Origin of the sequence: uncultured Ilumatobacter sp. (assembly GCF_963980585.1) — a bacterium.
Classification (GTDB): Bacteria; Actinomycetota; Acidimicrobiia; order Acidimicrobiales; family Ilumatobacteraceae; genus Ilumatobacter_A.
This window is the reverse complement of the sequence record NZ_CAXCAM010000006.1, coordinates 1-93,009: the sequence shown is the minus strand read 5'-3', so window position 1 is coordinate 93,009 and position 93,009 is coordinate 1. Positions and strand designations below refer to the sequence as shown.

Genomic DNA, 93,009 nt, shown 5'->3' with positions numbered 1-93,009 from the left:
GACCCGTAATTCTACGAATCCCCCTCAGTGGAGCTGGGGGGAATCGAACCCCCGTCCCTCAGCCGATGGACGAACTTGCTACAACCATTCCCGGCATTGACTCTAACGCTGAGACACCGACGGGTCGGCTGTCCGCTCAAGGCGAACCACGCTCAGTCTTTCCTGAAAGTCAGCAGTCTTTCCCGCTGGCAATGGTCTTTCCCATTGTCATCCCCCACTTCTGTTGCCGGGCTGTGGTGGAGAGGCCCCGTGCGACATTTCTGCTCACGATGATTCGTTCTCAACCTGAGTAATCAGGCGGCGAGAGCGAAATTGTCGTTATCAACGGCAATTGTGTTTTTTTCCCCGTTTAACGAGTCTGAGAAACTCGGGTTGCAAACTCGAACAGCGTTACTGACGTCGAATCCAGTCAGCCCCGTGATCAATATGTGGATCTCCAAAGTAGCCGCTGAAAGAGCAGACCGGTCGTCAGTGCTCAGCTATTGCCGTACTTGGCGGCACGGTTGAATGCTGCTTCGATTTCTCGATCAGCATCGCGCTCAGCCAAATTGTGGCGTTTGTCGCCCTTGGTCCGGCCCTTGGCAAGCCCGATTTCAAGCTTGGCGCGGCCACCTTTCCAATACAAGCGAAGCGGCACGATGGTGAGTCCCCCTTGTGCGGTCCGCATATCAATTTTATCGATTTCAGCTCGATTGAGCAGCAGTTTGCGTTCGCGGTCAGGTTGATGGGCACCGAAACCAATGGCGTTGGTGTAGGGAGGGATATGGATGCCGTCGAGCCACATCTCGCCTTTGCGGACTCGTGCGTAACCCTCAGCGATCTGGGCGTTGCCCTCGCGCAGGCTTTTCACCTCGCTTCCCGTGAGGACCATGCCGGCCTCCCAGGTGTCGAGAATCTCGTAGTCCCGATAGGCGCGCTTGTAACTCGCAATCAGCGTGGTGCCGTCGTCTTTCGACCCACGTTTAGTCTTCTTGCCCTTCTTTGCCATCCTGCCAGTCCTGTTTCAGCTGCCACGCTATCGGTACCCTCGCAACGGTGATTGAGATCTCCAGAGATGCGTACAACCAGATCATTGGCGAGGCACTTGATGAGTATCCGCTTGAGATGTGTGGACTTCTCGTTGGTCCGTCACCAGATCAGGCCCCTGAATTTCACGCAACCCACAACGATGACGCTTCGGCCCGTGTGTACACCGTGAACCCGAGGGATTTCATGCGCGTCGAAGTGGCTGCGGATAATCGTGGCTGGGAGATCAATGGGGTGGTTCACAGCCACACTCACTCCGAGCCGTATCCGAGCCCAACCGATGTTGCCGCAGCAGTCGATCCGCGTTGGCACTATGTAATTGTCAGCTTGAAGCGGCAAGCGCCAGAGATGCGAAGCTACCGAATCGCCGACGGCGAAATCACCGAAGAGCAGATCACGGTTCTCTGATCAAAAAGCCAGCGGAACTGCTGGCGGACTTCAAGCTCGACATCTCACGCGCCGCAGGCTGCTTATACAATTCCCGACAACACAGATCAGATTTGTCGGAATACCTGAACAGACGCACAGGTTGAGAAAGAAGATGAACACAATGACGATGACTGCACCCCCACATGTTGTTGGACCCCCGTATCCAAACATGCTGCACGAAGGTGTTCTCGGCATGATCGGCAACACACCGCTTGTCGACGTATCCAATCTTTCACCGAACCCAAATGTACGAATTTTGGCCAAGATGGAGATGCAGAACCCGTTTGGCTCGGTTAAAGATCGCATAGCGAAATACATGATCGAGGCAGCCGAAGCAGACGGGCGGCTACGACCAGGTCAGACCATTCTTGAGCCGTCGTCGGGGAACACCGGCATCGCACTCGCAGCAATTGCAGGTATCAAGGGTTACCCAATCAAAATCATGATGCCGGACAGCGTGTCAATAGAGCGTCGCCAGATGCTTGAGATCTTCGGCGCCGAAATTATGTTGACTCCAGGACCTGAAGGTTCGAATGGTGCAGTTGCTCGAGCCAAAGCGCTCGCTGCTGAACATCCTGAGTGGTACTTCCCATACCAGTACGCAAACGACGCCAACCCGCGTGCTCATTTCGAGGGCACTGGACCAGAGATCATTCGCGACGCGCCCGGTATCACGCACTTCGTTGCCGGGCTCGGTACGAGCGGCACGTTGATGGGGACCGGCACGTTCCTCAAACAACATGACCCAACAATTCAAGTCATCGCAGTAGAGCCGCCATTAGGGGAGCGCGTTGAGGGTCTCCGCAACATCGGCGACGGGTACATCCCGCCAGTTTTCGAGAACTGGAACGGCATCGACCTACTCGACCGCAAGCGAGTAGTGCGGCCACGGGAATCAATAGAATGGACTCGACGTTTAGTCAATGAGTGCGGAATTTTCGCCGGGATCTCTGCGGGTGCGGCTATGGCCGGAGCGGGAAAGGTCGCGTCGCAGATTGACGCCGGAACGATCGTGTTCATCGTCTGCGACGGCGGCTGGAAGTATCTGTCAACCGGTGCATACACCGATGACCTCGATGTCGCGGAAGCAAACGCCGAATCGATTATCTACTTTTGACAAGTTCGTGAGGACTATTTCTCCGGACAGATCGAGTACGAAACGTCGTTGATCCGATGCGATGCCATCACAAACAGTGAGGCGTTGTCTTCATCTGTGACTCTGGAGGCCCACAAAATCCTCCGGCGGCCCCGTTTCGTGTTTCTCCGGTTCCTGTTGAGGAACCTGCTGGCAGCACTTGAGTACGCTCTACAGGTGTGGACCGGCCGATTGGGATGTTCGACTCAGGCTTCGGCGGCCTGACCGTCGCCCGGGCAACGATCGATCTACTTCCTGCCGAAGATCTCATTTACATCGGCGACACCGGCCGCTACCCCTACGGATCAAAGCCACTCGATGACGTTCGTGAGTACGCACGCGAACTCGCCCGAAGCCTGGTTGACGACTATCACGCCAAGGCAATTGTCGTCGCGTGCAACACTGCGACTGCGGCCGGACTTGATGCGCTGCGCGCCGAACTCGACGTGCCGGTCATCGACGTTATTGCTCCGGGTGCTCACGCCCTGGTGCGCACCACCACAACGGGCCGGGTTGGTGTGATTGGAACCGTGGGCACGGTGTCGTCGGGTGCATACGTCCGGGCGATCGCAGCGGGCGGCGCGCCGGTGACGCTTTCGAGCGCGGCATGTCCGGGTTTTGTCGAGTTTGTCGAGCGCGGTCAAACCGTCGGCGACGAAGTGACGGTTCTTGCTGAGCGGCTCCTCGCACCCGTTCGCGAGGCTGATGTCGACGCGCTGCTGTTGGGCTGCACTCACTATCCATTCTTGGCGCGCACGATCAGCGATGTGATGGGCCAGGGCGTCACACTGGTCAGCTCCGCTGACGAAACGGCATTCGCTGTGCAGCACCAACTTGCCGAGTTGGGTCTGTTGCGCAGCGATGGCCGTCGCGGCACGCACCGGTTCGCGTCGAGCGGAGACATCGATGCGTTCCGGGAACTTGGTCGCCAGTTGCTTGGCCCTGAACTCGACGAAACCGAGCCGTGGCCACCGGCACGTGGTTGTTCTGTCCCCGGCACAGACTGACCGCTCAGCCGCTACGTTGCGGGCCATGACAGGATCCGCACCACGCCCCGACGGTCGCACCGCCGACGAGCTCCGACCGTTTTCGTTTCAGCGAGACTTCACCGAGATGGCCGATGGGTCGGTGCTCGTGTCGTTCGGCAACACACGCGTGTTGTGTACGGCGTCGATCGATGAGGACGTGCCGCGTTGGATGCGGGGCTCCGGCAAAGGCTGGGTCACCGCAGAGTATTCGATGCTGCCAGGTGCATCTCCAGAGCGCATCAACCGTGAGGCTGCCAAGGGTAAGCAGAGCGGCCGCACCGTTGAGATTCAGCGTCTGATTGGCCGGTCGTTGCGGGCGGCGTGCGACATGGAAGCGCTTGGCGAACGTCAGGTCATTGTTGACTGTGACGTCTTGCAAGCCGATGGCGGGACCCGTACGGCGAGCATCTGCGGAGGATTCGTGGCGCTTCACGACGCGCTTGAACGTGTCGTGCAACGCGGTGACCTTGCGGTCAATCCGTTGCATTCGTTCTGCTCTGCGATCAGTGTCGGCATCGTCGGCGGTGTCCCTGTGCTCGACCTGCCCTACGTTGAGGATTCCATTGCGGAAGTCGACATGAATGTTGTGATGCTGCGCCCGGTCGCCGGTGGTGAAGCCAGCTTTGTCGAGGTGCAAGGCACCGCCGAAGGGATGACATTCAGCCGATCGCAGCTTGACTCGCTGCTCGGTCTGGCCGAGGGCGGTCTGACCACGATCTCCGACGCGCAAGCTGCGCTTGTCGCCGAAGCCCCATCGGCTCGCCCGGCCCGTTGACCAACTGATGCTTCAGCTCGTCTGCGCGTCGGCCAACCCCGACAAGGTCGCCGAGATTCAACAACTCCTGGACGGTGTCGTCAATCTGCTGCCGCGCCCGGCCGAGGTCCCTGACGTTGTCGAAGATGCCGACACTCTTGTCGGGAACGCTCGCTTGAAAGCTGCCGCGATCGTGGCAGCCACCGGTCTTCCCGCGGTTGCTGATGACACCGGGCTGTTTGTCGATGCACTCGACGGTCGGCCAGGTGTGCACACAGCGCGCTACGCAGGGGAGGGGTGCAGCTATGCGGACAATCGAGCGAAAATGCTCGACGAGTTGAATGGTGCCCACCAGCGAGGCGCCCGGTTCATCACGGTGGCAATGGTGATGTGGCCAGATGGCACCGAACTTGCTGTTGAAGGTGTGTGCCCAGGGCACATTGCGCCGAGTGAGCGAGGCGACGTCGGGTTTGGTTACGACGCCATCTTCGCTCCGGACGAAGCAGATGGACTGACCTTCGCCGAGATGGCGTCAACGGCGAAAAACGTGATCTCGCACCGCGGTCGAGCGTTTGCAGCGTTGCTCAGCGCGCTGGAGCAACGCTGATCAGTTCGTGAGGCTCGTGCCGACGGCGGGACTCGAACCCGCACTGACAGGCACCTAAAGCCTGTGCCTCTGCCAATTGGGCTACGTCGGCGTGCTCGCCCAGGCTAGAGGCCTCTGGGGTCCAGTGTGGCCGCCCTCGCGGCAAACAGCCGATGATCGTGAGAGCGATGGGCGGACTACCCAACGGGGATCCAGGCGCAGACGAGCTGCGTGACCTTGACGTCGGTCTTCTCCAGGCCGACGCTGATCGTGGTGATGTTCTTGCCCAGTTCCATCCACTTGGCGTCGATCTCGATGATTTCCTCCTCAAGCTCGATCTCCAGGTCCTCGACCTGCTGCACGAGGCGTCCCATCTTGTTTTCGGCGGACTCCAACCGCTGCTCAGACGCGTTGGTTGTCCCGCGGCGACGAGCAGCGGTGCCCGCCTGGCCGAGCAAACCACCGAGGAGACCACCCTTGCTTTTGCGGCCGCCGAGCAGGCCGCCGAGCACCGAGCCGGCGGTTGATAACAGCTCGCTGTTGCGTTTGCCCTTGGTCTGCTCTTCGAGCTCTTCGATGCGATCCTCGGAGGCCTCGATCTTGTCGCGCAGTGACCTCGCCTTGGTTTCGTACTTGTCACGCAGCTTGGCAATTTCGGCGTCGGCTTGGTCGTCGGCGGTCTTCAGGCAACGGGCTTCAAAGAGTTCGGCATCCTCGCCCGGACGTCCGTACAGCTTCAACCCTGCGTTCGCGGGAAGTTCGAGGTTGAGGGTGCGGGTGAGCTGGTCCCGAATGTCGCGTTCCACCTGTGACCAGAAGGTCTTGTTGGCAATCTTCGCATCGGTGAGTCCGAACACGATCTTGTCCGGGGGGTTGACGCGCAAATCGCGATCGTCGTAGTCGACCTGCACGATGTGCGATGCATCGATTTGCTCACCGAGGGGAAACAGCACGGCCTCGTACTCGTCGTCGTGAATGAGATCGGCTTTGGTCTCGTCGTATCGCAGTGCGACGCGCGCCACGACCGCCGCCTCGAAGCGTTCGCCGCGCTCATCGCCACCGACGTCACCGAGCCATGGAGCAGCAACATCGACGTAGCGAACCGGTCGGCCGTCAGCGACCTCGGGCATGACGGCGGTCTCATCATCGCTCAACGCCGGGACGTCAGCGGAGGTTGGAGTAGAGGCAGGACTGGAGGCGGGAGGGGACGAGGCCGGTGCTGGCGCGGATGCGGGCGCTGGCGTGACGTCCGCCTTCGTTGGCGCCATCATCGTGTCGATCTGGTCACGGGTCATCGGGCCGCGGAGATATGACATCGCCCAGCGCGTCGTGAAGACCTCTGGTTGGTCCTGGCCGGCGCGGCGCAGCATGAACTCTCGCTTGCCGAGGCCCGAGATGGTGTCGCCAACAGCGTTGATGTCAACGTCACCTGCCGCGGACGACATGCCGTCAAGGAGGCGCGCCTTGTCGCGGTCAGTCTGGAGTCGACCGATCATCCAGGTGCCGGCATTCGAGATCGCCTTGTAGTCGATGTCGACTGGATTCTGCGTCGACAGGACAACGCCAAGGCCGAACGCTCGCGCCTGCTTCATCAAGAGCATGATCGGCTTCTTGGTCGGAGGGTTTGCCGTCGGCGGTAGGTAGCCGGCGACCTCGTCCATGTAGAGCATGGCACGCAGGTCGGTGGTGCCGCTCTGTGCTCGCATCCAGGTGACGAGCTTCGCGAGGACGAGCGATGTGACGAATTGACGCTCCGTGTCCGAGAGGTGTGCAGTCGTGATAATCGCACAGCGCGGCTTGCCGTCCGAGGTGTACATCATCGACTGCACGTCGAGTGGCGCGCCGGCACCCCAGGCGGCGAATGATGGCGAGGCGAGCAGTCCGTTGAGCTTCATCGCCAGCGCCATGCGGTCGGTTTCAGGGAAGAACTGGTCGAGCTCGAACACGCCGAGCTTGCGAATTGGAGGGGTGGTCACTTGCCCGACCAGCGTCATTAAGTCGATGGCCTTGCCCGCTTGCCACGAATGATGGATCAGGTTGGACAGGAGGATGTGTTCGCGACTCGACAGCGGATCGGCGTCGATGCTGACGAGGCCGAGCAGGCCGGTTACGTAGCCCTCGATCTCGTCGCCGACGACCTCGGCATCGCTGAGGTCGGTCGGCACCTGCAGTGAGCCGACGATGTTCAACGCCACGCCAGATTGTGATCCTGGTGTGTAGATCGTGAAGTCGGCTTTCGCCCGCAGTTCGCCGATGTCGGCGCCGCTGAGCCCCCCAGCTGCCGAGTCCCTTCGTCCAGAGTTCGGACTGGCTCGCCGCGAACTCGTCGGGTGTCTGGCCAGCATTCTTCGCTTGGGCCTCGTCGATCCAGGGGCGGAAATCGGTAGGAACAAGATCGGGAAAGGTGAGGCAGAGGTTGGTGAGGTCGCCCTTTGGGTCGATGGCGATCACCGGGAGTCCTGCCTGAAGTGCCTCTTCGATGACGATCACGCCAAGTCCGGTCTTGCCCGAGCCGGTCATGCCCACGATGACGCCGTGAGTCGTCAGCTTGTCGGTGGCCACGCTGACGTGGCTCGAAGCGTCATCGGTGGTGCGTTCGTGCGTCGCCGGATCGATCGCGCCGCCCAGAAAGAGGTCTGCCATGCCGGGAGAGTAGTCCCAGGCAAGAGGCTGTCCCGTCATGTGCCGGACCCGTTTGTTCTTCGACCTGGGAGGGGTGGCGGCAAGATCGGGTGATGGCGTCCTTTGGGCTTGCGACCTGAGTGCATGCGCCTACGATCGGGCCATGGCAACTGCTCTCGGACCTGACATCCTCGCTGCTTCCTCCGCCCTTGATGGCGAGACGATCGAATTGCGTAGAAGCATCCATGCCGATCCTGAGCTGGGTCTCCAGCTCCCGCGAACTCAACAACGGATCCTCGACTCGCTGACAGGGCTTGGGCTCAGCATCACGCTCGGAGAGTCGACGACATCGGTGGTCGCCGATCTCGATACTGGCAAGCCTGGGCCGACCGTGCTGCTGCGGGGCGACATGGATGCCTTGCCACTCCAGGAGGACTACGAATCTCCTTTCCAGTCCAAGATCGAAGGGGCGATGCACGCCTGTGGCCATGACTCCCATGTCGCCATGTTGGCAAGTGCAGCCCGACTACTCAGCGAGAACAAGAGCGAACTGACTGGCAAGGTTCGCTTCATGTTTCAACCAGGAGAAGAGGGCTTTCACGGTGCCAAGTACATGATCGAAGAGGGTGTGCTCGACGGCGTCGACCGAGCCTTTGCCATTCACGTCTTCACCAACTTCGCCGACGGCGTGATCACCACCAGGGGCGGATCACTGATGGCCAGCGCCGATCGGTTCGAGATTACGGTCCACGGTGAGGGTGGTCACGCCTCGGCTCCGCACCACTGCGTCGATCCGATCCCCGCTGCAGCAGCAACAATCACCGGTCTCCACACGATGGTGAGCCGCTCGTTGGACCCCGCCCTGAGCGGGCTCGTGACCGTCGCCCATATCGAAGCGGGAACCACCAACAACGTGATTCCCCCGAGCGCGTACATGGAAGGAACCATTCGCGCTCTTGACGAAGGTACGCGGGCGACGATCCACTCGGACCTCGTTCGCGTTGCCGAGGGAACGGCGGCAGCCCATGGTTGCTCCTGCACATCGGAGATCATCCCCGGTTATCCCGTCACCATCAATCATCAGGAACAAGCCGATCTCACGTTGTCTGTGGCCGAGGGTGTGCTCGGATCACAACAGGTGACCGAGATGCCACGGCCACTGCTCGGAGCTGAGGATTTCAGCTATGTGCTGCAGCACGTTCCCGGAGCAATGGCATTCATGGGCGTGTGCCCCGAAGATCTGACGCCTGCGACCGCCGCTCCCAACCACTCCAACTTGATGCGGATCAGCGAGAAGAAGTTGGCCAACGGCGTTGCCCTGTATGCAGCAATGGCGATGGCGGCAGAATAGAGCCATGGCATTCTCTGGGCTTCCTGTCGATGGCATTGAGTTCTACGAGGAGCTCGTCGCTGACAACTCGAAAGCTTTCTGGCAGGCCAACAAGCATCGGTTCGTCGAACACGTCAAGACACCAATGGCGGAACTCGCTGAGGAACTTGCCGACTATGGACCGTTTCATATGTTCAGGCCCCACAACGACCTTCGGTTCTCGAAGAACAAGCCGCCCTACAAGACGCATCAGGGTGCCTATGGCGAACTCGAAGGCGGATCAGGTCACTACATCCAGTTCTCCGCCGAGGGCTTGATGACGGGAGCTGGCTACTACGCAATGGCAAAGGATCAGCTCCAGCGGTTTCGCGAGGTGATCGATGCGGAGAGTACCGGCGAGGAGATCACTGGAATGATCGTCGAGATGCGTCGGGCGAAATACGAGATCAGCGCCATCGATCAGCTCAAGACGGCGCCGCGTGGGTATCCGAAGGACCACCCTCGTATTGAGCTGCTCAGGATGAAGGGCTGTATCGCCGTGAAGAATTTCGGTGCGCCGAAGTGGATCCACGGGGCAGGTGCGGCGAAGAGAATTCGGGATGTCTGGGTTGGAGCGCAGCCGCTCACCGACTGGCTCGACGCCCACGTCGGTCCGAGCACGCTCCCTCCAGACGACCGGCCGTTCTGACCGAGGTGAGCGAAGAAATCTTCGATGGTGTCGCCCATTGCCGTGGACTTTGACAGAATGTAAAAGTGATCAATACCGACGAAGCTTCCGCTGCGACCACCGATGCCCTTGAGAACCAGTTCGGTTTGGCTGACAGGATTGTTGACGAGGCAGCGGTGGCCAACTCTGTGCAACGGTTTCGTGAGCAGGGCATCACCCTGCCGACATTTGCGCAGCTTGCCGATCCGTCCACGTTCGATCAGGCGGAGAAGGTGGGCGATGCCGACCCCCAGGGTCCTGACGCACGCAACCTGTGGCGCGTCCACTGGTACAACGACCTGCAGGGGAACCGCGTCGACGTCCCGGAGCACGTCGTGCTCCCATCAACGCTGACGGGGGTCGCGTCGCCGATCATCGTCGTGTTCGGCGACCGCTTCCCGATGATCACCGCCCACAAGGTGCTGGCTGCCTACTCGTGTCTCGCCCCTCGCGTCGTCACCGGCCAGTTTGACCCGACGGTGCACCGTGCCGTGTGGCCATCAACTGGCAACTACGCCCGAGGTGGCATCGCGATCTCGAAGATCATGGCGAGTCGTGGCGTTGCGATTCTGCCCGAAGGCATGAGTCAAGAGCGGTTCGACTGGCTCGACACATGGTGTGCCAATCCTGAAGAAGATGTGATCAAGACGCACGGCACCGAGTCGAACGTCAAAGAGATCTACGACGCCTGCAACGAGTTGGCAAAGGATCCGGGCAACTTCATCCTCAACCAGTTCTCGGAGTTCGGTAATCATCTCGGTCACTACAACGTGACGGGACGTGCGCTCGGCCACGTCTTCGAAACAGTGCGCGATGAGTATGGCCTCGTCGGACGCGACCTCGAGCTGGCGGCGTTCACCTCGGCGACCGGATCAGCCGGAACGATCGCCGCCGGCGACCGACTCAAGGAGGAGTACGGGGCCAAGATTGTGGCTGTCGAAGCCCTGGAATGCCCGACGATGCTCGAGAACGGGTACGGCGAGCACAACATTCAAGGCATCGGCGACAAGCACATCCCACTGATCCACAACATCGCGAACACCGACGTCGTCGTCGGTATCTCCGATAAGGCAACCGATGAGTTGGATCTGACGTTCAACACCGAGGCCGGACGGGCATATCTCGCTCAATCCCGAGGTGTCTCCCAGAGCCTCGTCGACAAACTCGAACACTTCGGTTTCTCGGCAATCGCAAATGTCCTCGCGGCAATCAAGACTGCGAAATTGCTCAACCTCGGCGAAAACCAAGCACTGATCACCGTCGCCACCGATGGCGCGGCGCTGTACCCGAGCGAGCGAGCCAAGCTGCTCGAACGGCAGTACGGCAACGAGTTCACCACGACCGATGCCGCTGCCGCGGTCGGCGAACATCTGGGTGCGGCATCCACCGACCACATGATCGACTGCACCGACCTCGACCGTCGCCGGCTGTTCAATCTCGGCTACTACACCTGGGTCGAGCAGCAGGGCACGCCGTTTGACCTGTTCGAGGCCCGGCGCTCCCAGGATTTCTGGCGAGGATTGCGTCGATACACCGGCGTCTGGGACGGCATGATCGACGACTTCAACGCGCAAGTCGCAGCAGGCTGAAAGCGCTGCACGCGCACATGGACGACACGCGGATGGCCGTGATCGGATGGCGCTGCGCCACGTGCGGCGCCGAGGTTCCCGTTGCGACGCCGCTCGCATTCCGCTGTCCAAACGCAACAGCCACTGACCGGTGCCACGTCCTGCAGATCGTGAGCGGTCCGCGGGTTGATCCGCCCGAGCGGCAGCCGAACACATTTGCCACCGACGACCAGAACTTGGCGTGGGCTGCCTTCGCCGACGCGCATGGCATGGATCGAGCACGCCGGAACGAGTTGGTCGAGGAACTCGACGCCGCAATCCGTGTCGTTGATGATGCCGGCTTTGTCGCCACGCCGTTTGCGCGATCCGCGTTCCTTTCCGACGAGCTCGGTCTGTCCGCTCGCGGTGGTATCTGGGTCAAGGACGAAACCGGGGGAGTGGGTGGCAGTCAGAAGGCGCGATTCCTCTTCTCGATCCTGCTCCACCTCCGAGCTGCCCAAGAGCTGGGGCTCTTGGCGGAGCGGCCACCGCTCGCGATTGCATCGTGTGGGAACGCCGCGCTCGCCGCAGCAATTCTGGCGAAGGCTGCCGACTGGCCGCTCGATGTGTACGTGCCCACGTGGATGAGCGATGGGTTCGGTGACCGGCTGGATGAACTTGGCGCACGTGTGCATCGCAGCGAGCGACGCAACGACGACCCGGCCGGCGACCCGGCGATGCTGCGTTTCCGAGATGCCGTTGCCGAGGGATCGGTGCCCTTCACCGTGCAGGGCCCCGAGAACGGGCTGTGTCTCGACGGCGGCCGAACGCTCGGCTGGGAAGTTTGCGAGCAAGCAGCGGCGGCTGGCATCGCGCAGATCGACCGTGTCTTCATTCAGGTCGGAGGTGGCGCGTTCGCCGCCGCCGTCGGAGCAGCAATGAACGATGTTTGTGGGCCTGCGCCGTTGTTCGCTGTGCAGACCGAGGGGTGCGCACCGTTCGAACGGGCATGGAGACGGTCTGAAGGCATTGAGCACCCGGCCGAGAACTGGGCCCAGATCATGACGGTCTGGGACGACCCGTCCTCGCTCGCTGACGGCATTCTCGACGATGAGACCTACGACTGGGTCGGCGTACTCGAAGCTGTGCGCTCAAGCGGTGGTCGCCCGGTCATTGCCACTGAAGAGCAGGTGCGCGAGGCCCATGCGCTGGCCCATCGAGCCGGCTTCGAGGCAAGCCCGACTGGCACCGCGGGTCTGGCCGGAGTTCTGGCCGCACGCACCGAGATTGGCGATGACGAGCAGATCGTGGTCGTGATGAGCGGTGTGACGCGCTGAGTCCCGCGCGGGGGAGGCGGCTCGACGTCTGCTGCAAACCAACCGCCACCTTGTCGGGCCCCGGACCTTCGTTGTTCTGTCCGAACAGCAAATCTCCGTGCGGGCCCGAGTGGGACCCGCACGGTCTGCGCAGCGGGGTTCCCGGGCGACGAGCCGATCGTCGAAGGTCGAAAGCTGGCGCCCACGGATATGACTTCTCAGGGGAGGAGTACGTCTGTCAAGTCGGCGTCTGGCGGTAGCCTGACCGGATGTCGGAACTCTCCATCTCACATGCGAATGCCGGTGCTCCTCACGCGCTCGAGGGCGGCTTCGATCCGCGATCGGCTGTGTTCGACCGGTTGCTCAAGAACCGTGTCGTGATGCTCGGGTCCGATGTCAACGATGACATCGCCAATCAGATCTGTGCGCAGCTCTTGTATCTCGAAGGCGAGGACCCCAACGCCGACATTTGGCTGTACGTCAACAGCCCCGGTGGTTCGGTCACCGCTGGCATGGCCATCTACGACACGATGCAGTTCGTCGGCTGTGACGTCGCAACGGTGTGCCTCGGGCTCGCCGCATCCATGGGGCAGTTCTTGCTCACAGCGGGCGCAGCAGGCAAACGCTATGTGTTGCCAAATGCCCGCGTCATGATGCACCAGCCGCTTGCGGGCCTCCGTGGTCAGGCCTCGGACATCCAGATCCAGGCTGAGCAGCTCCGGTACACCAAGCAGCGCATGGCCGAGCTCATCGCGTTCCACTCGGGCAAAGAGCTTGAGCAGATCCAGGAAGATTCCGAGCGCGATCGCTGGTTCACCGCCGAAGAGGCGAGGGACTACGGGTTGTGCGACAGCGTCATCTTGAAGCGCGGCGAAATCCTCGGCTGATTTCGCAAGCGGCTGAGTTCAGCTGTCTTGCGCCACGATCGTGAAGACCGGCCCGATGTCCACGGCGCAGTTTGTCTCAAGCCAGCTGTCGATGGCCGCTGCCGACTTTTCGGTTGAGAAAATCGCGGCAAGCGCAGATTGTTCTGACTCGGGATCACCCGGCACCACGGTGCTGGCGGTCTCGTAGGCATCAATCAACTGATCCCACTCGAGCTCGATCGCGATTGGCGCCAGCGCGCCAATCTCGCGATAGAGATTGAGGAACGGCTCGATGTCATCGGTGAACTGCAGGCCGGGCTGCGTAAGCCGTTCGGCGTTCACTTGCACCTCACCACAGAATCGTTCGGCGTCTCCTGCGTCATCGCCGCCGTTGCAGCCTGAGAGCAGCCCAACAGCCAGACACGTCGCCATGACGGGCAAGCGAGTTCGGATGCGGCGTAACACGGGCAGCATTGTCGCACGACGTTCTCCGAAAACCAGGGCGCCCATGAACTCTGTGAGCGCGCTCAGGTATGTTGGCCTTCTCGACGTACTGCTGTTGCGTCGATCGGTCGTGGGGCCCGGTTGTCCCTCCTCATTGTCAGGTGCGGTGCGCCGCGTCACAGAGGAGGCGCCATGTTCGCGTCGATTTCATCCGCCATTGTCGTGGGTGCTCAAGGTCATCCGGTTCGCGTCGAAGTACACGTGGGGCAGGGTCTTCCGGGTTTCTCGATCGGTGGCCGCCCCGACGACTCGGTCCGCGAGGCCCGCGATCGAACCCGTGCAGCGATCCTGAGTTCAGGCTTGCCGTTCCCCAAGATCAAGATCACCGTCAACTTGGCTCCCTCGGGCGACAGAAAAACAGGCGCTGGCCTCGATCTCGCCATCGCAATGGGGATTCTGGCGGCGAGCGAGGTCGTGTCACCGGAATCGATCGAACGCCTCGCATTCATTGGTGAAGTCGGCCTCGATGGTTCGGTTCGAGGCGTTGCGGGCGTGGCGCCCATGGTCGGGGCGCTCGGTGAACTCGATGTTGTTGTGCCGATCGCCAGTGCAGCAGAGGCGGGCGTGGCGGCACTGGGAGCAGTGCGTCTCGTCGCCAATCTTGGTGAGCTGGTTGCCGTGCTCAACGGTCTGATCCCGTGGCCAGATCACAACGTCCCGCAGTCTGAACCAGAACCCGAACGTCTCGCTGACCTCGCCGAGGTGCAAGGCCAGCCAATGGCTCGCCACGCACTCGAGATCGCTGCGGCAGGAGGCCACCACCTCCTGATGGTCGGGCCACCAGGTGCTGGTAAGACAATGTTGGCGTCACGCTTGCCCGGTCTGCTGCCGGTACTCGATCGTGATCAAGCACTCGAAGCAACGATGGTCATTTCCGCTGCCGGTGTTCCGCTGTCGCCCGGCGGATTGGTGACGCGGCCGCCATTCCGGGCTCCCCACCACACCGCCACAAGTGCGGCGCTCATCGGTGGCGGATCGGGCACCGCCCGGCCGGGTGAGGTGTCGTTGGCGCATGCGGGGGCGCTCTTTCTTGACGAGATCGCTGAATTTGCTCCCAAGGTGCTCGACGGTCTGCGCCAACCCCTTGAGGATCGGCGAATCGTCGTGTCGCGTTCAGGAATCAATGCGGTGTTGCCTGCCGATTTTCTGCTTGTTGCTGCGATGAATCCGTGTCCCTGCGGCGGCGGAGCACCGGGGGAGTGCTTGTGTAACCCAACGGAGCTCCATCGCTACGTTCGGCGACTGTCGGGTCCGTTGCTGGATCGATTTGATCTCCGAGTCAACGTGCATCGTCCGAGCGTCGACGATCTCCTCGCTCACGAACCTGCCGAATCGACCGCCGTCGTGGCCGAGCGAGTCCAAGCAGCCCGCGTGCGGGCGCTGAGCCGGCAGGGGTGTCTCAATCGTTCATTGTCTGGTTCACAGTTGGACGAGTTCGCCCCAATCAACGGGCCGGGTCGGGCTGTCCTGCGGCATGAACTCGAAAACGGTCGTCTCAGTGCTCGCGGGTATCACCGGATCCGGCGCGTCGCTCGGTCGATCGCCGATCTGCGCTCGACTTCCAGCGAAGTGGTGGACGACGAGGCTGTGCATCTCGCGCTCGGACTCCGAGCTGCGTTCACGAAAGTGCTGCCGATGGGGCGGGTCGCGTGAGCTCGGACGTGCCTGACGCCGGCTACTTGGCAGCCCTCGCTGGGTTCGATCGCATGACCGTGGGTCGCCTGCGCCATCTGGTGCGCGGGCGACCAGCTCCCGAGGCATACGGCATGGCGGCAGGAACACATCGCCCATCGCCCGCCATTGCGGCAGTGTTCGCGAAAGATTGCACCCTGGCCGAAGCGTGGCGGCAATCAGCCCAGCGGCGCGATCCACGGGAGTGCTGGGAGGCGTCGGTCGCAGCCGGTGTCCGCGTGTTGACTCCTGCAGACCCCTCGGTGCCGCCGCAGCTCTCCACCGATCCGGCGTGCCCGGCGGTGTTGTTCGTACGCGGCAACCTTGGCGCCCTCGATGCTCGACGAGTGGGCATCGTCGGCACTCGCAACGCCACGCAGGCAGGGCGTGCCACGGCCGCTCGTTTCGGCTGTGAATTGGCCGAGGCTGGCGTGGTGGTGCTGTCTGGCCTGGCGCGCGGCATCGATGCAGCTGCTCATCGGGGCGCACTGTCGTGCCCGACGGCGACCCCGGCAGCAGTCGTTGGATGCGGGCTGGATCGGCCGTACCCAAAGCAGAACAGTGACCTGTGGGACGCGATCGCGGCTCGGGGTGTGTTGATCTCCGAGTGGCCGGTCGGCACATCGCCTGATCCGTTTCGGTTTCCACTCCGCAACCGAATCTTGGCGGCGCTTGTCGAGGTGCTTGTCGTTGTCGAGAGCCGTGACCGCGGCGGCAGCCTGATCACGGTGCGCGAAGCCGCCGACCGATCCATTGATGTGATGGCCGTGCCCGGATCGGTGCATAGTCGGGCATCGGAAGGAACGAACAAGCTGTTGGCCGACGGGGCGATCGCGGCCACCGAGACCGCTGACGTCTTGATGGCTCTCGGCCTCGATCATCGCCGAGCCGGACGTGCTCGATTCGATGCGCGCACACCGCTCGCCGGCGTTGACGCCGACGTATATGCCGCCTGTCGCGAGTCGCCACGCACGATTGACGCCATCATGTTGCTCACCGGAGCAGCGATCGGTGAAGCAGCGATGCTCCTCGCCCGCCTCGAAGGGGCGGGATGGCTCATCGAGACCGGTGGCTGGTTCGAAGCCGTCGATGAGTGGGCTGAGCTGGCATGACGAGCATTGGTCGACGACCGCTGGGTGAACCTGGTGCAACCGTGACCCATCCCGAATTTGCCGAGCGGCAGACAATACGATCGCCATGTGGACCAGTGGCGGATCGACGACTTCGCGAGAGCGCTCACGTCGTTGTCCGACAACACGATCACCTCCTACGTCTCCGATCTGCGTTTGTTCGAGACATGGTGCGCACGCAGCGATCTCGTCGACCCGGCGAGCGTCACTCGGACGACCATTCGGCGGTACCTCGCCCATCTCACCACCCGCCAGTTCGCGCGTCGCACGATCGCCCGAAAAATTGCCGCCGTGCGTCGCTACTTCAAGTGGGCCGTGGCCAACAACGTTGCGGAACTCGATCCCACCAGCGGTGTTTCGGTCCCAGCTGGCAGCGGTCGCCTCCCGCGTGTGCTCGACGGCCGCGAAGTCACCGGACTGCTCGAAGCGGGTCCAGATGCCGACGAACCCGAGTGGCGACGGTGTCGCGACGATGCGGTGCTCGAAGTGCTCTACGGATCGGGGGTGCGTGTCAGCGAGCTGTGCGACCTCGACGTGTCGTCACTCGCATTGACGGTTGGTGCTGCCACCGTGTGGGGCAAGGGCGACAAGGAACGCCGCGTTCCGCTCAGCGAGCACGCTGTCCGCTCGCTCCGGCGGTGGATCGACGTGCGCCCCGAGGTGGTCACCGGTGATCAGGGCGATGCGTTGTTTGGTAACGAAGTGGGGAAACGTCTCACGCCACGGGACGTCCGTCGCATCATCGACCGCCGGTCGCCAACGCCGACCCATCCCCATGCGTTACGGCACAGTTTCGCGACGCATCTCCTCGACGGTGGTGCCGACCTGCGAGCCGTACAAGAGCTGTTGGGTCACGCCGATGTGGCCACAACGCAGCGTTACACCCACGTCAGTCGAGAGCGACTCTCTGCTGCCTATCGCGAGGCCCATCCCAGAGCATGAGCATTGTTCCCGAAGACGCAGACCTTCAGATGCAGTGGACGCGGTGGCTCAACCGCCGCAACTCGGCGGCTCGCGATCACCTCATCGTCCACTACTCGCCGTTGGTGAAGTTCGTGGCCGGCCGTGTCGGCGCTGGTCTTCCATCGAGCGTCGACTCTGGCGATCTCATCAGCTCCGGGGTTTTCGGGCTCATGGATGCGATCGAACGTTTCGATACCGGGCACGGGGTCAAGTTCGAAACCTTTGCGGTGCCGCGCATCCGCGGTGCGATCTACGATGGGCTACGCCAACTCGACTGGGTGCCCCGCTCGGTCCGCAGCCGGGCGCGAAGCGTCGAGAAGTCCTTCTCCGAACTCGAACACAAGCTGGGCCGAGGCCCGACCGACGAAGAGCTGGCCGAGCACCTCCGTATCACTCCGGCCGACCTCGCCAAGTGGCTGTCGGCAATCGCGAGCACCACGATCGGGCCACTCGATCGAGCGATCGCCGCAGGAGCCGAGCCGTCGGCACCCGACAACGCGATGTCGGGCTCGCCCACGGCCGTCGTTGAGAATCGCGAGCTCAGCCATGTCATGCGTGTCGAGATCAAGAAGCTCCCGGAGCGCGAGAAGCTGGTGCTGTCGCTCTATTACGACGAAGGCTTGACCTTGTCGGAAATCGGCGAGGTCCTCGGCGTGACCGAAAGCAGAGTCAGCCAGATCCATACCAAGTCGGTGCTGCACCTGCGAGCTCGACTTGGGGCGGCCGGGCTCACCTAACATCGGGCCAGTTCGCTGGCACCAGATGAGACTTCGGGCCGCTGGCCCCATCGACGCCCAGCGTCCATCAGATCACTCCGCCGAGAGGATTTATGATGCAAGGACGCGCCCTGCTCGCCGTTGGCACAGCGATGTCAATACTCACCTTCAGCTTCGGAGCCGTCGCCGAGGCGACTCCCTGCTGGCAGCCGCCGGTTACCGGGCCCATCGTCGACCCGTTCCGGGCGCCGCCGTGTCGATACTGCGCCGGGCATCGGGGTATTGACTTTCGGACTGGCGCGGCGAGTGCCGTTCGATCCGTTGCTGCTGGCAGGGTTGCCTTCAGTGGGCCCGTGGCGGGAACCATCTATGTCGTCGTCGAACACGCCAATGGCTGGAAGTTGACCTATGGCGAGTTGAGCGGTGTGCGAGTCAGGCGTGGTGTCAGCGTTGCGCGCGGCGCGGTACTCGGCACGGCCGACGGCAGATTCCACTTCGGACTTCGAGTGGACGGTCGGTATCGCGACCCCGAGCCTTACCTCGGCCACCTTGTCGGTCGGCCTCGACTCGTCCCAATCGACGGCACGGCCCGACGAAGCGGGCCGACTCCAGTCTGGTCGTGTGCCCGTTGAGCCGCGTGCCGCCGAGGCGTGGTGCAGGGCATCTGGCCCAAGGTGTGGGGCGAATGCAGCGCCGATAGTATTGGTCACGTCGTTTCAACCGAAATGGCACACACTCAAGGTCTCATCGATCAATCAGCGGTCGCCTCGCGGCGCCGATCGGTGGGAAAAACCGCACAAGGAGCACCACATGGCTGTTATCAGCATGCGTCAGATGTTGGAAGCCGGAGCGCACTTCGGCCACCAGACCCGTCGTTGGAACCCCAAGATGAAGCGTTTCATCTTCGGCGAGCGCGCCGGTATCTACATCATCGATCTCGAGCAAACGCTCGGTCGAGTTGAGACGGCCTACGGGTTCGTCCGTGACCTCGTCGCCGGAGGCGGCAACATTCTGTTCGTGGGCACCAAGAAGCAGGCCCAGGACCCGATCAAGAGCTACGCCGATAAGTGCGGGATGCCTTACGTGAACGAGCGCTGGCTCGGCGGCATGCTCACCAACTTCGAAACGATGAGCAAGCGCGTCAACAAGATGCTCGAGTACGAGCGCATGCAGGCCTCGGGCGAGTTTGACGTCATGATCAAGAAGGAAGCACTGCTCCTCGATCGCGAGCTCACCAAGTTGCAGCGCAACCTGGGTGGTCTGCGCAGTCTGAAGAAGGCTCCCGACGCAATCTTCGTGCTCGACACCAACAAGGAACACATCGCTGTCACCGAGGCTCGCAAGCTCGGTATCCCTGTCGTTGCTGTCGTCGACACCAACGTGAATCCTGAAGTGGTGACGTACCCGATCCCCGGCAACGACGACGCGATTCGCTCGAACAGCTTGTTCGCACGCGTGATCGCTGATGCCGTCGCCGAAGGCCGATTCATCGCGAACAAGCGCAACCCCGCGCCTGCCCCGGTTGCTGAGAAGACGCCGGAGCAAGAGGCCGCATTCGAAGCTGCGCAGGCCGCTGCGCGTAACGCAGCTGCTCAGCAGCAGGCCGAGCGCGATGCCAAGCTTGCTGCTGCCAAGGACGCGCCGGTTGCTGAAGCCGCTCCCGCAGCGGCCGAGGCTCCAGCCGAAGCCGTACCTGCAGAGGGAGCGCCAGTGGCTGAGGAAGCCCCTGCTGCCGCTGCGACGCCCGAAGTCGAAACGGAGAGCTGAAGAACATGTCATTCACTGCACAAGACGTCAAGGCGCTCCGCGTCTCTTCCGGCGCCGGCATGATGGACTGCAAGAAAGCCTTGCAGGAAAATGACGGCGACATGGAAGCCTCCAAGACGTGGCTCCGCGAAAAGGGCCTCGCAGCCAGCGCCAAGCGTGAGGATCGCGACGCCACGCAGGGCGTTGTCAGTCTCGTTATCACCGGCAACGTCGGTGCCATCGTCGAACTGAAGTGCGAGACCGACTTCAGCGCTGGTTCAGACCTCTTCAAGGCTGAGGCCGATGCTCTCGTCGCTCTGGTCGCTGAGAAGGGCGTTGAGTCCATCTCCGAGCGTCAGAGTGATCTCGAAGAGCTCAAGGTCACGCTGAAGGAGAACATCAGCATTGGCCAGGTCGCTCGTATCGAAGCTGCCGGCGACAACATCCTCGACAGCTACCAGCACATGCAGGGTGGCCGCGGCGTCAACGGCGTGCTCGTCGAAGTCGCCGGTGGGACGCCCGAGCTTGCCCACGACGTGGCAGTACACATCGCGTTCGCACGCCCGAAGTACCTCAGCCGTGACGATGTGCCGGCCGATGTCGTCGCAGCAGAGCGCGAGACCCTCACCGTCATCACCCGCAACGAAGGGAAGCCCGAAGCGGCACTCGACAAGATTGTCGAAGGCCGCATCGGTGGATTCTTCAAGGATGTGGCACTGCTCGATCAGCCGTACGCCAAGGACGACAAGCAGTCGGTCAGCCAGTTCATTGGCTCCGCATCGATCGTCGCCTTCGCCCAGGTCGAGATCGGTTGATCTGAAGTCCACGGTCAATTTGAACAGCCCCGTTGCGCGTCAAGTACGTTCAGCGGGGCTGTTTCGCGCCCGTACCTGATCCTGACGGAGACCTCAACGATGACTGAACGAGCACAACGTCCGAAATTCAAGCGCATCGTGTTCAAACCTTCGGGTGAGGCGCTTGCAGGCGATTCTGGCAAGGGCCTCGATGGCGCAACGCTTGAGGCCACGGCGAAGGAAATCATCGATCTCCGGCAGAATTTGAACGTCGATGTCGCTGTGGTCGTCGGTGGCGGCAACTTCTGGCGTGGTCGGGAGGGTTCGATGACCGGGATGGACGCAACACAGTCCGACCACATCGGAATGCTCGGCACCGTGATGAACGCGCTGGCGTTGCAGGATGCGCTCGAACGACAGGGCCAAGAGACGCGGGTGCAGTCGGCGATCGAGATGCCGCGCATTGCCGAGGCCTACATCCGCCGTCGGGCTGTTCGGCATCTCGAAAAGGGGCGCGTCGTCATCTTTGCCGCCGGGACGGGTAACCCATTTTTTACGACCGACACAGCGGCTGCGCTGCGCGCCGCCGAGATTGAAGCCGAAGTGTTGATTAAGGGAACGCACTCCGGCGTTGACGGGGTCTACAGCGCAGACCCTCGGACCGATGAGTCCGCGGAGAAGTACGAGCAGGTGAGCTACCTCGAGGTGATGACGAAAGACCTCAAGGTCATGGACGCGACCGCGATCGCCTTCTGCCGCGACAACGACATTCCGATCGTCGTGTTCGACATGTCGAAACCAGGTTCGCTGCGCAGCATCGTGCAAGGCGGCTCCGAAGGCACCTTGGTCAGCGGCTGAGACGCTGCAACCAGTTTCGATGAAAGTCCGCATGGTCCTGCGCCGACCTCTGTCCTGGGTACGATGGTCGACGTGATCGATGACACCCTTCTCGAGGCCATGGACAAGATGGACAAGGCTGTCGAGCACACTCAGACGCAGTTCGGCACGGTCCGAACCGGTCGGGCCAATCCCGGACTCGTCGAGCGCATCAATGTCGACTACTACGGCGCTCCAGTTCCGATTCTGCAGCTCGCTTCGATCTCCGTGCCTGAGGCCCGCCAGTTGCTCATCAAGCCGCATGACCGAACATCGCTCGAGGCCATCGAGAAGGCCATTCGAGAAAGCGACCTGGGTGTGAATCCGAACAACGACGGCATCGCGATTCGTCTGTCGCTGCCGCAGCTGACCGAAGAACGCCGCAAGGAATACGTGAAGGTTGCGAAGAACATGGCCGAGGACGGGCGTATTGTGCTGCGCAACCTGCGGCGCGATGCGCGCAAGGCGATGGAAGCTGAAGAGAAAGATGGTGATGTCTCCGAAGACGAATTGGAGCGCGCCGAGAAAGAACTCGATAAGACCACGAGCGAGCACGTCGACAGGATCGACGCGGCGCTTCACCGAAAAGAAGAAGAACTCCTCGAGATCTGAGGGGCCGGGGGAACAACGATGACCGACGACATTTGGCGACCTGAAGACAATGATTCCGCACGGCGTCGTCCGGGTCGGCTTGAGGCCGAAATGGATGCCTTCGACGACTCCGAGTTTGGTGGCCCGCTCTTTGGCAACACCTCCGAGCAGCAGGTCACACCCGGTCCAGAGGCTGCTGAGGCTCCGCTGTCGAACGACGACTGGCCAGAATCACCGTCCGGTGGATCTGGCCGTCTTCAACTCGACGAGGATGGCACCGGTGCGATGCCGCACTGGACTGAAGACGCCACCGGAGAAGTACCGGCCATTGCCCGTGCTACCCCTGAGGCTGATCCAACCGACGATCTTGACGTCTGGTCCCCGTTCACGTCCGACGCGCCCGTCTGGAAGGAAGGCGACCCGGTCGATACGCCGTCGGGATCGGTCCCGACGGCCCCCTCAGACCCGACCGGTGAGATCTCTTGGGAAGACGCTCCAGTCGAGCCGATTGCGGCAGCCGTCGATGCCGATACTGCTGGAGAGGCCACCGAACTGCACGAGGTCGTGGCCGCAGCACCGCGCGAACCGGCCCGAATCACGATTGGTACCGACCCGTCAGGGATGCCTCGCCGACCCGAGCCGCAGCGCCGGGGCGGTGGCGGTCAGGGCCAACGTCCACCCAGCGCAGGGGGCCCGCCACCCGGTGCCAAGCGTAATCTTCCGGTCGCCATCGCGAGCGGCTTGGTGCTGGCGGCAGTGTTTATCGCTGCTGCGATGTGGCGTCCGCTCGGCGCAATCATCTTTGTCTGCATTCTGCTTGGGCTTGCAGCCATCGAGTACTTCTCCAAGGTCACCGAAAAGGGCTACCGCCCTGCCGTTGCCGCTGGCGTCGTGGCCTGTGTCGCAGCACCGGCCGTTGCTTACTGGGTCGGCGAGAACGGTATTCCGCTGGTCCTGGCGCTGGCATTCTTTGCCGGAGCGATGGGTTTCATCGGCTCTGACTCGATCGAAGTTGGCCCGATGCCCAACATGGCCATCACGATGCTCGGCGTCGTATGGATCGGCGTGCTCGGCTCGTTCGCGGCGCTCATCATTCGTTACTCCAACTTCTTTGGTGGGCTGAGCATCGGTACCGACACCTTGGTGCTGCTCGCCGTGGGCGTGGTTGCCAACGACGTCGGCGCGTACTTCGTCGGCAGTGCGTTCGGGCGGACACCGCTGCGCGGCTGGATCAGCCCCAATAAGTCGGTCGAAGGATTTCTTGGCGGCACCATCTTGACCCTCGTGGTCATGCTGCTCGTCGGGATGCAAGATGCGAGCGACACGTGGTCTGACACCAGCCACCTCCTGATGCTCGGCATCGTCATCTCGATCTTCGCCCCGCTCGGTGATCTCACCGAGAGCATGTTCAAGCGGAACCTCGACGTCAAGGACTTCGGGACGTTGATCAAGGGCCACGGCGGTGTACTTGACCGCTTCGACGGCTTCTTGTTCGCACTGCCTGCCGTCTACTACTTGATGCGCGTTGTCGAGCCGTGGTCACAGCTCGGTTCCTGAGAAGATTGCACCGATGACCGTTGATCCGGTGCGAGTCGCGATTGCTGGCTCAACCGGCTCGATCGGTAGGCAAACGTTTGAGGTCATTCAGGCCGAGAACGATCGCGTCCCCGGCTCCTATGTCGTGACGGGCGTGAGTGTCAACAGCTCAGCGGACGCTGTCGTTGCCCAGGCGGCAGCTTTCGACATCCCCCTCATCGTCGTCGCCGACGAGGCGACACGTTGTGATGTGGCGTCGCGCACATCGGCCGCGGTCGAGGGTGATGCCACGGCATTGATCGCCGACGCGGATGTCGTGGTCAACGGTGTCGTCGGGTTTGCCGGTCTTGAGGTCACCGTGGAGACCCTCAGAGCTGGAAAGCGCCTAGCGCTTGCGAACAAAGAGAGCCTCATTGCTGCGGGCCCTGTGGTCCAGCCGCTCCGATCGACGCCAGGCGCCGAATTGGTGCCAGTCGACAGCGAACACTGTGCGCTCCACCAATGTCTGCGGGCGTCTTTCGAGAGCGATCGTGAGGTCAGTCGGCTGCTCTTGACCGCGAGCGGAGGTCCGTTCCGCGGTCGCACCGCTGATGACCTTGCTGCTGTGACCGTCGAAAATGCGCTGGCGCACCCGACGTGGAGTATGGGTCCGAAGATCACGATCGATTCGAGCACGTTGATGAACAAGGGTCTCGAAGTGATCGAGGCGCACGAGCTGTACGGAACGCCGTATGACCAGATTGAGGTGGTCGTGCACCCTCAATCTGTCGTCCATTCAATGGTCGAGTTCACCGATGGATCAACCATCGCCCAACTCAGTATGCCGACGATGAAGCTGCCGATCGGCTATGCGCTCGGCTACCCGAACCGCATCGCGACACCCTTCGGTCGCATCGATTGGGCCACGTTGGGCTCGCTCGACTTCGAGCCGCCAGATCTTGGCACCTTTCGCTGCTTGCAGCTCGCCTACGACGCTGGACGCTCAGGCGGTACGGCGCCAGCGTGGCTCAGCGCTGCGAACGAGGTGGCAGTTGAGACTTTTCTCACAGGAAATTTGCGATGGAATGAGATTGCTGACGTGTGCGAGGCGGTGTTGGAGCGCCATGATGGTGGGATCCCCCACACCGTCGACGATGTGATCCAAGCGGATCAAGAAGCTCGACGAATTGCCGATGAGGTATTGCAACGATGACTGATCAACTCACACCTCCGAAACCGACTGAAGATGAGCTGTCGCGAGTGGCGAAAGCCAAGAGCGAAATCATGGCGGGTGGCGCCGTCACCGAGAACCTCACCGAGGACGAACTCGCCGGCGGTTGGAGGGGAGCGCTTTCGATGCTTGGCATCGCTGCGCTTTTTGCTTGGCTCGGCTTTGCGAACTTCTGGATCTTCGTGTTCGTGGTGGGTGTCGTTATTTCGATCTTCCTCCACGAACTTGGCCACTACCTCACGGCCCGGTGGACGGGCATGAAGGTCACTCAATTCTTCTTGTTCTTCGGACCCAGACTTTGGAGCTTTCGTCGCGGAGAGACCGAGTACGGCGTTCGGGCGGTGCCGTTGGGGGCCTTCGTTCGCATTATCGGCATGAATCGTATGGACGAGGTCGAGCCAGGTGACGAAGCCCGCACCTACCGACAGAAAAGCTTTCCTCGCCGCCTCTTGGTGATCTCGGCTGGATCGATCATGCACATGCTGATCGCCATCGTGCTGCTGTTCGGTGTGTATGCGATAGCCGGAGAAGAATCATTCAGCGATGGCGCGCGCGTCAGCCAACTGTCCGCCGGTGGACCGGCCGATGGCGCTGGCGTACTGCCCGGTGACATCGTGGTTGCCGTTGATGGCGCAGCCATCGACAGTCCCGCCGAACTCGGCGAGGTAATCCGGACCAACCAGCCGGACGACAGTGTCGTTCTTGGCGTACTCCGCAATGGCGAACTCGTTGCTCTCACGCTCACGCTCGGTGTCAACGACAACGGCGATGCGCTGGCAGGAATCAGCAGCGGATCAGTGTTCGACACCATCGATCACTCGATCCCCGCGGCTGCTGGCAATGCAGTCACTGACATCTTCCCCTTTGCCTGGGAGTCGACCAAGGGTGTCGTGAAGGTGCTCAACCCGGTCAACATCATCAGCCACGTCACCGGAGACAACGAGGACCTGAGCAGCCGCCCGACGACCCTGTACGGAGTGGCTCAGGTCTCGGACGACGTCGGTGAATCCTCCGGCTGGGCAGGAATGATCCTGCTTCTTGCGGTGCTCAACGTCTTCGTCGGCGTGTTCAACATGTTCCCGCTGCTCCCACTCGACGGCGGACACGCTGCCATTGCGGTCTACGAGCGTGTGCGCGAAGCCGGGCGGGGTTCCAAACAGCGATATTTCGCCGACGTCGAGCGACTCATGCCCTTTGCGATGGGGGTGGTCACCGTGCTCGTCATGCTGATGTTTGCTGGCTTGTATCTGGACATCTCGCAGCCGTTGTAGTTCAGCGCTCGAAGCTCGCTGCGCTCGCCTCGCTGTCAGTGGCTTCATGACTCCGAGGTAGTGCTTGCTGGGGGACCCTGTCCGACCGCTGTCTCCATCCACCGCGTATCGTTGACTCCATGCAGGTCACCAGCTCGGTTCCTCGGAAGACCACTCGCCAGATCTCTGTCGGCGACGTCAAGGTCGGTGGCGACGCTCCGATCACCATTCAATCGATGACGATTACGAAGACGGCTGACGTCGAAGGCACGCTGCAGCAGATTTATGCCCTTGCCGCCGCTGGCGCTGACATCGTGCGGTGCACGTGTAACGAGATCGAGGCTGCTGAAGGGCTTGCCCAGATCGTGCCGCGATCACCGGTGCCGATCATCGCTGACATCCATCACCAGTACAAGATGGCAATGGCAGCCATGGAGGCGGGTGTCGACGGTTTGCGTCTGAACCCAGGCAACATCCGCAAGCCGGAACACATCAAGACCGTGGCAGCCGAAGCCAAGGACCGGAACCTCCCGATTCGCATCGGTGTCAACGCCGGTTCGCTCGACCCGAAGCTCTACGAAAAGTACGGTGGTGCCACGCCCGAGGCGATGGTCGAATCAGCCATGACCGAAATCGCTTACTTCGACGAAGTTGGTTTCGACCTCATCAAGATCTCGGTCAAGGCATCGAGTGTGCCGCTCATGGTCGATGCTTATCGCATGCTGTCCGAGGTCACTGACCATCCGCTCCACCTGGGCGTCACCGAAGCCGGTCCGCCGCCGGCCGGCTTGATTAAGGCCACAGCCGGTATTGCCACCCTGCTGCTGGAAGGCATCGGCGACACGATCCGCTACTCGCTCACTGCGGACCCAGTCCAAGAGGCCAAGGCCGGTCGTCAACTCCTCGAAGCTCTGGGACTGCGTGAACGCAAGAATATTGACCTCATTGCCTGCCCGTCGTGCGGCCGCGCTGAAGTCGATGTCATCAAGGTGGCGAATGAGGCAATGGAGGCGTTCGGCGAACGCAAGCTGCCACTTCAAGTCGCCGTGATGGGTTGCGTCGTGAACGGACCGGGCGAGGCGCGCGACGCCGACATCGGTATCGCTGCGGGGAACAAGCGCGGCCATCTGTTCATCAAGGGACAGAACGTCGCCGTCGTGCCCGAGGACGAGATGGTCGATCAACTCGTCGAATGGGCAGAGTTCATCAACGAGCACGGCATCGACGCCGCACTCGAGCGTGCCGACTTGGACAAAGCGCGTCGCGAGGCAGAAAAGGATCGTGCGAAGTTGCTCGAAGAGCAGGGTGACGATGCCAATGCCGCGAGCGAGAAAATCGTGGAGATTCGCAGGAAGGCCTGACCCGGCTGGATGCGGGTGACGCCGTTCAGGTCGAGGTGACGACAAACGTGTCCGCGGATGCGACGAATTCGGTGCTTGGTGCCAGGTAAAGCTGCTCGCCGGCGACGGAGAGAGCGAGTTCGTGGCCCGTCGAGGTGTGGTGTTCCCCGGCGTCGAGCCAGATCAACTGCACACCTGCCTCCGGGAGTTCGTACCGACCGTCGACCACCTGCATGACCGGTTCGGCCAGTGGCGTTGGATCGACGATGTCGAGGAGCAGGTCGATGTCGACATGCTTGACGGTGAGGCCGCCGCGGACGACGTTGTCGCTCGCTTGCATCAGCTCGATGCCAGAACCTCTCAGGTAGCCGTGCAGGTTCCCTGCGGTGAGGTGGAGGGCTTCGCCAGGCAGCAGTGAGACGTGATTGAGGAGCAGTGTCACGGCCACGCTTGGATCGCCGGGATACATGGTGTCCAGCTGCTGCACCCACATCGCTTCGGGCCGATCGCTTGACGCGCACGCCTGCACAGCTGAAGCTGGATCAAGCTCGCCGCGGTACAGGCGATGCATTGCTGTCCCGGCACCCTCGGCTGCCACCACATGGGCGAGATCGTCAGCACCGATTGCCTGCAGCAGTTCGATGGTTCGGGCTTCGGGCCTGACTCCACACAAGGCCTCGAATGGCGTGAGTGCGACGAGGAGTTCGGGCTTGGCATACGGGTCGGCGAACACGCCGCTGTCGAATCCCTCGCGTGCTTGTGCGATGGTGGGGTGTGCTTGCAGCGAGAGCGGTTCGGCCGCGCTGAGGACCTTCAAAAGGTAGGGCAACTCGCCGGTGAGGGTGGTCAGCGGTGATCCATCGGCGAGCTGCGTGGGGCCATTGGGGTGCGTGCCGAGCCATAACTCTGCCCACGGTTGGCCGTCGGGTACGAGCCCCAGGAGTTCTGGCAAGAAGTGCGTATCGCCCCAGGCGTAGTGTTGAACGAACCCCTTGACTGGGCGTCCCGAGGTCACAGGTTGAGTTCGGCGGCGCGGGCGAGGACGCCGGCGCGTTCGGCGCCGATGGTGGTGCTGTCGCCATGGCCGGTGTGGACGACGGTGTGGTCGGGCAGTTCGAGCAGCACGTTGCGGATTGTCGCGAGAATGGTCGGCTCGTCGGAGTAGACGCGGCCGGTAGCGCCAGGCCCGCCGCAGAACAGTGTGTCGCCACTGATAACGGCGCCGGTCGCGACGTCGTGGAAGCAACAGCAGCCCGGGGAGTGTCCGGGCGTGTGCAAGATGCCGAGCTCGTGACCGCCGGCGCTGATCGTGCGGCCCGGCTCGAGTGGGCCATCGAAGTCGTGATCGGGGTGGACGACATCCCAAAGAAATCGGTCGAACTCGTGGAGGAGGATCGGCGCATCAACTGCCTCGCGCAGCGCGACTGCGGCGTTGATGTGATCGTTGTGGCCATGCGTCAACACGATGCCGGTGACGTTGCGGCCGTTGACGGCGTCCAGGATCGGCTGATGATCATGCGCCGCGTCGAAGATCACGACTTCTTTGTCGTCGCCAACCAACCAGATGTTGTTGGTGACCTCCCACTCGCCGCCGTCGAGGGCGAAGATGCCGTCAGTGGTGACCAGCTCGATCGTCACAGCACCACCACGGAGCGGAGCACATCGCCGCGCTCCATCTTGTGAAACGCCTCTTCGACGTCGTCGAGTTTGATGGTCTCCGAGACGAAACCGCCGAGGTCGAGCCGTCCCTGCAGGTAGAGATCGATGAGCATCGGGAAGTCGCGCTCGGGCAAGCAGTCGCCGTACCACGACGACTTGAGCGAGCCGCCACGGCCGAAGATTTCGATGTACGGCAGCTCGATGGTCATCTCGGGATTGGGCACGCCGACGAGCACGACAGTGCCAGCAAGATCGCGCGCCTCGAAGCACTGCTTGTAGACGTCGGGATGGCCAATCGCTTCGATGCACACATCTGCACCGTTGCCGTCGGTCACGGACCGAATGAACTCGACTGGGTCGGTGTTCTTTGAATTGACCATGTGTGTTGCCCCGAACTGCTGAGCCCATTCGAGCTTGCGGTCGTCGATGTCGACGGCAATGATTTTTGATGCTCCGGCGAGCTTGGCGCCAGCTATCGCGGCATCGCCGACGCCACCGCAACCGAAGACGGCAACGCTTTGGCCGCGCGAGACCCCGCCCGTATTGATCGCTGCGCCGATGCCGGCCATGACGCCGCACCCGAGCAGCCCGGCCACGGTGGCCGGCGCTTCGGGGTTGACCTTGGTGCACTGTCCGGAGTGGACGAGCGTCTTCTCGCAGAAGGCGCCGATGCCGAGAGCGGGTGACAGCTCCGTGCCGTCGGTGAGCGTCATTTTCTGCTCAGCGTTGTGTGTGTCGAAGCAGTACTGCGGCTGTCCCCGCTTGCACGCCCGGCAGTTGCCGCACACAGCGCGCCAGTTGAGAATGACAAAATCACCGGGCACAACGTTGGTGACGCCCTCACCGATGGATTCGACGATGCCCGCCGCCTCGTGCCCGAGCAGAAAGGGGAACTCGTCGTTGATTCCACCTTCGCGGTAGTGGAGGTCGGTGTGGCAGACGCCGCAAGCCTGAATGGCGACGACGGCCTCGCCCGGACCGGGATCTGGAATGACGATGGTTTCGAGCGTGACTGGCTCGCCCTTGGCCTTGGCAATAATTCCGCGTACTTCCTGACTCATGGCGCAGACGGTAGCGCAGCGCGCTCAGTCGAGTGGGAACGACAGCTAATCTGCCAACGATGTACGGCGGGCGGTTCTTGCTGCTTCTGGCCGCCGCCGCGTTGACTGCAGCCTGCTCGTCTGATGGGCAGGCCGTCGAGTATCCAGACGGTGTTGCACTCCTTGTGAACGATGGCGACGAAAGTCGAGCCTCGAACACGCTCCTGGCTCCCGCTCTGCTGGTGGTGACTGATGACGGACGGGTGATCTATTCGGCTCCTGCGGGGCAAGCCCGAGCGGGGCTGTTGCTCGCCGATGTGTGGGAGCAATCGCTGACGACAGCGGGCGTCGCCCTCGTTGACGAAGCGGTTGCTCGGGGAGCAGCGCCGGAGGATCTCGCGGCGCTCTCTACCGTCGTTGGCGATGAGCTGGGCGACGTCTCATTCTTCCTCCCAGACCGCTACGACTACGTCGCTCGAGTGTTGGGGCCGGCGCAGGCCTTCTCGGAGTCTGAGAACCCGGTGATCGACTGGCCACAGAACGCGTCGCGGCGGCTTCGAGACGAGGGGTGTTTCTCTCTGCCTGACGTTGAGGTCGGTGAGCTCTTCGAGACCGCAGCAGCGGACAGCGTGTTCGTGGACGACGGCTTCGTCTATGTGGTCAATGCTCGACTGGCGTGGCCAGGCCTGTCCTGCTGACCGGATCGTCAGAACAGTCGGAGCTCGTCGGGTTTCATGCCGCGCAGCTCGTCGTAGTCGACTTCGACCCACGTGAAGCCGCGAGATTCAGCGAGCACCTTGGCTTGCGGTTTGACGACCTGCGCAACGAACACCCCGCGGATGTCGCCGAGCGAGGAGTCGAGCTTCAAGCGCTCGATGTAGCGAGTGAGCTGCTCGACGCCGTCGATCTCGCCGCGTCGTTTGACCTCGACGGCAACGACAATGTCCGCCTCGTCGCGACAGACGAGATCGATTGGTCCGATGGCGGTGGGGTACTCGCGTCGGACGAGCGTGAGTCCGTCCTCAATGGCCGCAGGGCTTGCTGCCAGTAACTCCTGGAGGTGTGCCTCAACGCCATCTTTCTGGAGGCCTGGGTCCGTGCCCAACTCATGGTCGGAATCGCTGAACACCTCGTGGAGTGTGATTGTCAGCGTTTCCTTCTTGGGATTCGTGACAATCCAACGATGACGGCCAGCTGATTCGTTGTGTTCTTCGACCACCTTGTTCGGCGCGTTCATCCAGTTCAGCGGCTTGTAGGCGCCACCGTCAGCATGGATGGCCACGCAGCCGTCGGCTTTGACCATGATCAACCGGTTGGCCTCAGGGAGGTGGGCAGCCAACTTGCCTGCGTAGTCAACGGAACAGCGGGCAATGACCAGGCGCACGGGGTGCGACGCTACCGCATTGATCAGCGAGTCGATTCGACGTGGGCCTGCATGCGCTTCTGGATCAGCGCTCGACGTTCCTGCAGTTCCTTGTACGTGATCGAGTTCACATCGGCTTCGAGGCCCATGCTCGCCTTGACACCATCGAGGTCGAACTCGACGGCGGACGGGTCAACACCGAGTTCGCGCCCCAGCCGTTCTCCATGCTTCTGCGCGAAGAGCATGGAAATGTTTGCCACTTCGCTGAGCAGATCAAGGTCGGGTGCGAGTCGAGCGATGGCGCCGTCGAGAAACACGAGGTTCTTGACGTAGAGCATCAACTCCTTGGGCAGCTTTGCGCCATACCCGAGCAAGGCCTTGACGATTCGCTGGACCTCGGTGACCATCTCTTCGCCGGTGAGCGTGGTCGGGTCGATCACGTCTCGGTCGAGTCGCAGGTCAGAAATGACCGCATCGAGATCTGTGTCGGCAGGAAGCGCACCGAGATCGCGTAACGCTGCCATCTGGCCTTTGACGTCGTTGGTGGTCGCACCCAACATGAGCCGTAAGAAGGCGTTGCGGCGCGGGCCGCTGAGACGACCGACGATGCCATAGTCGAGCAGGGCGGTTCGACCGTCTTCGAGAACGAAGAGGTTGCCGCCGTGGAGGTCGCCGTGGAAGATGCCCTCCACCACGGCTCCTTCCATGAAGGCGACCATCGCAGTACGCACCACGTCTTCGGTGTCGATCCCTGCATCTTGCATGCCAGCGACGTCGTCGAAGTTGAAGCCGTACACCCGCTCCATCACGAGTACTCGGCGCGTGACCAACGTGGGGTGAGGCCGCGGGACGACGTAGCGATCTTGCTCGAGGTCGTGCAGCATTGCCGCAACATCGAGCATGTTGGCCGCTTCCATCCGGAAGTCGAGTTCTTCGACGATCGTCTCGGCGAAAAGTTCGACGAGCGACGGAGGGTTGGCAAGGGCCGCGACCGGGATGCGGCCGACGAGGTGCGGGGCCAGCCAGGCCATGACGCGGAGGTCTTTACGGACGAATTGCGACACCGATGGTCGCTGTACCTTGACGACGACGTTTTCGCCGGTGAGCAGAGTTGCGCCATGGACCTGCGCGATTGAAGCTGCTGCCAGAGCAGTTTCGTCGAACGATGAAAAGACATCCTCGAGTCGAGCGCCCAGGTCTTCTTCGACCGTGCGCCGGACGACATCAAAGGGTTCGGCGGGCACCTGGTCACGGCACTTCTTGAATTCCTCGACCAATTCGGCGGGGAAGAGCCCTTCGCCGGACGAGATGATCTGACCGAGTTTGATGTAGGTCGGCCCGAGGTGCTCCGCAGCCTCACGGAGGCGCTGTGAGATGACGGCTCGGCTTGCCTCTGGTGTGTCGAAAGCGCCACGGCGTTTCTGGATCAACCACGGCACCACAGCGCGACCGAGGCGCGACGACACCGTCAGCACTCGCGACCCTGGTGGCAATCTTGAGGGCTTCGTCAGTTGCGGAACCTCGGCCTGCGCAGCTGCTCGCAGCGTCGCAGCAAGGCCGAGCCAGCGGACGTCGTCGCGCTGGACTTCCCACGGACCGGCCTCGGTGAACGCTGCCCAGGCCCGATCGGCGCCAGCAGTGTGGGCAGTAGTGGAGCCGGAGGCAGTCGACATGACCTCAAGGATGCCGGAAACCTGGGGAATGAGCATCGCTGAGGGTGACGGAATCGTGAGTCAAGCGACACGTCGATCGTGCCGAAACAATGTCATGAGCGCGATCTTCTTCACTGCCGCCGAAGTGTGTGTGCTGTCGGGCTTCGCTGCCGGCCTCTTCCGTAAACGAGCAGTTCTGCGTCCCGGGATTGCTCGAGTTCACCACTGATTGCCGCGCGCCGCCGCACAGCTGCCAACATTGGGCATGGCAGAACGCCCCTTCAACGTGCTCGGTATTCAGCAGATCGCGATCGGAGGTCTTGACAAATCTGCGCTCTCCGGCCTGTGGTCTGGTCTGTTCGGCGTCACCAAAGTGGGTGACTACGTCAGCGAGTCGGAAAACGTCGACGAAGACATCCTCCAGCTGGGGACCGGCCCGCACGCAGTCGAGATCGACCTGATGCAACCGCTCAACCCTGATGTGTCACCGAAGGTGCACGTGCCGACGCTCAATCATGTCGGTCTCTGGATTGACGATCTCGAAGCTGCCGTTGCCTGGTTGAGCGAGCAGGGTATGCGGTTCACGCCGGGCGGAATCCGCAAGGGGGCCTCCGGCCATGATGTGTGTTTCATCCACCCGAAGGGCAACGAAGCGACGCCGCAGTCAGGCGAGGGTGTGTTGATCGAGCTGGTTCAAGCGCCGTCTGATGTGATTGCTGCGCTGTCGTCCTGAGGCTCGGCAATGGTGTCGCCGGTGTCGCCGGTGCCGACCGTCGACGTTTTCCCGAGCGGTGAGGTGAACGCAAGGACGCCGCCCAGTACCAGGCCGACGACCGGAAGGACCACGACCAGGACACTGTCGAATGCGATGACACCGAAGATGATGAAGTCGACGGCGAGGAAAATGCCGAGCAGGAGCCCGAAAATCGGGCCGAGAATGCGCTTCACCATCATGCTGCGGCCTTGCTTCGAGCGGTCCAGGCCAACCCGCCGAGTGCCAATGCGGTTCCGCCCAACGACAACGGGGTGATCGGAGAATCCCAGGGGCTGCCATCGAACGAGACCTTGACCGACCCCTCGCAGAAGATGGCGCCATTCTCATTGTGTACGCCGCTGATGGTGAGTTCGACGTCGCGAGGCAACCAGTCGGAGAGTTCCCAGCTCACCGTGCCCGCCTTTCCGACGCCAGTCACCTCGGGTCCCCATGTCCATTGGTCGTCGAGGGTGATGCTGGGAATCCCAGGCGGCGTCTTGATCTCGACCTTCCCAGAAGCAGGCCGTGTGCCTTCGGCTACGGCGACGGACCCGGTGTAGTTCGCGGAGCCCGTGATTGGGACGACGTAGACGCCGCTGCTGGCATAGGGATCGATGGTGAACCCGCCAGCGATCGTTGCCGATGCGGTGCACTGGCCGGTCGCGTTGGGTGCCAGGGTGGCGTTCGGGTCGAGGACCGAATCGTCACTCTGCGCGAGTGCCACAGATCCCCAGCCAGCCAGGACTGCAACCCCTGCCGTGCCGAGCAGTAGCCGTCTCCAACGCGGTGGGCTCGGAGTGGGTTGCGTGGTGACACCATCGTCGCGGAGCGACAGCGAAGCGTCAACCCCCGGGTTGGGCGGGGCGGCGACTGTCTCGTATCGGAACGGCGCTCAGAGCGAGAAATTCGGGGGACGCTTCTCGCGGAGTGCCGCAATGCCTTCGGCGTATTCGGCGGTTCCCATCGCGACGTCGAGGAGGCGAATCGAGTCGTTGACAGACTGGGCCGGGTCGTGGCGCAGGAGATCATCAGCGATCTGCTGCTTGGTGGTTGCTACAGCGAGTGGTCCGGTTGAGGCTGCGAGGTCGCGGGCATACTGCTGGGCAGCCGCGAGTGAAGCATCACCGTCGGCTTCGACGCCGTTCCAAAGACCCCAGTCGGCGGTGTTAGCCACTGTGACGATGCGCCCTGAGAGCAGGAGATCAGTGGCCCGGGCCACGCCGACGAGTCGCGGTAGCGTCCAGCTCATGCCGTACTCGGCGGGCAGCCCCAGTTTGGGTGCAGCGGTGGTGAGCTTTGCAGCTGCCGCACCGAAACGCAGGTCGGAGAAAAGGGCGAGGGCCAGGCCGACTCCGGCGCAGGCTCCGTTGACGGCCGCGATGATCGGCAGCCGGTAGCCCAACTGCCACGCGAAGTCCGCGTCGAGTCGGTCGCCGCCCCCTGGTTGAGCGACCTCTGGCGGCAGCCCGGTGTCGTAACCGCCTTTATCGACGTGGCCAGCCAGCGCCTCGGAATCGCCACCGACGCAGAAGGCCGGGGGAGTACCGGTGACGACGACGGCACGGACGCCGTTGCGATGTTCGAGGTCGGCCATCACCTGGCGGTACTCGGCGTGCATCTTGCCTGTCCAGGCGTTGTGGCGGTGTGGGCGATGCAACCAGACGGTTGCCACCGGGCCGTCAACCGCCCAGCGAACCGCCGATGCTTCGCCAGCGGCTGGCAAGCCATCGTTCGGTGGGATCGTCGGTGGGATGGTTGGCGGGATGGTTGGCGGGATGGTTGGCGGGTCGGTCATCCCCAGATCGCTTTCAGCACGCCTTCGGCCAACTCGGGGCGGCACACGAAGAAGTCGGGCAGCCAGGGGTCGCGCTCGTTGTACACGAGCGGCGAACCGTCGACTCGGCTCGCGTGGAATCCCGCCGCCATCGCGACGGCAGCGGGCGCGGCAGAATCCCACTGATACATCCCGCCATCGTGCACGTAGATGTCGGCTTCACCCATCACGACGGCCATGGCCTTGGCTCCGGCAGACCCGAGTCGTACTGCATCGCAGCCGAGGCCCTCGGCAACGAGCACCGCCGCATAGGGGGCGCGGCTACGTGATGTGACAAGTCGCGGGCGGTCGCGGACCTGCTCCGGCATTGGGGCGGGTGGGTCGGTGGAGAAGACCAGGTCGACGGCCGGCAGACTGACCGCCGCGGCGCCGAAGTGTGTTCGTTCCCAGAGGGCGACATGCACCGCCCAGTCGTGGCGGCCCGGCTCGCCGTACTCGCGGGTGCCATCGAGCGGGTCGATGATCCACACCCGATCGGCTTCGTAGCGGCGAACGTCTTCGAGACCCTCCTCTGACAGCACCGCGTCATCGGCGCGGTGCGTGTGCAGTTCGCCCGCCAGGTACCGCTGAGCAGCAGCATCGCCAGCATCCCGTACGTCCCAGATCGAGGCACCCGCAGCAAACATTTCGGCGCGCAGCGCGACCAGCAGTTCGCCAGCTTCGACAGCGAGCCGGGTCGCCAACTGGGCATCCGTCTCGGTGACGGGTGGGGCGCTCGGCATCGGAGCATTCTGACTGGTCCGTGTGATCGAAACACCATCGCAATTTCGCGATCAGAATGGCGGGCAACGGCGGTGTCATCGTCGGACATCGCTGCGAGCCGTCCGGAGCCTCCGGGGAGAGGTGGTGCTGGGAGCGGGTGATGACATATCTTGACCGGCGTGAACGGCCTTCGACTGAGCAACTGCACCGGGCGATGACGGGGATGGCGACGGCAAGGCGAGCGCGGTCGTGATGAGGCGGACGCGCAAGGTCCGATACGGCCCGAGCCGGCATCAGGTCGGTGCGTACCGGTCCCCAGAGCGTCGGGAAACAGGCCGCCCAGCGGCACCAACGATCGTGCTCCTCCATGGTGGATCGTGGAGTTGGCCCTACAACCGGTGGGTGATGTGGCTGCTCGCGCGTGACGTGACTCGACGGGGCTGGGGGCTGTTCAACGTCGACTATCGCCGCGTGGGTCGCCTCGGAGGAGGCGGCGGCTGGCCCGAGACCTTCGACGATGCCCGGACTGCCATCGAGTTGATCACAGACAACATGTCGGGGCTGGATCTCGATGCAGATCGAGTCGTGGTCGTCGGGCATTCCGCTGGGGGCCACCTGGCCCTCATCGGGTCAGCGACCGCAAACATTGCTCCGGCGCTCGCTGTGTCGATGGCTGGCCCCACCGATCTCGAACGCATGTGGTCGAACGGCTCCCAGCCGGTCCGGGACCTCACCGCTCGCGCTCCGGAATCCAGCCGGTGGTCAACCACGTCACCAATCCACATGCTTCCGCTCGATGTACCGACCCTCTGCGTCCACGGCCAGGCCGACACCACGGTGCACCCGAGGCACTCGACTGCATTCGTCGAGGCAGCGCGATCCGCCGGCGATGTAGCGGATGCGGTGCTGGTGCCGGGCGAAACGCACAAGGACGCGCTCAAGCCGACTTCGGCAATTTGGGCGGTGGTGGTCAGCGCGATTCTCGATCGGTTTGAATCAAATACTCACGTTTGAGTCAACCGAGATGGTGGTGGCGCAGACTTGACGTCGACGTCGACGTCGACGTCGCGGCCAACAGGCTCAGTTCAGCTTCTTGTACTTAATGCGGTGGGGCTGATCGGCGCTGGAGCCGAGTTCTTGCTTGCGCCGCATTTCGTACTCGCTGAAGTTGCCTTCGAACCAGCGCACCTGACTGTCGCCCTCGAACGCGAGGACGTGGGTGGCGATGCGGTCGAGGAACCAGCGATCGTGGGAGATGACCACCGCGCACCCGGGGAACGACTCGAGGCCGGACTCGAGCGCCCGGAGCGTGTCGACGTCGAGGTCATTGGTCGGTTCGTCGAGCAGCAGCACATTGCCGCCCGATTTCAACAGCTTCGCGAGGTGGACCCTGTTGCGCTCGCCACCGGACAGATCTCCGACGCGCTTGCCGTGGTCGGTGCCCTTGAAGTTGAAGCTCGACACGTACGCGCGGCCGTGGATTTCACGACCACCGACTTCGAGCACTTCACCGCCGCCGGTGATCTCGTCATAGACGGTTGCGTCGGCGTCGAGGTCGTCGCGGTCCTGGTCGACGTAGCTGAGGTCGACGGTGTCGCCGATCTTGATGGAGCCGGAATCAGGTTCTTCGCGGCCGGCGAGCATCTTGAACAGGGTCGACTTGCCGGCGCCATTCGGGCCGATGATGCCGACGATGCCGGCAGGTGGGAGCGAGAACGACAGATCGTCGATCAGGAGACGATCACCGAAGCCCTTACTCAGTCCTTCGACCTCGATGACTTGGTCGCCGAGACGACGACCGGCAGGGATCGTGATCTGCAGCTTTGAGTCCTGCGTCTCGGCTGCCTTAGCCTCAGCATGCAGCTTTTCGTATGCCGCGAGACGGGCCTTGCCCTTTGCCTGACGTCCCTTTTGGCCCATCCGGACCCACTCGAGCTCACGCTCCAACGTGCGCTGACGAACCTCGTTGCCGCGCTCTTCACGAACGAGGCGGTCATGCTTCTGCTCAAGCCAGCTCGAGTAGTTGCCCTCAAACGGGATGCCGCGGCCGCGGTCGAGTTCGAGGATCCACTGGGCCACGTTGTCGAGGAAGTAACGGTCGTGGGTGATGGCGACCACGGTGCCTGCGTAGTCGCCGAGGAAACGTTCGAGCCAGTCGACTGACTCGGCATCGAGATGGTTGGTCGGCTCGTCGAGCAGCAGCAGGTCTGGCTGCGACAGCAGAAGGCGACACAGAGCAACTCGGCGGCGCTCGCCACCCGATAGCACGGTGACGTCGGCATCATCGGGTGGGCAACGCAAGGCGTCCATCGCGATTTCGACGTTGCGATCGAGGCTCCACGCGTCGGTCGCGGCGATCTTGTCTTCGAGCGCGGCCTGCTGCTTGCCGATCTTGTCGTAGTCGGCGTCTGGGTCGGCCCATTTCGCCATCACGGCGTTGTAATCGTCGATGATCGACTGGACTTCGGCGACGCCATCCATCACATTGCCGCGGACGGTCTTGTCAGGGTCGAGTTGTGGCTCTTGGGCTAGGTAGCCGACGGTGTGGCCAGCGGTGAGGCGAGCTTCGCCCTGAAAGCCGTCGTCGAGGCCAGCCATGATCTTGAGCAGCGACGACTTGCCCGCGCCGTTACTGCCGAGCACACCGATCTTGACGCCGGGATAGAAGGAGAGCGAGATGTTCTCGAGGACCGTTTTGTCCGGGGGGTAGACCCGCTTCAGCTTGTAGGCCTGATAGATGAACTCGTGCGCCATAGGTGCGCAGGCTACCGACGCCGGTCAGTCGTTGGCGGCGACCCCGACGCCACTCGAGCTGAACGGAACTGGACGTGTCCGGCCGGTCAGCCTTGGAGTCGCGCGACGGTTTCGGCAAAGCCGCGCACGGTCTCGGCGACGATGTCGGCAACCGATTCGACCGACTCGATGCGCCCGGCAACTTGGCCCGACAGTGCGATTGCGGCGTTCATGTCGCCACCGAAGTACAGGTCGAGGGCGTTGCCGAAGTCGCCGAATACGTTGTGCTCGACGTCGACGAGCGCCTCCGTCTTCTCGGTGCGGAGCGCACGGAGCGCAGGGGAGTGACGCTGATTGAGGAACAGCGTGTCGGTCTCGCGCGCTTCGATGATCGCCTGCTTCCAGTTGTGGTGGACCGGTGACTCAGCCGCTGAGACCATCCTCGTGCCCATCTGAACTCCTTCGGCACCAAGCGCAAAGGCAGCGGCCATCGTCGGGCCATCGGTGATGCCTCCAGCGGCGATGATGGGGACATCGACCTTCGACCGGATCAAAGGAAGCAGGACCATGGTCGCGACGGGAGTCGGTGACTTGAAGCCTCCCCCCTCGCCGCCCTCAACAACCAGGCCGTCGACTCCCGCGTCGACTGCCTTGAGCGCAGCTGCGAGCGTCGGCACCACGTGGTACACGGTGAGTCCGGCTGCTTTCAGAATCCCGGTGTACTTCGTCGGTGAGCCGGCCGAGGTGGTGACGAACTTGACGCCTTGGTCGATGACGAACTCGGCGATGGCCGGGTCCCGCACGAAGGCCTGCGCGATGTTGACGCCGAACGGCTTGTCGGTGAGATCGCGCATCTTGCGGATCTCGTCCTTGACTGCGTCGAGTTCCCCCGACGAGGTCTCGATGATGCCGCAGGCACCAGTCGCTGACATGGCCGACGCAAGTTGTGACCGGGCGATCCAGCCCATGGGGGCCTGCACGATTGGGATCTCGACGCCGAGATCCCGGGTCACGCGGTTGTCGAAAGCGGCGGGGCGAGTGATGTCGAAGGTCACCGAGCCATCTTGGTCAGCGGCCGTCGCTCGCATGAAGTCGAAGCGGTCGTCGCAACCACGCTGCCGAGGCTTGCCTGGGCTACGTTCGGCTCATGACGTCACTTCCGATTGCACCATTCGGCAAGACCGGACACGACTCGACGCGCGTGATTTTCGGTGCCGCCGCCCTTGGTGCGATGAGTCAAGCGCGCGCCGATGCAACGATGGCGTCGGTCAGTGAGTGGGGGATCAACCACATCGATACTGCAGCCTCGTACGGCGCCTCGGAAGACCGACTGAAGCCCTGGCTGGCAGAGCATCGCTCGGAGGTCTTTCTGGCAACGAAGACGGGGCGCCGCAGCGGTGCCGGTGCACGTGCCGAACTCGAAAAGTCGCTCGATCGAATGGGCGTTGACCACATCGACCTGGTGCAACTCCACAACCTCGTCGAAGAAGACGAGTGGGGACGCGCTCATGCACCGGGCGGTGCTGTCGAAGCGCTCGCAACCGCGCAGGAGGAAGGGCTGATCTCCCATGTCGGCATCACCGGCCACGGGTTGCGTATCGCCGGGATGCACCTGCGCAGTCTCGAACGGTTCGACTTCGCCTCGGTGCTGCTGCCGGTCAACTTTGTGCTGCTGGACAACCCGGCGTACCGCGCTGATGTCGAGGCGCTTCTCGAATTGTGTTCCGAGCGTGAGGTAGCGGTGCAGACGATCAAGGCCATTGCTCGCGGCCGGTGGTCAGACGGTGCGACCTCCGGGCCTGGAAAGTTCAGTTGGTATGACCCACTGACCGATCCTGAGCCGATCAGCCGGGCCGTTCGCTATGTGCTGTCACATTCGCAGATGTTCCTCAATACGACGAGTGATGCACGGCTGCTGCCGATGGTCGTCGCCGCAGCGTCAGGCAATCTCGTCGCGCCGAGCGCCGACGAGTTGCGTGCTGACGTCGCCGAGCAGGGCATCACGCCCTTGTTCGACGACGACGTGCTCGAACGAATCTGAGGGCTCAGTCCGCCGCAGGCGCCTTGCGTACCGGGCCGCGACGCTCGGTGATGTCGGCGTACTTGGCAACGATTTCCTTGATTGTCTGGCCTTCGAGCTCATCGTTGATGCAGAGCCCGTCCGCAATCTCGAGGAGGGCTTCGCGGTGCGTGCTGACCATCTCAGCCGCTCGGTCGGCCCCAACGGTCATGAACCCCTCGGCTGCCTCGCGGCTCGCGTCGTCGGCCAAGACCTTGGCGACCAGGTTGGCCGCAGTCGGCATTGCTGCAGCCTCGAGGCTGAGCAATCCGGGCCCGTTGCCGAGCTGACCGACGAGCTGTGCCGCGATGTTGGTGGCAAGTGCCAGGTCGGAAGAGATCCCGCTACTCGCTTCGCCGTATTCCTGAATCTCTGCAGCGCGCCCGGCAAGCGCCACGGCAATGAGGGCCCGAGCATCACCCGGCGTTTTGAGGAATCGTTCTTCCAAATCGCCGTGGGCAACCAAGCCGAGCGCCGATGAGCGCCGCAGAATCGAGGCCATCTTCACATCGCGACGAGTGAGCACAGCGGTGAGTGCGTGACCGGCCTCGTGAATGGCGATACGCCGACGCTCGTCGGGGTGATAGCCCATCTCCTGAGCGACGCCGACTTCGGTGACCAGTTGCGCTTGCAATACGTCCTTGGTCTGCATCGAGGTACGACCGGTTCGCAGTGCAATGATCAATGCTTCGTCGAGGAGCTTCTCGATTCGAACTGGGGTGTAGCCCGCTGTCAGGTCGGCGATGAGTTCCGACGTCACCTCGGCGTCGTGATTCTTGCGGGCCAGGTAGTACTCGGCGATGTCGACACGGTCGGTTCGAGGAGGCAGCGTGAATCCAATGACCCGGTCGAAACGGCCGGGTCGCATCAGCGCGGGGTCGAGGTCTGCTGCGCGGTTGGTTGCCGCGACGATCAGCACGTTTTCTTCCTTGTGCACCGGACGCTTGCGCTGACGGTGCGCCGGCATGAACTTGTTCCACCAGTCGATCAGCTTGGCCCGAAACTTCTCGCCGCCGGTCGGCAGGTCGAAGCTCTGCATCTGAACGAGCAGCTCGTTGACGATGCCGACGCTTCCTTCGCGCATTGAGCTGACGCCCATGCCGGAGCGGGCGCCGCCGATGGCGTCAAATTCTTCGATGTAACCGATGGCGCCGCCCTCTTCGCGAGCGAGTTTTCTGAGGCTCTTGAAGAACGAGCGGATCTTTTTGTTGGTCTGGCCGTAGTACATCGACTGGAACTCACTTGCCGACACGAACAAGAACGGCACTCCGGCCTCGGCCGCCATCGCCTTTGCCAAGTAGGTCTTGCCGGTTCCCGGAGGCCCTTCGAAGAGCACGCCGCGGCGGGCGGTGCCGCCCATCTCGCTTTTGAACGTCTCGCTCATCAGGAACAGGTTGAGGCTGTCGATTGCCTCACGTTTGGTCTGTTCTGCGCCGACCACATCATCGAGTCGAATTTTGGAGTCGCTGGCCCGCAGCACGGTGTGTGGCGAGCGGCCGGTGGTGAGGAGCGGGATGAGGATGACTGCGCCGAGCACCGAAATGAGGCCGACGGCGATGATGATCTCGGGCGAACCCGTGAGCCAGGCCGGGATACCGGGGCGAATGGGGTTGTCGGTGATCAAGCGATACAGAAGGAATGAGAAGACCACGGAGAAGATGACGAGCGGGCGGCGTAGGCGTCGCTGCCTGGTTCGTTCCCGATTTGTTGAGGCGTCAATGTCGCCACCGCTCACCATTTGGCCTGCAGACATCTGGGTCAAATCCATCGAACCGAACGTAGTGTTCGACCACTGCGCTCGGCCAGGGTGAAACAGTCAAGTGTTGTTCAAGTCGCTCCGGCCGCCGTCACCCGATGTCCGGCACGACCTCGCGGCGGGTGAGCTTCGAACGATGGTTCTCGTCGATCTTGACGAAGCCCAGTATCAGCGCCGAAGCAGCGGCAAGTGAGTGCGCGACGGTTTCCGCCTGCGTGATGAGTGCGGTATCGCATTGAGATGAGAGGGGGTGAAGCCAGGGAGGTAACCTGCAGGCCGTGTCAGTACCAGCCGATCAAGCGCAGAGTTCAGGATTCGGAGCCAACTCGTGGCTCGTCGAGGAGATGTACGAGCGATTCGTGGCCGATCCCGGCGCCGTGAGCGAGTCATGGCAGGAATTCTTCGCTGACTATCACTCCCAAGCCCCGAGCGTGGCCGCCGCTGCTGCTGCATCACCCCAGGTCAAGGCCAATGCCGAGGTGCATGGCGTGGCCGCCGAGACGCTGCCGGCACCCGCGCCAGCGGCGGCGCCAACAGCTGCGCCCGCTCCGGCAGCAACAAATGGTGCGCTGGCAAGTGCCGAGCCTGTTGAGGAACCGGGAAAACCGATCCGCGGCGCAGGTGCGGCCATTGCTCGCAACATGGAGGCCAGCCTCACGGTTCCGACCGCAACCAGCTTCCGCAACGTCCCTGCCAAGCTGCTTGAAGTCAACCGCAAGGTCATTAACGGTTTCAGGGCGCGTTCGGGCCAGACCAAAATCAGCTTTACCCACCTCATCGGCTGGGCGATTGTGCGGGCCATCGCCGACGCAGTGCCAGCGATGAAGAACACCTACGTCCTGGGCGAAGATGGCAAGCCACGCCTCATCGTGAATGATCACGTCAACATGAGTCTCGCTGTTGACGTCGAGAAGAAGGACGGTAGCCGGACGCTGTTGGTCCCCGTACTGCGCGACTGCGACCTGCTCGATTTCAACGGGTTTCTTGCGGCGTACGAGGAAGTCATCCGCAAGGTCAAGGGGAACAAGCTCACCGTCGACGACTTCCAGGGTGCAAACATCAGCCTCACCAACCCGGGGGGCATCGGTACCGTGCAGTCCGTCCCGCGACTCATGCCGGGCCAGGGCGTCATCGTCGGCGTCGGCTCGATCGATTACCCGGCCGAGTTCGAAGGTGCCGACACGCGCAACCTTTCGTCACTTGGCGTCAGCAAGGTCGTCACGGTCACCAGCACCTACGACCACCGGATTGTCCAAGGCGCCGAGTCGGGTCTGTTCCTGAAGCGCGTGCACGAACTGCTGCTCGGCGACCACAACTTCTACGACGACATTTTCGCTTCGCTCGACATGCCATACGAGGCTGTGAAGTGGCGGCCAGACACCAGCGCGATGAATCGCGAAGAGACGATGCTGGCAAAGCAGATGGCTGTCGCCAAGCTGATTCGCGTGCACCGCGTGCGCGGCCATCGCATTGCGGACCTTGACCCGCTGCGGTGGAAAGAGCCGCACATGCCGCGCGAGCTCGATCCGGCCACCTACGGGCTCACGATCTGGGACCTTGACCGCGAGTTCCTCACTGACGGTGTGGGCGGGGTCGACAAGATGCGCCTCGGTGACTTGCTCGGCGTGCTGCGTGATGCGTACTGCCGCACCATCGGCGTCGAGTACATGCACATTCAGAGCACGGACGAGCAACAGTGGGTCCAGGAGCGCGTCGAAAATGGCTACGAGCAGCCGACCAAAGACGAAAAGCACCGCATCCTCGAACGTTTGAACGCAGCAGAGTCGTTCGAGAAGTTCCTCGCCACGAAGTACGTCGGTACCAAGCGGTTCGGTATCGAAGGCGCCGAGTCGGCCATTCCGATCCTTGACGAAATTCTCAGCCATGCTGCCGACGACGGACTCGATTCGGCCGTGATGGGAATGGCGCACCGTGGACGGCTCAATGTGCTGTCGAACATCATGGGCAAGGACTACGAGGCCATCTTCTCCGAATTCGAGGGCCATCTCGACCCGTCGTCGGTGCAAGGGTCCGGCGACGTCAAGTACCACCTCGGCATCAAGGGCAAGTATGTCAGCCGTTCGGGAGCGGACATCTCGGTCGAGCTCGCCGCCAACCCGAGCCACCTTGAGACCGTCGACCCGATCGTGATGGGGATGGTTCGCGCCAAGCAAGACCAGATCGACCCGCCGGGCTCGTATCCCGTGCTGCCGTTGCTGATCCACGGCGATGCGGCGTTCGCCGGCCAGGGTGTCGTCGCTGAATGTCTGGCGATGAGCGACATCGGCGGGTACCGGATCGGTGGCACGATCCACCTCATCATCAACAACCAGATCGGCTTCACCACGGCACCGCAGTTCGCTCGATCTTCGATCTACTGCTCCGACGTCGCGAAGACAGTCCAGGCGCCGATCTTTCATGTCAACGGTGATGACCCCGAGGCCTGCGTCAAAGTTGCTCGGCTTGCGTGGGACTATCGCCAGCGCTTTCACAAAGACGTCGTCATCGACATGGTTTGCTACCGCCGCCACGGCCACAACGAGGGCGACGATCCGAGCTACACCCAGCCGCTCATGTACAAGGCCATCAGTGATCGGCGAAGCGTCCGCAAGCTCTACGTCGAAACGCTGGTGCGGCGGGGTGACATCACCATCGAAGAGGCCGAGCAAGCGCTCAGCGACTTTCATGGCAAGCTCCAGACCGCCCTTGATGAGACCCGTTCGCAGGACCCCGGCGACGTCAAGGCGGCCCGTCCGCCGAAGCCTGTCGGTGTGCTGCCGCACATTCCGACCGGAGTCGAGCGGTCGAGGTTGGACGAGATCTTCGCCAAGCTCACCGATTATCCCGAGGGCTTTACCGTTCACCCGAAGCTGGCAAAGCAGTTCGATACGCGGGCCAAGATGTACGCCGACGGTGATGTGGACTGGGCGCTTGCCGAAGCAATGGCGTACGGCTCGCTTGTGCAAGAGGGCCAACCGGTCCGACTGACCGGCGAAGATTCGCGGCGTGGCACCTTTAGCCACCGCCATGCGGCGCTGATCGACTACGAGAACGGCGATGCGTGGATCCCGCTCGACAATCTCGAGAGCGCCGACGCCAAGTTCTGGGTGTTCGATTCGTTGCTTTCCGAGTACGCCGCGCTGGGCTACGAGTACGGCTACAGCCACGCCAACCGCGAAGCACTCGTTGTCTGGGAGGCGCAGTTCGGTGACTTCATCAATGGCGCCCAGATCATCATCGACCAGTACATCGTTGCGGCTGAAGACAAGTGGAACCAGCAGAATGGCGTCGTCCTCCTGCTGCCACATGGCTATGAAGGCCAAGGTCCCGAGCACAGCTCGGCGCGCATCGAACGCTTCCTCACGCTCGCAGCGGAAGACAACATGCAGGTGGTCAATACCACCACCGCAGCAAACTTCTTCCACCTTCTGCGTCGTCAGGTCCACTCCGAACGACACACGCCACTCATCGTGTTCTCACCGAAATCTGGCCTGCGCCTGAAGCAGACGCGTTCACACATCGACGAGCTCACCTCAGGTTCGTTCCAAGAGGTCCTCGACGACCCGGGCGATCTCGATGCGAACGCTGTGCGGCGTATCGTGTTCTGCTCAGGCAAGGTGGCGTGGGATGCAATCGCTGAGCGCGACAAGCGCAATGAGCCGGTCGCTGTGGTCCGTATCGAGCAGCTCTACCCGCTGCCGACCGAGCAGATGCTGGCCATTCTGAGGAAGTATCCCAACGCGACGGAATTGCGTTGGCTCCAAGAAGAGCCCGAGAACATGGGTGCCTGGAACTTCATCGAGCACAACACATGGCGGGTCAAGGACCAAGGTTATGACCTGCGTCATGTGGCCCGAGTGGCGTCCGGCAGCCCGGCCACCGGTAGCAAGGCGATCCACGACCAAGAGCTTGCGCAGCTCATGGACGAAATGTTTGCTCCCTCCGAGGACTGATCCGTCAGTCTTTCAGAGGTATTCCGAGGATCGTTGTGAGCTCGTCCAAAGCCGGTCCGGGCTTGCCGACCTTGATCGTCTGCATGCCCATCGCCCGTGCCGGCTTCAAGTTGATGCCGAGGTCGTCGAGGAAGACACACTCATTCGGCTCGACTCCGGCGAGCTCACACGCGATTTCGTAGAATCGGGGTTCGGGCTTACGCACCCCGACCTTGCTCGACTCGACCACATGGTCGAACTTTGCCATGACCTGTGCGACATCTGGACGCTTGGTGGCGCCCGTGTCGTCAGAGACCACATTGTTTGTGAGGCAGGCCGTGATGTAGCCAGCAGCGATGACCGCGTCAAGAGCGGCTTCCATCTCGGGCCGCACCGATCCTGACAGGAGGGCGAGGATGTCGGCTCCTGGGATGCGGTGGCCAAGGGCCATTGACTCGGTGGCAAACAGCGTGTCGAATTCGCCTGGGTCGATGTCGTTTCTCTCGAGGAGCGCCCATGCATTCGTGTCCGGGTTGTGCGTGTTGACCGACCGGATGAAGTCGGCCGGGAGGCCGTGCGCCTCCTCGTAGTCGTTGAACGCATCGAACGGACTCGTCAGAATCACGCCGCCAAAATCCCAGAGAACCGCTCGCACCATGGTCGGGGAGCCTACGATGGAGATGTACGAAGTCTCGACTCGGCTTCGGGTCACCTGGTGCGAACACGGCCGGTGCCCGTCGCGATGTCGAATCCCTCGCACGGTCGCCCGCTCGGCGACCCGGAGGCCCGAACTTGTCGGGCCCCGTTCACAGGAACGAGACAACTGAATCATGAACGCCAGCAAGGGACCCGCCCACGTCGTGGTCGACGGGTCCAACCTCGCAACCGAAGGCCGGTCGATGCCGAGCCTGAAGCAACTCAGTGAAGCCGTGATGAGCTTCATGGAAGAGAACCCCGATACCGAGATCACGGTGGTGGTCGATGCGACGTTTGGTCACCGCATCGACAAGAAGGAATCCAAGGAGTTCGAGGAAGGCATCTCGAACAACGAACTGGTCGCCCCGCCAGCGGGTGCCGTCGGACGCGGCGACGCCTTCGTCCTGGGCATCGCCGACAAGGCTGGCTCGACTGTCCTCTCGAACGACTCCTTCCAGGAGTTTCACGGCGATTACGACTGGCTCTTCGACGAAGGTCGACTGATCGGCGGCAAACCGGTCCCGCATGTCGGTTGGGTCTGGGTGGCACGTACCCCGGTGCGCGGGCCGGTCAGCCGGAAGGCCACCCGTGGGTCGGGGAGCTCGGGTGCCGGCTCGGGTCGCGGTCGGGGTGGTCGGAGTCGCAGTCGCAAGCAAGAAGAAGAGGGCACCGCTCGCGTCGGGAGTCCCGAGGCGAACGCTCCGATGCCCGTTCCGAAGAGCCCGCCGCCCTCCGCCAAGAAGCAGGTGGCCAAGCAGGCTGAACCGAAGCAGCAGCAGGAAAGGCGCCCGTCGCGTGGCGGGGACCCGGTCAATGAATTGCTGCCGTTCCTTGAGTTTGTCGAGCATCACCCGGTGGGAACCAGCGTCACGGGCGTCGTCGACTCCTATTCGTCGCACGGCGCGTACATCGTGATTGGCGACGACGCACGTGGGTACATCCCGCTGCGAATGATGGCCGAACCGACGCCGCGGAGCGCGAAGTCAATCATGAAGGTCGGCGATTCGGTGACGGCAATTGTGGTGAGCTTCAACGGCAGTCGGCGCAGCATTGATTGTGCTCTCCCCGATATGGCCGAGGCGGCGATCACCGAGGCTGAAGCAGACCAGGCCAGAGAAGACGCCGAGGAGATCGACGGGGCCGCAGCGCCCGAAGCGGCTCCTGCCAAGCAGACCTCGAATCGAAGAACGGCGGCTGTGAAGAAGACTCCTGCAAAGAAAGCGGTAGCGAAAAAGGTGCCAGCGAAAAAGGTGCCAGCGAAGAAGGCGGGAGCGAAGAAAACTGCCGCCAAGCAGGCTGCAACGCCCAGTGCTGGCACCGTCGAGCGGATTCCCGCCAAGAAGACTCCAATCAAGCAGGCGCCAGCGAAGAAGGTGCCGGCCAAGAAGACTCCAATCAAGCAGGCGCCAGCGAAGAGGGTGCCGGCCAAGAAGGCCGCAGCGAAGCAGGCGCCAGCGAAGAAGGTGCCGGCCAAGAAGACCGCAGCCAAGAAGACCGCAGCCAAGAAGACCGCAGCGAAGAAGGTGCCGGCCAAGAAGACCGCAGCGAAGCGGGTGCCAGCGAAGAAGGTGCCCGCCAACAAGGCAGCAGCAGCCAAGAAAATGCCAGCGAAGAAGGTGCCCGCCAAGAAGAAAGCTGCCGCGAAGAAGGCCACTGCGAAGAAGGAATCCTGACGATGCGTATTGTCACGTGGAACGTCAACTCACTGCGCGCCCGTCAGGAACGTGTCGAGGCCTGGCTTGAGGAGGTGCAACCCGACGTCCTCCTGATTCAGGAGACGAAGCTTGCTGATGACGCCTTCCCAACTCTTGCTTTCGAGGCAATGGGGTATACGTGCGCCCATCATGGCCAAGGCCAATGGAACGGTGTCGCCATTCTGTCGAAGGTCGGCCTCACCGACGTGGTGTCAAATTTCGCTGACGGCATCGAACCCGACCCCGATGCTCGCATCATCACCGCAACCTGCGGCGGCGTCCGGGTCGCCAGTGTCTACGTGCCGAACGGCCGGTCGCTCGACGACGATCACTACACCTACAAGCTCGACTGGCTCGGTCGCCTGAAGCAGCACCTCGACGCGGATACCTCTCCGGATCAGGACGTCATCATTGGCGGCGACTACAACATCGCTCCCGATGACCGAGACGTGCCTGATCCGGCGAAGCTTGAAGGAGCGACGCACGTCAGTCAAGCTGAGCGGGATCGTCTGACTGAACTCGAGGCATGGGGACTGACCGATGCCTTCCGTCATTTTCATGACGGCGACAGGATGTACTCCTGGTGGGACTATCGCGGTGGCGATTTCCACCAAGGTCGTGGCATGCGGATCGACCTGTTGATGTGCAGTTCATCCGTCATCGAGCGCGCCAACTGGTGCGTTGTCGACCGCAATGCGCGCAAGGGCAAGTCGCCCAGCGATCACGCACCCGTCATGGTCGATATCGACTGACTGACGAGCGGCAGGATCTGATCTGCCAATCGAGCGGCCATGATGGGGCCGAACGAGGTGATGGCCTCCAACTCGGCCACGGTCGTCGGCTTACTCCTGGCGATCGAATTGAGATCGCGGTCGCTGCACAACTGCGACGGCAGCACGTCAGCCTGGCGGGCTGCTTCGTCGCGCCACGTACGGAGCGCGGCCAGCGTCGGGTCGACCCGCGCTCGTCGCCGCCTCCGAAGCTCACCGGGCAGGGGAGCAGCCACGGGTTCGGCAAGGTCGAGATCGATCACGAACGGGCTCGGCGTGCGGGCATACCCGCCACGACGTTCCGCTCGGGTGAGCACCAATCGGTCAGATGCCCGCGTGGCTGCGACGTACAGCAGGCGAGCCTCCTCAGCCTTGGCCTCGTTGGTGGTTGCTGACTTATGCGGGACCAAGCTTGACTCGACACCGGTGACGAACACCGTGTGCCATTCGCGGCCCTTCGATGCATGGAACGACAAGAGGTCGACGCCGCCATTTGACTCGTCATCAAACGGATTGGTCATTGCAACCCAGGCCCTGAATCCGGCGCCATCGCCGAGTTGCTGATCGCGCAGGTAGTCGAGCAGCGTGGCCGCCACCCGCCGCTCGGCTTCGAGGTCTTCGACGGCTTTGTCAGCGCGGGCTGCGGCCCGCTTGTCTCCCTCGCTGGTCGCAAGTGCCTGTTCGGCGCGAGCGGTCGTGAGCGCGTCGTAGGCATCGAGAGTGTCGTGGGCCCAGGCGCGCAGCTGAGACGCTGAGCCGAGCGTTGTGACCTGGCGGACCACTGCCTGGAGTGGTGTGCCAGCCGCCGTCGCTGAACGTCGAACCGGAATGCCATGTGCTTCGAGCGCTTGCGCGAAGCCGCCGAGCTGAGCATTCGTTCTCGCGAGGACGGCCACTTCTCCAGCTCGAATGAGGTTGGGGTCGATTCTGACCATTTCGTCTGCGGCGTGGCGCGCCTCGGCGGTCTCGTCCGCGCCCACAAACTGCTCAACGGGCGCGCCATCTCCTCGATGTGAGACGAGTTCGTTTGGTTGACTGGCGGCAGCGAGCACGTGTACGCCAGCCCGAACGATTTGCGGGGTACACCGGTGGTTGACCGGAAGGCGCACGATTTCGATACCAGGGAAGCGGGTCTCGACATCGACGAGCAGGGCCGGATCCGCGCCGTTGAACCCATAGATCGCCTGAGCTGGATCACCAACGAGAAACAGGTCGTCGCGCCCGGTTCGCAGCAGGTCGACGAGGCGATGCTGGAGCGGGTTGAGATCCTGAGCTTCGTCGACGAGCAGGTGCCGGAATCGCCATCGCAACGTGTCGGCAAACTCGCGGTCGTACTCCATGTCGCGAATGACGAGGGCGAGCACGTCATCGAAGTCGATGATGCCGCGCTTGCGCTTGAGGAGTTCGAAGTCCCCGAACACCGTGGCTGCCCGCTCGACACCGGCGTGTGGCTTGCGGCCCTCGCGACGCGCTGTCGCGGCGTATCGATCGGCGCTCACGCCGCGTGCCGTCGCCCAGTCGATTTCGTTGATGAGACCATCGATACCGCGGCGCTGTGATGGCTCGAGCACGTCGCCGACAAGGCGGCGGCGATCGGCAACGATGGTCTTCGCTGGCCTCCCGGTGTCATCCCATCGCTGCTTCAGGACGGCGAGCATGACCGAGTGGAACGTGCCGGCCTCGACCCGTTCGCGCATGCCAAGGCGGGTGAGGCGTCGGCGCAACTCACCCGCCGCTTCTCGAGTGAAGGTCAGCGCCAAGGTGTGCCGAGCATCAGCCTGTTCAGTGGCGATTCGCCATGCGATACGTCGGGTGAGCACGCGTGTCTTACCGGAGCCGGCACCGGCGATGACCGCAACAAGGTGCGACTCCGCGGTGACCGCGGTGCGTTGATCCGGGTCGAGATCAGCGAGGAGGGCAGCGGCGTCCACAGCGGTCACCCTAGGCCCGCTTTGGATACGCTGCGATCATGCCCTACCCGAGGAAGCTGCTCAACGATTATGAAACCGTTGCAGTCGACCTCCACCCGCATTGGTGGTACTTCGCACAGCCGGTTGCGGCGCTCGTCGGGTCGATCATTCTCGGTGTTCTTGCGAGGATCTACACCGACGGGACCGGCACGCCGCGCGCTGCGCTCGTGTACCTCGTCATCGCACTCATCGTCGCCAGCATGATCTGGGTCGTCGTCCGGTACCTCAAGTGGATGACGACGAGCTTCGTGATCACGTCTGACCGTTTGATCTTTCGCGCTGGGGTCATTTCGAAGATGGGCGTCGAGATCCCGCTTGAGCGGGTCAACACCATCCACTTCAGCCAGAGCATCTTCGAACGCATCACCGGTTCCGGGGACCTGATCATCGAGTCAGGGGGCGAAGATGGCCAGCAACGATTCACTGACATCCGGCGCCCGGATCAGGTGCAGAAGGCCATTCACGCTCAGAAAGAAGCGCACGACAAACGTCGTTTCACGGTGAGCGGAGTTGATGTTGGCGGTGGCGATGTGGCCAGCCAGCTCGAAAAGCTCGAGGGGATGCTTGAACGGGGCACGCTGACCGCTGAAGAGTTCCAGGGACAGAAGGACAGGTTGCTCGGTCGCTGATGCGCGTTGTCAGCCTCGTTCCATCGAGTACCGAGACGCTGCTTCACCTCGGAGCCGACGTCATTGCGTGCACGCGATTCTGCGAACAACCGCGCATCAGCCACGTCGGCGGGACCAAGAATCCTGACATCGATGCAATCGTCGCCCTGGCGCCCGACGTCGTCGTCCTGGATCGCGAGGAGAATCGTCAGGAGGATGCTGCGGCCTTGAAGGAAGCTGGGGTCGAACTCTTCGTCAGCGACGTGACCACGCTTGCTGGAGCGTTGAAGGTGGTCCGTGAGTTGGCGACGTTGGTCGGTGGAACGTCGGCACCGGACGTTGCGACTGCCGTCGCGCCCATCGGACGGTCTGTTTTCGTGCCGATCTGGCGCCGGCCGTGGATGTCGATCAATGGCCAGACCTACGGTGCCTCGCTGCTCGAACATCTCGGGTGCACGCTGGTCACAGCGGAGATGGACGACGCCTATCCGGAAGTCGAGCTTGAGCAGCTCAGTGCGTGGGCACCTGATGTGGTCGCCGTGCCGAGCGAACCGTACGAGTTCAACGACGCGCACCTCGCTGAACTCCAGGAGGCATCACCGAAATCGACCGTCGTCCGCGTCGACGGACAAGATCTCTTCTGGTGGGGAAGTAGAACTCAGCGCGCGATCACACGCCTGCATGCTGCGCTCGGCTCACTGTGACAACCGGGACCTCAATGAACGCGGCGCGCTCCGGCGGACGGGGAGACGACCCAGCCGTCGGTCAGGGCTCCTGGCTGACAGATGGCGACGATGCAGCCACCGAACCCGCCGCCGGTCATTCGTGTGCCGAAGACACCTGGGATGGCATTGAGCCTGTCGACCGCGTCATCCATCTGTGGGGTCGACACATCGAAATCGTCGCGCAGGCTGGCGTGGCCCTCGGTCATGATCCGGCCGGCCTCGACGTAATCGCCACCGGCGAGCGCAGCGGCGAAGTCGCGAACGCGCTGATTCTCGTTGATGACGTGGCGGGCGCGGCGTCGAGCGATGTCTTCGGTGATGCGCCCGACGTCGTCGAGTGTCGCCAGTCGGAGCGGCCCAATCTTGTCCTCGGCGCGAGCGCACTCGGCAACACGGTCGGCGTATTCGGACCCTTCGAGGGTGCGATGAGCGATGAACTTGACCACCACATCGATGTCGTCGGGGACGACGTGCGGGGTGACGCTGAGGCCGTGGCAGTCAATGAGCGTTGCATGCCCAGCGACTCCGGCGGCGATCGAAAGCTGGTCCATGATGCCGGTTGGCACGCCAGTTGCCCGGTGCTCAGCACGTTGGGCTGCCTGGCTCAGTTCGAGCGGGGTGCCGTCAAAGCCGAGTGCGAGACCGATCGCGCATTCGAGCGCGGCGCTGGAGGACAGCCCAGCACCGGCCGGAATGTCCGACACGATGTGGCCGCGTAAGCCTTGCGTCGCGCCGAGTTCGGCCGACATTGCAGCGATGTAGGAGCCCCAATGTGGCTCAACGGTGTTCGGCTCGCCATCGAACGGCAGCGAAATTGAGAGCGCTCCAGGCGCACCGTCGGAGGTCAATTCGATGACGCCGTCAGCAGCGGTGTAGGTGAGCGTGGTTCCTCGATCAATCGCCATGGGGAACACCAACCCGCCGGTGTAGTCGGTGTGTTCGCCGATCAGGTTCACTCGACCAGGGGCGTGCACGCGCAGTGTTTCAGACACGCTGAGAAGGTATCGGCTGACTTCTGCCACACTGCTTTCTATGCCACGCGCCGCTCTGGAATCTGGAATCGAACTCGAGTACACCACCTTCGGCGACTCCGGAAATCCGTCTCTGCTCCTGGTCAATGGGTACACGAGTCAGATGATCGTGTGGGAGCAAGAATTTCTTGACGGCCTCGTGGCGCAGGGATTGCATGTTGTCATCTACGACAATCGAGACGTTGGCTTGTCCACCAAGTTCGACGGCCAACTCGTGGACCCGATGCAGGTGCTGCAGTCGTTGATGGCCGGCGAGCAGGTCGATGTGCCGTACACGCTGAGCGACATGGCCGCCGATGGTATGGATCTGCTGAGCTACCTGGGCATCGATCGCGCGCACATCGCCGGCGTATCGATGGGTGGAATGATCGTGCAGATGATGGCAATCGAACATCCAGCGCGCATCATCAGCTTGACATCGATCATGAGTAGCCCTGGCGACCCGAAGGTCGGTCAGCCGTCGGCGGAAGCGCGCGCTGCACTCCTGGCGCCGCCAGCCATCGAGCGCGAGGCCTACATCGAAGAAGCCACTCGCGCTCGGGTCTGGTTGTCGAGGAAGTACTACTCCGAGGAAGCAACCAAGAATCGGTCGGCACGGCAATTCGATCGCGTCTTCTATCCCGAAGGATTCACCCGGCAGCTCGCGGCGATCTATGCAACGGGCGACAGGAGCGATCGGCTGCGGGCGCTTGATGTTCCGACGCTCGTGATGCACGGTCGCGACGACCAGCTGATCACTCCGTCGGGTGGCGAACGAACCGCTGAGCTCATTGCCGGGGCCAACTATCTTCTGGTGTCCGACATGGGCCATGACTTGCCCGTCCCGCTCGCCCCCGTCTTCGCCGAAGCCATCGGCGGACATACCCGTACCGCAGCCCACTGAACCCGAAACCCACTGAACTGAGGAACCAATGCCTGGACCACTCGCAGGACTCCGCGTCATCGAAATTGCCGGAATCGGACCCGGACCGTTCGCCGCCATGTTGCTGAGCGACCTCGGCGCCGAAGTCATTCGCGTCGAACGAGCCGGAGCGGTGCGCGGCGCTGCGCCGGACAAGCCAGCAGGCGATGTCAGCCTGCGTGGCCGGAGAAACATTGCCATCGACCTGAAGCATCCTGACGGTGTTGCGACGCTGCTCGATCTCGTTGGCGCCGCCGACGCGCTGATCGAAGGCTTCCGCCCCGGAGTGATGGAGCGACTCGGAGTCGGACCGGACGAGTGCTTGGAGCGCAACCCAAAGCTGGTGTTCGGTCGCATGACCGGTTGGGGTCAAGACGGTCCGTATGCGCACGCCGCTGGACATGACATCAATTACATCTCGCTGGCTGGCGCACTTGCGCACTTCGGGCGCGCCGGCGAGGCGCCGGTCCCGCCGCTCAACATGGTGGGCGATTTCGGTGGGGGCGGCATGTTCCTCGCGCTCGGTGTGGTCGCAGCGATGCTGGAGGCCAAGGGGAGCGGGCAGGGCCAGGTTGTCGACACGGCGATGGTCGACGGAACCGCCATTCTGATGACGATGTTCTGGTCCATGAAGGCTGCTGGCATCTTTGACGAACAGCAGCGCGGCACCAACCTGCTCGACACAGGAGCGCATTTCTATGACGTGTACGAGTGCGCTGACGGTCGATACATCTCCATCGGCTCGATCGAGCCGCAGTTCTACGCAGAGTTGATGCGGCTCACAGGGCTCGAGGGTGACGAGCAATTCGCTCGCCAGATGGATGCGACGCAGTGGCCCGAACTCAAGGTGCGGATCGCCGAACTCTTCAAGACCAAGACGTGTGATAAGTGGTGTGAGCTGATGGAGATGACCGACGTGTGCTTCGCCCCCGTCCTCACTATGAGCGAGGCAGCAGAGCACCCGCACAACGTCGACCGGCAGACGTTCATCGAACTTGGCGGCGTTACTCAACCAGCGCCGGCGCCGCGGTTCAGTCGCACGGCGGCCGTCGTTGACCAGCTGCCGGCTCACCCTGGCCAACACAGTAGAGAAATCCTGGTCGATTGGGGAGTCGCTGCAGACCACGTCGACGCACTTCTCACATCGGGGGCCGTGCGCCACGCCGAGTAGTCGTCGGGTAGGGATGGCAGTCCCGAGGTGCCACACTGTCGGCGATGTCGACTCTCGTCTGCTTTCATGCCCACCCCGATGACGAGGCCATCTCCACCGGTGGCGCCATGGCTCGCGCTGCGGCGGAAGGGCACCGAGTGGTGCTCGTCGTTGCGACAGACGGCGCGCACGGCGAGGTCCCCGATGATCTTGCTGATGGCGAAACACTGGTGGATCGTCGCAAACAGGAGACGGACGGATCGGTCGCTGCGCTCGGCGCGCATCGCGTCGTGTTCCTCGGCTATACAGACTCGGGGATGACGGGCTGGGACCAGAATTCCGATCCCGATTGCTTTTTCCAGGCCGAACTGGCCGACGCTGCCGAACGTCTTGCTGTCATCCTCCGCGAGGAGAACGCTGACGTGCTGACTGCCTACGACTGGCACGGCAACTACGGCCATCCTGATCACATCAAGGTGCATGAGGTCGGTCATGCAGCAGTTGACCTGTTGATCTCGGAAGGTCGTGGGATTCGGCTCTTCGAGGCGACGATGAACCGCGACCGTGTCGTCACGATGATGCAGCAGGCCATGGAAATGGGCGTCACCCCGCCGCAGGACGGGGCCGATGGTGAGGCGTTTGACCCCGCAGGGCCGGCTGACGACGGCAACCCGTTTGGGATGCTCGAGGCGGAGTTGACCCTCGAGATCGACGTCAGTGGCTTCGTTGCTCAGAAGCGTGCTGCGATCGCCTGTCACCGCAGCCAGATCAGTGACCAGTCGTTCTTCCTCGAAATGCCAGAGGAAGCGTTCACCGCGATGTTCGGGATTGAGTCGTACATCGAACGCGGCGTCGAGCCACCGATGCGTCCCGGCTGGCTCTTCGCTTGAGGTGCACCATTTTCACGCGAGCCCGCGGCCAAGATGTTGCTATGCGTCGAAGACTGATTGCCGGGTCGACTGCGTTGGCGTTCGCCCTGGCAGCATGTGGTGGCAGCGAAGGCTCGGTCGCTGGACCGACAACAAAGCTGACGCTGTTCCCGACCACCACAACAACGCAACCTGTCGCGAGCACCACAACGGTGCAGACCAACCTGACCGCGGTGCCGACGACGAAGGCCGACGCGGTCGACGTCACCACGACGACTGAGGCCGCTCCTACGACGACGGCGGTTCCCGTCGATCCGGCCGTCGAGGCGCTGGTGCTCAGCGACGAGGGAATCGGCGCCGCAGTGTTCAGTGGCGACCCCGATGGCGTGGTCGCATTCCTCAGTTCGTTTCTTGGACCGCCAACGGCTGACACTGGTTGGGTCGACCCGTTCGAGATCGGCAATTGCGCAGGCACGCAATTGCGCGTGGTGTCATTTGGCAGCCTGAACCTCACCTTCGGCGATGTGTCGCCGGTGCTCGAGGGCCGTCCACACTTTTTCGCGTACACGTACGGCACCTATGACTTCGACGGCACCACAGTGGTGGTGAGCGATCAAACACCGTTGGGCCTGGTCACCGAGAACAGCGTTGGTCTCGGAACCGAGCTGATCCTGCTCGAGGCGGCACACCCTGGCCTTCGACTGAATCCCGCAGACGACTTCTTCCCCGAGACCTTCGTCATCAACGACAACTTGCGCGGCGCGGTCACCGGCCTCGCTGATGATTCCGAGGTGGTCAGCATCATCGGTGGCCAGGACTGCGCCGACCCGACGTGATCGACCTGCACACAGGCCTCGGCTGGTTTCTGATCGTGTCGAACGCTGCGGTTGGTCTGTGGGCCCTCGCGGCGCAATACGTGGAACTGCTCCGGTTGCGTGCAATGTGGTGGGCGATTGGAGTGGCGCAGATGTCGGTCTTCGCCGTCGCAATTGTTGGCGTGCTGCTCGCCAACGAAGACGGTCGGGTGCTCGACGATTTCCATGCCTTGTACGGCTTCACCGCCATCGTCGCTGTCGGAATTCTGTACAGCTATCGAACGAGCCCGTTCATCAGAGACAAGCAGTACCTGTTGTATGGCTGCGGCAGTCTCTTCATTATGGGCCTCGGTATTCGAGCCCTCTTCCTCGACGGTGGCTGAGACAAGACGACGGTGGCTGAGACAAGACGTCCTTGCGGCGCGGTGTCACATGCCGATGCCGGCGGGCAGCTTGCTCGGATCCCAGTTGAGTTGGGCCAGGCCCTGTTGGCAGGCGAATCGGTCGGTCATCCCGGCGACGTAGCCGACTGCGGCACGTAAGGCTGCGGCGCTGCCCGCGTCGATGTGGGCCACATCGATGCCATCGCCGAGAACAGCGGCCGTGGTGGCTTGGGGGAGTGCGTGGGGGCGGTCGGCGTAGTGCTCGACCAAGGCCCGAAGGAGCGCGATGACCGCATCGCTCTGGCGCTCGCTGGCAGGGCGCAGGTAGATGTGCTCGTAGTTGAACTTGCGGAACGCCGCCAGCGCCTCGGCGATGTCGGGCGTCATGCCGACTCGACCGGATGTCATGGTCGCGGTCACCATCGCTCGGACAAATGTGCCCAGCTGAGTTGAGCGATCGCGGCCACATCGCTCGGCAACGATCGATGGCAGCATTTCCTCGGTCACGATTCCAGCGGCGACCGCGTCTTCGAAGTCGTGGCAGACGTAGGCGATCCGGTCGGCCCATGACACCACCTCGCCTTCGGGAGTCTGCGGAGCCGGCAGGCTCCACGAGTGATTGCGAATACCGTCAAGGGTCTCGGCGCAGAGATTGAGCGGCTGCAGTGTGACGTCGGCGCCCCACGGGGCATGATCAAACCCGCCATCGAGGTAGGGCGACAGAGCATCTTCGCTGGCATGTCCGCCCGGCCCGTGACCACAATCGTGACCGATAGCCATCGCTTCGACGAGTGGCACATTGAGGCTCAGCGCGGCGGCGACCGACCGTCCGACCTGGGCGACTTCGAGTGCATGGGTCATTCGCGTCCGCTGATGATCTTCGGGAAACACAAAGACCTGTGTCTTGCCGGCGAGTCGGCGGAAGGACGAATCGTGCAGGATGCGGTCGCGGTCACGTTCGAAGCACGTGCGATGCGGGTCTGGTGCTTCCTCGATCGCCCGATTTCCGGCCCCATCGGACCGCGTTGCATGCTCGGCAAGGATCGCGTCTTCCCGTTCCTCACGGATCTCGCGTCGGAGAATCGTTGTTGCGCCGACTTCGGCTCGGGAGTCGGCATGGGCCAGAACGATCTCAGCATTGGCGTGGCCGGCCATCGTTGAGGCCCAGCGATCAGCGCGCTTGTCGGCAGCGTCAGCGTATGGCAAGTCGTCCATATGGTGAGGGTACGAGATACGAGCCGGGGCCGGTCGACAATGCGGCGTTAGCCTTGACCCGATGTCCCAGTTCGTCGACGAATGCCAATTGAACGTAAAGGCAGGCGATGGCGGTGCAGGCTGCGTGAGCTTCCGACGCGAAGGGCCCGTCGTCTACGGCGGCCCGAACGGTGGCGATGGCGGTAACGGCGGCGACATTTGGTTCGTCGCCGACCACAACGTTGCGTCCTTGCTGGCCTTTCGCGACTACCCCCACCGCAAGGCGGGAAGCGGTGTGCACGGCAAGGGCAAAGACATGCACGGCCGGCGCGGCGAGTCACTCGAGATTTCGGTCCCGATGGGGACGGTCATCTCCGACATGTACGGCGGCGAACTTCTTGCCGAACTGGTCAACCACGGTGACCGTTGGCTGGCAGTAGCTGGCGGTCGTGGGGGCCGCGGTAACGCGAAGTTCCTGTCGAACAAGCGTCGCGCACCAAATTTTGCTGAGCAGGGCGAACACGGCGAAGAACGCTGGCTCAAGATGGAACTGCGGCTCATGGCCGACGTTGCCCTCGTTGGGTTTCCCAACGTTGGCAAGTCGACGTTGATCAGCGTCATCTCCCAGGCCAAGCCGAAGATTGCCAACTACCCGTTCACCACGCTTGAACCGAACCTCGGTGTCGTTGCGCTGGACGAGGACACAGAGTTTGTCGTCGCGGACATCCCCGGTCTGATCGAAGGCGCAAGTGAGGGCAAGGGCCTGGGTCATCAGTTCCTGCGCCACATCGAACGGGCGCTGGTGTTGTGCATCATGCTCGATCTGGCTCCGATGGATGGCGTGTCGCCGCAAGAGCAGGAGCGGGTGCTGCTCCAAGAACTGGGCCAGTACCAGCCTGACCTGCTCGACCGCCCGCGGGTGGTCGTTGGGACCAAGGGCGATGCCGTCCAGCCTGAAGAACTCCAGGCAATGGGATGGGAAGGCGACGTCATCTCGTCGGTCACCAGGTCCGGCCTCAATGATTTGGTTGGCAAGCTCGCCCAGCGAGTGCACGATGCCCGCCAGGCCATTGAGTACGCCGAAGGTGTCGTCACGATTCGCCCGGAGGCCAAGGGTGCCATGGTCGAAGTGGTCGAACCCGGCCATTTCCGGCTCGTCGGTCGTGAGGTCGAGCGCATCGTCGCACTCAACGATGTGACCACTCCCGAAGCGCTGTCGTACATCGATCACCGTCTCGAACGCCTCGGTGTGCCCAAGATGCTTGCAAAGGCTGGAGCGCAAGAAGGCGACGTCATCTGGATTGCCGGCTTCAGCTTCGAGTACTCGCCGGACGTCTGATCGTGCGCGTCGTTGCCAAGATCGGAACTGCGTCGGTCACCGACGACAACGGCGTGATCGATCGCGGTGCGATCGCAAAGCTGTGCGGCGAGGTCGCGGTGCTGCGCAAACAGGGACACGAAGCGATCATTGTCTCCTCGGGTGCTGTGGCGGCTGGGGTCGCCGCGGTCGGGCTGCACGCCCGGCCCACCGACATGCCCACGCTCCAAGCGATCTCCGCAGCGGGACAGAGCCGCCTCCTCGAGGTGTACAACGCAGAACTGGAACGGCACGGTCTGGTCGGAGCGCAGCTCCTCGTCGATTCGATGGACTTTGTGACGCGCAATCAGTACTTGCACCTGAGGTCGACCATGAATCGACTGCTCGAACTGGGTTGCGTGCCGATTGTCAATGAAAACGACGCGATCGCAAATGACGAACTTCGGTACGGAGACAACGATCGAATCGCTGCACTCATTGCGAATGGCGTTGGCGCGGATGTCCTGGTGCTGCTGACAGACACCGACGGTGTCTTCACCGCCGATCCGCGCACGGACAGCACGGCGACGCTGGTTCCGTTCGTCAAGGCTGACGACCCGTTGCTCTCGATCAGCGCCGACGCCAACGGCAGCGCACGTGGCAGCGGTGGAATGGCCAGCAAGCTGACTGCGGCACGGATGGCGTCGTGGAGCGGTATCCGGTCGGTCATTGCGCCTGCCAACCGTCGAGGCGTGCTTTCCGGCGCTGTCTCGGACGAGCTTGTGGGCACCACGTTTGCACCGCATGACCGAACTTTGTCGGCTCGCAAGCTCTGGATCGCGTTTGCCGCGGAGGTCTCCGGCACGGTCGTGGTCGATGCTGGGGCTCGACGAGCACTCACCGATCGACCGAACAGTTTGCTGCCCGCTGGCGTGACCGGCGTGTCCGGCACCTTCGAGCTCGGTCAGGTCGTCGACATCACCGACGGCGATGCCGTGTTTGCGCGTGGCATGGCAGCGATGAGCGCAGCTGATGCGACTCTGGCGGTTGGCGAATCAGGCGTGGGCCACGTTGTTCATCGCGACGACCTCGTGATTCTGGCCTGAAGCGATCTTAGGCCTCAGGGGCGGGGAGCGGCTGGCCCTCCGCTGAGGCGGTCGGTGCGGCTTCGACGGCGGGTGGGCTGTCGAGACCGAGTTCTGCGCGCAGCTCGCTGAGGCGGCTCTGGGCCTCGACGTTGGCGGTTGCCTGTTCGATTTCAAGCACGCGACTCTCGACGGTGACGTCAGTCAGTTCGGCGGAGGCCTTGGCCTTGGCGTACCGGGCCTCGATCTTCTCGGTGACCTCGTTGAGCGTTGGGACGTCATCGCCAACGGTCTCGGTGAGCTGACTCATCGCCGAGTTCATCTCTTCTTGCATCTTGGCCTGCTCGAGCTGGCTCAGGAGCTTCGACTTCTCGGCGATTTTCTCTTGCAGGAGCCGACTGTTCTGCTTGACCGCTGCCTTGGCCTGATCGGACGCCTGCGCTGATTCGAGGACCATTGACTTGAGGCTCTCGACATCGGACTCGATGCTGAGGAGCCTGTCGGCGATGGTTTCTGCAGCGCTCGTGTACTGGGCGGCCTTCTCGGCATTGCCGGCCTTCTGGGCATCGGCTGCCATGATCAGCGCCTGACGGGCGTTGCCGTTGAGCTTCTCCAGCTCGGTCATCTTCTTGTTCAAGCGGATCTCGGCCTGCTTCTGGCCCGCAATGACATTGGCAGCTTGCTCTTTGAGCTGCTTGTGTTGAGTTTGCGCTGAGCTGATTGCCTGTTCGAGCTGCACCTTGGGATCTGCGTTGTCGTTGAAGCGGCCGGTCAGCTTCGCGACGAGGTAGTTCCACTGCTTCTTGATGTACTTGAACATGGAGAACAGCTTATCGGTGGCGAAGGCGACGCTTGAGCGCTTCGAGTTCAGGAGCTCCCATCGCCGCGAGGAGCCCGAAGTAGATGATCACGCCAACCGTTGCGCCAACCGCCAGCCGAAGCAGGGCCTCGACGCCCACGTTGCCGCCGACGTGACGCGTCATGAACCAGACCGATTCGCCCATCAGCGCGGCGGCAACGGTCATGCGCCAGATGCTGGCGAGGATCGGTCGGAGTTCAAATCCCGGGACCTTGTAGCTGAGGACCTGCAGCGCCCAGAACGCGGCAAGCACGTAGGCGATGGCGAAAGCGGCACCGAGACCGAGGACCCCGTACGCGCCGACGAGGACGAAAGCGAGCACGATGTTGATCGTGTTCTCAACGACGTTGACCTTGAACGGGGTCTTGGTGTCCTTGTGGGCGTAGAAGCCGCGCAACACGAAGAGGTAGATCGAGAAGGCGCCGAGGCCCAAGGCGAAGCCGGCGAGCGCTCGAGAGGCGTTGAGTGCGCCTTCGGCACCGAACTTGCCGTTCTCAAGAGCGAGCCCGACCAACGGTCGTCGGAGCACAAACAGCCCGACGCCCGCCGGAATGGTGAGGAGCGCTGTCATTCGGACACCCAATGACATCGTGGTGATAAACGCCGCCTTTTCTTTGCGTGCCACCGAGCGCGCCAGCTCGGGTTGGAATGTGGTCGCGATTGAGACGCCGAGCAGACCCTGGGGGAGCACGAAGTAGGTGAACGCAGCGAAGTAGGCGAAGGTGTCCGACGTTCCCGGCTCGGTGAGGTTCCGCACGACGATGAGAGCGATGATGTTGGAGGCGACAAACCCGAAGGTCCAGAACGACAGGGTCAGCAAACGCTTGACGGCGGGATGTTTGGGTTGCCAGTCAAATCGAAACTTGAAGCCTGTTGCCAGCGCCGCGGGAATCAGCGTCAGCGCCATCGCCCCAATACCGAGCGTTGCTCCCCAGCCGAGCGTGAGGCGAAGTCGGGTATCGGTGACCACATCGCTCAGTTGCCACACGCCGTCAGTCGGGTCCGGCAAGGACAGCAGCGTGACGATGATGATCAGGTTGGGCAGGATTGGACTCCACGCAGCTGCGAAGAAACGGCGGCGACTGTTCAGGAACGCGTTCGCAAGCCCGGTCAATCCGTAGAAAAAGATCTGTATGAGAAAGACCCGGGACAGGGTCGTTCCGACCGACCGGAACAGATCAGCATCGATGTCGTCAGCGATGTTGAGTGAGAAGACACGGAAGATCAGGGGTGCGCCGAGCACGGCGATGAACGTCAGCACCGACAGGAGAACGACACCCACGGTGATGACGACGTTCGTGGACTCGCGCCCGGACACTTCGTCGTCTTCTTCGGCAAACGTGGAGAACAGCGGCACGAGGGTGGCGGAGAGCACGCCTCCCAGCAGAAGCTCGTACACGATGTTCGGTGTCTCGTTGCCCAGAATGTAGGCGTCGTTGAGCGCGGTGCTTCCGAGGACTCCAGCGAGCACGGTGACACGGAGCATGCCGGTGACGCGCGACAACGACGTGCCGGCCGCAACGACAAGGTTGCTCTTCAGTAAGTTGCTCACGCGGTTCGGGTCTCCTCGACAGCGAGCCGCAGTCCTTCGAGTTCGTCGACGAGATCTTCGACGTCGTGTTCGTAGGCATCAGTGTCCCCGGCGCCGATGCTGACCTCGGCTGCCCGTGCTACGAGTTCGTCGACGCGGGTCTGGGCCAGGCGCAGCCGATTGGAGGTGCGCGTCGACTGTTCCTTCAGCCGATCAACGCTCGCCAGTTGAGATTCGACAGATGCAATCGACGCATCGGCATCGTCTTGCTGATGCAGGGTGTCGAGCCTGGAGCGGAGGGCGGTCGGGTCGAGGCGACGAATGGCTTGGTCGATCTCATGGCCGCGGCGCGCAATCTGCCAGGTCTCGTCCAAACCGTGTTCGAGCTTCTCGCGGACCGCCTGCATGCGTTCCTTCACCGGTCCGTCGCCGGTTGCCTCGATGGTCTGCTGCAGCTTGACGGCTGCACCCTGGGCGCTTTGGACAAACTGTCGCCAAGGTTCTTGCACCGTGAAGGGATCGATCCGTGTGCGTTGGTTCCGAGGCATCGCTGCGACGACTGAGGCGCCGTATGTCGCGGCGCCGAAGACCACGCTGAGCACCGGATTGAGGCCGAGGAATATTGCGAGGGCAGTGACGCCGATGCCCAGCAGGATGCGCCACGAAAGAATGGCCCGCGCGGTCTTCGGTGTGTAGAAACCGTCTCTGAATCCCACGCTGTGAGCTTACGGACTCGTGAGAGTGGGTCAGGGGTACTCTGAGATCGAGATCGAGGTGCATCATTGAAGCTTGTGATCTGCTCGATGCTCCCGAGACGACGTTCCCGTCTTTCCAGACACTGAGAATGGGTGGGCGCCAGGCGGCCCTGAACCTCAGCGGCTACGGTCATCCCCTCGCAATGCAATCTTGAATTTGAGGAGACAACGATGGCGCAAGATCCCCGTATCGGACGAGAGATCCTCCCGATTCCAGATCTGCCCGTCAGGGCTGAACCGGCGCTCCATGCAAAGGATGCCAAGGCACCGCCGATCGTTCCCTTACGGCCCCGGAGGGCGCGCCGAATGTGCTGATCGTCTTGATCGACGACATGGGGTTTGGTGCGACGTCAGCTTTCGGTGGGCCGTGCGAGATGCCGACGCTCGAGCGGCTCGCGGCCGGCGGGCTGTCGTACAGCCGGTTCCACACGACTGCGCTGTGCTCGCCGACGCGGCAGGCATTACTCACGGGCCGCAACCACCATTCTGCTGAGATGGGCTCGGTGGGCGAGGTTGCGACCTCGATGCCGGGCAATACGTCGGTTCGGCCGAACACGGTGTCGACTGTGGCCGAAATGTTGCGGCTCAATGGCTACAGCACGTCGGCGTTCGGCAAGATGCACCAGACACCGGTGTGGGAAACCTCGGTGTCAGGGCCATTTGATCGGTGGCCAACGGGTGACGGGTTCGAGAAGTTCTGGGGATTCGTTGCCGGCGAGACCAACCAGTGGGAACCGACGTTGTACGAGGGGACGACGCCGACCGAACCACGCGCCACCGCCGAAGAGGGATACCACATCACCGAGGAACAGGTCGACCAGGCGATCGCTTGGATCACGGCCCAGCAGACGATGACGCCGGACAAGCCGTTCTTCACGTACATGTCCTACGGCGCAACTCACGCTCCGCACCACGCCCCGCCGGAATGGATCGAGAAATACCGCGGCAAGTTCGACAAGGGCTGGGATGCTGTTCGCGCGGAGACCCTCGCAAATCAGATCGACAAGGGTCTGGTTCCGGCAGACACGGAATTAACCGACCGGCCACCAGGTGTTCAAGGGTGGGACGAGCTGTCCGATGACCAACGCCTGGTGGGTGCCCGTCTGATGGAGACGTATGCCGGCTTTGCCGAGCACACCGACTTCCATACAGGCCGGTTGATCGATGAGATCGGCGTGCTCGATGACACCATTGTCATCTACATTGCGGGTGACAACGGAGCATCCGCTGAAGGTGGACTGGATGGAACATTCAACGAGTTGAAGGCGCTGAACGGCATCCCTGAGACGGTTGAGGAGATCCTGCCTCATCTCGATGAGATCGGGTCGGCATCGGCATTCAACCACTATCCGGTCGGCTGGGCGCATGCGATGAACACGCCATATCAGTGGACCAAGCAGGTTGCGTCGCACTTTGGCGGCACCCGCAATGGCACCGTGATTCATTGGCCGAATGGGATTGCCGCGAAGGGCGAGGTTCGCAATCAATTCCATCACGTGATCGACATTGTTCCCACCATGCTCGAGGCCGCCGGCCTGCCACAGCCGTACATGGTCAACGGCATTGCGCAGAAGCCGATCGAGGGGGTGTCGATGGCCTACAGCTTTGATCATCCGGACGCTCCAGACCGCCACACCACGCAGTATTTCGAGATGTTCGGCAATCGTGGTCTGTACCACCGTGGCTGGACAGCGGTCACGAAGCACCGCACACCATGGGAGATGGGCGAAGGGGCAACCGTGCCCGCGCTTGCGGACGATGTCTGGGAGCTCTACGACACAACAACGGACTGGTCGCAGGCCCGCGATCTGTCAAGCGAAATGCCCGAAAAGCTGGCAGAACTCCAACAGCTCTTTTTGTTGGAAGCTGCAAAATACAACGTCTTCCCAATCGATGATCGCACCGGTGAACGCTTCAATGCCACGATCGCCGGGCGCCCTGAGCTGCAGACCGGCCGGAAGAGCATGCGAATGAGTCCGGGGATGACGCACATGGGCGAGAACACCGTGCTCAATGTCAAGAACCGCTCGCACACTGTTACCGCGCAGTTTGAGGTCGGATCAGATGGTGCTGACGGTGTGCTCGTTGCCCAGGGCGGCCGGTTCGCAGGATGGTCGCTCTACGTCGTCGAGGGACGTCCTGCGTACTGTCACAACTGGTTCAACTCCGAGTACTACTACGTCAAGGGTTCCGATGTCTTGCCCCGAGGTGAGGTAACGATCCAGTACCAGTTCGACCTCGATGGTGGCACTCCCGGCGCTGGCGGCACCGGCACCCTGTTGGTCAACGGCGCCGTCGTTGCGGAGGAACGGATCGACAAGACCGTGCCGTTCGTGTTCTCGGCGGATGAAACCATGGACATCGGTGAGGACAGTGCATCGCCGGTCACATCGGACTATCCAGCGGGCGATTTGAACAAGTTCGCGGGCGATCTTGCGTGGGTGCAGATTGACATCGAAGATGACGATGTCAGTCACCTGGAAGCTCCAGAGGCCACGTACCATCGCATTCTCGCTCGCCAGTAGCAGCGACGCTGGGGCTCGGTGATCAGGGACGAATCGCTGTCCCCCGCTCGGGGGACTGGAGATCGTCGGCGGTCAAGGTGGTCAACTGTTCGTCGGTGGGGACCTCGACGTGGGCGAGCCGGAGTGCGTGGTGGCCAATTGCAGCTTCGAACACGTTGCGCACGAAGCGGGCGTTGCCGAAGCCGCGGCCGCGCGGCTCGGCTTCGATGATGGTGCCCAGCTCGACTTTCCCGCCGGCATCGAGGTGGTACTCCTTGCTTCCGCTGATGAGGCCAAAGATGGCGATCAGTTCTTCGGTGTCGTAGTCGGGGAATTCCACCGTCCTGGTGAATCGACTCTTCAAGCCGGGATTGGTGTCGATGAGTTCGCTCATCTCGGCCGGATAGCCAGCAGCGATGACCGACAAGTCGTCGCGGTGGTCCTCCATGAACTTGACAATGGTGTCGACCGCTTCGAGACCGAAGTCATTCTCGCCGCCACGCGCCAGTGCATACGCCTCGTCGATCAACAAGGTGCCGCCGAGCGCCGACTCCATCACCTGCTTGGTGGTGGAGGCGGTCTGCCCGACGAATCCAGCGACCAGACCTGACCGATCAGTTTCGACGAGGTGGCCCTTGGAGACGATCCCGAGCGCGCGGAAAATCTGTGAGAGCAAGCGAGCCACGGTGGTCTTACCGGTACCAGGGTTTCCGGTAAAGACCAGATGTTTACTCGTCTCGATGACGGGCAGGTCGCGTTCTGCTCGAAGCTCTTGCACCCGGAGCAACGACGTGAGACGACGAACCTCGGCCTTGACGTGATCGAGTCCCACGAGCGCGTCGAGTTCGGCCAACAGCTCCTCAATCGATCGCTCGGGCGGGAGTTCGACCTCGACGACCGCCGGCGGCGTTTTGCCGGCGGCGACCTCCGCCTGAGCGGGGGCATCGGGCTGCCCCGGTCGGGGCACGGCGTGCTCATCCATCACGCCGAGCATCATCATGCGGAAGCGGTCGATTGCCGAGATCTCGTCTGCCGACGGCACCATGTCGAGCGCAGCAGTCGCATGGGCGACCGACAGCGCATGTGTGTAATAGGCATGGGAGCGTCGCTGGTTGTCGTGTGCGTCCGCCTTGACGAGAAGGTCAAACATGGTGCTCGGCTTGGAGAGCCAGGCAGCGGAACCGCCCAAGGTGTCGTCGGTGCGTAGTTGCGTCGGCGTCAGGATCATGGGTGGCGTGAGCTTGCGTCCGAGCGCATCGACCCACGACTCGAGTTCCTGAGAGGTGTGGCGGCCGTCCGCATCGACGACGCCAGACACGAGATGGGCTGCCTCGATCGTGCATTCACCACGATGATCGGATCCTCCTGACAGCTCTTTCAGCAGGGAGTTCATCGTCTCGACAAACTCGTCAGACTTGTCTTCGAAGGCAGCGGGCATGGCCGTCGAGCGTAGATCACCAGGTCTGCCACACTGATTTCATGACTGATTGGACCGCACCCGGACCCGGCACGTGGGAGCTCGATACCGCGCACTTCGAAGCGACGGTGTCGCGCCCGATGCGTGACCTGATGTCCGAAGCGATGGGTGCAGGGCTCAGTGTGGGCTTTGAGCTCGCTGGAGCGCCATTGTCGTCGGTCCAAGCACGCTTTGTGAACGGGCGCATGTACACCCGTCTCGTTCCGCTCGTCGGCGGGAACTCGACGCGACCCACACCGCCGGACAAGGTGTTGTGGCTGGTCACTCGGCTCCATCCGAGGTTCCGGCGGCGGGCCAAGCAATCGGCACGGGCAATCGACGGCAAGTTCTGGATGAGCGAGTTCGCCCGATGGGAACGAGAGTGGAAGCCTGAACTGCAGGCGACAAATCGTCGGCTTGGCGAGGTCCCGGTTGCCGATCTGTCCGATGCTGACCTGGCAAAGCACCTCGATGCGGTCTGGAAGCACGCGGCCTGGGCGGCAGCGTTGCACTTCCGACTTCATACTTCCGATCTGGCGCCGATCGGTCGCCTGCTTGTCGCGGCCGAAGATTGGGGCCTCGACGCCAAGGAGGTGATGGCAACGCTTGCCGGAGCGTCGCCTGCGACGAGTGCGCCGGCGAGAGCACTGGCTGCGGTCCGCGCCGAACTCGCACGTGTCGAGTCGCTGCCTCAAACATTGGACGATGTCCGCTCAGCCAGTCCTGAGGCCGCAGCCTTGCTCAGCGCCTACCTTGCCGAATTCGGTAATCGAGTCACGACGGGGTACGACCTTCGCAACCGCACGCTCCGAGAACTGCCCGACGTCGTGCTTGCATCGATCAACGCATCGGATGTCGATCTCGACGCAGCCGAGCTGGCTGGCGATCGAGCGTTCTCGGCGATGTCGAGCCAGCTTGCCGAGGCGGACCGGGCCGAGTTTACCAGCCTGGTCGAGGAGGCCAGGACGCTCTACGGCCTCAGAGATGAAAACGGTCCGTTGACCGCAGAGTGGCCAGCTGGCATCGCCCGCTACGCGGTACTCGAAGCCGGCCGCCGGTTGCGGGCGTCGGGCAGCATCGACGACCTCGAGCACATTTTCGATGCGTCGATTCCTGAGATCGTCGGTCTGCTGCGCGACGGCAAGTACCCGCTTGCCGCGGAGCTGAAGACCCGCTGCGATGAACGAATGGGCTGGGAAGCGCTCGACGCACCCGACCGGCTCGGTCCTCCGAGTGCGCCGCCGCCGGTCGACATCTTGCCCGGTCGCATGCCTGAGCTGATGCGCGCAGTGCTCATGGTGACGTCACTCTTCGACCCTCCTGCTGGGGAAGAGAGTGACGGTGCTGCTGCAACGCTGTCTGGGGTGGGTGTCGGAACCGAGCCCGTGCGCGGTATTGCACGAGTGGTGGGCAACGCCGACGAAGCGTTCGAACGAGCGGAGCCGGGCGACATCATTGTCACTCGGCTCACCGTGCCCACGTTCAATTCGGTGTTGGCAATGGCCGGGGGAGTGGTGACCGAAGGCGGTGGCCTCCTCAGCCATACGGCGGTCATCGCTCGCGAGCTCGGGCTTCCTGCAATCATCGGCGTCGTCGGGGCGCTGACCGGCATCCCAGACGGAGCCGAGATCGAACTCGACCCGGTGCAGGGCACCGTGACGCTTGTCCGTTGATTCCAATTGCTGATGGCCGCAGCTTGAGAACTAGCGTCATCGCCCATGACGACTGACACCGGCGCTGTTGCCGACACCAATCGCTTCCAGGATGTGCAGGGGGTCCGCGACGCCCTCAAGGAAGTGAACTACCTGGCAGACGATGGCATTGCCGGCGTGGCATTCCTCGCCGACCGCCTCGGCAAGCCGATCCTCGTCGAAGGGCCCGCCGGAACCGGCAAGACCCAGCTCGCCAAGTCCATTGCCGAGATCACCGGCTCGCGGCTGATCCGGCTCCAGTGCTACGAGGGGCTCGACGAGAGCAAAGCGCTCTACGAGTGGAACTACAAGAAGCAACTCTTGCGCATCCAGACCGAGCGCGGCGACAACGAAGACTGGACGGAGATGAAGGACGACATCTTCTCCGACGAGTTCCTGCTGACACGCCCGCTGCTGGAGGCGATTACCGCGGACGAGCCTGTTGTCTTGCTGATCGACGAAGTCGACCGCGTCGAAGTCGAGACCGAGGCGTTGCTGCTCGAGATCCTCTCCGATTACCAGGTCTCGATCCCTGAGCTGGGCACGATTACCGCGAAGCAGATTCCGCTGGTGTTCCTCACGTCGAACAACACACGTGAGCTGTCCGAGGCGCTCAAGCGTCGCTGTCTCTACTTGCACGTCGACTATCCCGAGCTCGACCGCGAACGTGAAATCGTGCTCGCCAAGGTGCCGGACATCACCGAGTCGCTGGCCGACCAGGTTGCCCGCATTGTGCGGTCGATCCGTCAACTCGATCTGAAGAAGGCCCCGAGCGTCTCGGAGACCCTCGACTGGGCCCGCACGCTGATGATCCTCAACATCGACACGATCGACGAGCAGACCGCCAAAGAAACGCTCAACATCCTGCTGAAGTACCAGACCGACATCGCCAAGGCCACCAAAGAGTTGTCGGTCGACGACTGAGTCATGCTGGAACTCCTGAACGGCTTCGTCGTCGAACTCCGCAACGCCGGCCTCCCGGTCAGCCTGACGGAGAACCTCGATGCAATGGAAGCGGTGCAACACATCCCGATTGAGGATCGCGACGCGTTCAAGTACGCGCTCGGGGCCACACTGATCAAGAATCACGCGCATTGGCGCAGCTTCGAGACGGTGTTCGAGGTCTACTTCAGCCTGCGCGGCCCTGAGTACAAGATCGGCGACGGTGACGGTGAGACCGACATCGACGAGATGTGGCGCGAAATGCAGGAGCAGCAGCAGGAGGGCAACGGCGGCCAGGGCGGCATGGACGGAATGACGCCCGAAGAGATCGCCCAGATGCTCATGCAGGCGTTGATGAACGGCGACCAGGGCATGATGCGCGCCATGGCCAAGCAAAGCGTCCAACGCTTTGCTGGAATGGAGCCGGGACGCCCTGTCGGTGGGACGTACTATCTCTACCGCACACTGCGGAACCTCGATCTCGACGGCATGCTCGACAAGATGATGGAGCAGTCGCGAGAGGACGCTCCCGATGACTTGACCTCCCTTGAGGAACGGTTGGAGAAAGAGGAGTACGCCGACCGGATCGAAAAGTTCAAGGGTGAGATCGAGGCCGAAATCCGTCGACGCCTCGTGGCGGACCGTGGCGCCGAAGCGATGGCCAAGACGCTCCGCAAGCCGCTGCCCGAAGACGTCGAGTTCATGCACGCCTCCCGTGATGAGATGACGGCACTGAAGAAGTCGCTGCAACCGTTGACTCGCAAGCTCGCGGCTCGCTTGGCTCGCAAGCGTAAGCACGGCCGCAAGGGCCCGCTCGATTTCCGCAATACCGTCCGACACTCACTCAGCTACGGCGGTGTGCCGGCTGAGCCGAAGTTCAAGTATCCGCGGCCAGCAAAACCCGAACTCATGGTGGTTGCCGACATCTCTGGTTCCGTCGCGGCCTTCGCACGGTTCACGCTGATGCTCGTCTATGCGATCTCTGGCCAGTTCAGCAAGGTTCGTTCGTTCGTCTTCATCGACGGCCTCGACGAAGTCACCGACTACTTCAAGGCCACCGAAGACATCACCGAAGCCATTCACCGCGTCAACACCGAGGCCGATGTGGTGTGGGTCGACGGGCACTCCGACTATGGCCACGCCTTCGAAGTCTTCTGGAACAAGTACGGCAAGGACGTCGGCCCGAAGACCACGGTGCTGCTGCTTGGCGATGCTCGGAACAACTATCACGCCAGCCAGAGCTGGGTGGTCAAAGAGATTCAGCAGAAGGCACGCCACGTGTACTGGCTGAATCCAGAACCGAAGAGCTACTGGAATACCGGTGACTCCATCGTTGGCGAGTACGGCACCTACACCGACGGTGTCTATGAATGTCGCAACTTGCGCCAACTCGAAGGCTTCGTCGAGAAGCTCGCCTAATTCGTCAAAGGGTCGGCCGACCTCATTGCGGATCGGGACCGATGATGGTCAACACCTGATCGAGCGGCTTGCGAGCCAATCGGGGGACTTGGCAATCCTCAACCGGAAAGCCGACAGGGAACAACACGAACGGGCGCTCATGTGCGCCGCGTCCGAGCAGCTTGGTCAGAAACGCCATCGGAGTTGGCGTGTGGGTCAGCGTTGCCAAGCCCATGTTGTGCAGCGCTGTGATGAACATGCCCGCGGCGATACCGCAGCTCTCCTTGACGTAGTAGTGCGTCCGCTTGGAACCGTCGTCGCGAATTCCGTAGCGCTCTTCGAACAACACCACGATCCATGGCGCGATCTCGAGGAACTCCTTGTGCCAGTCCGTGCCGAGCGGTGCGAGTTCGTGTTGCCACGCATCGTTCATCCGGTGTTCTTCGTAGTTGATTCGCTCTTCGGCTTCGGCCGCGAGGCGGATCTCGCGCTTCGTCGCCGGGTCAGAGATCGCGATGAACTGCCAAGGTTGTTGGTGTGCGCCCGACGGCGCTGTCGACGCAGTCCTGACGGCCGCCTCGATCAGCCCAACCGGCACAGGTTCGTCGGACAGCATGCGCACGCTTCGGCGGCGGTCCATCAACTGATGAAGATCATCGGCCCGGCCCGCCATTTCTGCAGATGAGTACCGACGAAAGTCGAGACGGTCGAACGGGTGCTCGGCGACAGCAGCAGGGGAGGGGTACGGGAACTCGTAGCGATCGATGCTCACGACCGCACTGTTGCACATCTCACTGGCATCGGTCGGTGGCGTCGAGTGGACGCTCGCTGAGCAGACGCTCCAACTCGCCGTCGTCCGTCGCAAAGGCGGTCTGGGGCCGCGGTCGTGACCGTGCGTAAATGATTCCGACGACGTCGCCGGACCCGTCAACGACCGCACCGCCTGAATCGCCGACGGAGATGTCGCCGACCAGTTCGAGGCCGGACCGGCGGACCTCATCTTCGACATAGATGTCCTCAATGGTGATGTCGAGTCTGCGGGTGATCATCACGCTCACTGGGCGCACGCCGTTGTCGGGCGACCAGACAACAGCAAGTGCGTCGCCGACTTCGGCTCGGCCGACGGCGAGCGGTGGTGCAGCGAGGCCTGGAACGTCGAGCAGTGCGAGGTCCGCGTCTTTGTCAAAGGACACGACGGTGGCAGGAAACTCGACGCCGAAGGAGTCGACAACGGTGATCGCCGTCGCGCCCGCGACTGTATGGGCGGTGGTGACGACATGCCCTGGGCGGTCCACGGCGATCCCACTCCCAAATTCTTTGGTGGTTCCTGCGCAGCCCTCAGCCACGATGCCGACGCCGGACTGGACAACGTCTGGTGCCGAGTCGCCGTCGCACCCGAGCAGCGCGACGGCCATCAGCGCGGCAACGAGATGCTTCACCGTCGAGCGTCGAGGAGTCGCCCGTCGCCCGCCGCGCTCTGCGTGGCGAGGTCGATGAGATGCTGCACGATCGCGCCTTCCGCGATGTCTGGTTCGATCGGCCTGCCAGCGCGCACCGCGTCGACCCAGTCGCCGACCATTGCACCGCCTGCGCGGAACACATCACGGTAAGTGTCATGGACGCGGTCGCGACGTGCGCCATTCCAGATGTCGTCCGGAACGTCGAGCACCTGCGCTGGACCGGGCTGATCGGCTCGGACCCCACTCACTTGCTGCAGGTTCGACCAATCGTTGACCGCGTAGATCGTCCCATCTGTTCCGTGCAGATCAAGGTGGTGTGTCTGGTTGAACTCAGTACCTTCCCAGCTCGCGGCGCACACTTGGAGCGAGCCATGGGCTCCGTTCGCGAACCGAACGGTCATCAGAGCGGAATCTTCGTTCTGCTCGTATGGCGAGCCATCTGGTCGTGGGCCGCGCTGATAGAAACTGTCGCTGACGCAGCCGATGTGGGTGATCTCGCCAAGCAGCCAGCGCGCGACGTGGAGCCAGTGACTTCCGAGGTCGCCGAGGACGCCCGAACCCGCCAACTCCTGATCGAATCGCCAGTTGTACTCGTGATCGCGGGCGTACCCCGTGAAGTAGCGCATGTTGAGATGGAATGGCGTGCCGACGTATCCGGTGTCGATCAGTCGCTTCACGAACTGGTTGGTCGGCATGTACCGATACGTGAACGGGACGAGCGTGATCGCTCCGGTCTCGGCGGCCCGTCGGGCCATGCGATCTGCAGCAGCGACGTCAGGGGCAAGCGGCTTTTCGCACAGCACGTGGAGTCCGCGGTCGAGTGCGGTCATCGTCAGCTCTTCATGGCTATCCGTGCCGGTCGCCACCACCACTGCATCGAGCCGCTCGGGGTCAAGGAAGTCGTCGCTGTCGACCGAGAACCACGGCACATCCCACGTGGCTGCAAGCGCTTCAGCGGTGGCGGCGGTACGCCCGCAGAGGCCGACCACGCTGGCGCCGGGATGGGCAGCGAAGGCTGGCAAGTACATCGAGTCTGCCCACCAACTGGTCCCGACGATGCCGACTCGAAGCGGCGTGGGGTCGGTGGTCATGTTGATTCTCCTGCTGTCAGGCGGCTGCTCGTCTTACGTTTGACCAGGGCCGGTGCAATCATGTGGTGGACCGAGTCGGTGCGCTCGTCGCGGAGTCGTTCGAGTATGAACCCCACCGCCAGGCGCCCGAGCTCGTCTCGCGGTTGGTTCACCGTCGTCAGAGACAGATGCTGCATTGCGGCGAGTGCCGTATTGTCGTAGCCGACGATGGAGACGTCATCCGGCACGGCGAGACCTGCGTCCTCGATGCGATCGAGCGCGCCTGCCGCGGACAAGTCATTCGCCGCAAAGATGGCGGTGGGTCGGCTGGATTGGTTCAGCAGTTCGCTGGCCGCGTGATATCCGCCAGACTCGGTGAAGTCTCCGCCGGCCGTGACAATCTCGGCGGACAATCCATGATCCGTCATCGCCTGTGAGTAGCCGCGTCGACGCGCTTCGGCGCCCGCTCCGGTGCCGCCGTCGATGTGTGCGATGCGACGGTGTCCAAGCTCGACCAGATAGTCGACCGCGAGACGCGCTCCGGTGACATCGTCGGTGTTGACCGAATCGATGACCTGGCTTCGACTGCTCCGACCGACCACCACCATCTTGGTGCTCTCCGAAGCTGCCTCGATGGTCGACATCGGCATCGTTGCGCCGGCGGTGATGATGCCGTCGACTCGGAACTGGAGAAAGGTTTCCACCATCTCCGCTTCGCCCGACGGTGAACGTTTTCCGTTGCCGATGAGGACGCGGTAACCGGCTTCGTCGGAAGCAGCCTGGATGCCGTCGATGATCTCCGCGAAGAAAGGGTTGTGGATGTCGTTGAGGACCACACCGATCGTGTTGGTCCGGCGACTCGCCAGGTTTCGAGCGAGGACGTTGGGGCGGTAGCCGAGATGTTCGGCAGCATCGAGGACGAGCTGGCGGCGGTAGTCCGAGACGTTCGGTGCCTGCCGCATGACGAGCGAGACGAGCGCGAGTGAAACCCCAGCGCGCTCGGCGACTTGTTGCATCGTGGGTTGTGACATATGAGGGGGTCCGGTCCGTTGATGCCAGCTGGGCTTGACACGTCGTAGTGACAAGAGCCATAGTAGCCACATCGGAAATTAGAGCGCTCTAATTTTTCGCGACGGGGGGAGAGAAACGTGACAGATTTTTTGACGCGGCTCGCTGGTGCCCCAATCAGCTGGGGGGTCTGCGAAGTCCCCGGTTGGGGTCTTGAATTGCAGCCGCGCCGCGTGCTCGGCGAGATGCAGCAGCTTGGTTTGACTGCGACCGAGCTCGGCTCAGATGGCTACCTTCCGACCGACCCAGCCGAACTGAAGGATCTCTGTGCAGAGTTCGGCCTCGAGATGATCGGCGGCTTCGTCCCGCTCGTGCTGCATGAGGCAGCAGAACTCGACGCGACCATCGAAGCCGCTCGCCGCACAGCTGAGTTGATGTCGGCCGCTGGTGCCACCGTCTTCGTTACGTCGGCTGTGACCGATTGGGATTGGGGTCCGCGCACGGCCCTGACATCTGACGACTGGAACTTCACGGCCAAGACGCTGTCGATTGTTGACGACATCCTGGGCGAGTTCGGCATGACGCAAGCCATTCATCCTCACCTGCGGACAGTGGTCGAAACTCGCGCCGACATCGAAGCATTGCTTGACGTTTCTGATGTCGGCTGGACCTTCGACATGGGCCACATGCAAATCGGTGGAATGGATCCACTCGAGTTCATCGACATCGCCTTTGACCGCATCCGCCATGTCCACCTCAAAGACGTCGTCATGGATCTCGCTGGACCAGTGTTCGCCGGCGACCAGTCGATTATGGACGGCGTGCAGGCCGGGATGTTCTGCAACCTGGGACGTGGCGACGTCCCGATCGGTGCCATCGTCACCGAACTCGAAGCTCGCGGGTACGACCAATGGTATGTACTCGAACAAGACGCTGCCATCACTGCGGGTGAACCTGCAGTCGGTGCTGGCCCACTTCTCGATGTTCTTGCGAGCATCGAGTTCCTCAAGGGGATCGAGGCACCCGCCTCGGCTGACGAGGAAATCCACACCTGACAAAGGGGAGAACATGAAGACATCCAAGAAGCTGCTGGCACTCCTGCCGGCAATCGCACTCGTCGCTGCATCCTGCGGCGGCTCTGACGACGACAGCAGCAGTGAGGCTTCGACCGACACTGCCGCATCGACCGACACGGCAGCGCCGGTTGAGACCGATGCACCCGAAGAAGTCGATCAAACTCAGGCCGGCGACCTCACCTTCCATATGATCACTCACTCCGACGACGGCCCGTTCTGGTCCGTGGTACAGCGCGGCGCCGATGCCGCCGCTGAAGACCTCGGCGTGACGCTGGTGTGGAAGCCGGGCGTCAACGACGCACAGGTGATGGTGCAGGACATCGAAGCAGCCGTTGCGGAAGGTTCTGACGGCATCGCTGCATCGCTGCCCGATCCCGACGCACTCGTCGGACCGCTGCAGGCCGCAGTTGCCGAAGGAATCCCCGTGATCACCCTCAACTCGGGTGCGAACGACTACCAGGCAATCGGCGCGCTGACCCACGTTGGCCAGTCCGAAGACGTTGCTGGCAACGGTGCCGGTGAGCGTTTCAACGATGCTGGAGCAACCAAGGTTCTCTGCGCATTCCAGGAACAGGGCAACGTCGGCCTCGAAGAACGGTGCAACGGCCTCGCTGAGACATTCGGCGGCGAAACCGTGATTGAGTTCATGGGCCTCGACGCAGACACCACCGAGCAGCAGAACACCATCAACGCCTTCCTGGCCGCTGATCCGGACATCGACGGCGTCCTCGGCGTCGGCCCGGTCATCACCATGTCGGCACTGCGCGCAGCGCAGGACCTCGGTCGCGACCTCACCATCGGCGGATTCGACATGACGCCGGATCTCCTCGGCGCAATCGAAGCAGGCGACGTGGCCTTCACGGTCGACCAGCAGCAGTACCTGCAGGGCTACATGCCGGTCCTGCTCATGTACCTCAACGTCACCAACCAGAACACTCTGGGCGGCGGCCTGCCGATCCTTACGGGTCCGGGTTTTGTGACAACTGACAATGCAACTGCTGTTATCGAATTGAGCGCGGCAGGTACCCGCTGATCTGATCAGCACCAGACGTTCAGTACATCGATGATGTGTTGAACGTGACGTGAATGGCGGTGGGATCGGACTTTTCCGATCCCACCGCCGTCGCACCACTTCCCCCCACGCACTCCGAGTATTAACGTGGCCCGAGGGTCACATGACCAGTTCTTGCAAGGGACCCTGTGAACGAGCACGACTCACCCGACACTGCAACCGTGACACCGACTGAGGCGCCAAGCGGTGAGATCTCGACGGATGCTGCCGTTGCTGCATCGGCAGCCGGCGGCGACGAGCGCCTCGCCTACCGCTCAGTATTCCAACGGCTCTTCGTCCGCCCGGAAGTGGGCGGCCTCATTGGAGCTGCTGGCATCTGGATTTTCTTCTGGGCGGCCTCGGGCACGTTCGGCACGGTCGGGCAGACCTTTACGTGGCTCGATACCGCGGCGACGCTCGGCATCATGGCGGTTGCCGTCTCGATGCTGATGATCGGCGGCGAATTTGACCTGTCATCGGGCGCCATGACTGGGGCAATGGGGATGTTGATCATCTACCTGGTCAAAGAGACGGGCGAACTCGGTGGCCTCGGATTCCCGATGCTGCTCGCCATTCCGTTGTCGCTCTTGGTCGCGCTGGGCATCGGCTACCTCAATGGGTTCATGGTCGAACGAACCGGTCAGCCAAGCTTTATCATCACACTCGGAACCTTCTTCGCACTCATTGGGCTGAAGCTCGGCCTGTCGAAGCGATTCGTCGGCCAGATTCAAATCGGCCGAACCGACGAGGCAAGCGACTTCGACTTCTTCCGACCGATCTTCGCTGCCGAATGGGCTCGCAATGAGCACCCGTTCGAGCTGCGCGACCTCTTCTACATTTCAATCTTTGCTGCTGGTGTCATCATCGTCCTGCTCGCGATCTGTGAACTCTGGTTCCAGCGTGCCGAGGAGCGCAAGTCATCCGGCCTCATTGAGTTCATCGTCGGCCTTGGGCTTGGCATTGCTGCTGCGATTGCGCTCCATCTCACCGACGGTGTCGGAGTCAACGCCGCGATTGCGGTCGTCATGGCCGTTGCCGTCTTTCTCGGAATGCACGGCTGGGTCAGCTGGCGGTACGAGCCGATTGAGGACCGGGGGGCTGTCATCCTTGACGAGAAGATGCGCAAGTTCTTGGGGCTCGGATTCGGACTCGTCGTGCTCGGCGCGGTCATCGCAGTGCTGATCGATTCTTCGTCGACCCACGAATTCTTCTTCCCGTTCACCACGCAGGGTATTCGAGTCATCCTGTTGCTTGCGTTCGTAACCGCTGGTATGGCCTTGATCGCCATGGCGTCGCAGGCTGCCCTGTCAGCGAGTCCGGCCACCAAGGGTGCCGTGACCTCGGTACTGGCACTCGCGGTTGTCGTCATCGCAGCCCTCACCTTCATCGACTCCGAAGCAGCGAAGTTCCGGGCCTCGCTGTTCTCGGTTCTGCTCTTCGCTGCGGTCGTCGTGTTCGTGTGGGGATTCGTCGTCTCGCGATTCGTCGAGCGTCGAGTCAAATCGGCCAGCGCTGACCACCTCGGTGGCCGAATGTTGATCCTCGGCATTGTTTCGATCTTTGTCGGACTTGCTTTCCGCATGCTGTTCATCACCGAGGCGGAACTACTTGCGGAGGTGCCCCCGGCCAAGACGTCGATTCGTCTCTTCTGGTTCGTCGCATTCACCGCAACAATGATGTGGGTGCTGGCCCGGACGCGTTTCGGGAGCTGGACGGTCGCTGTGGGTGGCAACAAAGAAGCCGCTCGTCAAGTCGGTGTGCCCGCAGCCAGGACAAAGACACAGTTGTTCATGCTGGTCTCCGTCGCTGCTTGGTTCGTCGGCTTGCTCGTTGCGTTCCGCATCAACTCGATTCAATCAAATGCTGGTGATGGTCAGGAGTTCTTCTTCATCATCGCTGCAGTGGTTGGTGGCACGTTGCTCACTGGGGGCTACGGAACAGCCTTTGGTGGCGCGATCGGCGCCTGCATCATGTCGATGCCGTTGGCCGGCATCTCTGCTGCCCGCTGGAACACTGACTGGAGATTCCTGATTATTGGCGTGATCCTCCTGCTGGCTGTGGTTTCCAACAAGTACCTCCGCAACCGAGCCGAGGCGATCCGCCGATGAACCCAACCTCTGACATGGCCCTCGATTCACTCACGGAGAACAACGATGTCTGATCAGCCGCTTCTGCAACTCGACAGCGTCTCGAAGTTCTATGGCAGCATCACTGCCCTGAGTGGCGTCAGTACGTCGGTCGCCGCCGGTGAGGTGACGTGTGTGCTCGGTGATAACGGTGCCGGCAAGTCGACCTTCATCAAGATCCTTGCCGGTGTGCACCAGCAGACCGAGGGAACCATCCGTCTTGCAGGCGAAAAGGTCACCTTCGACTCTCCGCGTGACGCACTCGACAGTGGTATCGCCACCGTGTACCAGGACCTCGCGATGGTTCCGATGATGTCGGTGTGGCGCAACTTCTTTCTCGGATCCGAGCCCACCAAGAGCATCGGGCCGTTGAAGTGGATCGACACGAAAGAGGCGAAGCGGATCGCCAAGGACGAAATGGCAAAGATGGGCATCGACATCCGTGACACCGAACAGCCGGTCGGCACGCTCTCTGGTGGAGAACGGCAGTCTGTCGCCATCGCCCGTGCTGGGTACTTCGGCGCGAAGGTGCTGATTCTCGATGAGCCCACGTCGGCCCTCGGTGTCAAACAATCGGGCGTGGTGCTCAAGCGCATCGTCGAGGCCCGAAATCAGGGTCTGGCCGTGATCTTCATCACTCACAATCCGCGTCACGCGTACCCTGTGGGGAACCGGTTCCTCATCCTCAATCGGGGTCGGTCGATGGGTTCGTTCGCCAAGGACGAGATCGATGTCAACGACCTCACGCGTCTCATGTCGGGCGGAGCAGAACTCGAAGCTCTTGAACACGAACTCCGCGACTCGGGCGCGACAAGTTGAACCCTTCGGAGCCTTTCGATTTGGAGGAACTCGAGATCTTGACATTTGGCCGGTCATCGGTCGACATGTATCCCGAGCAACACAATGTTGCCCTTGCTGACGTTTCGACGTTCCGCAAATCGATCGGTGGCAGTCCCACCAACGTCGCAGTCGCGGCTGCGCGGCTCGGTCGCAAAGCCGCCGTCATCAATCGCGTCGGAGACGACGCGTTTGGTGCCTATGTTCGACAGGGTCTTCGCGAATTCGGCGTGCACGACGAGTTCATTTCGACTGATCCCGATCTGCTGACTCCGGTCGTATTTTGCGAACTGATGCCGCCCGAAGAGCCGTCGATCTACTTCTATCGGGAGCCGCGAGGTCCGGATATGGATATCTCGGTTGCGGACATGCCGATGGATGCCATCCGCTCGGCGCCACTGTTCTGGTTGGCTGGGTCACGGTTTGCCGAAGAGCCTTCCCGCTCAGCAGCTATGGCAGCACTTGAGGCTCGCGGTCGCAAGCAACACACGGTGATCGACCTCGACTACCGACCCATGTTCTGGGACTCTCCGGAGCAGGCTGCTGAGTACATCTCGCCGTCAATTGACCACTGCACGGTGGCAGTCGGCAACAAAAACGAATGTGAGATTGCCGTCGGCACGCGCATTCCTGACGAAGCAGCGGACCGCATGCTCGAACGTGGCGTGCAGATCGCCATCGTCAAGCAGGGTGGCGATGGGGTGATGGTTGCGACTGCTGACTCACGCACCGTCGTCGACCCGATCCGCGTCCCCGTCGTGTGCGGGCTCGGGGCGGGCGATGCGTTCGGTGGCTCGTTGGCTCATGGGCTGCTCGCGGGTTGGGACCCAGCAGAGATCGTGACCCGCGCCAACGCTGCAGGGGCGATTGTCGCCGGTCGCCTGATGTGCTCGGACGAGATGCCGACATCAGCCGAAATCGATCACCTGCTGGCGACCGGTGAGGTCCCCGATCGAGTGATCCGGTGATCATCAGCAACGAGGCATGGAGCGGTCTGCTTGAGACTCGCGCGACTGATCCAGGTGCGATCGCCACAGCACTTGGCGCGCGAACGACTCGACCGCTGCTCGCCGCTGACGGCAACACGTTCATCATTGCGATCGATCACCCTGCCCGCGGCATGGTCGGGGTGTCTGGTCAACCGTTTGTCATGGCCGACCGTCGAGATGTGCTCGAGCGGACGATGACAGCGCTGGCCGACCCGGGCGTCGATGGCGTCATGGCGACGCCCGACATTCTCGATGACCTCGCGCTGCTCGGTGCACTCGATGGCAAAGTTGCAATCGGTTCGATCAACCGTGGCGGCCTGATGGGTTCGGCCTGGGAACTCGATGATCAGTTGACGGGCCATACCGTGCCATCAATCGTCGAACAAGGCCTCGACGGCGCCAAGATGTTGCTCCGCATCGACCTGGACGACGAACGCTCAAAGCCAACGATCGAGGCCTGCGCCCGTTGGATCACCGAGCTTGCAGCCGTCCGGAAGCTGGCGATGCTCGAACCGCTCCCGTACACAACAGATGCACGCGGTCACAAGGTGCTCGACACCGACGACGACACGCTCGTGAAGTGCGTCGGGATCGCTAATGCACTCGGTGCAAGCTCTGCCTACACCTGGCTCAAGCTTCCCGCGACCGCCCAGGTCGAGCGCGTCATGGCCGCAACTTCGATGCCTGGACTGATCCTCGGCGGAACGCCTGGCCCCCGCCCTGAGACCGCATTTGACGAGTGGCGTCGAGCAATGGATGTCCCCAACGTTCGTGGCCTTGTTGTCGGCCGCTCTCTGCTCTACCCCTCCGACGGAGATGTCGCTGGAGCCGTCGCAACGGCTGCAGCGATCGTTCACCCCCATCAACAAGGACCACAATGACCCGCAAGAAGATCGGCGTTGCCGTGATCGGCTTCGGCTGGATGGGCCAAGCCCACACGCGCTCGTACCTCCGCATTCCGACGCTGTTCCCAGAGCGTGACTACGACCCGGAGCTGATCATCATCAGCGACAATTTGCAAGAACGGGTCGACGAGGCCGTCGAATCGTTCGGCTTCCGTGAGGGAACGACTGATTGGAACGTGGCGGTCAACCACCCCGATGTCGACGTTGTCTGTGTCTGCGCGCCGAACATGTTGCATGAGCCGATCGCCATCGCAGCGGCCGCAGCCGGAAAGCACGTGTTCTGTGAGAAGCCGGTCGGCGGGACGCCCGAGCAGACGGTACGTATCGAAGCTGCTTCGCGAGCCGCAGGTGTGATCACTGGCGTTGGCTACAACTATCGGTGGGCGCCGCTCGTGCAGTACGCCAAGCAGTTGATCGAAGACGGAACGCTCGGCGACATCACGAACTACAACGGCCGATTCTTCACGATGTACGGATCGGACCCGATGGGTCTGCTCTCGTGGCGCTTCCAACTCGACGGGGCGGGACACGGCGTGTCGTCTGACATCCTCAGTCACTCGATCGATCTCGCGCACATGCTCGTGGGACCGATCGAAAAAGTCGTCGGGACCGGCCACACCTACATTCCTGACCGTCCCATCCCACAACCCGGTGGCACCCATTACGACCTCGGTTCGCCCGAAGACCCGACTGGTCCGGTGGAGAACGAGGACTACTTCGGGGCCATGGTGAAGTTCGAGAACGGAGCGCGCGGCACTTTCGAGGCGAGCCGCACCATTGTCGGGCCAGAAAGCCAGTGCGCCTTCGAGATCTATGGAACCAAGGGTTCGCTCAAGTGGAATCTTGAGACGATGAATCAACTCCAGCTCAACCTGGTCGGCGACAAGGCTCGCGGATACACCACGGTGTACGCCGGTGATCGATATCCGTACCACGGCAACTTTGTGCCCGGTGATGCCAACTCGATCGGCTACGAGGACCTCAAGGTCATCGAAGACTACGAATTTCTGTCGAGCGTCGCCGCTGGCCGCCAACACGAGCCCGGCTTTGCTGAGGCAATCGACTACGTCAGCGTTCAGGCTGCCCTGTTGCAGAGCTGGGAGTCCGAGCGCTGGGAACCCGTGCAGCGTCTCGCTTGAACTCTGGTCGAACACGAATCGAAAACGAATCGAACGAAAGAAGTCACCCAATGGGGACCCAACGATTGACGGTCGCTCAGGCGATCGTTGCCCATCTCATCGCTCAAACCACCGAACTTGGTGACGGCAGCACAGCGTCGCTGTTTCCAGGGGTCTACGGCATCTTCGGTCACGGCAACGTCACCTGCCTCGGGCACGCCCTTGAAGAACGCAAGGACGAACTGCCGACGTGGCGCGGCCAGAACGAGCAGGGCATGGCGCTTGCCGCGACCGCGTACAACAAGGCGGTCAGGCGCCGGCAAATCATGACGGCGACATCGTCGATCGGGCCCGGCGCGACCAACATGGTCACGGCCGCAGGAGTGGCTCACTCGAATCGCTTGCCATTGTTGCTGCTCGCGGGTGACACCTTTGCCTCGCGAACTCCGGATCCGGTCTTGCAGCAGGTCGAACATTTCGGGGTGCCGTCGACCACGGTGAACGATTCGTTCCGACCGGTCGCTCGTTACTGGGACCGCATCACCATGCCCGACCAGCTGCTCACGTCGCTGCCTCAGGCGATCGACACCATGCTCGATCCCGCTGACTGTGGCCCGGCATTCCTCGGTCTGCCTCAAGATGTGCAAGCCATGGCATTTGACGTGCCTGACGAGTTTGTTGCTGCACAGCATCATCGGATCGTTCGGGCCCGACCCGATCGGGGTCAACTCGCAGCAGCGGTCGATGCGTTGCGCAGCGCCAAGCAACCACTGATCCTCGCTGGCGGTGGTGTCCACTACTCCTTTGCTGAAGCAGCGCTCCTCGCATTTGCCGAGCGGCATCGCATTCCGGTGGTCGAGACCGTTGCGGGCAAGGCAAGCCTCGTCGCAGCACACGAACTGAACGCGGGACCCATTGGCGTCACAGGCTGCGAATCCGCCAATGCGCTTGCAGCCCAGGCCGATGTGGTTCTTGCAGTCGGAAGCCGCCTGGAAGACTTCACCACTGGTTCGTGGACGCTGTTCCAGCACCCGGACGTGACGATCATTGGGCTCAACGCTGCGAGGTTCGACGCCCGCAAGCGGCGTTCCTTGCCACTGGTTGCTGACGCCCGCGCTGGGCTCGAGGAACTCACTGACGCTCTTGCCGACTGGGTCGTCGATGCAGCATGGACCGAGCGAGCAGCCACAGAGCGGGCCGGCTACCACGCGTACATCGACAAGATTGCTGCGCCAAGCGACGACTCCGTCGCGGCCGGGGAACCCGTGACCTACGCTCAAGTCGTGGGCGCTGTCGACCGCAACAAGCAACCTGGCGACTATGTGTTGGCGGCTGCCGGTGGATTCCCGGGCGAGGTCAACAACGGGTGGCGCGCCGACGAGATCAACAGCTTCGACTGTGAATACGGCTTCAGCTGTATGGGCTACGAGATTGCCGGTGGCTGGGGCGCCAAGATGGCGATGCCAGACCGCGAGGTCATCGTGTTTGTCGGTGACGGCTCGACGATGATGCTCAACTCCGACCTGTACAGCTCGGTCATCGGTGGTCACAAAATGATCGTGATCATCTGCGACAACGGCGGGTACGCGGTCATCAATCGGTTGCAGATCAATCAGGGTGGCGTGCCGTTCAACAATCTCCTCGACGACTGCAAGGGGCCCAACACCGAGGTCCGCGTCGATTTCGAGATGCTGGCCAAGGCGCAAGGATGCAACGCCGAGACCGTGCACACGGTCACGGAATTGGAGTCGGCGATGGATCGAGCTCGAGCATCTGATCGGACCTACGTGATTGCGCTGCAGACCCATCGCTACGAATGGACTGAGGGCGGAACGTACTGGGAAGTGGGCGTCCCCGAAGTGTCGAATCGTCCCTCCGTCGTCGCTGCCCACGATGACGTTGCCACTGGAAAGCAGGGCCAACGTCGTGCCTGACACTCCCGTTCGATTCGCCGTGCTCGGCTGTGGCCGCATCGGCAAGATGCATGCTGAGATGCTTGCTCGCCAGGTTCCCGGAGCCTCCGTCAGCGTCGTCTTCGATGTCGTGGAGGCCGCGGCGCAGGCCGTGGCTGGCGACCTCGGCGTTCGAGTCGCCTCGTCACTCGATGATGCCGTCAACGCAGAAGACGTTGACGCAGTAGCGATCTGCACCAGCACCGACACCCATGTCGATGCCATGGTCGCTGCGGCAGTCGCCGGCCGAGCGATCTTCTGCGAGAAGCCGATCTCGCTTGACCTGGCAGAGGTCGACCGTGGTCTCAACGCCGTCGCCGATGCTGGCGTCAAGCTCCAGATCGGTTTCAACCGGCGGTTCGACCCGAGCCACAAAGCCGTCGCCGACGCAGTGCAACACGGAGCCGTTGGCGACGTGCACCTGTGCAGCATCACCAGCCGCGACCCAGGACCACCGCCCATCGAGTACATCCGCGTCTCTGGCGGAATGTTCAACGACATGACAATTCACGACTTCGACATGGCGCGGTACGTCACCGGCAGCGACGTCGTCGAGGTCTACGCGCGCGGAGCTGTTCGTGTCGACCCGGCCATTGGCGAGGCAGGCGACATCGACACGGGCGTTGTGTTGCTCACCCACGCAAACGGCGCCCTGACCACCATCGACAACAGCAGACGTGCGGCATATGGCTACGACCAGCGCGTCGAGGCATTCGGCAATCTGGGCAAGGCAGCCTCGGACAACTACCACGACTTCAACAGCGTGCTGGCCACAGAGGCTGGGTATCGGCGGCCGCCGCTCCAGAACTTCTTCCTCGAGCGTTATGGGCAGAGCTATCTCGACCAGTGGGCTGCCTTCCTCGACTACGTGCGCAGCGACGTGGCGAGCCCGGCCTCGGGGGCAGACGGTCGAGCCCCACTCGTGATCGCCCAAGCGGCGCAGCGCTCGATGACCGAAAACCGCCCGGTCCGCATTGCCGAGATCGACAACTGAACGGAAGACCCTGAGATGAGCGAACCACTGTCACACTCCGGCCAGCCACTGCGTCACGCCCGCCCGGTCGGCCCGATGCGCAACACCGACCTGGCCCACCATCGCGCCCGCAACCCGGATGGCTCAGTCCGCATTGACATCACGCCCGACAACGCCGGGTGGGACTTTTTGAGCTTCGCCGTCGTCGAGTTGGAGGCAGGCGACACCCACACGTCCACGCGGCCCGACGAAGAGACCGCAATCGTGCCAATCTCAGGAGCCGGCACAGTGACCGCCGGAGGGCAGACCTTCGAGATCAGCCGAACTTCGGTGTTCGAAGAGATGCCCCACATCGTCTACGTCACGCCGGGCGACGCCATCAACGTGGTCGCCTCCGAGGGCGGGTTCGAATTCTCCATCGGCTCAGCGCCGGCGGAGGGCAAGTACCCGACCCGGTTGATCGAGCCCAAGGAGATGAAGCAGGAGCTCCGCGGTGGCGGTTCGGCATACCGCCATGTCAACCACGTGCTCGCCCCGCCGATTGACGCCGAACGGCTCATTCTCTATGAGGTCTACGTCCCGCGAGGCACCTGGTCGGGCTGGGCGCCGCATTGCCACGACGGTCGTGACGGATCGCCCTACCTCGAAGAGGTCTACTACTTCCGAGTCACACCGGACAACGGATTCGTCATGCAGCGCAACTGGCGCGACGACGAAGACTTCGACGAGCTGTTCAGCGCCCGTGATGGCGAGGCGGTGCTGGTGACCAAGGGGTATCACTCCTCGGTCGCGTGTCCGAGTTCGCACATGATGTTCCTCAACTATCTCGCAGGCGAGTTGTACGACGACGAACGTACGACGCCGCCGTGTTTCGACCCCGCGCACCTGTGGATCCAAGACAACTGGGACCACGAAGCATGGGATCTTCCCGTCGTCTCGAAACCAGAATGACCACACCGGGTCTGACCGACAGCGCGGGCCGCTTCTCGATCTTGGCGATCGACCATCGCGATTCGCTCCGCGAGTTCCTTGCTCCCGACGCTCCAGCGTCGATCGATGCCGCATCGATCACGGATCTGAAGATCGAAGTGGTGGAAAGCCTCGCGGATCTCGCCACCGGGGTGATGCTCGAACCCGAGTACTCGATCCCGCAGGTGCTCGACGCAGGGGTTCTTCCCGCAGGGGTCGGGTTCCTGGCAGCTCTCGAAGCGCAGGGTTACCTCGATGATCCGGAGGCGGAACCAACGCGGTTGCTCGACGGGTGGTCGCCGGAATTGGCCAAAGCCTCCGGCGCGTCGTCGGCAAAGTTGCTGCTGCCGTACCGCCCCGACGGACGGCTGGTTGGCGAACAGGAGGCGTTCGCCATCCAGATGGTCGAGGAGTGCCACGCCCACGACTTACCGATCGCGCTCGAGCCGCTGTTCTATGGTCTGGCCACCCCCGGCCGTCGATCCGAGCTGATCGTTGAGACCGCTGAGCGCTTTGCTGCCTTCGGTGCGGATCTGCTCAAGCTGCCGTTTCCCGGTTCGCCGGCAGCGTGCGAACAGGTCACCGCCGCAGTTGAGGTCCCGTGGGCGATGTTGTCGGGGGGCGGATCGTTCGATGACTTCGCCGATCAGATCGCGGTGGCCAACGCGGCGGGTTGCTCGGGGTTTATGGTAGGTCGTGCGCTGTGGGGCGAGGCTGTTCGCGCTCCAGCTGCAGATCGAGCTGATCTGTTGCAGACGCTCGTTCGGCCACGGTTCGAGCGACTCGTCGCACTCAACAAGGAGGCCAATCATGGCTGATGCATGGTTCGAAGCTGCTCGATGCTCGCTCGACGAGTTCCGTGCGATCGTCGAGCGTCCAACCGACATCGATGACTACCCGCATGCGAGCCGTAGCGAGCAGGGCGTGGTCATCTATGACGCTGCGGCGCTGACCCCGAGTAAAGAATGCCTCGGTGAGATCGCCGAGGTGCTCAGCAATGGTCCGGGAATCGTGGTTCTGGAGGGGGCAGTCGCACCTGGGACCATCGATGCAGCAACGGTTGCGTTCGAGTCAATCATTGATGGCGAACGCGAGACCAAGGGTGAGGTGGGTGACCACTTCGCGACGGCGGGCGACAACGATCGGGTATGGAACGCGCTCGAGAAACTGGCCATTGCCGACCCGGACGTGTTCGTCGACTACTACGCCAACGATGCGATTGCGTTGGCCTCGCTCGCGTGGCTCGGCCCCAACTATCAGATGACCTCACAGGTCAACGTTGTCAACCCGGGTGGGAAAGCGCAGCAGCCTCACCGCGATTACCACCTCGGGTTCATGGAGGACGACGTCGCCGAAGAATACCCGGCGCACATTCACCGATTGTCTCCGTTGCTCACGCTGCAGGGCGCGGTGGCGCACTGCGACATGCCGATCGAGACGGGACCAACGATGTACATGCCGCATTCCCAGAAGTACGACGCCGGCTACGTGGCGTGGCGTCGCGATGATTTCAAGGAGTACTTCGCGGAGCACCATCGCCAGTTGCCGCTCGCAAAAGGTGATGCAGTGTTCTTCAACCCGGCTGTGTTCCACGGCGCTGGAACGAACCGCACCGCCGATGTCCGTCGTATGGCGAACCTGCTGCAGGTCAGTACCGCATTTGGGCGAGCCATGGAGGCGATCGACCGGCGGGCCATGGTCAGAGCGATCTATCCGAGTTTGCTCGCGCGACTCGATGCTGGCGTCGATCGAGCCTGTCTCGATCGGGCGATTTCGGCCTCCGCGGAGGGATACGCTTTTCCGGGTGACCTCGACGCCGATCAACCGGTCGACGGACTCTCCTCGCCCTCCGACGCAGCGATCGTGCGTCGTGCGCTCGACGAGCGCCGGACACCTCAACAACTCGATGAACAACTGAAGGAACCAACGCCATGAACCGAATCAGTCACTGGATCGACGGTCGCGTCGTCGCGTCGACGTCAGGCAACTCCGCTCCGGTCTATGACCCGGCGACCGGAACTCAGACCGGCGCGGTCGATCTCGCTTCGATTGCCGAAGTTGATGCCGCCGTTGCCGCGGCGGCCGCAGCGTTCCCGGCGTGGCGATCGACGTCGCTCTCGCGGCGCGCCGAAGTCCTTTTCCGCATGCGTGAGCTCGTCGACGCAAACCGCAAGGAAATCGCGATGCTGCTCACTGCTGAGCATGGCAAGGTCCTGTCCGACTCGCTCGGCGAGGTCGCGCGCGGTCTCGAGAACATCGAGTTTGCATGTGGCGTCCCGCAGCTCATCAAGGGTGACTACTCCGAGCAGGCAGCGACTGGTGTCGACGTGTATTCGATCCGTCAACCGCTCGGCGTCGTCGCCGGCATCACGCCGTTCAACTTCCCGGCGATGGTTCCCATGTGGATGTTTGCCAATGCCCTCGCCTGCGGCAACACCTTCGTGCTCAAGCCGAGTGAGAAGGACCCCTCGGTGACGATGTTTATCGCCGAACTGCTCTCGAAGGCAGGGCTCCCGGACGGGTGCTTCAACATTGTGCAGGGTGACAAGGTGGCGGTTGACCGCTTGCTCGAACACGACGATGTCCAAGCAGTGAGCTTCGTGGGCTCGACGCCGATCGCGAAGTACATCTACGAAACCGGTACGAGCAACGGCAAGCGCGTGCAGGCGCTCGGCGGAGCGAAGAACCACATGCTGGTACTCGCTGACGCCGACATCTCGATGGCCGCCGACGCGGCGGTCAGCGCAGCCTACGGTTCGGCAGGGGAGCGCTGTATGGCAATCAGCGTCGTTCTGGCCGCCGACGGCATTGCTGACGAACTGGTTGACGCCATCGCCGACCGCATCCCGAAAATCAAGGTCGGGAATGGAATGGAGTCAGACAGCGAGATGGGCCCACTGATCACCGCTGAGTCGCGTGATCGTGTGGTTGGCTACATCGACGGAGCACCCAACGAGGGCGCGACGGTCGTTGTCGACGGCCGCGAGAGCGTGCCTGCTGAGGGCTATTTCGTCAACCCGACGCTGCTCGACAACGTGACGACCGAGATGGCGTCGTACCGCGACGAGATCTTTGGTCCGGTCCTCGGTGTGATGCGCGTGTCCGGCTTCGAAGAGGGCATCGACATCATCAACGCCAACCAGTACGCCAACGGCACGGCGATCTTCACCCGTGACGGCGGGGCCGCGCGTCAGTTCCAGTTCGACGTCCAGGTCGGTATGGTCGGCGTCAACGTGCCGGTTCCGGTGCCAGTGAGCTACTACAGCTTCGGCGGTTGGAAGGCGAGCCTGTTCGGCGACACGCACATGTACGGACCCGAGGGCATCAACTTCTACACCCGGGCCAAGGTCGTGACGAGCCGTTGGCCAGACCCGGCGACCAGTTCAGTCGATCTCGGGTTCCCCGAGACTCGCTGACGACACAAAGTCGCGTACTTGGCGCGACGATCGGAGTCGGCGGACGTCGGCGTGGGCCCAGAAGTCGCCCGCGGCGAACCCGGTGTAGCGCTGTGTATGCACACCGTGGTACGTCCACGCCCAGACGATGATGTTGTCCTCAGGGTCGCGCTTGATCAGGTTCCGCCATCGCTCGCGGTTGCCGTTCCACAGTTCCTCGCGTTTCGCGGCACGGTGAATGCTGCGTTTGATCACGCGCCAGGTGACGAGCCAGCGCGGCATGTCAAGCCACACGATCGTGTCGGCGCTGCCCTGGGTCAGGTCCATCACGACGGAGTAATTGCCCGCCACGACCCAACGATCCGTGTCGAGCGCCGCTGCGACTTCGGCACGGAACTGCGGCGTCGGCGTCGGCGTCCAGTCGGGCTTGTGGAAGATCGCGTCGAGTTCGACGAGGCGGGCGTCGAGTTGTGCGGCGAGTTGTGCTGCGAGCGTCGACTTACCTGACCCGGACGCGCCGACGATCGTCACTCGTCGCACAGCGCGTCGACGATCATTGCGGTGATGGTGTGAACCGGCGGTCTCAAGAACGGTCCGGCA

The 93,009-nt window shown here is 62.5% G+C and carries 83 protein-coding genes, 1 tRNA gene, 1 other RNA gene and 2 pseudogenes; 56 read left to right on the top strand and 31 right to left on the bottom strand.

Annotated elements, in window-relative coordinates; translation table 11 throughout:
- Positions 1–25 precede the first annotated feature (25 nt).
- Positions 26–417: a transfer-messenger RNA gene (ssrA, locus tag ACH2DW_RS03670) on the bottom strand.
- Between the two features lie 58 nt (positions 418–475).
- Positions 476–988 (bottom strand): SsrA-binding protein SmpB, encoded by a 513-nt coding sequence (gene smpB / locus ACH2DW_RS03665; protein ID WP_394928352.1) that lies wholly within the window; start codon positions 986–988, stop codon positions 476–478.
- A 47-nt stretch (positions 989–1,035) separates the two neighbouring features.
- Here smpB and ACH2DW_RS03660 point away from each other — a divergent pair, with 47 nt between their 5' ends.
- The 5 genes from ACH2DW_RS03660 (at position 1,036) to rdgB (ending at position 4,979) form a co-directional block, all read left to right on the top strand.
- Positions 1,036–1,434: a Mov34/MPN/PAD-1 family protein gene (locus ACH2DW_RS03660; RefSeq protein WP_394928351.1), complete on the top strand. Its 399-nt coding sequence runs from the start codon at positions 1,036–1,038 to the stop codon at positions 1,432–1,434.
- Between the two features lie 190 nt (positions 1,435–1,624).
- Complete coding sequence (locus ACH2DW_RS03655; protein WP_394928356.1) at positions 1,625–2,572, top strand: PLP-dependent cysteine synthase family protein; 948 nt, start codon at positions 1,625–1,627, stop codon at positions 2,570–2,572.
- Between the two features lie 197 nt (positions 2,573–2,769).
- Positions 2,770–3,597 (top strand): glutamate racemase, encoded by an 828-nt coding sequence (gene murI / locus ACH2DW_RS03650; protein WP_394928350.1) that lies wholly within the window; start codon positions 2,770–2,772, stop codon positions 3,595–3,597.
- A gap of 25 nt (positions 3,598–3,622) precedes the next feature.
- On the top strand, positions 3,623–4,393 hold the full coding sequence (rph, locus tag ACH2DW_RS03645; RefSeq protein ID WP_394928349.1) for a ribonuclease PH: 771 nt from the start codon (positions 3,623–3,625) through the stop codon (positions 4,391–4,393).
- Positions 4,394–4,400: 7 nt separating this feature from the next.
- On the top strand, positions 4,401–4,979 hold the full coding sequence (rdgB, locus tag ACH2DW_RS03640; RefSeq protein WP_394928348.1) for an RdgB/HAM1 family non-canonical purine NTP pyrophosphatase: 579 nt from the start codon (positions 4,401–4,403) through the stop codon (positions 4,977–4,979).
- Positions 4,980–4,996: 17 nt separating this feature from the next.
- Here the strand turns inward: rdgB and ACH2DW_RS03635 are convergent.
- The 3 genes and pseudogenes from ACH2DW_RS03635 to ACH2DW_RS03625 form a co-directional block, all read right to left on the bottom strand.
- Positions 4,997–5,070, bottom strand: a tRNA-Leu gene (locus ACH2DW_RS03635).
- Positions 5,071–5,155: 85 nt separating this feature from the next.
- Positions 5,156–7,153, bottom strand: coding sequence for a hypothetical protein (locus ACH2DW_RS03630; RefSeq protein WP_394928357.1), 1,998 nt, complete (start codon positions 7,151–7,153; stop codon positions 5,156–5,158).
- A gap of 229 nt (positions 7,154–7,382) precedes the next feature.
- A pseudogene (locus ACH2DW_RS03625) lies at positions 7,383–7,601 on the bottom strand (helicase HerA-like domain-containing protein); the annotation flags it as partial.
- 142 nt (positions 7,602–7,743) lie between these two features.
- Between ACH2DW_RS03625 and ACH2DW_RS03620 the strand changes: the two are divergent.
- The 5 genes from ACH2DW_RS03620 to ACH2DW_RS03600 all read left to right on the top strand — a co-directional run bounded on the left by ACH2DW_RS03620 (position 7,744) and on the right by ACH2DW_RS03600 (position 13,366).
- Positions 7,744–8,931, top strand: coding sequence for a M20 family metallopeptidase (locus ACH2DW_RS03620; RefSeq protein ID WP_394928347.1), 1,188 nt, complete (start codon positions 7,744–7,746; stop codon positions 8,929–8,931).
- 4 nt (positions 8,932–8,935) lie between these two features.
- Positions 8,936–9,598, top strand: coding sequence for a DUF2461 domain-containing protein (locus tag ACH2DW_RS03615; protein ID WP_394928346.1), 663 nt, complete (start codon positions 8,936–8,938; stop codon positions 9,596–9,598).
- A 65-nt stretch (positions 9,599–9,663) separates the two neighbouring features.
- Positions 9,664–11,205, top strand: a complete 1,542-nt coding sequence (locus ACH2DW_RS03610) for a pyridoxal-phosphate dependent enzyme (RefSeq protein WP_394928345.1) — start codon at positions 9,664–9,666, stop codon at positions 11,203–11,205.
- 17 nt (positions 11,206–11,222) lie between these two features.
- On the top strand, positions 11,223–12,500 hold the full coding sequence (locus ACH2DW_RS03605) for a PLP-dependent lyase/thiolase (protein ID WP_394928344.1): 1,278 nt from the start codon (positions 11,223–11,225) through the stop codon (positions 12,498–12,500).
- A 248-nt stretch (positions 12,501–12,748) separates the two neighbouring features.
- The gene (locus ACH2DW_RS03600) at positions 12,749–13,366 is read left to right on the top strand and encodes an ATP-dependent Clp protease proteolytic subunit (protein WP_394928343.1); all 618 of its coding nucleotides are present in this window, start codon (positions 12,749–12,751) and stop codon (positions 13,364–13,366) included.
- Positions 13,367–13,384: 18 nt separating this feature from the next.
- On the opposite strand, the gene ACH2DW_RS03595 is transcribed toward ACH2DW_RS03600, so the two are convergent.
- Positions 13,385–13,810: a hypothetical protein gene (locus ACH2DW_RS03595; RefSeq protein ID WP_394928342.1), complete on the bottom strand. Its 426-nt coding sequence runs from the start codon at positions 13,808–13,810 to the stop codon at positions 13,385–13,387.
- Positions 13,811–13,981: 171 nt separating this feature from the next.
- On the opposite strand from ACH2DW_RS03595, the gene ACH2DW_RS03590 reads away from it, so the two are divergent.
- From ACH2DW_RS03590 to ispG, 13 genes are all read left to right on the top strand, one after another.
- Positions 13,982–15,502, top strand: a complete 1,521-nt coding sequence (locus ACH2DW_RS03590; protein ID WP_394928341.1) for a YifB family Mg chelatase-like AAA ATPase — start codon at positions 13,982–13,984, stop codon at positions 15,500–15,502.
- The gene (gene dprA, locus ACH2DW_RS03585) at positions 15,499–16,632 is read left to right on the top strand and encodes a DNA-processing protein DprA (protein WP_394928340.1); all 1,134 of its coding nucleotides are present in this window, start codon (positions 15,499–15,501) and stop codon (positions 16,630–16,632) included. Before ACH2DW_RS03590 ends, dprA begins: the two co-directional genes overlap by 4 nt.
- Before the next feature lie 87 nt (positions 16,633–16,719).
- Positions 16,720–17,592: a tyrosine recombinase gene (locus tag ACH2DW_RS03580; protein ID WP_394928339.1), complete on the top strand. Its 873-nt coding sequence runs from the start codon at positions 16,720–16,722 to the stop codon at positions 17,590–17,592.
- Positions 17,589–18,350 (top strand): FliA/WhiG family RNA polymerase sigma factor, encoded by a 762-nt coding sequence (locus tag ACH2DW_RS03575; protein ID WP_394928338.1) that lies wholly within the window; start codon positions 17,589–17,591, stop codon positions 18,348–18,350. Before ACH2DW_RS03580 ends, ACH2DW_RS03575 begins: the two co-directional genes overlap by 4 nt.
- A gap of 95 nt (positions 18,351–18,445) precedes the next feature.
- On the top strand, positions 18,446–18,961 hold the full coding sequence (locus tag ACH2DW_RS03570) for a murein hydrolase activator EnvC family protein (RefSeq protein ID WP_394928337.1): 516 nt from the start codon (positions 18,446–18,448) through the stop codon (positions 18,959–18,961).
- A 178-nt stretch (positions 18,962–19,139) separates the two neighbouring features.
- Positions 19,140–20,096, top strand: a complete 957-nt coding sequence (gene rpsB, locus ACH2DW_RS03565) for a 30S ribosomal protein S2 (protein WP_394928336.1) — start codon at positions 19,140–19,142, stop codon at positions 20,094–20,096.
- A 5-nt stretch (positions 20,097–20,101) separates the two neighbouring features.
- Positions 20,102–20,890 carry a translation elongation factor Ts gene (gene tsf, locus ACH2DW_RS03560; protein WP_394928335.1) on the top strand — a complete coding sequence of 263 codons (789 nt, stop codon included), beginning with the start codon at positions 20,102–20,104 and terminating at the stop codon, positions 20,888–20,890.
- A gap of 99 nt (positions 20,891–20,989) precedes the next feature.
- Positions 20,990–21,727, top strand: coding sequence for a UMP kinase (gene pyrH / locus ACH2DW_RS03555; protein ID WP_394928334.1), 738 nt, complete (start codon positions 20,990–20,992; stop codon positions 21,725–21,727).
- A 72-nt stretch (positions 21,728–21,799) separates the two neighbouring features.
- Positions 21,800–22,357, top strand: coding sequence for a ribosome recycling factor (frr, locus tag ACH2DW_RS03550; protein WP_394928333.1), 558 nt, complete (start codon positions 21,800–21,802; stop codon positions 22,355–22,357).
- 18 nt (positions 22,358–22,375) lie between these two features.
- Complete coding sequence (locus ACH2DW_RS03545) at positions 22,376–23,893, top strand: phosphatidate cytidylyltransferase (RefSeq protein WP_394928332.1); 1,518 nt, start codon at positions 22,376–22,378, stop codon at positions 23,891–23,893.
- A gap of 13 nt (positions 23,894–23,906) precedes the next feature.
- Positions 23,907–25,064, top strand: a complete 1,158-nt coding sequence (gene dxr, locus ACH2DW_RS03540) for a 1-deoxy-D-xylulose-5-phosphate reductoisomerase (protein WP_394928331.1) — start codon at positions 23,907–23,909, stop codon at positions 25,062–25,064.
- Positions 25,061–26,353, top strand: coding sequence for a M50 family metallopeptidase (locus ACH2DW_RS03535; RefSeq protein WP_394928330.1), 1,293 nt, complete (start codon positions 25,061–25,063; stop codon positions 26,351–26,353). The genes dxr and ACH2DW_RS03535 overlap by 4 nt, the downstream gene beginning before the upstream one ends.
- A gap of 119 nt (positions 26,354–26,472) precedes the next feature.
- Entirely contained in the window at positions 26,473–27,693 is a 1,221-nt protein-coding gene (gene ispG, locus ACH2DW_RS03530; RefSeq protein ID WP_394928329.1) for a flavodoxin-dependent (E)-4-hydroxy-3-methylbut-2-enyl-diphosphate synthase, read from the top strand.
- Positions 27,694–27,718: 25 nt separating this feature from the next.
- On the opposite strand, the gene manA is transcribed toward ispG, so the two are convergent.
- The 3 genes from manA to ACH2DW_RS03515 are packed head-to-tail and all read right to left on the bottom strand — an operon-like array spanning position 27,719 to position 30,392.
- Entirely contained in the window at positions 27,719–28,687 is a 969-nt protein-coding gene (gene manA / locus ACH2DW_RS03525) for a mannose-6-phosphate isomerase, class I (RefSeq protein WP_394928328.1), read from the bottom strand.
- A complete protein-coding gene (locus ACH2DW_RS03520) occupies positions 28,684–29,310 on the bottom strand; it encodes an MBL fold metallo-hydrolase (protein ID WP_394928327.1) in 627 nt (208 codons plus the stop codon). Before ACH2DW_RS03520 ends, manA begins: the two co-directional genes overlap by 4 nt.
- Positions 29,307–30,392: an S-(hydroxymethyl)mycothiol dehydrogenase gene (locus ACH2DW_RS03515; RefSeq protein WP_394928326.1), complete on the bottom strand. Its 1,086-nt coding sequence runs from the start codon at positions 30,390–30,392 to the stop codon at positions 29,307–29,309. Before ACH2DW_RS03515 ends, ACH2DW_RS03520 begins: the two co-directional genes overlap by 4 nt.
- A gap of 32 nt (positions 30,393–30,424) precedes the next feature.
- Between ACH2DW_RS03515 and ACH2DW_RS03510 the strand changes: the two genes are divergently transcribed.
- Positions 30,425–31,069, top strand: a complete 645-nt coding sequence (locus tag ACH2DW_RS03510) for a hypothetical protein (protein WP_394928325.1) — start codon at positions 30,425–30,427, stop codon at positions 31,067–31,069.
- An 8-nt stretch (positions 31,070–31,077) separates the two neighbouring features.
- Here ACH2DW_RS03510 and nucS read toward each other — a convergent pair whose 3' ends face one another.
- A complete protein-coding gene (nucS, locus tag ACH2DW_RS03505; RefSeq protein WP_394928324.1) occupies positions 31,078–31,755 on the bottom strand; it encodes an endonuclease NucS in 678 nt (225 codons plus the stop codon).
- A 23-nt stretch (positions 31,756–31,778) separates the two neighbouring features.
- Complete coding sequence (locus ACH2DW_RS03500; RefSeq protein WP_394928323.1) at positions 31,779–33,407, bottom strand: ABC1 kinase family protein; 1,629 nt, start codon at positions 33,405–33,407, stop codon at positions 31,779–31,781.
- 244 nt (positions 33,408–33,651) lie between these two features.
- Here ACH2DW_RS03500 and ACH2DW_RS03495 point away from each other — a divergent pair, with 244 nt between their 5' ends.
- Positions 33,652–34,119, top strand: a complete 468-nt coding sequence (locus tag ACH2DW_RS03495; protein ID WP_394928322.1) for a VOC family protein — start codon at positions 33,652–33,654, stop codon at positions 34,117–34,119.
- Here ACH2DW_RS03495 and ACH2DW_RS03490 read toward each other — a convergent pair.
- From ACH2DW_RS03490 to ACH2DW_RS03475, 4 genes are all read right to left on the bottom strand, one after another.
- A complete protein-coding gene (locus ACH2DW_RS03490) occupies positions 34,080–34,340 on the bottom strand; it encodes a hypothetical protein (protein WP_394928321.1) in 261 nt (86 codons plus the stop codon). The two genes, ACH2DW_RS03495 and ACH2DW_RS03490, sit on opposite strands and share 40 nt — an antisense overlap.
- Positions 34,337–34,864, bottom strand: coding sequence for a hypothetical protein (locus tag ACH2DW_RS03485; RefSeq protein ID WP_394928320.1), 528 nt, complete (start codon positions 34,862–34,864; stop codon positions 34,337–34,339). Before ACH2DW_RS03485 ends, ACH2DW_RS03490 begins: the two co-directional genes overlap by 4 nt.
- 168 nt (positions 34,865–35,032) lie before the next feature.
- Positions 35,033–35,935, bottom strand: coding sequence for an enoyl-CoA hydratase-related protein (locus ACH2DW_RS03480; protein ID WP_394928319.1), 903 nt, complete (start codon positions 35,933–35,935; stop codon positions 35,033–35,035).
- Complete coding sequence (locus ACH2DW_RS03475) at positions 35,932–36,696, bottom strand: inositol monophosphatase family protein (RefSeq protein ID WP_394928318.1); 765 nt, start codon at positions 36,694–36,696, stop codon at positions 35,932–35,934. The genes ACH2DW_RS03480 and ACH2DW_RS03475 overlap by 4 nt, the downstream gene beginning before the upstream one ends.
- A 232-nt stretch (positions 36,697–36,928) precedes the next feature.
- On the opposite strand from ACH2DW_RS03475, the gene ACH2DW_RS03470 reads away from it, so the two are divergent.
- The gene (locus ACH2DW_RS03470; protein WP_394928355.1) at positions 36,929–37,690 is read left to right on the top strand and encodes an alpha/beta hydrolase family protein; all 762 of its coding nucleotides are present in this window, start codon (positions 36,929–36,931) and stop codon (positions 37,688–37,690) included.
- Between the two features lie 66 nt (positions 37,691–37,756).
- Here the strand turns inward: ACH2DW_RS03470 and ettA are convergent, their stop codons facing one another.
- Both ettA and ACH2DW_RS03460 read right to left on the bottom strand, forming a co-directional pair.
- Positions 37,757–39,430: an energy-dependent translational throttle protein EttA gene (gene ettA, locus ACH2DW_RS03465; RefSeq protein WP_394928317.1), complete on the bottom strand. Its 1,674-nt coding sequence runs from the start codon at positions 39,428–39,430 to the stop codon at positions 37,757–37,759.
- A gap of 86 nt (positions 39,431–39,516) precedes the next feature.
- Positions 39,517–40,464, bottom strand: a complete 948-nt coding sequence (locus tag ACH2DW_RS03460; protein ID WP_394928316.1) for an NAD(P)H-dependent flavin oxidoreductase — start codon at positions 40,462–40,464, stop codon at positions 39,517–39,519.
- 92 nt (positions 40,465–40,556) lie between these two features.
- Between ACH2DW_RS03460 and ACH2DW_RS03455 the strand changes: the two genes are divergently transcribed.
- Complete coding sequence (locus ACH2DW_RS03455; protein WP_394928315.1) at positions 40,557–41,450, top strand: aldo/keto reductase; 894 nt, start codon at positions 40,557–40,559, stop codon at positions 41,448–41,450.
- 4 nt (positions 41,451–41,454) lie between these two features.
- Here ACH2DW_RS03455 and ACH2DW_RS03450 read toward each other — a convergent pair whose 3' ends face one another.
- Positions 41,455–43,236 (bottom strand): AAA family ATPase, encoded by a 1,782-nt coding sequence (locus ACH2DW_RS03450; RefSeq protein WP_394928314.1) that lies wholly within the window; start codon positions 43,234–43,236, stop codon positions 41,455–41,457.
- A gap of 266 nt (positions 43,237–43,502) precedes the next feature.
- Here ACH2DW_RS03450 and ACH2DW_RS03445 point away from each other — a divergent pair, with 266 nt between their 5' ends.
- Entirely contained in the window at positions 43,503–47,177 is a 3,675-nt protein-coding gene (locus ACH2DW_RS03445) for a multifunctional oxoglutarate decarboxylase/oxoglutarate dehydrogenase thiamine pyrophosphate-binding subunit/dihydrolipoyllysine-residue succinyltransferase subunit (protein WP_394928313.1), read from the top strand.
- Positions 47,178–47,181: 4 nt separating this feature from the next.
- Here ACH2DW_RS03445 and ACH2DW_RS03440 read toward each other — a convergent pair whose 3' ends face one another.
- Positions 47,182–47,814, bottom strand: a complete 633-nt coding sequence (locus ACH2DW_RS03440) for an HAD-IA family hydrolase (protein ID WP_394928312.1) — start codon at positions 47,812–47,814, stop codon at positions 47,182–47,184.
- Between the two features lie 172 nt (positions 47,815–47,986).
- Between ACH2DW_RS03440 and ACH2DW_RS03435 the strand changes: the two genes are divergently transcribed.
- The gene (locus ACH2DW_RS03435; RefSeq protein WP_394928311.1) at positions 47,987–49,525 is read left to right on the top strand and encodes a histone H1-like repetitive region-containing protein; all 1,539 of its coding nucleotides are present in this window, start codon (positions 47,987–47,989) and stop codon (positions 49,523–49,525) included.
- 2 nt (positions 49,526–49,527) lie between these two features.
- On the top strand, positions 49,528–50,298 hold the full coding sequence (locus tag ACH2DW_RS03430; protein ID WP_394928310.1) for an exodeoxyribonuclease III: 771 nt from the start codon (positions 49,528–49,530) through the stop codon (positions 50,296–50,298).
- Here ACH2DW_RS03430 and ACH2DW_RS03425 read toward each other — a convergent pair.
- Positions 50,268–52,247: an ATP-dependent DNA helicase UvrD2 gene (locus ACH2DW_RS03425; protein ID WP_394928309.1), complete on the bottom strand. Its 1,980-nt coding sequence runs from the start codon at positions 52,245–52,247 to the stop codon at positions 50,268–50,270. The genes ACH2DW_RS03430 and ACH2DW_RS03425 overlap by 31 nt on opposite strands.
- 38 nt (positions 52,248–52,285) lie before the next feature.
- On the opposite strand from ACH2DW_RS03425, the gene ACH2DW_RS03420 reads away from it, so the two are divergent.
- Both ACH2DW_RS03420 and ACH2DW_RS03415 read left to right on the top strand, forming a co-directional pair.
- Positions 52,286–52,915, top strand: coding sequence for a PH domain-containing protein (locus tag ACH2DW_RS03420; RefSeq protein WP_394928308.1), 630 nt, complete (start codon positions 52,286–52,288; stop codon positions 52,913–52,915).
- Positions 52,915–53,598: a helical backbone metal receptor gene (locus ACH2DW_RS03415; protein WP_394928307.1), complete on the top strand. Its 684-nt coding sequence runs from the start codon at positions 52,915–52,917 to the stop codon at positions 53,596–53,598. The genes ACH2DW_RS03420 and ACH2DW_RS03415 overlap by 1 nt, the downstream gene beginning before the upstream one ends.
- Before the next feature lie 11 nt (positions 53,599–53,609).
- Here ACH2DW_RS03415 and ACH2DW_RS03410 read toward each other — a convergent pair whose 3' ends face one another.
- On the bottom strand, positions 53,610–54,611 hold the full coding sequence (locus tag ACH2DW_RS03410; RefSeq protein WP_394928306.1) for a galactokinase: 1,002 nt from the start codon (positions 54,609–54,611) through the stop codon (positions 53,610–53,612).
- Positions 54,612–54,651: 40 nt separating this feature from the next.
- On the opposite strand from ACH2DW_RS03410, the gene ACH2DW_RS03405 reads away from it, so the two are divergent.
- From ACH2DW_RS03405 to ACH2DW_RS03385, 5 genes are read left to right on the top strand one after another with little or no spacing between them, the layout of a single operon-like run.
- Positions 54,652–55,533 carry an alpha/beta fold hydrolase gene (locus tag ACH2DW_RS03405; RefSeq protein ID WP_394928305.1) on the top strand — a complete coding sequence of 294 codons (882 nt, stop codon included), beginning with the start codon at positions 54,652–54,654 and terminating at the stop codon, positions 55,531–55,533.
- Between the two features lie 28 nt (positions 55,534–55,561).
- The gene (locus ACH2DW_RS03400) at positions 55,562–56,722 is read left to right on the top strand and encodes a CaiB/BaiF CoA transferase family protein (RefSeq protein WP_394928304.1); all 1,161 of its coding nucleotides are present in this window, start codon (positions 55,562–55,564) and stop codon (positions 56,720–56,722) included.
- A gap of 44 nt (positions 56,723–56,766) precedes the next feature.
- Entirely contained in the window at positions 56,767–57,591 is an 825-nt protein-coding gene (locus ACH2DW_RS03395; RefSeq protein ID WP_394928303.1) for a PIG-L deacetylase family protein, read from the top strand.
- A gap of 41 nt (positions 57,592–57,632) precedes the next feature.
- Positions 57,633–58,406: a hypothetical protein gene (locus ACH2DW_RS03390; RefSeq protein WP_394928302.1), complete on the top strand. Its 774-nt coding sequence runs from the start codon at positions 57,633–57,635 to the stop codon at positions 58,404–58,406.
- Positions 58,403–58,768 (top strand): hypothetical protein, encoded by a 366-nt coding sequence (locus ACH2DW_RS03385; RefSeq protein ID WP_394928301.1) that lies wholly within the window; start codon positions 58,403–58,405, stop codon positions 58,766–58,768. The genes ACH2DW_RS03390 and ACH2DW_RS03385 overlap by 4 nt, the downstream gene beginning before the upstream one ends.
- 45 nt (positions 58,769–58,813) lie before the next feature.
- On the opposite strand, the gene ACH2DW_RS03380 is transcribed toward ACH2DW_RS03385, so the two are convergent.
- Positions 58,814–59,923 carry an HD domain-containing protein gene (locus ACH2DW_RS03380; RefSeq protein ID WP_394928354.1) on the bottom strand — a complete coding sequence of 370 codons (1,110 nt, stop codon included), beginning with the start codon at positions 59,921–59,923 and terminating at the stop codon, positions 58,814–58,816.
- Positions 59,924–60,044: 121 nt separating this feature from the next.
- Here ACH2DW_RS03380 and obgE point away from each other — a divergent pair, with 121 nt between their 5' ends.
- On the top strand, positions 60,045–61,301 hold the full coding sequence (gene obgE, locus ACH2DW_RS03375; protein ID WP_394928300.1) for a GTPase ObgE: 1,257 nt from the start codon (positions 60,045–60,047) through the stop codon (positions 61,299–61,301).
- 2 nt (positions 61,302–61,303) lie between these two features.
- Positions 61,304–62,365 carry a glutamate 5-kinase gene (gene proB, locus ACH2DW_RS03370; RefSeq protein ID WP_394928299.1) on the top strand — a complete coding sequence of 354 codons (1,062 nt, stop codon included), beginning with the start codon at positions 61,304–61,306 and terminating at the stop codon, positions 62,363–62,365.
- 7 nt (positions 62,366–62,372) lie between these two features.
- Here the strand turns inward: proB and ACH2DW_RS03365 are convergent, their stop codons facing one another.
- From ACH2DW_RS03365 to ACH2DW_RS03355, 3 genes are read right to left on the bottom strand one after another with little or no spacing between them, the layout of a single operon-like run.
- Complete coding sequence (locus ACH2DW_RS03365) at positions 62,373–63,164, bottom strand: PspA/IM30 family protein (protein WP_394928298.1); 792 nt, start codon at positions 63,162–63,164, stop codon at positions 62,373–62,375.
- A 10-nt stretch (positions 63,165–63,174) separates the two neighbouring features.
- Positions 63,175–64,755: a murein biosynthesis integral membrane protein MurJ gene (gene murJ, locus ACH2DW_RS03360; RefSeq protein ID WP_394928297.1), complete on the bottom strand. Its 1,581-nt coding sequence runs from the start codon at positions 64,753–64,755 to the stop codon at positions 63,175–63,177.
- A complete protein-coding gene (locus tag ACH2DW_RS03355) occupies positions 64,752–65,450 on the bottom strand; it encodes a hypothetical protein (RefSeq protein WP_394928296.1) in 699 nt (232 codons plus the stop codon). The genes murJ and ACH2DW_RS03355 overlap by 4 nt, the downstream gene beginning before the upstream one ends.
- A 210-nt stretch (positions 65,451–65,660) precedes the next feature.
- Here ACH2DW_RS03355 and ACH2DW_RS03350 point away from each other — a divergent pair.
- Positions 65,661–68,014, top strand: a pseudogene (locus ACH2DW_RS03350) (arylsulfatase).
- A 22-nt stretch (positions 68,015–68,036) separates the two neighbouring features.
- Here the strand turns inward: ACH2DW_RS03350 and ACH2DW_RS03345 are convergent.
- Positions 68,037–69,431 carry an AAA family ATPase gene (locus tag ACH2DW_RS03345; protein WP_394928295.1) on the bottom strand — a complete coding sequence of 465 codons (1,395 nt, stop codon included), beginning with the start codon at positions 69,429–69,431 and terminating at the stop codon, positions 68,037–68,039.
- Positions 69,432–69,472: 41 nt separating this feature from the next.
- Here ACH2DW_RS03345 and ACH2DW_RS03340 point away from each other — a divergent pair, with 41 nt between their 5' ends.
- The 3 genes from ACH2DW_RS03340 to ACH2DW_RS03330 are packed head-to-tail and all read left to right on the top strand — an operon-like array spanning position 69,473 to position 73,501.
- Positions 69,473–71,122, top strand: coding sequence for a PEP-utilizing enzyme (locus tag ACH2DW_RS03340; RefSeq protein WP_394928294.1), 1,650 nt, complete (start codon positions 69,473–69,475; stop codon positions 71,120–71,122).
- Between the two features lie 45 nt (positions 71,123–71,167).
- Entirely contained in the window at positions 71,168–72,064 is an 897-nt protein-coding gene (locus ACH2DW_RS03335) for an AAA family ATPase (protein WP_394928293.1), read from the top strand.
- Between the two features lie 3 nt (positions 72,065–72,067).
- A complete protein-coding gene (locus ACH2DW_RS03330) occupies positions 72,068–73,501 on the top strand; it encodes a VWA domain-containing protein (protein ID WP_394928292.1) in 1,434 nt (477 codons plus the stop codon).
- A 22-nt stretch (positions 73,502–73,523) separates the two neighbouring features.
- Here ACH2DW_RS03330 and ACH2DW_RS03325 read toward each other — a convergent pair whose 3' ends face one another.
- The 4 genes from ACH2DW_RS03325 to ACH2DW_RS03310 all read right to left on the bottom strand — a co-directional run bounded on the left by ACH2DW_RS03325 (position 73,524) and on the right by ACH2DW_RS03310 (position 77,026).
- Entirely contained in the window at positions 73,524–74,153 is a 630-nt protein-coding gene (locus ACH2DW_RS03325; RefSeq protein ID WP_394928353.1) for a nitroreductase family protein, read from the bottom strand.
- Between the two features lie 118 nt (positions 74,154–74,271).
- A complete protein-coding gene (locus tag ACH2DW_RS03320) occupies positions 74,272–74,919 on the bottom strand; it encodes a trypsin-like peptidase domain-containing protein (protein ID WP_394928291.1) in 648 nt (215 codons plus the stop codon).
- Positions 74,916–76,031 (bottom strand): Gfo/Idh/MocA family protein, encoded by a 1,116-nt coding sequence (locus tag ACH2DW_RS03315; protein WP_394928290.1) that lies wholly within the window; start codon positions 76,029–76,031, stop codon positions 74,916–74,918. Before ACH2DW_RS03315 ends, ACH2DW_RS03320 begins: the two co-directional genes overlap by 4 nt.
- The gene (locus ACH2DW_RS03310; RefSeq protein ID WP_394928289.1) at positions 76,028–77,026 is read right to left on the bottom strand and encodes a LacI family DNA-binding transcriptional regulator; all 999 of its coding nucleotides are present in this window, start codon (positions 77,024–77,026) and stop codon (positions 76,028–76,030) included. Before ACH2DW_RS03310 ends, ACH2DW_RS03315 begins: the two co-directional genes overlap by 4 nt.
- A 132-nt stretch (positions 77,027–77,158) precedes the next feature.
- On the opposite strand from ACH2DW_RS03310, the gene ACH2DW_RS03305 reads away from it, so the two are divergent.
- The 13 genes from ACH2DW_RS03305 to ACH2DW_RS03245 all read left to right on the top strand — a co-directional run bounded on the left by ACH2DW_RS03305 (position 77,159) and on the right by ACH2DW_RS03245 (position 92,430).
- Positions 77,159–78,073 (top strand): sugar phosphate isomerase/epimerase family protein, encoded by a 915-nt coding sequence (locus ACH2DW_RS03305; RefSeq protein WP_394928288.1) that lies wholly within the window; start codon positions 77,159–77,161, stop codon positions 78,071–78,073.
- Positions 78,074–78,086: 13 nt separating this feature from the next.
- Positions 78,087–79,127 (top strand): sugar ABC transporter substrate-binding protein, encoded by a 1,041-nt coding sequence (locus ACH2DW_RS03300; RefSeq protein WP_394928287.1) that lies wholly within the window; start codon positions 78,087–78,089, stop codon positions 79,125–79,127.
- A gap of 200 nt (positions 79,128–79,327) precedes the next feature.
- A complete protein-coding gene (locus ACH2DW_RS03295; protein ID WP_394928286.1) occupies positions 79,328–81,253 on the top strand; it encodes an ABC transporter permease in 1,926 nt (641 codons plus the stop codon).
- 45 nt (positions 81,254–81,298) lie between these two features.
- Positions 81,299–82,090 carry an ATP-binding cassette domain-containing protein gene (locus ACH2DW_RS03290; RefSeq protein WP_394928285.1) on the top strand — a complete coding sequence of 264 codons (792 nt, stop codon included), beginning with the start codon at positions 81,299–81,301 and terminating at the stop codon, positions 82,088–82,090.
- 20 nt (positions 82,091–82,110) lie between these two features.
- A complete protein-coding gene (iolC, locus tag ACH2DW_RS03285) occupies positions 82,111–83,076 on the top strand; it encodes a 5-dehydro-2-deoxygluconokinase (RefSeq protein ID WP_394928284.1) in 966 nt (321 codons plus the stop codon).
- Complete coding sequence (locus ACH2DW_RS03280) at positions 83,073–83,978, top strand: hypothetical protein (protein WP_394928283.1); 906 nt, start codon at positions 83,073–83,075, stop codon at positions 83,976–83,978. The genes iolC and ACH2DW_RS03280 overlap by 4 nt, the downstream gene beginning before the upstream one ends.
- Positions 83,975–85,141, top strand: coding sequence for a Gfo/Idh/MocA family protein (locus ACH2DW_RS03275; RefSeq protein WP_394928282.1), 1,167 nt, complete (start codon positions 83,975–83,977; stop codon positions 85,139–85,141). Before ACH2DW_RS03280 ends, ACH2DW_RS03275 begins: the two co-directional genes overlap by 4 nt.
- A 50-nt stretch (positions 85,142–85,191) precedes the next feature.
- Positions 85,192–87,054 carry a 3D-(3,5/4)-trihydroxycyclohexane-1,2-dione acylhydrolase (decyclizing) gene (gene iolD, locus ACH2DW_RS03270; RefSeq protein WP_394928281.1) on the top strand — a complete coding sequence of 621 codons (1,863 nt, stop codon included), beginning with the start codon at positions 85,192–85,194 and terminating at the stop codon, positions 87,052–87,054.
- Positions 87,047–88,066, top strand: coding sequence for an inositol 2-dehydrogenase (gene iolG, locus ACH2DW_RS03265; RefSeq protein WP_394928280.1), 1,020 nt, complete (start codon positions 87,047–87,049; stop codon positions 88,064–88,066). Before iolD ends, iolG begins: the two co-directional genes overlap by 8 nt.
- Before the next feature lie 15 nt (positions 88,067–88,081).
- On the top strand, positions 88,082–88,996 hold the full coding sequence (gene iolB, locus ACH2DW_RS03260; protein ID WP_394928279.1) for a 5-deoxy-glucuronate isomerase: 915 nt from the start codon (positions 88,082–88,084) through the stop codon (positions 88,994–88,996).
- Complete coding sequence (locus ACH2DW_RS03255; RefSeq protein ID WP_394928278.1) at positions 88,993–89,832, top strand: hypothetical protein; 840 nt, start codon at positions 88,993–88,995, stop codon at positions 89,830–89,832. Before iolB ends, ACH2DW_RS03255 begins: the two co-directional genes overlap by 4 nt.
- Positions 89,825–90,949, top strand: coding sequence for a phytanoyl-CoA dioxygenase family protein (locus tag ACH2DW_RS03250; RefSeq protein WP_394928277.1), 1,125 nt, complete (start codon positions 89,825–89,827; stop codon positions 90,947–90,949). Before ACH2DW_RS03255 ends, ACH2DW_RS03250 begins: the two co-directional genes overlap by 8 nt.
- A complete protein-coding gene (locus ACH2DW_RS03245) occupies positions 90,946–92,430 on the top strand; it encodes a CoA-acylating methylmalonate-semialdehyde dehydrogenase (protein WP_394928276.1) in 1,485 nt (494 codons plus the stop codon). The genes ACH2DW_RS03250 and ACH2DW_RS03245 overlap by 4 nt, the downstream gene beginning before the upstream one ends.
- Here ACH2DW_RS03245 and ACH2DW_RS03240 read toward each other — a convergent pair.
- A partial coding sequence (locus ACH2DW_RS03240) for an AAA family ATPase (RefSeq protein ID WP_394928275.1) occupies positions 92,398–93,009 on the bottom strand: 612 nt, incomplete at its 5' end. The genes ACH2DW_RS03245 and ACH2DW_RS03240 overlap by 33 nt on opposite strands.

Coding starts and splice junctions, on each gene's coding strand:
- smpB (WP_394928352.1), bottom strand. CDS start 988: ATGGCAAAGAAGGGCAAGAAGACTAAACGTGGGTCGAAAGACGACGGC.
- ACH2DW_RS03655 (WP_394928356.1), top strand. CDS start 1,625: ATGCTGCACGAAGGTGTTCTCGGCATGATCGGCAACACACCGCTTGTC.
- rph (WP_394928349.1), top strand. CDS start 3,623: ATGACAGGATCCGCACCACGCCCCGACGGTCGCACCGCCGACGAGCTC.
- rdgB (WP_394928348.1), top strand. CDS start 4,401: ATGCTTCAGCTCGTCTGCGCGTCGGCCAACCCCGACAAGGTCGCCGAG.
- ACH2DW_RS03620 (WP_394928347.1), top strand. CDS start 7,744: ATGGCAACTGCTCTCGGACCTGACATCCTCGCTGCTTCCTCCGCCCTT.
- ACH2DW_RS03615 (WP_394928346.1), top strand. CDS start 8,936: ATGGCATTCTCTGGGCTTCCTGTCGATGGCATTGAGTTCTACGAGGAG.
- ACH2DW_RS03605 (WP_394928344.1), top strand. CDS start 11,223: ATGGACGACACGCGGATGGCCGTGATCGGATGGCGCTGCGCCACGTGC.
- ACH2DW_RS03600 (WP_394928343.1), top strand. CDS start 12,749: ATGTCGGAACTCTCCATCTCACATGCGAATGCCGGTGCTCCTCACGCG.
- ACH2DW_RS03590 (WP_394928341.1), top strand. CDS start 13,982: ATGTTCGCGTCGATTTCATCCGCCATTGTCGTGGGTGCTCAAGGTCAT.
- ACH2DW_RS03575 (WP_394928338.1), top strand. CDS start 17,589: ATGAGCATTGTTCCCGAAGACGCAGACCTTCAGATGCAGTGGACGCGG.
- ACH2DW_RS03570 (WP_394928337.1), top strand. CDS start 18,446: ATGCAAGGACGCGCCCTGCTCGCCGTTGGCACAGCGATGTCAATACTC.
- rpsB (WP_394928336.1), top strand. CDS start 19,140: ATGGCTGTTATCAGCATGCGTCAGATGTTGGAAGCCGGAGCGCACTTC.
- tsf (WP_394928335.1), top strand. CDS start 20,102: ATGTCATTCACTGCACAAGACGTCAAGGCGCTCCGCGTCTCTTCCGGC.
- pyrH (WP_394928334.1), top strand. CDS start 20,990: ATGACTGAACGAGCACAACGTCCGAAATTCAAGCGCATCGTGTTCAAA.
- ACH2DW_RS03545 (WP_394928332.1), top strand. CDS start 22,376: ATGACCGACGACATTTGGCGACCTGAAGACAATGATTCCGCACGGCGT.
- dxr (WP_394928331.1), top strand. CDS start 23,907: ATGACCGTTGATCCGGTGCGAGTCGCGATTGCTGGCTCAACCGGCTCG.
- ACH2DW_RS03535 (WP_394928330.1), top strand. CDS start 25,061: ATGACTGATCAACTCACACCTCCGAAACCGACTGAAGATGAGCTGTCG.
- ispG (WP_394928329.1), top strand. CDS start 26,473: ATGCAGGTCACCAGCTCGGTTCCTCGGAAGACCACTCGCCAGATCTCT.
- ACH2DW_RS03515 (WP_394928326.1), bottom strand. CDS start 30,392: ATGAGTCAGGAAGTACGCGGAATTATTGCCAAGGCCAAGGGCGAGCCA.
- ACH2DW_RS03500 (WP_394928323.1), bottom strand. CDS start 33,407: ATGTCGACTGCCTCCGGCTCCACTACTGCCCACACTGCTGGCGCCGAT.
- ACH2DW_RS03495 (WP_394928322.1), top strand. CDS start 33,652: ATGGCAGAACGCCCCTTCAACGTGCTCGGTATTCAGCAGATCGCGATC.
- ACH2DW_RS03490 (WP_394928321.1), bottom strand. CDS start 34,340: ATGATGGTGAAGCGCATTCTCGGCCCGATTTTCGGGCTCCTGCTCGGC.
- ACH2DW_RS03480 (WP_394928319.1), bottom strand. CDS start 35,935: ATGACCGACCCGCCAACCATCCCGCCAACCATCCCGCCAACCATCCCA.
- ACH2DW_RS03475 (WP_394928318.1), bottom strand. CDS start 36,696: ATGCCGAGCGCCCCACCCGTCACCGAGACGGATGCCCAGTTGGCGACC.
- ACH2DW_RS03470 (WP_394928355.1), top strand. CDS start 36,929: ATGAGGCGGACGCGCAAGGTCCGATACGGCCCGAGCCGGCATCAGGTC.
- ettA (WP_394928317.1), bottom strand. CDS start 39,430: ATGGCGCACGAGTTCATCTATCAGGCCTACAAGCTGAAGCGGGTCTAC.
- ACH2DW_RS03455 (WP_394928315.1), top strand. CDS start 40,557: ATGACGTCACTTCCGATTGCACCATTCGGCAAGACCGGACACGACTCG.
- ACH2DW_RS03450 (WP_394928314.1), bottom strand. CDS start 43,236: ATGGATTTGACCCAGATGTCTGCAGGCCAAATGGTGAGCGGTGGCGAC.
- ACH2DW_RS03440 (WP_394928312.1), bottom strand. CDS start 47,814: ATGGTGCGAGCGGTTCTCTGGGATTTTGGCGGCGTGATTCTGACGAGT.
- ACH2DW_RS03435 (WP_394928311.1), top strand. CDS start 47,987: ATGAACGCCAGCAAGGGACCCGCCCACGTCGTGGTCGACGGGTCCAAC.
- ACH2DW_RS03430 (WP_394928310.1), top strand. CDS start 49,528: ATGCGTATTGTCACGTGGAACGTCAACTCACTGCGCGCCCGTCAGGAA.
- ACH2DW_RS03420 (WP_394928308.1), top strand. CDS start 52,286: ATGCCCTACCCGAGGAAGCTGCTCAACGATTATGAAACCGTTGCAGTC.
- ACH2DW_RS03415 (WP_394928307.1), top strand. CDS start 52,915: ATGCGCGTTGTCAGCCTCGTTCCATCGAGTACCGAGACGCTGCTTCAC.
- ACH2DW_RS03405 (WP_394928305.1), top strand. CDS start 54,652: ATGCCACGCGCCGCTCTGGAATCTGGAATCGAACTCGAGTACACCACC.
- ACH2DW_RS03400 (WP_394928304.1), top strand. CDS start 55,562: ATGCCTGGACCACTCGCAGGACTCCGCGTCATCGAAATTGCCGGAATC.
- ACH2DW_RS03395 (WP_394928303.1), top strand. CDS start 56,767: ATGTCGACTCTCGTCTGCTTTCATGCCCACCCCGATGACGAGGCCATC.
- ACH2DW_RS03390 (WP_394928302.1), top strand. CDS start 57,633: ATGCGTCGAAGACTGATTGCCGGGTCGACTGCGTTGGCGTTCGCCCTG.
- ACH2DW_RS03380 (WP_394928354.1), bottom strand. CDS start 59,923: ATGGCCGGCCACGCCAATGCTGAGATCGTTCTGGCCCATGCCGACTCC.
- obgE (WP_394928300.1), top strand. CDS start 60,045: ATGTCCCAGTTCGTCGACGAATGCCAATTGAACGTAAAGGCAGGCGAT.
- ACH2DW_RS03365 (WP_394928298.1), bottom strand. CDS start 63,164: ATGTTCAAGTACATCAAGAAGCAGTGGAACTACCTCGTCGCGAAGCTG.
- ACH2DW_RS03345 (WP_394928295.1), bottom strand. CDS start 69,431: ATGCCCGCTGCCTTCGAAGACAAGTCTGACGAGTTTGTCGAGACGATG.
- ACH2DW_RS03340 (WP_394928294.1), top strand. CDS start 69,473: ATGACTGATTGGACCGCACCCGGACCCGGCACGTGGGAGCTCGATACC.
- ACH2DW_RS03335 (WP_394928293.1), top strand. CDS start 71,168: ATGACGACTGACACCGGCGCTGTTGCCGACACCAATCGCTTCCAGGAT.
- ACH2DW_RS03330 (WP_394928292.1), top strand. CDS start 72,068: ATGCTGGAACTCCTGAACGGCTTCGTCGTCGAACTCCGCAACGCCGGC.
- ACH2DW_RS03325 (WP_394928353.1), bottom strand. CDS start 74,153: ATGGCGGGCCGGGCCGATGATCTTCATCAGTTGATGGACCGCCGCCGA.
- ACH2DW_RS03315 (WP_394928290.1), bottom strand. CDS start 76,031: ATGACCACCGACCCCACGCCGCTTCGAGTCGGCATCGTCGGGACCAGT.
- ACH2DW_RS03310 (WP_394928289.1), bottom strand. CDS start 77,026: ATGCAACAAGTCGCCGAGCGCGCTGGGGTTTCACTCGCGCTCGTCTCG.
- ACH2DW_RS03300 (WP_394928287.1), top strand. CDS start 78,087: ATGAAGACATCCAAGAAGCTGCTGGCACTCCTGCCGGCAATCGCACTC.
- ACH2DW_RS03290 (WP_394928285.1), top strand. CDS start 81,299: ATGTCTGATCAGCCGCTTCTGCAACTCGACAGCGTCTCGAAGTTCTAT.
- ACH2DW_RS03275 (WP_394928282.1), top strand. CDS start 83,975: ATGACCCGCAAGAAGATCGGCGTTGCCGTGATCGGCTTCGGCTGGATG.
- iolD (WP_394928281.1), top strand. CDS start 85,192: ATGGGGACCCAACGATTGACGGTCGCTCAGGCGATCGTTGCCCATCTC.
- iolB (WP_394928279.1), top strand. CDS start 88,082: ATGAGCGAACCACTGTCACACTCCGGCCAGCCACTGCGTCACGCCCGC.
- ACH2DW_RS03255 (WP_394928278.1), top strand. CDS start 88,993: ATGACCACACCGGGTCTGACCGACAGCGCGGGCCGCTTCTCGATCTTG.
- ACH2DW_RS03250 (WP_394928277.1), top strand. CDS start 89,825: ATGGCTGATGCATGGTTCGAAGCTGCTCGATGCTCGCTCGACGAGTTC.
- ACH2DW_RS03245 (WP_394928276.1), top strand. CDS start 90,946: ATGAACCGAATCAGTCACTGGATCGACGGTCGCGTCGTCGCGTCGACG.